Genomic DNA, 115343 nt, shown 5'->3' with positions numbered 1-115343 from the left:
AGTTCTGGGAAAAAGCCGTCACCGGAATAAGATGGTAGCGCAGTTGACTCAATGAAATAACCTCAATAAAACAAAAAACTAAGACCAGTGCCTGACGGGCCCGGTATCAATATGGACAAAATTACTCTTCGGATAATACCCGACCCCTCCGGCACGGATTTTCAGGGCCGCGGCACGGATGTTTGCTAATTGTACCCCTTCAATATGGAAATCCATGGCTTGTCCAAGGGTATGGTAACTGTGCTTCGCCACTCCGCTGCTGCTGGCACGTAAGCGGTTGTTTGTCGCCAGGGACCGGTAACCGGAAATCAGCTGCACGGGTTTGCGGGTGCCAAGCATGACCTGCAGCCGGTAAAGCTGGTCAAACAGATGTGGATCGATTGGCTTAATCTGGTTTACGCGGTAATCACGAAAAAAGTGATTCAGCCGGACCAGTTCACTTTTATTGTAACTTTTACCGTTAAAAAATTCTGTTTTCAGGGTTTCGCCGGTATGCATATTACTCAGAGTAAGTATACGCGGACGTGATGCAGATACGGAGGCCTCAGCCATCCCCGGGAGTACCAGTAAGCCGGCGGTAGCTCCGCCTAACAACAACAGTTTTCGACGCTGGGAATCAAATTTATCCATGAACACATATAACCTGAATAACGGAGGGACAAAAAACAGACAAAAAGCACGATAACCAGATGATCCGGCTGCGTCAAGCCGGTTATCTGCAATAAATGCGCAGTTTCCGCGATAAAAAAATAAAACAGCAATCAGCCATATAGCAAGGTTCGGTAAAAGCTGTTTTCGTTCAGAGACTAAAGAATAAATTTACCGGCATTACTGAGACTGCTTTGTCCATTACGGGCCAGATTATCGTAACTGTAAATATCGGTACGAAATGCCGGCTGACCGTTCCCCCCCACCCAGGCAGTCAGATAATAGAGATTGACAGGAATGCGGTGGCGGATAGCAACAAACCGCGTATCGCCCTGCTGTATCGCCCCGGCAATCCGGCGACTGTCCCAGCCAACGTTTTGCAGCAGTAAACCTGCCAGTTCAGACGCTTTATTTACCCTGACACACCCGGAGCTCAGGGCACGAATATCACTCCGGAACAGAGTATGGTTCGGGGTATCATGCAGGTAAATGGCATCAGAGCTGGGCATATTGAATTTGTAACGCCCCAGGGCACTTTGCGGCCCCGCAGACTGACGAACCCTGTACGGGAACGTGGCCGGATTAACCGCAGCCCAGTTGATAGTATCCGGATTGATGACACTGGCATCTGCCGTCCAGCCGGAGAACAGTGTAAATCCGTGTTTTGAAAGGTACGAAGGGTCACTTTTCGCTTTCGGGACAATATCGTCTCTTACCAGACTGGTCGGCACGTTCCAGGGCGGATTCAGGACGACATTATTCAGCGCACTCCTCATCAGTGGTGTCTTTCTGTCCGGTCGTCCGACAATCACCCTCGAGTGCAGAATCGTTTTACCGTCCTGATAAAAATTCATCGAGAAGTCAGGGATATTCACCATAATGCCATTATGCATATCGTCCGGCAGTAAACGCAGACGCTGCATATTCAGTGCCAGTAATCCGGCACGCATCCCCGGACTGACATTCAGCCATTCACGGGTACGGGCACCAATCACACCATCGGCGGCCAGCCCCTGCCACTGCTGAAAGCGTTTCACAGCGTCGACCAGCTCAGGACTATACAGAGTCTGCGGATCCACTGGCATGACGGCCGGGGAAGACTCTGTCAGGTTACTGTTGGCCGGTAACCCTTGTCCGCCCGCGGCGGAAGGTTGGGTGGCTGCCGTCGGTGTTCCGCTGTCCGTCGCTGCCGGAGAGACACTGACCACCGGAACCGGAGTATTTTCGTTCAGCATTCCGCTGCGGATCAAAATCGCACGCAGTTCCGGTATCTCCGGACGACTTTCCCCCGGCCTTATCGACCCGCGTCCGGACATATGTGGCCACGGCCTGTTGTCAGCCAGCAGCTTTTTCAGTGCTGCCTGCATAGGCAGATACTGCGGATGTTGCGGTGCCAGGCCGTTAATAAAGGCAACTTCACGGTGACTGTTCAAAGATGCCTGCCAGAGGGCAATCTGTCCGGCGGAAGGCGCGGTCATTGCATAGGGCGTATTACCGTATAGCCAGCTTTCGCCTTTTAAAGGCGCCTGCGCCGCAAACTGCAAATAACCCAGCATGGCATCGGATAATATAATATCCCGTTTCATTCCGGTGATGTCGCTGCGTGATAGTACGCGGATCCATTCCCCGAATTGTGGCTGGACCCCGGACAACGCAACCTCAGCTAATTGCTGTTCAAATTTGTCAGTGGCCAGAGTATCCTGCCACACAGGTTGCATATGGCGGGCCTGGTAAAGGGCCGACAGTTCGGATAAGTATCTGGGATGCACTCCGGCAGGTAATGAACTGATCACCGTACGAAAATTGACAGTCTCAGGATGAACACGGACCTGCTGTTCCGCGGCGTCTCCGCGATTGTTAATCTGTGCCGCAAGCAATGATGATACGGGCATCAGTGCCAGTGGCAGCCCGCACAATATTATTACCGGCCTGAACATACGACCTTTTTTTAACATCCCTGCCCCCTTATATCTTACCGTAAGCAACAGCACTCGTTCAGACATTACGTTTTCGGATTAATACATCCAGTGTAAACAATAAAACGGCATTTGCTGAAAAACAAATGCCGTTTTATGTTATTTAATTTGTACCCTGAAATAGGTCAGAAAGATAAAGTTATTCTTCTGCTGCTTCTGACGGCGGTGTTGTTAGCGACGGCTCCGGACTAAATCCACGTAAACCAACCACATGCACATGCTCCGTATTATTAATCACCTTACGGACCAGTTTATAGGTGGTGCCTTTCTCCGGACTGATATTTTCCGGTGCCGCAATCACCAGTTGCATATCCAGTCGCTCGCACAATTCAAATAATGTCGCGATCGAACGGCCATCAAGCCGTGCTGCTTCATCAAGGAACAGTAACCGGCAAGGAGAGATATCTTTGCCCCGCAGGCGGCGTGATTCTTCTTCCCAGCTTTGTACCACCATCACCAGAATAGACATGCCGGTACCAATCGCTTCCCCGGTGGACAGGGCACCACTTTCCGCACGCAGCCAGCCTTCAGAACCACGGTTTACTTCAACTTCCATTTCCAGATAGTTACGGTAATCCAGCAGTTCTTCACCAATCACCTGCGGCGTGCGCTGTCCGAGATCGATATGCGGATTCAGACGCTGGTACAATTTTGCCATCGCTTCCGAAAAGGTCAGACGCTGGCTGTTAAACAGATCCTGATGCTGATCGTGATCACGGGCGAGGGTCTCAAGTAACACAGAATGTGCTTCACGGACGTTCACGTTAAGACGCACGCTGTTGACCTGTCCGAAACTCACCGCCTGCAACCCCTGGTTAAGCTGACGAATACGGTTCTGCTCACGCTGTATTGTTTTACGGATAATATTTGCCGCACTGCGGGAGCTGATTGCCAGATTTTGTTCACGGGCAGTCAGTTCTTCGGTCAGCCGGTTGAGTTCAATTTCCATCTGTTCGATAGCTTCAACCGGATCATCAGTACGGATAATGTCCTGACGGATACGTTCACGCAGGTGCTGATAGACCGCGATAAAGAAACGAATCTTACGTTCCGGATACTTTGGATCTTCCGATAACCGCAGTACATCCCGCAGATGTTCATTATCAGCAACCGCAAGACGCAGCGCACCGAGAGCTTTATCCGACATGGAACGCAGTTCATCTCCGCCCAGATAGGCCAGTTCACGGCGATGCAAACGACGCTCAATGCCGTTATCTTTCACCAGCCGCATCACTGTGCACCAGCCCGCTTTGGCTCTGACCACCTGACTACGGCTTTGGGCATACTCCCGTTCCAGTTTACGCAGCCGTTTTTGCAGGCTATCCATTTCCGCTTCACAGAATGTAATCTGTTTTTCAAGCTGATTACGTCGCGCACGGTTGTGGCTGAGCTGATTATGCAGTTCATCACGGCGTAACCGGGCCCGTTCTTCCGCACTGGTATCCGCAGCCACGCCGATATCCTGCATTTCCTGATGCAATTCCCGGAGCATATCTTTCCTGGCATCATAAGAACTTTTCAGGGATGCCAGTACCCGCGAATACTGCGTCAGCATTGACTGATGTTCCCGTAACCGCTCTCTGGCCTGCGAGCGTTCACCCTCTGCCTGTTCGAGCTGTTTGCGCAGTTTATTACTCAGGTCACTGTTACCGTTCAGCATACTGCCTGAATCTGTATAGCTGAAATGGGCGCGGCGCTGTAAGACCTCGGTCAGTGCAAAGGACTGCTGACGGTATTCGCGCTGCTTCTGCTGTGCCGTCTGGTAGTCAGTCTGCAGCTGAGCATGCTGCTGCGGATCGCTTTGCAGTACTGATAACATGCTTTCCAGCTTGCTGATTTTACTGCCATGCTGGTGCAGATAGCGGGAAGCTTCCTGAGCTTCTTCGACCTGCTCGCGGATCTCTTCACAACGATCGGCCAGGGTATCATCCTGCAACAGGCTTACCCGTGGTAACAGACGGTTGAGCCGGGCTACGCCCTCTTTCGCCAATTCATACTGCTGGCGCTGCTGCTGTGTTTCATTCTCGTGCTGGCTGAGTGCGCGTTCTATCTCCACCCGCTGATTATTCAGTTCACGAATTTGCGCTTCAGGATCCTGTTCGAATGCAATCGCCAGATGACTGCCGATAAAACGACTGAATGACTGGTGCAGACGCTGGGTTTTCTGTACATCAAATGACAAGGTCGCGTAAGTTTCAGCCAGTTTATCACGCTGATTATGCAGTAATTCCAGCTGGTTCTCCCGCGCAGCACGGCCGAATAACGGGACTTTCGGAAAACGTGAATAACGCCACTGGCGATCCGCCACTTTAACAATAACTGCGCCTTCCAGCTCATCGGCACTGAATACACTGTCATCAAATGACTGAGGATCCCCTTCGATCAGGTAGAGATCTTCCGGACAATCTTCCAGCCCGGAGAGCTGCTGCTGGATCAGGCTTAAATCCGGGACCACGATCGCATGACGTGAAGGGCCATACAATGCAGAGAAATACGGAGCATCATCCAGGGTGACATCATCATATATTTCAGACAGCAATACCCCGCCAAAGCGCTCTGCCAGCTGGTTCAGACGGCTGTCTTCAGAGCCGCCGGGCTGGCTGAGACGTTCAATCTGCTGTTCTGCTTCGCGTTTTTGCGCTGCAACCGCATCACGTTCGACGGTGGTTTCACGTTCCAGCTCCAGCAACTGCTGCATATAACCCGTCACCTGCTGGCTGTTGGTTAATGCCTGCCCGGTCTGCTCGCTCAGCTGAGTCAGGATCTCCTGGGCAGCCAGCCAATGGGGGGCTTTGCTGGTCAGACCGGTGATTTTTTCACGGATCTGTGCCAGGGTCTGACGCAGGGTTAAACGCTGCTCTCCGGCATTTGCCACCACATCAGCCAGCAACTCAATCTGTGCTTCCAGCTCGCGGTGCAGTTCTTCCAGGCTATCAGCATCATAGTGCTGCCCCTGCGTTTTACAGAATTCGGCCAGCAGACGTTCAGCCTCGTGTTGTTCACGTAAACGCTGCTCCAGCTCAGCCAGACGTAAACGCAAAGACGATAACTGATCAGCATAATGCCGCTGGTTTGCGGCGTCACGTACGATTTCCCGGCCGGTCTGCCAGGCATCATGACGGCTGACAGGGCCGGAAATGCGGGTGACCAGTTCCAGGGCCTGTTCAAACTGGCTGTGTGCTGCTTCGGCGACACTGAGTTTCTGCTCTAATGCCAGTAACTGGCCGGTTGCTTCTTCTTCTCTGGCACTAAAACGTTCCTGCCATTGTTCGGCACTGTCCAGGGATAAATCGGGGATCTGGCACAGTTCCCGCGCCCGTTGCAGGGCCTGTATCGCCTGCTGATACTGGATAGCACGGGTTTGCTGAACATCCAGCGCCTGCTGGAAATCAGCCAGCTGATTTTTCAGTTCATCAACTTCAAGCTCCGCAGCTTCAGCACGTTGCTGATTGTCTTCATTAATTTCTTCGGCTTCAGCAACCACTTCCTGCTGTTCTTCCAGCCGGTAAGTCAGCTCATCAAGCTCACCTTCATAACGCTCAATTTTTTCCTGCTGCCGGACGGCCGTCTGCACCAGGTTAAGGTGATCACTGGCAGCCTGATAGTCAGACTCCAGAGAACCTTCAGCGGCAGAATGCTCTGCCAGTTCGCGGGCCATTTCGACATGACGATACTGGTCAGCTGCCAGTGTTTTACGACCGGTAAACAGTTCATTACGCAGTAACAAAGCACCGTCCAGATGCGTCCGGCGCTCATTCGCATGTCGCATATAATCCGCAGCCACATAATCTGTGGCTTCGGTGATCAGGTGCTTAAACAGGTTTCGGTCTGACTGGGTCACCCGGATAGCTTCCAGCGTCATCCGGTTTTCACGCAGTGCGGCTTCCATATCCTGGAATGCTTTACGTACCCCGCCATTTTCCGGCAACAGATAATCACGTAATGATCGGGTAATCGCGCTGGAGATCCCGCCATATAACGACGCTTCAATCAGCCGGTAATATTTGCTGCGGTCACCCTGAGTACGCAGCCGGCGCGCAACAATACCCTGTTCAAACATCATACTGTGATAGTCAGTCACAGAGCTATACTGGCGGAAGGTCACACCCTCAACGCCTTCCAGCCGCTCTTTTACTTCATTTAATGGCAGGACTTTAGCCTGACGGCTGTTCACAATTTCTGTCAGCAGTTCGGTCGGGCTGGTTGCCTCCGGCAGTTCATGAATACTGAACGGCTTGATATCAACTTTCTTATCACGTCCGGAAATTTGTTGTAAACGCACGCCAGCCACAGAGCGCTGGCCACGGGAGTTCACAACATCAAGTACCGCATAACACACACCGGCGCGCAGTTTTCCGTGTAGCCCTTTATCCCGTGAACCACTGGTGGCTCCGGCTTCGGTTGTATTTCTGAAATGGAGTAATGTCAGGTCAGGAATCAGTGCTGTGATAAATGCCGCCATCGTGGTCGACTTACCGGCACCATTGCCTCCGGACAGGGTGGTCACCATATCATCGAGATCAAAGGTACGGGCAAAGAAGCCATTCCAGTTGATTAATGTCAGGGATCGAAACTTTCCGCGTTCAATCATTCTTCGTCATCCTCCCCGTTTGCTGCAACGTCATCACTGCGCTGATCATTTTCTGCTGCTGCACGATTCTCTGTCTCCCCGGACGCCAGTGCCACGCCTTCACCGTCACGGATTAAACGCAACTGGGCTTCACGTGGTTCATCACCACTGCGGACTTCAGCACCGAAACGGAATACGGATTCCATAATGCGGAATTTGCTGCTGTCATTACTGATAAACCATACCATGCCCAGCCGGCGCAGCCGGTTCAGTGAAGCCCGTACTTTTTCCTGCAATTTTGTACGGTCAAAGTCGGAGCCGGTTGAACGCTGATTCACAAAACGCAGTAGTTTATTTTCATCTGCCAGAGACATCAGTTCGTCATACAATTCCTGCTGGGTGAAGATACCTTCATTCGCCAGCCGTTCCGGACTGAGATAGAGGTAACAGAGAATTTTTCCTACCATCATATCCAGCTCTGACATTACCGACCGGGCGATCAGCGTTGTGGAGCGCGGACGCAGATAGAAAAAACCTTCCGGCGCGCGGATTAATTCAACGTGATAACGGGAATAAAACTCTTCCAGTTCGGTCTGAAAATCCATTAAAAAGGCATGATTGTCTAATTCTTCAAAACCGATATGCCGGCCGGCCCTTAACTGACTGTCCAGCGCCGGAAAAATCGGATTAGCCAGTGCCTGTGCCAGCTTAACCGGCATCACTTGTTCAATATTTGTCAATGACATGTGCCTGCACCTTGGCTCCGTAATCATTTATAGTTTGCCACTCAGCAGGCAGCCCTGCTAAATCAGCTTCAGAAACACCCAGACGTACTGCCTGATCGATAACAATCCGCGCTAAATCGAAATGCCGTGCACGCGGATACTGTGCCAGATATTCACGCATGACATCGGCCAGGTTCAGTGGTATTGCCTGTTGTTTATAAACCCGTAACGCTTCTTCAATCATGGCGGCCAGTTGCTCACGGATTTCGTTAAATTCCTCAAACTCCAGTTCTGCCGGTAATTCCCCGGTCACTTCTTCATTACGCAGAGTCAGTTCATCTTCGCGGGTATCAAACAGACGTTCGGCATTGGCGTAAGTCAGCGCCCAGGGGTTTTCGAAGTAATTCTGTACCGACTGACGTAACCGCTGAGCAAATACACGGTTTTTGTCCATATCAATCGCGGTACGGATAAATTTATGTACATGGCGATCGTAGCCAATCCACAGGTCAATTGCCTGCTGACCCCAGCTGGTGATCCTGTCCAGTTTGCTTTGCAGATCAAACACCAGCTTATCCACAAAACCCAAATCAGGGCTGTTAAGCGTGGCATCCTGAATCCGCATCAGGTTAGCCTGTAATTTATCCCCCGCCGCTTCCAGGGTATCCTGTAATTCACGCAGAATACCGGAAGTCTCAGACAGTAATAACTCACAACTTGAAATGGCTGCGCGCCAGTCTTTATTTAACAATGCAGCGATATCATCTTTGACACCCTGCTGTTGTTCATCCATTGAGCGCTGTGTGAGATCGATACTGTCGAAAATTTCTGCTACCGAATATTTTAATGGCGCAAACACGTTACGATGCCAGTGGAATTCATCGCCGTCTTCTTCTGCCGCCTCTGCCGCCCGCTTCAGCTCACTGGCTACAATAGATAACTGCATGGATAAGCGCAGGGTAGAAAATTCACGCTGACGAATATAATAATCCGTAATACCAATTCCCAGCGGGGTCAGCCGGTAAATCGCATGTCCGTCAGCCTGTTCACTGGTAAAGCGGTTAAGTAATCGCTGTCTTACCATATCATTGATGGCGTTGTTCGCCCTGGCCTGGACGGTTTCACTGGTTTGTTCAAAGGCTTTGCTGACATGACGAAACCCGTCAGTCAGTTCTCCTTCACTCAGCTCACCGTCCATTCTTTCGCCATTCAGCGTCGCAATAGCCAGCAGGAAAGCCAGACGCTCCGTGGGCAGCGAAATAGAAAAATCGCTGGTACGGGCCCAGGAAACCAGCTCCGGGATCGTCTGGGAGAAATCACTCATAATTGATCCTTCTGCAGAGGTTTACGCGCAGTCACATGAATATAACGGCCCAGACTTAAGAAAGGTTCCTGACGACTGAATCGCCGCTCCATTTCCAGAATACCGTCAAAGCCATTGGCACTCGGGGGCATATCACGGATAAAATCACTGAACACACGGATCCCTGCCCGTTGCTCGATGATAAACCCGCATTCGGTTAACCAGCCATAGACCTGCTGAGGGTCGCGGGGATAGTCCGGTGACAGGGTTTTCTTCTTCCGTTTTTTCATATCCGCCCGCAGGTAACCAAAATTACCCAGTGTCAGGTTCTGCATCGTCAGTCCGTGAAGATTATAAAACATTAGCGATAATACCCCGCCGGGGGTTAACGCTTCAAATAATGCCTTCAGCGCCAGTTCAGGTTCAGCGATCCATTCCAGCACGGCATGGAACAATACCAGATCCGCAGGCTGATCCAAATGGTCTGTAATATCCTGCACCCGCATTTGCTTAAAAACCATATTCCCGCTGGCACCGGTCGCCAGGGCATGTTCTTCAGCACGCCGCAGCATTTCTGCTGAGACATCCCCGAGTAATACCTGATGGCCACACAACGCCAGTCCGCTGGATATCTGACCGATACCGCCACCGGCATCAATTATTGATAAGGGCCGTTGTGGCAGTGCAGATAATATATCTTCAAGTTCATCCCGGAGAATTGCCTGACGAATTTGACCTTTCGCGGTACCGTAAATATTCTGAGCAAATTTTTCTGCAAGATCATCAAAATTACGATCCTTCATGGCAAAGCTCCGGTTAGGTGATGGCGCAAATATGCTATTTTGTCACAGCTCTTGCAAGAATGTAGCTTTCATCCCTGAGATTACGATCGGCTGCTGTTTTTTCAGACAAAACTGGTGAGATTTATGCTTTTTATGGTTAAAAAAATGATAGGCGCAGTGCTGTCTCCGCTGCCGTTAATCATTATTTTTATGGCATCGGGACTTATTTTGCTCTGGTTCAGCCGCTGGCAGAAATCCGGCAAAATTATGCTTTCGGTCAGCTGGCTGGTTTTACTGCTGTTAAGCCTGCAACCGGTGGCCGATCGTTTACTGGCCCCTCTGGAAAATCACTATCCCACCTGGCAAGGTGAGCGTCCGGTCGATTATATCGTGGTACTGGGGGGCGGCTATACCTATGACCCTCACTGGGCGCCGGGGTCTAATCTGGTGGGTAACAGTCTGCCAAGGGTGGCAGAAGGTGTCAGACAATGGCGATTAAGCCCCGCGGCTAAGATGATTTTTACCGGTGCAAGAGCCGGCGATAACCCGCGCAGTAACGCCAGTGTTGCCGCAGAAGTTGCTGTCTCACTTGGCGTCCCCGCCACTGATATTATTCAGCTCGATACTCCCAGAGATACGGCCGAAGAAGCCGCCGCCGTAAAAAATATCGTCGGCCGGCACTCTCTGCTGCTGGTGACATCTGCCAATCATCTGCCCAGAGCGATGATCTTCTTCCAGCGTCAGGGGCTGCACCCCTGGCCGGCACCGGCAAACCAGCTGGCGATCTCCGGCCCGTTAACTTTCCTGGAAAGGATAACGCCTGCTGCCATCTGGTTATCTCACAGCGAACGGGCCTGGTATGAAACACTGGGGCAACTGTGGCAAAAAATCAGCAGCTGAAGCTTATTCAGCAAGCCACGGAAGCAGTTGCCTCCTGGCTTCAGCAAAGTCCTGTGCTGAAAATGGCTGGTTACAGACAACCTGCTCTGCCTGATACCATAGGCGGTATAACGGGCAACGCCAGATAAAGCCTTCGTCCAGCGGGTGTCTGTGCCGGTATTTAAGAATAATCGCTTGTCCGACAGGTTCATTCCATAAACGGAATAGTTCAAATTCCGCCGGTGCCCAGAGTATACGGCCGGGCTGAACCATCGCCAGCAGACTTTCCGTATGAGGGTCTTTGATAATATTGCTGAGCTCAAGGTTACCGTGCAGCATAACATTCGGCTGACTCAGATCAGCAAACAGCTGCTGATAGTTACGCTGGGTCAGTGACAGAAATTGCAGGTCTGCAGCAGAGAGGGCTGTTTGTTTTTTTTGCCTGAGCAGAGACCACAGAACCGTGGTGTACTGCCTGTACCAGTCCGGCCAGCTGAGTGACTGACAGCTGTCAATATAACCACTCATATTATCTGCTGACTGACTGTGCCAGCTGCCCAGCCCGTCTGCAATCTGTTGTGCCAGCCGTTCCTGAGCACCAGGAGAACGGGCCGGCGCTGCGGCAGAAATTCCTCCCAGCCTTTCCACCAGCAATAATTCATGAAAGGGTAACCGGTCACTGAATACAACACCGTAGACGGCAGGTACAGGGACCGACCCGTGCTGTCGTAATAACATCAGTTTTCTGGCCTGTTGTTCCGCGAGGCCGGGTTGCGAAAAATCACGCACCACCATCGGCATCGCCTGACCGGACCGGTCATAAAGTGCATACAGGCAGGAGTGAGGCTGACAGTTAAGGGGTTCTATCCGGCCGACAGACTCCCCGAGGATAAGACTGAGCTCTGATTTTAATCGTTCCATCTTCCCTCCTGATACCTCGCTGTATCAGCTGCCGGGCGGTCATCAGCTCAGGATGTCGCGCACACGTTGCAGATCCGCAAGTGTATCAACCCCGACACTCGGCGTTTCCAGGGCCACATCGACATGAATTTTTTCGCCGTACCACAGAACCCGTAACTGCTCCAGCAGCTCTGTCTGTTCCAGGGCGCAGGGCTCCCAGCGGATATAACGACGGATAAATCCTGCCCGGTACGCATAAATGCCGATATGTCTGAGTAGCGTATCTCCGGCCTGTTCGCGGGATTCGGCATAACGCTGGCGATCCCACGGAATAGTCGCCCTGGAGAAATATAAGGCGTATCCCTGATGATCAGTGACAACTTTAACCGCATTAGGATTAAACGCCTCTTCTGCATCAGTGATCGGTACAGCCAGCGTTGCCATTCCGGAGGTTGCGTTCGCCAGATTACCGGCAACCTGACGGATGATCGCCGGCGGAATCAGTGGTTCATCACCCTGAACATTTACAATAATCGTGTCGTCAGGGAAGTTATATTTCTCAATAACTTCAGCCAGTCGTTCAGTACCGGAATGGTGGTCTTCGCGTGTCATACAGACCTCCCCGCCGGCAGCCGTGACTGCGGCTGCCACTTCAGAATGATCCGTAGCAACGATAACCCGTGATGCTCCTGAGGCCGCGGCTTGCTGCAACACACGAACAACCATCGGTAATCCGTTAATATCCATTAATGGCTTACCGGGCAGACGGGTAGATGCAAAACGCGCAGGGATGATGACCACAAAACTCATGACAGTTTCTCTTCCGCGGTCAGCGTCCTGGCTTCATTTTCCAGTAAAACCGGAATGCCATCACGCACAGGGTAAGCTAATCCGTCGGCTTTACAGGTCAGTTCCTGAAGTTTCTGATTATAATGCAACTTACCATTACAGACAGGGCATGCCACTATTTCAAGTAAACGATGATCCATATTTCCTCCATCAGGGTGCAGAGCGTTAGCATATCACAGCCGCCCGGAGAGGAGACATTGTTTGTCACCCGCAGAAAGCATCAGAGGCCATAAAATGGCCTCTGACAGAAGAAAGACAAAACAGAAAAAGTGCAGCCGTCAGCGCGGCGACACCCGGCTGAGGATATTGTCCAGCAAAGGGCCGACAGCTGTCCCGCAGAGCCGGGCACTTACGGGTAAATACCACCAGTTTTCTCTGGCAAAAGTACGACATTTTACGGCGTCTTTTTCGGTCATCAGTAATTGCTGATCACCGGTCAGCAACTGTTCCACTTCATCAGCACTGTAAGCATGATGGTCAGAAAAAGCGATTTCGGCCTGCGGGACTAGTCCCTGTTCCCTGAGGGTGTTAAAGAAACGGGGCGGATGGCCGATACCTGCCATAGCGATAACATTTCTTAGCTCAGACAACTTACGGGTTTCACCGCTCAGTAAATTAACCGCATCTCCGGCCGCAAGGTGCATACTGATTTCACTTTCCCCGGCAGTCCCCCCATTAATCACTACCGCATCAACGTCACTTAATCTTGAGCTTCGTTCACGCATCGGACCGGCAGGCAGCCACCAGCCATTGCCAAACCGGCGGACTCCGTCAACCACCACAATTTCAATATCCCGTTGCAGTGCGTAATGCTGTAACCCGTCATCCGTCACGATAACATCAATAGTATACGACTGCAGGACGGCTGAAACCGCGTCTGCACGTACCGGTGCAACCGCGACCGGCACTCCGGTACGCTGATAGATCAGTACCGGTTCGTCGCCGGCTTCCCCGGTGGTGGTTTTATCATTAAGCAGCAGTGGATAACGGTCGGCTTTTCCGCCATAACCCCGTGATACCACTGCCGGACGTAACCCCCTGGCCAGCAACTGTTCCACCAGCCAGATCACCACCGGGGTTTTACCGTTTCCGCCGGCAGTCAGGTTACCGACCACCACCACAGGCACCGGTGCCCGCCAGCTTTTGCGCCAGCCTTTACGGTAACTTAACCGTAACAGCGTAGTGACTGCGCCGTACAGCAGAGAAAAGGGCAGCAGTAAGCGCCACCACCCTGACTGACCACTCCACAGCCGCTCAATCATTTGCCAAACTGCATTTTATGAAGTTGCGCGTAAACACCCCGCTGCTCCAGCAGGTCGGTGTGTGAACCACGTTCAATAATTCTGCCGTCTTCCACCACCACGATTTCATCGGCTTTTTCGATGGTCGACAGACGGTGAGCAATCACCAGCGAGGTACGGTTTTTTTGCAATTCATCCAGCGCTGACTGGATTGCCCGTTCAGATTCGGTATCCAGTGCTGAGGTAGCTTCGTCCAGAATCAGTACCGGACAATCACGTAACAATGCCCGCGCGATGGCAATACGCTGACGCTGACCACCGGATAACAGTACACCATTCTCACCAATCACCGTATCAAGACCATTATCCATTTTTCCGATAAAGTCCATGGCGTGGGCCATAGTGGCAGCCCGTTCTATTTCTTCACGGCTGAATTCTGATTCCCGGGCATAGGCGATATTATTCGCGATAGTATCATTGAATAAATGCACATTCTGAGAAACCAGCCCGACCTGATTACGTAAGGAATGCAGGGTGTATTCCCGCAGGTCATGACCATCCAGCGTAATCTGGCCGGACTGAATATCGTAAAAACGGGTCAGTAAACTGGCGATTGTTGACTTACCTGACCCCGAACGTCCGACTAAAGCAACGGTTTTTCCTTCCGGCAGGGTCATGGAAATATCGTGTAAAGCCGGGGTGTCACGGCCGGGATAGCTGAATGTGACATTACGGAACTCAATATCACCACGGGCACGCTCCAGTACTTTAGTCCCCGTATCCACTTCCTGTTCGGAGTCAAGGATAGTGAACAGGGTCTGACAGGCCGCCATACCACGCTGGAACTGTGCGTTAACGTTGGTCAGTGATTTCAACGGACGCATTAAGGCAATCATCGAGGAAAAAACTACGGTAATTGTACCTGCAGTCAGGGTATCCATCACCTCCGGGAAGCTGGCAGCATAGAGCACAAAAGCCAGTGCCAGTGAAGCAATCAACTGAATAATAGGGTCAGAGATTGACGATGCTGACACCAGCTTCATCCCCTGCTGACGCATACGGTTACTGACCACATCAAAACGTTTGGTTTCCACCTGCTGTCCGCCAAAAATAAGGACTTCTTTATGGCCTTTCAGCATTTGCTCTGCGCTGGTAGTCACTTGTCCCATGGTGTTCTGCATGGATTTACTGATACCACGGAAACGCTTAGATACCATACGGATAGCGACAGAGACGATCGGGGCTAACACAATCAGAATTAACGATAACTGCCAGCTGTAGTAAAACATCATAATAAACAGGCCAATGATGGATGCACCTTCTCTGACCACTGTTACCAGGGCACTGGATGACGAAGAGGCTACCTGCTCAGAATCATAAGTAATACGCGACAATAATGTGCCGGTCGACTGTTGATCAAAGAAGGCAACCGGCATGCCCATCATATGGGAAAATAAACGACGGCGCATGGTCATAACAACATGACCGGACACCCACGAAATACAGTAACTTGAGACATAACTGGTCACACCACGGATCAGCATCAGACCCATTACCGCTAATGGCATCCATATCAGCACTGATTTATCGGCTTTTCCGAAACCATCATCAAGTAAGGGTTTTAGTAACGATAACATCAGGGTATCGCCTGCGGCATTCAGTACCAGAGCAACCGCCGCCACCACTAATCCCGCCTTGTGCGGAGTAATCATTGGCCATAGTCGACGGAATGTCTGCCACGTTGAGAGATCTTTATCTGGATGCATTATTTCTTCACGTTGTTTGGGATTACGGCTTATTCTACCTGGATTCGGCTTTTACGCCAAACCACTGATGATACCAGCGCCGGGAAATTTGTTCGCGCATTTCTAAAACCTGATAACTGTCCTTATAAATACGCAGGGAAATTTGTCCCGAGACAGCAGTATCAAGCCAGCGAAACCCCGCATCACGATAGCGTTTGATCACCGCTGGGGATGGCATCTTCCAGTTGTTATAACGGGCCAGCGAGGCCATTGCCAGCTGACCATTGACCCGCCGTAATAATACCGGGGCAGACGAAGTATTACTGCCGTGATGAGGCACCTGGATAAATGTAGAGCGTAACTGTTCCTTTTCCAGCCTGACAAGTTCGCGCTCCGCGCGCCGTTCGAGGTCACCCGTCAGCAATAAACTAAACTTACCATCACTGACTCTGATCACACAGGAGTCGTCATTCTGACCGCTGACCCTGCTCTGCGGGGGCCACAGCACACTAAACGTCAGCTTTTTCCACTGCCATTGCTCACCACGAAAACAGGATAAATCTGCGGGCCGGGCCAGCGCAGTGCGCAGCGGTATAGCGGGCCAGCGGTTGCTGATACTCCCCTGACCGCCATAATGATCGAGATGGCGGTGGCTGATAATCACCTCCTGCGGCATTAACTGTCGCTGCTGTAACCAGGGGATAATAATTCTCTGTCCGGTATCCCCTTGCTGCCAGCGATTGCCGGTGTCATAAATAACTGCCTCTTTCCCCTGACTGATCACTATCGCCAGACCATGTCCGACATCCAGCATATCTGCACGCCATTGCTCCCCCGCGGAAGAATAACGCCATAATAAACAACTCAGTAATACAGCGCCGCCTGAGCCGGAAAAATACCGGCCAAAGCCGGCACGAAAAAATAGCAGCCCTCCCCAGGCAATGGTCGCCCACAAAAAGAAATCGCTGACCGGAAACCAGCTGGCAGGTTGCGCTTCAAGTACCGTGACCATCAGCACCACGGATTTGTCTGCCAGCATCCAGAATACAGGAGAGAGCCCTGTGGGTGTCAGCAGAAGCGCTATGCCTGCCAGGGGTAATGTCAGTAATGACACGACAGGAATAGCAATCATATTGGCCGGTAACGCAGCCAGACTGACTCCGTTGAATAACAGTGCCTGCAAGGGCAGCATTAATAGCATCATTCCCAGTTGTAAATGCAATAACCGTAACCAGAACCAGCGGACTGGACGCGAAAGATAGCGGGGTAAAGAAAACCACCGATACCAGATCAGCAGCATCAATACCGCCAGCATAGATAGCCAGAAACTGTCGGAAAGGATCAGTACAGGATCGCTGATCAGTAAGCCTGCCGCACAACTGATCCACACCTGCCAGCTATTCAGATTGAAACGGTAATTCCGGATAAACATCCACAGTGTAAGGGCCAGCATCGCCCGTAATGCCGGTGCCAGACCTCCGGAGATCCAGGTATAGAGTGCCGCTAATAGCCACCCTGCCACCTGTGGAAATTGCGGGCTGATATAACGCTCCGATAGCCATTTCTGCATACTGCGGGCCAGCCACCAGCCAAAGCTACCCGCCAGACCAATATGCATGCCGGAAATCGCCATCAGATGCGCCACCCCTGTTTCGCGGAACAACTGATTAGTTCGCTGAGGGATATTGTCACGCAGGCCAAATAAAAGCGCCTGAAGTACCCCCTGACTGGCTACTGATGACATATCTTCTCTGGCCTGGTTAATCACCCGGGATCTCAGGCTGCAACTCAGATTCTGCGGTTTTTTAGCCAGTACTTTTCCCTGTAACGGCCAGTAATTTGCCAGCGCATAACGTTGCTGATCATATCCCCCTTCATTTAACTGACTATGCACTGGCCGCAGCCTGAGACGCATCTCCCAGCGTTGTCCCGGGCAAAACTCAGTCACTGTATCACCTGCGGTCAGCCAGGCAGAGAGTGCCGGGAAACGCAGTCGCCCTTCCGCCTGATGTATCTGTACCCGGATCCGTTTGCGGCCGATTTCGGTTGCTGCGACTGTGACCACCGCATTCAGCGGACGGCGAGTCAGTTGTTCCACTTCACGTAATTGCTGAGACGCCACCAGCACGCCCCAGCTGAATATCAGGCCAGACCAGGCGATAGCCCATAACCAGGCGTTATCAGCCTGTAGTATGATCAGAGCAATGACGGCAATAAGGACCAGTACTGGCGGTGCCGGTAATACGGGCAAAAACAGCAGCGGTATCAGGCTGACGGTGGTTATCCAGGCAAAAATAATCAGGTTCACAAGTGTCTCCCGTTTATCAGGAGAAAATAATCATCGTTTGATTTTGTTACTGATACACGGGGGATGAATAATTGCGACAAAAGACGCAAGGTGAAAACAAGTAGGTGATGAGAGGGAGGAGATTCAGCGGCGCGGGTCGTACACTGTTACGGGCAAAAAAAACGGTACCCTGAGGTACCGTTTTTAGCATCCAATGAGTTCAGGCTCAGACATTATTCACTAATGTTTGCACGATCTCGTAGCTCTTTTCCTGGTTTAAAGTGGGGAACGTATTTACCTTCCAGTTCCACTTTGTCACCCGTTTTCGGGTTACGGCCAGTACGGGGAGCACGATAGTGCAGAGAGAAACTGCCGAATCCCCGGATTTCGATACGCTCACCCTGTGCCAGGGTCGATGCCATATGTTCAAGCATCTCTTTTACAGCATCTTCAACAGCCTTAGCCGGAATATGTGTTTGCTGGCTGGCAAGGCGTTCGATCAACTCTGACTTAGTCATGAATCCTCCGGTTAATTCCTTTATGGAACATTTGACAGCTGACCTGAGCGGACAACAACCGCGGGTTGTTGTCCGTCATTTCAGGCAGATTACTCGCCTTTAGATGCTGCTTTGAAAGCTTCAGCCATTGCGTTAGAGAAGTTGCTTTCGTCAGACTGTTTGTTGTTAACAGTTGCGATTGCATCTTTCTCGTCAGCTTCGTCTTTTGCACGAACAGACAGGCTTACAACACGGTTTTTACGATCAACACCGGTGAATTTAGCTTCAACTTCGTCGCCGACATTCAGAACCAGAGTTGCATCTTCAACGCGGTCACGTGAAGCTTCAGAAGCGCGCAGGTAACCTTCAACGCCGTCAGCTAACTCAACTGTAGCACCTTTCGCATCAACTGCCGTAACTTTACCAGTCACGATCACGCCTTTCTTGTTCAGGGTGATGTAGTTGTTGAAAGGATCTTCAGCCAGTTGCTTAACGCCTAAAGAGATACGCTCACGTTCTGCATCGACCTGCAGTACAACAGCGGCGATTTCGTCGCCTTTCTTGTACTCACGCACGGCTTCTTCGCCGGTCGCGTTCCAGGAGATGTCTGACAGGTGAACCAGACCGTCGATACCACCGTCCAGGCCGATGAAGATACCAAAGTCAGTGATTGACTTGATTTTACCTTCAACGCGATCGCCTTTGTTGTGAGTTTCTGCGAACTGCTGCCATGGGTTAGATTTACACTGCTTCAGACCCAGGGAGATACGACGACGTTCTTCGTCGATGTCCAGAACCATAACTTCAACAACATCACCCACGTTAACAACTTTAGATGGGTGAATGTTTTTGTTAGTCCAGTCCATTTCAGAAACGTGTACCAGACCTTCAACGCCTTCTTCGATTTCTACGAAGCAGCCGTAATCAGTCAGGTTGGTCACGCGACCCGTCAGACGGGTACTCTCAGGGTAACGCTTAGCGATAGCAACCCAAGGATCTTCGCCCAGCTGTTTCAGGCCCAGAGATACACGGGTACGCTCGCGGTCGAACTTCAGCACTTTAACAGTGATTTCGTCGCCAACGTTGACAATTTCGCTTGGATGTTTAACACGTTTCCACGCCATATCAGTGATATGCAGCAGGCCGTCAACACCACCCAGATCAACGAATGCACCGTAGTCAGTCAGGTTCTTAACGATACCTTTAACTTCCATGCCTTCCTGCAGGTTTTCCAGCAGTTGATCACGTTCAGCACTGTTCTCAGATTCGATAACCGCACGGCGGGAAACCACCACGTTGTTACGTTTCTGATCAAGCTTGATTACTTTGAATTCAAGCTCTTTGCCTTCCAGGTGCAGAGTATCACGAACCGGACGCACATCTACCAGTGAACCTGGCAGGAACGCACGAATACCGTTCAGCTCAACAGTGAAGCCGCCCTTGACTTTGCCGTTGATAATACCGGTAACAGTTTCAGCTTCTTCATACGCTTTTTCCAGCGTGATCCAAGCTTCGTGACGTTTAGCTTTTTCACGGGACAGCAGCGTTTCACCGAAGCCGTCTTCTACAGCATCCAGGGCTACGTCAACTTCGTCGCCTACCTGGATTTCCAGTTCGCCAGCTGCGTTTTTGAACTGCTCTGCAGGAATTGCAGATTCAGATTTCAGACCCGCATCAACCAGAACGATGTCTTTGTCGATAGCAACAACAACACCACGAACAATGGAACCCGGACGGGTTTCGATTTCTTTCAGGGACTCTTCAAAGAGTTGAGCAAAAGATTCAGTCATATTGATAATCTTCAGGATTCTTCAATTTAACGTCCATCTGACATCATTGTCGGATGGGGTTGTTTCACATACCCCGCACCATCCGTGGTACGGGGGTAAAGCATTCTGTCGGCGCGCTGGCCAGAACTCAAACGAGATCTTTCAACCGTGACCTGGCATATTCAAGTGTTTTTTCAATCACTTGCTCAATAGTCATGCCGGTAGAATCAATAACCAATGCATCCGCCGCAGGCACCAGCGGAGCCACGGCACGGTTACGATCACGGTCGTCCCGTTCTTTTATCTCAGATAAAAGGCGCTCAAAGTTAACACTAAAGCCCTTTTCCTGCAACTGTAGCATACGCCGTTCTGCTCTTTCTTCGGCGCTGGCATCGAGGAAAATCTTCACTGCGGCTTCAGGAAACACGACCGTTCCCATGTCACGGCCATCAGCAATCAGCCCCGGCGCTTCTTTAAAAGCCCGCTGCCGCCGTAAAAGAGCTTCCCGCACCCGCGGGAACGCTGCGACTTTAGACGCCGTATTACTGACATCCTGGGTACGGATTTCGCTGGTCACCTCTTCACCTTCCAGAATAACCTGCAGCTCACCGTCAACGGAGAGAAAACGCACATCAAGATGCGCTGCAATCGGAACCAGCGCTTCTTCCGAGCTGATATCCACGCGATGATGTAACGCCGCCAGGGCCAGCACCCGATAAATCGCGCCGGAGTCCAGTAAATGCCATTGCAGTTTCTCAGCAATCGCTTTACACAGCGTGCCTTTCCCGGCCCCACTCGGGCCATCAATCGTCATCACCGGGACCGTTGTCATTATAATCTCCTTTATCGCTGCTCTGGATTTCTCAGCATATAAATACACCGTTTGCCTTAAGTATACCTGTGGCGAACGGAAGTCGCAGTGACTTATTCCGCCACAGGGGCAAAAAAACAGAGTTTTCAGCTAAGACGGCAACCACCGGGTGAGATAAACCCGGCGCAACCGGACTAAATACAGACCAGAACAGAGAAAGTCCACTGATAATTAATGACTGACAGCAGCCAGCTGGTGGAAATAATCAGGGAAAGTTTTTGCTGTACATCCGGGGTCGAGAATAGTGACCGGAGTATCCGACAATGCAACCAGAGAGAAACACATCGCAATACGATGATCATTATAGGTTTCAATGTCTGCATGTTTCAGGATAGCAGGCGGCGTAATACGAATAAAATCATACCCCTCTTCAACTGTTGCCCCGACCTTACGTAATTCAGCTGCCATGGCCGCAAGCCGGTCGGTTTCTTTTACCCGCCAGTTGTAGATATTCGTCATCAGGGTAGTACCTTCCGCAAACAAGGCAGTGGTGGCAATAGTCATCGCCGCATCAGGGATGTGGTTCATATCCATCTCTATCGCCTTCAGTGCGCCACGGGTACAGGAAATATAATTATCCCCCCATTCAATCACTGCCCCCATTTTTTCCAGCACATCAGCAAAGCGAATATCGCCCTGTACACTGTTGCGGCCAATACCGGTGACACGGACAGTACCGCCTTTAATTGCCGCAGCAGCCAGAAAATAAGAAGCCGATGAGGCATCCCCTTCAACCAGATATTCGCCGGGAGACTGATACTGCTGCCCGCCCTGAATAACAAAACGCTGGTATTGCTGATTTTCAACCCTGACACCAAAACATTTCATCAGATTCAGCGTGATATCAATATATGGCTTTGAAACCAGTTCACCGGTAATGGTAATGGTTGTCGGTTCACTGGCTAAAGGCGCAGTCATCAGCAACGCAGTCAGAAACTGGCTTGACACACTGCCATCGACACTGATTTCGCCTCCATTGAACCCGCCGTTCAGGCGTAATGGCGGGTAGTTTTCATTTTCCAGATAGCTGATATCAGCTCCCCCCTGACGCAGAGCATCAACCAGGTGACCGATTGGACGTTCTTTCATTCGTGGTTCGCCGGTCAGGATAATATCTTTACCCGCCAGGCTTAAGGCCGCCGCCAGCGGACGCATCGCCGTTCCCGCATTCCCGAGGAATAACTCAACAGGAGCTGCGGCATGTAACGGGCCACCGATCCCGGTGACAACACATTCGGTACGATCTGCAGATAATGTATATTCAATCCCCAGCAAGCTCAGTCCATTAAGCATGTGCTTAATGTCATCACTGTCCAGCAGATTCGTCAGGCGGGTCGTTCCTTTGGAAATTGCAGCTAACAATAGCGCGCGGTTTGACACACTTTTCGAGCCGGGTAAATTTACCGTACCGTCAATACGGGCTACAGGTTGTAAGGTCAGAGAATCCGGCATGTCAAAAGTCACTCTTTATAAAAGATCAAAACCCCGCCACTGGCGGGGTAAACAAAAAGGCCAGTAAATCACCACTGGCTTAGCCATGGCGGCGTTCAAAATCGAGCATAAACTCAGTCAGTGCTTTCACACCCGCCAGCGGCATGGCATTGTAAATAGAAGCCCGCATTCCGCCAACCACCCGGTGCCCTTTGAGAGCATGCAGTCCGTGGCTGACAGACTCGTCCAGAAACAGCTTATCCAGCGCGGAATCTGCCAGCTGGAAAGGGATATTCATCCGCGAGCGGTTGCTGTCTGCAACATTATTACGATAGAAATCACTGTGATCAATGGTGCTGTAAAGAAGATCGGCCTTCGCCTGGTTGACTTTATCCATTGCCGCGACGCCGCCCTGCTCTTTCAGCCACTGGAATACCAGTCCGGACAGATACCAGGCAAAAGTTGGCGGGGTGTTAAACATTGAGTTATTTTCTGCCAGCACCGAGTAATCGAAGACAGAAGGCAGATCCTTACGGGCTTTACCCAGCAGGTCTTCACGGACAATAACCAGTGTCAGCCCGGCAGGACCGATATTTTTCTGGGCGCCGGCATAAATCACCCCGTAGCGGCTGACATCGATCTCACGGGATAAAATGGTGGAGGAGAAATCAGCGACCACTATTTTATCGCCGAAATCCGGCTGCTCATCAATCGCGGTACCATCGATGGTTTCATTCGGGCAGTAATGCACATAAGCAGCGTTATCATTCAGCTGCCATTGGCTCATGGGTAATAACGCAGTTTTACCTTCTTCAGTGACTTTAATATCAATAATATTCGGGGTACAAAATTTAGCGGCTTCTTTAACCGCACTGTGCCCCCAGTAACCACCATCAATATAGTCAGCCTGGCTGGCACCATTCAGTAAATTACCGGGTACTGCCGCAAACTGACCACGGCCACCACCGTGGCAGAACAATACTTTATAATTGGACGGGATTTTTAATAAATCCCGGAAGTCCTGCTCTGCCGTTTCAGCAACGCTGATAAATTCTTTGCTGCGATGGCTGATTTCCATTACTGAAGTGCCCAGACCCTGCCAGTTAACCAGATCCTGCTGTGCACGACGAAGTACTTCTGCTGGCAACATTGCCGGGCCAGAACTAAAATTATACACCTGCGTCATTTATACTCACCATGGTTACATCGAAACGATTATCAGATACCTGTCGGTTGTATCACTGCCTGAAAAACGCTGCAATAATTAATCGGTCTGCAGGACGATTTTTATGACTCTCCGGTTAATCCCCTGACCCTGATGTTTATTTTTTTCCGGACAACGGCTTATTTCGGCTCCGGGTAACGGAGTTATAACGGGGAGATTTTACTGTCGGCTGATAGCGGTCATCGTATAAATTCCGTATCATTACCCCAACACATCTGTTTATCACTCCCCGGGAGAACGCGGCACTATGACGCAAACATTTATACCAGGCAAAGATGCCGCTTTAGAAGACTCTATTTCACGGTTTCAGCATAAGCTACAGTCTTTAGGGTTTACTATTGAAGAAGCTTCATGGCTGAATCCGGTTCCGAATGTCTGGTCAGTCCATATCCGCGATCGTGACTGTCCTCTGTGTTTTACCAATGGCAAAGGTGCCAGCAAAAAAGCCGCCCTGGCTTCTGCGTTAGGTGAATATTTTGAACGGTTATCAACGAACTATTTCTTTGCCGATTTCTGGCTGGGTGAAACGGTCGCTGGCGGTGACTTTGTCCATTATCCGAATGAGAAATGGTTCCCGCTGACTGAAGACGACGATTTACCGGAAGGACTGCTGGACCCTGCACTGCGTAAGTTCTATGACCCGGACAATGTCCTCGGTGCCAGCCTGCTGGTTGATCTGCAGTCAGGTAACGATGACCGGGGAATCTGCGCACTGCCGTTTATCCGTCAGTCAGACAAGCAGACCGTCTATATTCCGATGAATATTATCGGTAATTTATATGTATCCAATGGTATGTCAGCCGGTAATACCGCCAGTGAGGCACGGGTTCAGGGTCTTTCGGAAGTCTTTGAGCGTTACATTAAAAACCGTATTATCGCTGAATCAATCAGCCTGCCGGAAATTCCACAGACAGTCATGGCCCGTTATCCGGCGGTTATCGAAGCTATTGCACAACTGGAAGCCGAAGGTTTCCCGATTTTTGCCTACGACGCCTCGCTGGGCGGCCAGTATCCGGTGATCTGTGTGGTGTTATTTAATCCGGAAAATGGTACCTGTTTTGCTTCTTTCGGCGCCCATCCTGATTTCGGCGTCGCGCTGGAACGCACCGTTACGGAACTATTACAGGGCCGCAGCCTGAAAGATCTGGATGTGTTTACTCCGCCAACCTTTGATGATGAAGAAGTCGCAGAACACACTAACCTGGAAACACATTTTATCGATTCCAGCGGCCTGATCTCCTGGGATATGTTCAAAGATACTCCTGATTATCCGTTCGCTGACTGGTCCTTTTCCGGTACCACCGAACAGGAATTTTCGACACTGATGAATATTTTCCGTGCCGAAAATAAAGAAGTGTATATTGCCGACTATGAACATCTGGGCGTATATGCCTGCCGGATTATTGTTCCCGGCATGTCTGATATTTATCCGGCCGAAGATTTATTGCTGGCTAACAACAATATGGGATCCGGTTTCCGTGAAACTTTCCTTAGTTTACCGGGCAGCGAATGGCAACCTCAGGACTACCTTGAACTGATTACGCAGATGGATGACGAAGGCCTGGACGATTTTACCCGGGTACGCGAACTGCTGGGTCTGGCGACGGGCAAAGATAATGGCTGGTCAACCCTGCGCGTCGGTGAACTTAAAGCTATGCTGGCACTTGCCGGAGGCGATCTCGACCAGGCATTGATCTGGACCGAGTGGACCATTGAATTTAACAATTCAGTCTTCAGTGCCGAACGGGCTAATTACTACCGCTGCCTGCAGACATTACTGTTGCTGTCACTGGAAGATGAGCGGACCCCCGGCGAATATCTGACCGCCTTTAACCGTATGTACGGCAGCGATGCGGTAGAAGCTGCGTCTGCGGCAATCAGTGGCGAAGAACCTTTTTATGGGCTGCAGAAAGTTGACTTGTCTCTGACTGCTTTCCCTGCCCATCAGTCTTTACTGGCGGCTTATGAGAAACTTCAGGCCGCAAAACGTCAGTACTGGTCAGAAAATTAAGTCTCCGCCGATTCTTTGTTAAAAAAATATTTACAGCGCCTTCGACCGGCGCTGTTTTTTTGCCCCGTCTGTTTATATTTAGCTGTAGCTCCCTCTCCCGGCGCATAATCATGCCGTTTTTAGTCTTTATTGTTTAATCATCTGGCGACAACACCCGGTTAATCAAAAAATAAAATAGTTATTAAAATAAATTTTAACCTTTATTTTCAATGTATTATGATATATCACTGACCAAAAAAGACAGTTTTAGCAGACCGGCAACGGTTAAAAGTGATCCAGGTCAATTCTCACAAACAGGCCATTTGATACTCTGGGCACAGCGAAAACTCTGAGGGGATTTGTGTGAAAACGGACAATCCTTTTGATCTGTTAATGCCGGCAGCAATGGCAAAAGTTGCCGAAGAAGCAGGTGTCTATAAGGCATCAAAACCACCATTAACCACCTTTTTCCTGGCAATTAATGCAGGTGTTTTTATCTCCATCGCCTTCACTTTTTATATTACCGTCACTACCGGTAGCAGCGAATTACCTTATGGTATTTCGCGACTGATTGGCGGACTCTGTTTCTCTCTCGGGTTGATTCTGGTGGTCGTCTGTGGTGCTGATTTATTCACTTCAACCGTTCTTATTGTGGTTGCCAAAGCCAGTGGGCGTATCAGCTGGGCTCAGCTCACGCGCCACTGGATTATCGTCTATTTCGGAAACCTGTTTGGCGCGTTACTGTTTGTGGCACTGATTTGGTTATCTGGTGAACATCTGGTGGCTAATGGATTATGGGGCCTCAATGTACTGCAGACAGCCGATCATAAAATGCACCATACATTTGTCGAAGCCGTTGCCCTGGGAATTCTGGCCAACTTACTGGTTTGTCTGGCCGTATGGATGAGCTATTCCGGTCGTTCACTGACAGATAAAACCCTTGCCATGATCCTACCGGTGACTATGTTTGTTTCCAGCGGGTTTGAACACAGTATTGCCAATATGTTTATGATTCCGATGGCTATTGTCATTAAAGATTTTGCTTCTGCTGATTTCTGGCAACTGACCAGTACCACAGCCGGACAATTTTCCACACTGACTCCCTGGCAATTTATTACCGATAATCTTATTCCCGTTACTCTGGGGAATATTATTGGTGGCGGTTTATTAGTAGGGCTCACGTACTGGATTATTTACTTGCGTAAAGATAATAGTGAAAACTAATTTATCAATACTACACTGAACATAGATTTTGTACCGGCAGGTCACGTACCGCTGCCCGTACGCTGAATTCAACTTAACAAGGCAGGTATCTCATGACTGAACTTAATGAAAAAATGAACCAGGCGTGGCAGGGGTTTGCAGCCGGTGAATGGCAAACCAGCGTTAACGTCCGCGATTTTATTCAGAAAAACTATACACCTTATGAAGGCGATGAAGCCTTCCTCAGCAACGCAACAGATGCCACAACCACATTGTGGGATAAGGTTATGGAAGGTATTAAAATCGAAAACCGGACCCATGCCCCGGTCGATTTTGATACGGATCTGGCTTCAACAATTATTTCCCACGACGCAGGCTATATCAACAAGTCACTGGAGAAAATTGTCGGTCTGCAAACGGAAGCGCCCCTGAAACGTGCCATTATTCCCTACGGTGGTATCCGTATGGTTGAAGGCTCCTGTCAGGTATATGGCCGTGAACTCGATCCGACACTGAAAAAAATATTTACTGAATACCGTAAAACACATAACCAGGGTGTGTTCGATGTCTACACACCGGATATTATGCGTTGCCGTAAGTCCGGAATTCTGACCGGCCTGCCGGATGCCTATGGTCGCGGCCGTATTATCGGTGATTATCGCCGTGTTGCACTCTACGGTATTGATGCACTGATGAAAGATAAACTGGCCCAGTTTGGCTCACTGCAAAGTGACCTCGAACAGGGTAACGCTCTCGAAGAAACTATTCGTCTGCGCGAAGAAATTTCAGACCAGTATCAGGCTCTGAAAGATATGAAAGAAATGGCCAGCCGTTATGGTCTGGATATCGCCTCTCCGGCGACGAATGCCCGTGAAGCTGTGCAATGGACTTATTTCGGTTATCTGGCTGCCGTAAAATCACAGAATGGTGCGGCTATGTCATTCGGCCGTGTTTCAACCTTCCTGGATATCTATATTGAACGAGACCTGCAGGCGGGCATTCTGAGCGAAGATGAAGCACAAGAGCTGATTGACCACCTGGTGATGAAACTGCGGATGGTTCGGTTCCTGCGTACCCCGGAATACGATGAACTGTTCTCCGGCGACCCGATCTGGGCAACCGAGTCACTGGCAGGTATGGGACTGGATGGCCGGACGCTGGTCACTAAAAGTACATTCCGCTTCCTCAATACCCTCTATACCATGGGGCCTTCACCTGAACCTAATATGACTATTCTGTGGTCAGAACAATTACCACTGAATTTCAAAAAATATGCGGCTAAAGTGTCCATCGATACGTCATCTATCCAGTATGAAAATGATGACCTGATGCGGCCTGACTTTAACAGTGATGACTATGCCATTGCCTGTTGTGTCAGCCCGATGATCGTCGGCAAACAGATGCAGTTCTTTGGTGCCCGCGCTAACCTGGCGAAAACCATGCTGTACGCGATTAACGGCGGGGTGGATGAAAAACTGAAAATTCAGGTCGGCCCCAAAGAGGCCCCGATTACCGATGAGATCCTCGACTTCGATACTGTGATGGCCCGTATGGATCATTTTATGGACTGGCTGGCAACCCAGTACGTCACAGCGCTGAACGTCATTCACTATATGCACGATAAATACAGCTATGAAGCTGCTTTAATGGCTCTGCATGACCGTGATGTTTACCGCACTATGGCATGTGGTATCGCAGGACTGTCAGTCGCGGCTGACTCCCTTTCTGCAATTAAATATGCCAAAGTTAAACCGGTTCGTGACGAAAATGGCCTGGCTATTGATTTCGAAATCGAAGGTGAGTATCCGCAATTCGGGAATAATGATGCACGGGTCGATGACCTGGCCTGCGATTTAGTTGAACGTTTTATGAAAAAAATTCAGAAACTGAAAACTTACCGTAACGCGGTTCCGACCCAGTCAGTACTGACCATCACCTCAAATGTGGTTTACGGTAAAAAAACAGGTAATACTCCTGATGGCCGCCGTGCCGGAGCACCATTCGGTCCCGGCGCGAACCCGATGCATGGACGTGACCAGAAAGGTGCTGTCGCTTCCCTGACATCAGTGGCAAAACTGCCCTTTGCCTACGCTAAAGATGGTATTTCTTATACCTTCTCTATTGTCCCTAACGCGCTGGGTAAAGATGATGATATCCGTAAAGCTAACCTTGCAGGACTGATGGATGGATATTTCCATCATGAAGCCGCTATCGAGGGCGGACAGCACCTGAATGTCAATGTAATGAACCGTGAGATGTTGCTGGAAGCGATGGATAATCCGGAAAAATATCCACAGCTGACCATCAGGGTTTCGGGGTATGCTGTTCGCTTTAATTCACTGACCAAAGAACAACAGCAGGACGTTATTACCCGTACGTTCACTCAATCAATTTAATACTGGTTAACCAGGTTAAAAAGGCTCCCGGCCGGGAGCCTTTTTACTCTTCCTGTTTTATGCTGAATATAACAGCAACTTATAAACACCTGTCAATGCCGGCCTGCGAGATTACCGCAGCTCACCCCGGAGGAACCATCGCATGTCAGTCACTGGTCATATTCACTCTGTCGAATCCTGTGGTACCGTCGACGGACCAGGTATTCGCTTTATCGTTTTTTTTCAGGGTTGCCTGCTACGCTGCCTGTATTGCCATAACCGTGATACCTGGGATACTCATGGCGGCCAGGAAGTTACCGTACAAGAACTTATGGATGACCTGCTTTCCTATAAACACTATATTGCCGCCTCCGGTGGCGGGGTTACCGCGTCAGGCGGTGAGGCTATTTTGCAGGCTGAGTTTGTCCGCGACTGGTTCAGAGCCTGTAAACAGGCGGGTATCGATACCTGTCTGGACACCAATGGGTTTGTCCGCCGCTATGATCATGTAATCACTGAACTGATGGAGGTCACCGATCTTGTCATGCTGGATCTGAAGCAAATGGATGATCAGATACATCAGAAACTGACCGGTGTTTCAAACCACAGGATGCTGGAGTTCGCAGAATATCTGCATAAAACCGGTAAACGCACCTGGATACGTTATGTGGTCGTGCCCGGGTACACAGATGATGATCAGTCTGCGCACCGGCTGGGGCAGTTTACTGCTGCAATGGACAATATCGAAAAAATAGAATTACTGCCCTATCATGAACTGGGTAAACATAAATGGACAGCAATGGGCGAAAAATATCCGCTGGAAGGAGTAAGTCCTCCGCCGAAAGAAACCATGGAACGGGTAAAATCAATTATTGCCAGTTACGGCCATAACGTTATTTACTGAATATGCAGGGGCCGCTGGCCCCTTCTTCAGACACAAGCGTATCCGCCTTACGCATGAGCGACCGGTGTTGTCTGATGATCCGCTTTACGCAGTAACATCAGCAGATAGACAAACGAGACTGCCGCAATCATGGTAAACAACACATTATCCGTGAAATGCTCCATCAGTAATGATGTCATTCCCGGCCCGACCAGACTGCCGACTGTATAGCTGAGTAACAGGGTCTGATTCATTGCAATCAGCTCATGATGCGCAACTTTTTCACATGCCCAGGACATAGCCACCGGATACAACGTAAAACAGGAGCATCCCAGAATAAACAAAGCAGGCACCATTGCCAGCTGAGTTAACATTCCTAATGCACCCAGTATCACCATAAAGACCTGCACACGCAGTACCATCAGACGACCAAAACGGTCGGCCAGTCGGCCTACAGGCCATTGTCCGAGAATAGCCGCACTGACCAGTAATGCCATCCAGTAACCCACGTTCGCATCGCTCATACCTTTGTGAGACAGGTATAATGGTAACAGTCCATACAGCGAGCCCAGTACAACGCCTGAAAGAATACAGCCGTTAATACCCAAACGTGATGAATGGCGGGAAAACATTTCACGGATATTCGGCGAGGCTGAATTTTCTGCGACTTCAGGCGGGTTAATCCGCGCAAAAAATAACGGCAGTACAGCGACCATAATGCACACCACCAGCAGAGGTATCATAAATCCGGCGGCATCAGAAACCAGACTGACCAGTAACTGCCCCAGCACTGTGGCGATATAATAAACAATCATATACGCAGCCAGCAACCGGCCACGATTGCGTAAGGTCCCTGAACAGAGCAAAGCGCTTTCAACAACCACCCAGATAAGGGCACATCCGGTACCTGCCAGAAAACGCCATACTGTCCAGCCAGTAAAACCACCGGCGATTAATAAAGCGCAGGTCGCCACAGCAAAAATTGCGGTCGCTATATAATAGCTGCGGTTAAAACCGAGGGTTGTGATAACTTTCCCTGCAATCACCGTCCCGAGTAAATTGCCGGTAAAAAAAGCAGAACTCACCACACCCACCTGCCAGGTAGCAAATTGGTCATGGGTCAGCCAGAGAGGCACCAGTGTATTTAACACCGCAATTGCGATGGTCAATAACAGCAGACCGGAGAGCAGAAGCAATACAGGACGGGACCATGCAGACATAGCCATAACCACAAAGAAAGTAATAATTGTGGCGAATAATGGCACTACTATTTTTAAAGTCAATTAGCAAAAAACAGCAGAGCATTTTTTGCTGAAAAAAGAAATTTAAACCGCGGGGAAAGATTATTTAGGAGTTATAAATTTATTGTTTAATCCTTTTTTATATATAGAGCAGCAAACCCCGTATCCCGTATTTTAAAGCCACAGGGAATGATCTTCAGCAGGTCAGGAGAGCACATATCCGTAATCAGTAACTGACCTCCACCCGGCGGTATTGTGGCTGATGATCGTAAGTTTCAGCTTGCTGATGCACCCGCACCAGATAGGTGACGGAACGGGGACATTGCACGTTTACCTGCGGGCTATCAGCAGATGAAGCTACAGACATCGCGCAACGGTTAACCACTTGCAAACGAATATTTATACCAGCGTCAGTGAGTGCCGCCGTTACAGGGAAAACGAGACCAGCCAACACCAAGGCTAAAAATAACCGCACGCCTGCCAATAACCGATTACTGCACAGATTTCGCATACCCCTTCTCCTTTGCAATCACTGCGTAAGGCTTATGCTTTCCCGAAATGAAAATAAAACCACAACTGGCAATCTTTTCTATCTGTAATAACAGGTATACAAGGGTTCTGTAGCCGTATCAAATGAAAGTAAGAGACTAAATGACCGGAATCATATTAACCGGGGGAGATGATGACTGAGTGACTAAAAATCCATCAGAAAAATAAAGAATGGTGATAAATAATACCGAAGAAGTAAGCGCACAACAGAGAAATGTTGTGCACTCAGAAAACAGTTAATAGCGGAGGGTGACTGTCACTGTATCTGTATAGTTGCCCGCTGTCGGCCAGTTCTGGTCAGGCAGCACCCCGTAAACGATAAGGTTCTGACTGTTCCCGGTCGCGGAACGGACTGTCTGAGTATTAGTATCATTCCAGACCACACTGTGAGCCGCATCCTGGTAAAGCTGATAAGACACACACTGGTTATCTGCGGTATTACATAACTGACGGACCGATTGCTGGCTATGCAGCCCGTTGCCTAATGCTACCGAGAAAGAAGTGTTCACCGGGCAGGTCACTGACAGGGTCGAGATAGCCGTTGCCGATAATTGCGGTGATAACGCCGGGCTATGCTGGCCAAAATCAAGATCGCTGACCTGATCAAGCGTACAGCCTTGTTTTACTGAGGCAGTCGCTGAAACAGAAATTCTGTTCTGAGAGTAGGTATTGGGCATCGCTGCACAGGAAGGCAGCTGATTTCTGCTGCTAGCAAAGGCATATTTGTAATAGGCGAAAAAATTATATTTATAATAATCCATTGCGGTCAGTTTAGTCTGCCCCGCCAGAATACGGCCAGTCAGTATAAAGCTGCCGGATGCACTTTGCCCTGAGGGTACAGCCATATCAAACTGTGCAAATACGGAACTATTAGCACTCAGGGCCGTCTCCGGACTGTCTGACGGATAAACATTAAAATACAAAGGGTAACCACTGATACCATTCGGGTTCATGGCGACCGGTGCATTTTCATCTATAAAATTCAGGCACAGCCGGATGTAATCTGTTGACGGATCATAGCTGTTACAAGTAATACCGATCTGTGCTGTTGATGACACTGCCTGGCCGGGAGTTACGGTGCCAAAGTTGTACCCTGCCCCGTCACCGGTCCAGCAATGGGGATCTGCGGAGGCGCTGGCCGAAAAAAACAATCCGCCAGACAGCACCAGTAAAAAAATGAATATCCGGGTTACTGGCATACTGCCTCCATAGTAGTTATCGCTTTTCCTGCCGGCAGCTGCGCGGGCAACCTGATCCGGCATGTGCTGTCGGGTAAATGAACAATGGCAAAACCTTCCGCCGGCGGATTCTCAAGATAAATATTGCCTTCATAACCCACCACCGTTGTGCGGGTTCCCGTTTCGGGTTGCTGTCCGGCGGCGGTAACCACGCTGACAGGTGCAGCAAACGGCAGTGCTTTACCCTGTGTCTGTTTAACCGTCATCAGTAATGCACGGGCACGATAGATTCGGAAGTGCACCATTGCACCACCACCGCTTTCAGGAATAGCATTATCCTCCGTGTAAAGCGCACGAAAATCATCAGGCAGTGATAATACATCGATACTGATATTGTTACGGTAATAAGGCAGCAGGTTATTAAGAAACAGTTTTCCATCGCGGTCGGTTTTGCCGACTGGCTGATGCTCCAGATAAACCGGGATTCCCGCAATACCGTCGGTATCCACAAGGGCGAAACCATCCCCCAATTGTCGCGTGGCATAAAATGCATTAGCGAACAGACCCGCGGTTCCGGACAGGGAAGCATAATAATTATTCTGCTGACTGTAGCGGTTATAGCCCAATTCCAGGTCACTCCACTCGGTACGCTGGCGATAATCCAGATGCGTTGTGGCATTACTTCCGTTTTGTAGTGATACATCGCCCCCCCAGCCCGGTTTATTCGAAATCACCGATTTCGACCATGTCAGCTGATTGTTTGCAGACTGACTATCCTGCGAATGCTGTACGCTGACATACTGAGTATCTGAAAGGGGAACGCTTACACTGAGATACAGTGTTTTATCATGATCCATTTCCAGCGCCCGGGTGAGGCTGGCGGAAATATTGATATTATGACGGAAGGTTCCTGACCAGGAAAAACCGGCATAACTGCGGGTCTCCCCTGCATATTGACGGTTAATCCAGCTAGCACCTACTGTACCCGCCGCTCCCATGGACCAGCTGATAAAAGCATTGTCTGAACGTGTTGCCAGCTCACCTTCCGTTAATACCGACATGTCACGGTAATGGCTGTCACGGCGGGTATCTGTCAGCGAGAAACTGAGATGGCGGTTGGACCACTGCCAGCCAACTCCCCATTGTTTACCGTTCAGACGGTTATGTCTGCTGGCAGAAATATCTCCGTGGACAATGCCCAGCCACGGGGACAACAGATAATTAGCACCAATACCCCCATTCTGCAACGGTTCACCCTGCTCCGTATGCGCTTCCAGCGTCAGATCATCCCTGAGTCCATAACGTCCGTTACCGGTGACCATTAAGCCCGGGTTATAGCTGAAAGAACGATAACTGTAGTCTTTCCGTAACCAGCCGGCATTAATACTCCAGCTATTCAGCCCGCGAGATAACAGCAAATCGGATCCATAAATATTCAGGTTTACGACACGCTGTTGCCCGTTTATGTCAGTGATAACAACCTGTGCCGAGCTATTACCGGTAAATACCGGAGCCGTATTCAGGGTGAACTGTCCCGGTTCGACATGTTGTGTTGTCTGTCTTATTCCCTGAACATACAAATCGACGGTCGAAGGTAAAGCAACAGTATCGGAAAGAATATCCTGCGTTGAAGTATTAAAGTCGGGTTGCAGTGCGTAATTATGTGCCAGACTGACCCCGGCAAAACGCACACTGTTGGTCCATGACTGGCTGCCCGTATAACTGTCTCCGAGGGTTAAGCTCAGCAGTTTGTCGGTATTATTATAACTCCACGCACTCATCAGCCGCCGGGTTCCGTTATCGGTACCCGTGTCAGAATGATTAAAACGACTGTTAAAGGAAGTACTAAAGTTTCCCGGCCCTATTCCGAAAGAACGCAAGTCTGTATAAGCGCTCAGGCTCTGACTGTAAGGCTGCTCTGCACTATAAAGATTATAATCAAAGGCAATACCTTTGACCGGCGGGGAAAAGTCCTGACGAGTGATCAGTCCGTTAGATTGTGATGTTAACTTCTGATGCCCTGCCAGCCAGTCAACGGTTGCCCGGATATTTAACTGCTGTTGTAAATCATCATAAACCAGAGACAACCCGCCCCCGGAAACCATATCAACGGTATTATCTGCCGTTGCTAATTTATCAGTGCGGATATTCAGCTGCTTAAAATCTTGTGCAGAAATAAAAAAATGATCGCCACTTTTTCGAATCTGAAACAATCCGGGTACCGCAGCATCATTAACACTGACAGTTAAATAAAGAACTTCATCTGATACTGCACAGAAAGACACCGGCAGTAAAAACACTGCACTTAGCAGAGATAATTTACGGGCTGACAACTGGTACGGTCTGAGTCTCTGCATTATCATTTACATTGAAAGTAAGTGTTGAACCGGAATAATGTCCTTTGGGCAATGTCCACGAACGAGTGCTCTTTGCTAACACATACCCCAGCAACCCTTTATTTACAGGATAATGATGACCAGCCGATGATAATACGACATTACTTAATTTCAGGTGCTGTGAACTGTTATTTTCTATCCACAGGCGTTCAGGCACTGCCGATGTATCCAGATGAAATACAACCTGGCTGAGATTTATTACAGATGCGGGCGTATTAATAAACACCGGCAGATCATAACGGAGCAAAAACCTGACGGTCTGATTGCCATTCTGTGACGTTCCCGGCAACTCATCAACAACCAGCCGGTATGCCTGTTCTGCACCGCCAGCCGGAGGCACCGGCAATATCACCCTTAACAACTGCTGTTTTCCCGGCGGAATAGCCGTGATCGGCGGACTCACCAGTAACGAATGAGTCTCGCTCAGGACATCACTGCCGTTTTTCTGAGTCCACTGATAAACCCTGACCTGGGCACTGATAGGATCAACGCCGGTATTATTTACATAAATAGCTTTAACGTTCTCGCCGACAGAGAAATTAATATTTACCGGGTATACCTGTAAACTGGCAGCATAAGTCAGCGGAGAAATTAAAAAATAAATAATCAGTGCGCTATAAAAATATATTTTCCCGGTCATAGGTCCGCCGAGCCTTAGTAATTAACTGTCAGCGTAACTTTATCGGTATAATCACCAACCGGGGCAGTCTGCAATGACGTTCCGTTGATGACACCGTAGATATTAACAGGCTGTGCTATCCCGGTCCCCGTTCCGGAAGTCGATGCCACACTGGCACTCAGATTTGTCTGGTGATTGGCATCTGCATAAATAGCATAAGATACTTTATCACCTTTAGTATCAGACAAATTATACCCACTATTACTGGCAGCAGTTATATTGTAAGCCGTATCTTTAGTACAGGTCACGCTCCCGGTTGCTGTTCTGGATACATCACCGGCATTACTGTTCTGGGTACCAAAATCAAGATCACCCATACTAATAGTACAGGCCTTCTGCACCGTTAATTTCACATTCATATTTGCTGTAGCCGAACTGGTATCAGCATGAGCCATAACAGAAAAAAGTAATGCTGAACTTAAAGACGAAAGTACTAATGATTTCTTTAACATATCTATCTCTTTTTATTATTGATATTAAAAGCAGAGTTTTTATCCGGCTGATATAAAGCAACGCTATATAAGCGCGGCTGCATTATACGCCGCGCAATTAAAAATCCAATGTTGTAAAAGACAGACATTACACATTAATAGATTAAATACAAACATCTGCAAATAAAACAATTCACAGCATAAAAACCCACAAACGTTAAGATTAAAGGTTTTATGTTTCTATACTTCGGAGAATTCCGATATAAAGCACCAAAAATCAGGGAATGGTAATTGATAGGTTAAAACATTCAGATATGGAGGACAGTCTTTTTACCCTCACTTAATATATTATAATTATTAATTATCTCTCTAAGGTATCACGACTATAGGTAACTATAAACCGGTCACTTAATCGCATATCCATATGATAAATAAAAATTAAATATTTCCCACGGCAGGCCGGACACCCTGTCAGGGTCAGGCAGCTAATAATATCACATTGTTATTAGTTCCCGGTGTTTTTATCAACATGAATAAGACAACAGCGCCTGCTAACTAATAATCCGGCCCGACAGGTTGGTCTTCATCAACCAGGCAGTCTTTGTCCTGTTCAGGCTAAGAGGAGAGATAAAAAAAAACCTGCCACTAAATACCGGCAGGTTTTTTTCAGAGAATACGGCATTAGCCGATAAATTCCAGATTGTTCATATAAGGGCGCAGTACCCCGGGTACCTGAATTCGTCCATCAGCCTGCTGATAATTTTCCAGCACCGCGACCAGAGTACGGCCCACAGCCAGCCCGGACCCATTCAGGGTATGTAATAAACGGGTCTTTTTATCATTTTTGCTCCGGCAGCGTGCCTGCATACGGCGGGCCTGGAAGTCCATCATGTTGGAACAGGAAGAAATTTCACGATAGGTATTCTGTGCCGGTAACCAGACTTCAAGGTCATAAGTTTTGCTGGCCCCGAAGCCCATATCACCGGTACAGAGCAGCATTTTCCGGTAAGGGAGGTTCAGTAATTGCAATACTTTTTCTGCGTGCCCGGTCAGTTCTTCCAGTGCCTGCATTGAATTTTCAGGAGCCACTATCTGCACCATTTCAACTTTATCGAACTGGTGCATACGGATTAACCCACGGGTGTCGCGGCCATAAGATCCGGCTTCAGCACGGAAACACGGAGTATGCGCAGTCATTTTAATCGGCAGCGCATCTTCATCGATGATTTCATTACGCACCAGATTAGTTAACGGAACTTCTGCCGTCGGAATCAATGCATAACTGCTGCTGTCAGCTTCTTCTTCAAGCGGACGGGTATGAAACAAGTCATTACCGAATTTGGGCAACTGACCGGTACCATATAATGAGTCATGGTTAACCAGATAAGGCACATACATTTCTGTATATCCATGCTGGCTGGTATGCAAATCCAGCATAAACTGACTTAATGCGCGGTGCATACGGGCAATCTGCCCTTGCATCACCACAAACCGGGATCCGGTCAGTTTAACTGCAGAGGCGAAATCCATCCCGCCAGCCAGTTCACCCAGGTCTACATGATCCCGGACGGTGAAATCAAAGGTCGCCGGTGTTCCCCAGCGGCTGACTTCCTGGTTATCACTGTCATCTTTCCCCTGAGGTACAGCTTCGGCAGGCAGGTTCGGTAATACCAGACAGAAATCACGAATTTCGGTCTGAAGCGCCTCCAGCTCAGCTTTCGCTGTATCCAGACGCTCACCCAGTTCATTCACTTCCTTACGCAATGGCTCGATATCTTCCCCACGCGCCTTGGCCTGACCGATGGATTTGGATCGTGAATTGCGTTCAGCCTGAAGGTTCTCTGTTTCTACCTGCAGTACTTTACGACGTTCCTCCAGAGAACGTAACATTTCAACATCCAGAGTAAATCCCCGGCGTGCCAGTTTTTCTGCAACTGCGTCTGGCTCATTACGCAGCAGATTGGGATCGAGCATGCTAATCCTGTGTATGAGTTAATGGATTGAATATTCGTTGGATGTTTCCAACAAAACGACATAATGTTGCTACTCACCTTACCGCAATGTTTTTGTCAGCGGTAGCGTTTTGTCGGGCTATTTTGGTCCTGTTCGGCCAGCCATGCCAGCTTTTCTGCGATTTTAGTCTCAAATCCGCGCTCAACTGGTGAATAATAGTGCGAACCTGCCATTTCAGGAGGAAAGTAATTTTCTCCGGCGGCATAGGCATTAGGTTCATTATGTGCGTAGCGATACTCTTTGCCCAGCCCCATCTCTTTCATCAGCCTGGTCGGCGCATTACGTAAATGTTCGGGAACATCATAATCAGGATGTTCTCTGGCAGCACGCATGGCGGCATTAAACGCACTATAGACGGCATTACTTTTCGGAGCACAGGCCAGATAAACAATCGCCTGCGCTATTGCCCGTTCACCTTCTGCCGGCCCTACCCTGGTAAAGCAATCCCATGCCGCTAACGCCACCTGCATCCCTCTGGGATCAGCATTACCGACATCTTCTGACGCTATTGCCAGCAAGCGCCTGGCAACGTAGAGGGGGTCGCCCCCTGCAGTAATAATCCGCGCATACCAGTACAAAGCTGCATCCGGAGCCGAACCCCGTACCGATTTATGCAGAGCAGAAATAAGATCATAAAAACGATCGCCCTTATTATCGAAGCGGGCCGATCGCTCACCGGCAACTTCAGTCAGTAACTCAGCCGTCAGCAGACGTTGCCCCTGTGCATCCGGTTCAGCCATATCAGACATCATTTCTATGGTATTCAGGGCTCTGCGGGCATCCCCGTTAACCAGTTCCGCAATCATCCGTCGAGTTTCCCGCGGCAGTACAATGTTCTGTCCCCCCAGCCCGCGGCGGCTATCTTCCATGGCATGGCTGATAACCTGTTCAATATCTTCTGCGGTCAGAGACTTCAGTAAATATACCCGTGCCCGTGACAACAGTGCTGAATTAAGCTCAAAGGAAGGGTTTTCGGTCGTTGCCCCGATAAAAGTAATGGTGCCGTCTTCAATATGGGGCAGAAAGGCATCCTGCTGACTTTTATTGAAACGGTGAACTTCATCAACAAATAAAATCGTCCTGCGACCTGTTTGCCGGCTCTGTCTGGCCCTTTCAATCGCTTCGCGAATCTCTTTTACCCCGGAGGTGACCGCTGATATCCGTTCCACACTGGCATCTGCGTAACGGGCGATAATTTCGGCCAGGGTCGTTTTTCCGGTCCCTGGTGGCCCCCACAGGATCATCGAATGCAGATGGCCGGCTTCGATGGCGCGGGGTAAAGGCTTCCCCGCCGCCAGTAAATGCTGCTGACCACTATACTCTGCCAGTGTCTGTGGCCGCATCCGCGCGGCCAGAGGTTGAAATTCGCTGGCAGAAAAATCCAGGGAAAGAGTATCCACTGTCACCTCACTGACGCTGGTCATCCAGCGTAACGCCTTTCGGCGGAGTAAATGTAAATTTATCAGGGCTGATTGCACCATTTTGCTGGTTTTTCAGCTGATAGCTGGTGCGCTGCCCGTCCTGTTCAACGGCGCTGAATTGCCGGATAGTCCCGTCAGGCGCGACATTTATGGTGAACTGCTTCAGATTACTGTTGCTGTTTTTCGGTGTCAGTTCAAAATTATCTCCTTGCTGGCTGACATTGTAATTTTTCCAGTCCGATGACTGATTACGGGCAATCAGCATAAACGGGGTATTACTGGTGGCGTTTTTCAGCCAGCTGGCCGTCACCTGTTCAACAAACGGGTTATAAAACCATAACGTTTTACCGTCGGAGATGATGGTACTTTCATCAGGGGCTGTCATATGCCAGTTAAACAGGCTGGGACGCTTAACCCACAATTCACCGGCACCATCCTGGACATTATTACCGGAACCATCCGTGACCTTCTGGCTAAACGCGGCATGAAAACTGCTGACTTTATTCAGCCGTGCCTGTAATCCGGCAGCATCATCTGCCAGCACACTGGCTGACATCAGCAAGGTTACGGCACCTGTAGCAAGCAGATATTTTCTCATTTCATCTTTTTCCTTATTCTGTTATTCCGGTCCGGCATTATTTACCCTAGCCGCTGTCATATGATTCCGACAGGAGAAAAAACTGAAAGCGGTTAGCCACACTATGGGGATGGCGCAGCAGATAAGCAATGGGCCAGAAAATTCTGGCCCATTGCTGGTTAGTTAATATCCCGGTGAATTACATTTCATGGGGCGGAGGCGCCAGGACCTCACGGTTACCGTTATGACCAGGTTCAGAGACAATTCCCTGAGCCTCCATCTGCTCAATAATACGGGCAGCACGGTTATAACCAATACGGAACTGCCGCTGGACCCCGGAAATAGAGGCTCGGCGTTTTTCCACCACAAATCCGACCGCCTGGTCAAATAACGGGTCAAGTTCTTCACCATTATTATCACCGCCGCCGGAGCCACTCTCACTCTCATCACCCGCCGTAATACTGTCAATATACTGAGGGCGACCACGGGCTTTCCAGTCCTGCACCACTGCATGAACTTCCTGATCACGAACAAAGGCACCGTGGACACGCACCGGCATCGATGAGTTCGGTGGCATATACAGCATATCGCCCATCCCGAGCAGAGATTCAGCGCCAGCCTGATCAAGAATGGTTCTTGAATCTATTTTACTGGATACGGTAAACGCAATACGGGTTGGAATATTAGCTTTAATCAGACCGGTAATAACATCCACCGACGGTCGCTGGGTTGCCAGCACCAGATGTATTCCTGCGGCACGTGCTTTCTGCGCCAGGCGGGCAATCAGTTCTTCAACTTTTTTACCTACGGCCATCATCAGGTCGGCAAACTCATCCACCAGAACCACAATGTAAGGCAGTTTTTCCAGGACCGGTGGCGTCGTGTCCATACTGTCTCCCGGTTTCCAGAACGGATCAGGAATCGGACGCCCCATGGCTTCAGCCTGCTCTACTTTCTCGTTATAACCTGCCAGGTTACGTACTCCCAGCGCGGACATCAGTTTATAACGGCGTTCCATTTCTCCGACACTCCAGCGCAACGCATTGGCTGCATCTTTCATATCGGTAACCACTTCTGTCAGCAAATGAGGTATACCTTCATACACTGAGAGTTCCAGCATTTTAGGGTCGATCATAATAAAACGAACTTCATCAGGTGTTGCTTTGTATAGCATACTGATGATCATCGCATTTACACCAACTGACTTACCTGACCCTGTAGTACCGGCCACCAGCAAATGGGGCATTTTTGCCAGATCAGCCACCACCGGCTGCCCGGCAATATCTTTACCCAGTACGACCGCTAACGGTGACGGATTATCCCGGAATTTTGCACAGTCCAGCACTTCACGCAAATAAACGGTTTGACGATGTTTGTTCGGTAACTCCAGACCGACATAAGGTTTGCCGGGGATAACTTCAACAATACGCACCGCTACCGCCGATAAAGAACGCGCAAGGTCCCGCGACAAATTAGAAATTCTGGCAGCTTTCACCCCCGGCGCCAGGTCCAGCTCAAAGCGGGTGATCACCGGTCCGGGAGAAATGCCAACCACTTCCGCTTTCACACGAAAATCGCCCAGCCGTGCTTCGACCAGTTTACCTGTCTGCTCAAGGGCGAACATATCGACCGGTTCTTCCTCCGACGGAGGAGGCGTCAGTAAATCCAGCGTTGGCAGCGGTGTGGATGGTTTTTCCAGCGGCTGTTCATGACGAACCAGGAACGGATGGAACAGGCTTTGCTGCTGGCTGCTGGCTGCCGGTTGTGCTCCCTGAACAGCAGTGGTTTCTGCTGGCTGCGGGGTCACCGCCGGACGGGCAGCAGACAAATTCGGACTGTGCGAATCCACAGGTGCTGACACGGGCATTTCAGGTGCAGCTGCGGGGACTTCCGGTTCTGGTTCAGTCGCAGGGGCGATAGTGAACAAAGGTTCACCGGGCCCCTCATCGACCAGGTCTTTCATCGGCGAAAAGTCGAATGCAGATAATGTTTCAGCGGATACTGATGCTACCGACGGCTCCGGCCCGGCAGGCGTTGGTGCGGGAACATCCCGGTAACGCTGCTGCTGATGCTCGGCAAACTGACGGGCCAGTGCTGCCTGTTGCAACATATCTTCATCCTGAGTCGCATCATCGTCATCTGTATGGCCATAACGCTCAGTTTGTTGTTTTGCGAATGCCTGACCTAATTCTGCCTGTTCAAATGCAGCAGCTTCCTCATCCGTACAGGAGGCATCAAAGCCGCCTGTATGCGCTTTTTCCGCTTCGCGTGCTTTTTCTTCTGCCATCCGCTGTGAGGGCAGTTTAATTCCATAAGACGCCATTTCACGGCGGGTGGGTAAACGCACCGGATTTGGTCGTGGCAACTCAGGCCCGCCAATCCCTTTTTTCACCTGCGGATTGTTGTCACGGGTTTTATCTGCAACCGCTGTCTGAGAGGATAATTTTCCCATACTGGCAGCGACTGCAAACGGTGACTGTCCCGCAGGTTTGACCACTGTCGCAGCAGTTGCAGCAGCAACGGGTTGTTCATGCACAGCAGCTGTTACTGACTCAGCCCGGGCCGCTGTCGCAGCCACAGCATCGGGAACGACGACAGATTCAGGGACGTCAAAGTGATAACGCGGTGGCGGTGGCGCGGTGGTTATGCTGTCTGTCGGTGCAGTATACGCCTGGCGTGCAACGGCAGGTTCCGGTCGTGCCGGAGATGGATTTTTCTGTGCAGCTGCAACCTTGTTTATTTCGGAAACCACCGGTTCAGCAGGCAGGGCAGCAACCGTATGTTCCACAGATTCAGACGGTGAAGACCAGCGCGACGGACTGAATAGCGGATCATTATCATCCTCACTGTCCGGCGTAACAGGCATGCTGAACAACGGGTCATCGTTTTTTGTATGGCTGTTTGTTGCCAGTGAACTGAATAACGGATCATTATCTTCATCCGTAGCTTCAGCAGCAGGATGAACTTCCGAAAATGATGCTGCTGACGCAGGCTGCTTGTTACGCAGTAACGGGTCTGCAACGACGTCCCCTGGCGGCACTGTTGCCGGTTTTTTTATTGCCGCCGGCCCCTGCTCAAACACCTCAGCATCATCTTCATCATCCCCGTATTCATCACCGCGGGAACGGTTGCTGGCAAAGGTCAGTACTGACATTACCGCGCCACCAATTTTTTCCGCAATCGTCAGCCATGACCAGCCGGTATACAGGGTGATACCTGCCGCCCAGACACACAACAGCACCAGGGTACCTGTGGCCTGATTTAAATATGGCGCCATCGCACTGCTGACCAGGCTGCCAATAACCCCCCCGGAAGCAAAATACCAGATATCATCTGCATTTATCGCCGCCAGACCACAGGTAGTGACCACTAAAGCCAGCACCCCTATCAGGCGTAAACCGATAGCAAAATAATCAATGTAGTCTTCATAGTTGCGGTGGCGAAAGGTTATCCAGCACAGGCCAAGGATCACCAGCGGAATAGCATACGCCATTACCCCGAAAACAAATAACAGGGTATCCGCAAGCCATGCGCCGGGGCTGCCGCCAAGGTTATGAATTGGTTCGTGCCAGGCAGTCTGAGACCAGCTGGGGTCAGAGGGATTGAAACTGACCAGCGACACCATCAGATAAACAGCAAAAAGAGCTACCAGAATAAGTAAAGCTTCCAGCAGCCGCCGCCCGCTACTCAGCGGGGTAAGAGATACTTCTTTGTCTTCTGTATATTCCTGGCTCAAGTGAACTCTCCAGGTGCCTGTCAACTAAAGAGAGGAACAGCACCGGTATTAGCACTGTCCCTGTATGAATTCACAGGAGTGTACCTAATTGCTAACGCTTTTGCACCTGCCTGATTTAGCGAGTTTTAATCACCAGACGGTTGCTCTGTTTTACTTCTTCCATCACCACATAGGTACGGGTATCGTTCACACCCGGCAAGCGTAGCAAGGTTTCACCGAGTAATTTACGGTATGCCGACATATCGGGAACACGGGTTTTCAGCAGATAATCAAAATCGCCGGATACCAGGTGACACTCCTGAGTTTCCTCAAGTTTTTGTACCGCAGCATTAAACTGCTCAAAAACATCAGGCGCCCCGCGATTCAGAGTTATCTCAACAAAAACCAGTAACGAAGCATCCAGATAATGTGGATTGAGTAACGCCGTATAACCCAGAATAAAACCCTGGCGTTCGAGGCGGCGAACCCGCTCAAGGCATGGCGTAGGTGATAACCCGACACGTTTTGAAAGCTCAACATTCGAAATACGGCCATCTTTTTGCAGCTCGTTCAGAATGTTTCTGTCAATGCGATCCAAATCTTTGCCAGGGCGTTTCTTGTTGTCTGTCATTATTATTGTCTCTCTTTTTCCTTCCCTAAGACTACCTGCCCGTTAATCGTTTCATGATTCAGGGCATGAATTATGGTAAAGCAACTACCTGCTGTATTCGTGTTTTCAGCACCTTTCACTGTCTGTCCACGCTGAAAGGCGCTAAATTCTATTCAGGTGTATATATTCAGTGTTTCGGACCAACACTCGCGCGGTCTGTATTCACTGAACATGATTTGCTTCCCCCCATGTTTTCGCAAAACAGCAGGCGATTGTCAAAGTAAAACATACAATTTCAGTACATCATTCCGTAACCTGCCGTTTGTCATGTTTTGAAGAGGCTGTTTTGGGCTATTTTATCTGTCAGAACACGGCAAAATTACCTCATAACCCTGCTTTTGCTGATTAACGATTACTTTTAACGTTTGCAATAATAAGTAATCTCATCCGCGGAACTCTTTTTTTCAATCGTCACTTTGCCTACAATCACAGAATTATTTGCCTGCGGGCTATTTATTGAGGAAATAAAGCATGGCCAAACACAGTAAATTACTTATCCTGGGTTCCGGGCCTGCGGGTTACACCGCAGCGGTTTATGCTGCGCGCGCTAACCTGAAACCTGTACTGATCACCGGTGTGGAAAAAGGCGGACAGCTGACCACCACGACTGACGTCGAAAACTGGCCTGGTGACCCTGAGGGGCTGACGGGTCCGGCGCTGATGGAACGTATGCACGAGCATGCTGTCAAGTTCGATACAGAAATCGTGTTTGATCATATTCATACTGTCGATCTGAAAAACCGTCCCTTCCGTCTGATCGGCGATAGCGGTGAATATACTGCCGATGCACTGATTATTGCGACAGGAGCGTCGGCCCGTTATATCGGCTTGCCTTCCGAAGAAGAGTTCAAAGGTAAGGGTGTATCAGCCTGTGCAACCTGTGACGGATTTTTCTATCGTCAGCAAAAAGTCGCCGTGGTCGGTGGCGGGAACACCGCTGTAGAAGAAGCCCTGTACCTGTCGAATATCGCTTCAGAAGTACACCTGATTCACCGCCGCGACACTTTCCGCGCAGAAAAGATCCTGATTAACCGGTTGATGGAAAAAGTCGCCAGCGGCAATATCGTTTTACATACAAACCGCACTCTGGATGCCGTAACCGGTGATGATATGGGTGTTACCGGAGCTCGCCTGATGCCTACCGATGGCAGTACTGACGCTGAACAGATCGACGTCGCCGGGGTATTTATCGCTATCGGACACAGCCCGAACACCGCTATTTTTGCCGATCAACTTGAACTGAATAATGGATATATTGTTGTGCAGTCCGGTCTGAACGGCAATGCCACTCAGACCAGCATTCCCGGTGTATTCGCCGCCGGAGACGTTATGGACCATACCTACCGTCAGGCCATTACCTCTGCCGGAACCGGATGTATGGCAGCCCTGGATGCAGAGCGGTATCTGGATGGTCTGGCAGAATAACCATTCATTATAGTTACGCTATTCTTATGACAAAGGCGACGGTGAAACTGTCGCCTTTTTGCTGTCTGCCATGCTAGAGTACCGGTACTTTTCAAGGGGATATTAATTATCACCGCCGGTAGCTGACTCTCACTTAGCAGAATCCAATGAATAAATCCCGACAACAGTTTTTACTTCGCTGGCTAAAACAACAAAGACATTACGGTGGCCGCTGGCTGCGTCTTTCGGTTATCAGCGGGGTCTTCAGTGCCGTACTGATTATTGTCCAGGCCGGTTTACTGGCACTCCTGCTGGAAAACTTCATCCTGAAACAGCAGATTCCCGTAAACACACTGCCGTTGCTGCTGGTCCTTGCCGGCTGTTTTGTGTTGCGCGCTCTGTTACATTACTTTCGCGAACTTTTTGGATTCCGGGCAGGTATGGCAATCCGGCAGGCTATTCGCCAGCAAATTATCGACCGGCTGGAAAGCTGCGGGCCGGTATGGGTTAAAACGCGCCCCACGGGCAGCTGGACGACCCTGCTGCAGGAACAGATCGAAAATATGCAGGATTACTACGCCCGTTATCTGCCACAGATGTCACTGGCTGCCTTAATTCCGCTGATGATTCTGATCGTGCTGGCCCCGGTTAACTGGGCCGCCGCCTTAATTCTGTTTTGTACTGCGCCGCTGATCCCCCTGTTTATGGCGATGGTCGGAATGGGCGCGGCAGAAGCTAACCGCAGAAATTTTCATGCCCTTGCCCGTCTCAGCGGTGATTTTCTGGACCGTCTGCGTGGTCTGGATACACTGCGCCTTTTTCACCGGGGGCAGGCAGAACAACAAGCCATCGCCGACAGCTCTGAGCAATTCCGCCAGCGGACGATGGAAGTCCTGCGGATGGCATTTTTATCTTCTGCTGTACTGGAATTTTTCGCAGCCATTTCTATCGCGGTGGTGGCGGTTTATTTCGGGTTTTCCTATCTTGGTGTGCTGCATTTCGGCGATTATCATCGCGGTGTCACCCTGTTTGCCGGATTCCTGGTATTAATACTGGCTCCTGAGTTTTTCCAGCCATTACGCGATCTTGGCAACTTTTATCATGCTAAAGCACAGGCAGTTGGCGCTGCTGATGTGCTTGAAGCATTTCTCCGGCAAAGCCCGCAGGAAAGCACCGCGACTGAATCACTGCGCCCGCAATGGCAAGGCGCGGTGGCACTGGTGGCCACCAATATGGTCGTCACCACTGCCAGCGGCCAGCCCCTGACGGAGCCCCTGAATTTTACCCTCGCCGCAGGGAAAAGAGTTGCTCTGCTCGGGACCAGTGGTGCCGGTAAAACATCCCTGATGAATGCCTTGCTTGGTTTTTTACCTTATACCGGATCACTGACGATTAATGGCAGCGAATTACGCGATACGGACACGGAGTACTGGCAGAAAAATATCGCCTGGGTTGGACAAAATCCGGTTCTGCCGGAAACAACCCTCCGCGAAAACATTACTTTCGGCCGAGCCTGTGACGATAAACAATTTCAGCAGGCACTGCATTCTGCAGGTATCCATGACTTTATCCGTCAGTTACCGCAGGGGGCTGAAACGGCTATCGGTGATAATGCCAGTGGTTTATCCGTCGGACAGGCGCAACGTATCGCCGTCGCGAGGGCATTACTGTTACCCGCCAGCCTGATGCTGTTGGATGAACCCGCAGCCAGCCTGGACAGCCGCAGTGAACAGCAAGTTATGCGGGCGTTACAACAAGCCTCTTTACAGCAAACAACCCTGATGATCACCCATCAGCCTCAGGGCCTGCAGGACTGGGATGAGATCTGGGTAATGGGCCGCGGTCAGATAATCCAGCGTGGTCGCTGGCAGGAACTGGCCGCCACACCGGGTGCTTTTCGCGACATGGTGCAGCATCGCAGCAAGGAGTTACAGTCATGAAAACGTTACTGCCTTTTTTGCGTTTATGGCAACGCCACTGGTTACTGCTAACCCTCGGGGTGATGCTGGCGATCCTTACCCTGCTGGCCAGTATCAGTCTGCTGACACTGTCGGGCTGGTTCCTTGCGGCATCAGCGGTGGCAGGTACTGCCGGTCTGTACAGTTTCAACTATATGCTGCCGGCCGCAGGGGTACGTGGTGCAGCGATTATCCGTACCGCAGCACGTTATTTTGAGCGCTTAGTCAGCCATGACGGCACATTCCGTGTACTGCAACACCTGCGGGTCTACACTTTCAGTAAACTTTTCCCCCTCTCCCCTGCCGGTCTGGCAACGTTTCGCCAGGGAGACTTACTGAACCGCTTTGTCGCTGATGTCGATAATCTGGACCATCTTTATCTGCGTGTTCTGTCACCGCTGATCGGGGCTCTGTGCGTCATCGTTGCGGTGACCACCGGTCTCAGCTTTCTCAGCCTGTCACTGGCACTGGTGACAGGAGGGATTATGCTGCTTACCCTGCTGATCCTGCCGCCGCTGTTTTACCGGCTGGGGAAATCTTCAGGCCACGATCTGACCGCCCTGAATGCAGAATACCGGCTACAGCTGACCCGCTGGCTGAGCAGCATGGCTGAACTTAAAATTTACCAGCATCAGAAAAGCTGGCAACAGCAATTGTCTGCAACCGGCCAGCAATTAATCGCGGCCCAGCAACGCCAGCATGCATTAACCGCCGCGTCTCAGAGTGTGCTGATGATCATTACCGGGATCAGTGTCTGTATTGTGCTCTGGCTAGGGGGCGAATGGCTGAGCGGACCTGACAATAACCCGACACTACTGGCTTTGTTTGTCTTTTGTGTCCTGGCTGCTTTTGAATCTCTCGGCCCGGTCGCCTCGTCTTTTCTGCATATTTCGCGGGTAATACTTTCCGCCAGCCGTTTAAGCGAATTGTTACAACAAGCTCCGGCAGTGGTCTTTCCTGAAGCGTCACCGGCCACGCCAGGCCAGATATCCATACAGGTCACTGACCTGGGTTTCCGCTATCCGGGTCAGGGGCAATGGGTACTTAACGATCTGAGCCTGAAAGTGGATTCCGGTGAGAAAATAGCCTTACTCGGATTGACTGGATGTGGGAAGTCTACGCTGTTGCAATTGCTCACCCGTGCAGCTGACCCGGATAAAGGCGGGATCAGTTTCAATAATCTGCCACTGACAGAATGGGATGAAGCCACTCTTCGCCAGCGTACCAGCGTAGTTACACAGCGTGTGGCTTTATTTAATCAGACCTTACGGGATAATTTGCTGCTGGCGTCCCCGCACAGCAGTGACAGTGATCTGACAGAGGTATTACAACAGACCGGGCTGCATAGCCTGCTGGAGGGTGAAGGCCTGAACGGCTGGATGGGCGAAGGCGGCAGAACCCTCTCCGGGGGCGAATTGCGCCGTTTAGCTATTGCCCGGGCGATGCTGCATCAGGGGGAACTCTGGTTACTGGATGAGCCAACCGAGGGGCTTGATGCCACAACTGAGCAACAAATTCTGCACTTACTCCGACAGGTTACCCGCGATAAAACGCTGATTATGGTCACACACCGCCTGAGCGGACTGACAGAAATGGACCGCATCTGCGTACTGGAGGACGGCAGAATCATTGAACAGGGTCATCACCGGCAATTACTGGAGCACCGGGGGCGTTACTGGCAATTCAGCCAGCGTCTGAGGGATCAGTGAGCAGAGAATCATGACATTTCATTTACCACAATTGCAGCAGAATTCCTTGTTATTCCCTGCCCCGTCGACCGCACTCAGAGAACCGGAGGGGCTGCTGGCTTTTGGCGGAGATCTCAGCCCGCAGAGAATGCAGAGTGCTTACCGGCAGGGTATTTTTCCGTGGTTCTCCGAACATGACCCCATTTTATGGTGGTCGCCGGATCCGCGGGCAGTTTTATATCCGGAAGAGTTTCACCTCAGCCGCAGTATGAGACGCTTTCACCGGCACTCACCCTATCGGGTGACAGTAGATCAGGATTTTGAAGGGGTGATCCGCGGCTGTGCGACTGGCCGGACTGATGGCTGCTGGATCACTGATGATGTGATCAGTGCCTGGTTAACACTGTTCAGTCTCGGGGTGGCTCACTCTGTCGAGGTCTGGTCCGGGCAACAACTGGCCGGCGGATTATATGGTCTGGCATCAGGCCAGTTATTTTGTGCCGAATCCATGTTCAGTCGCGCAGAAAATGCATCTAAAACCGCCTTAATGTTGTTCTGCCGGCACTTCCTGGCCCATGGCGGCAGACTGATTGATTGCCAAATCCTTAACCCGCATACTGCTTCGCTGGGTGCCCGGCAAATTCCGCGCCGCGACTATCTGCAAATGATTGAACAGCTGCAGAAAGGCAGTCTTTCTGCCGGTTGCTGGTATCCGGATGAGCTGATTTGACCGGGGTGTAATGTTTTGCATACATTCCGCAGGAAAAGTGATAGACTGCGTGTGCTTGTTATGTCGTTAGCTTTTTCGAAACTACTCTCTCAAAAGCGGCTGGAAATTAAGCCTGCCGGGTACAAAAGAACAACAAGGAAGGTTTTCCCCGACTTGCTATTCCGCTGCCTGTGGCTGTTTCCATAATTGACGTCACAACACCCTAATTTCCGGACAATGTGCATGTTTTTACATGACGCATAACGAACTGTTGGTAAAAGCACCAACAATTCTTTACTTAGATACCATAATTCGGCATTATCTTGCCGATTTAAATTTAGCTAGTCCATTCAGAGGATTCGATGGCCAAAGAAGACAATATTGAAATGCAGGGTACCGTACTGGATACGTTGCCTAACACCATGTTCCGCGTTGAGCTTGAAAACGGTCACGTGGTTACCGCTCATATCTCTGGCAAAATGCGTAAAAACTATATCCGCATTCTGACCGGCGATAAAGTCACTGTTGAACTGACTCCTTATGATCTGAGCAAGGGTCGCATTGTCTTCCGTAGTCGCTAATATTCAGTAAATTTTTTGCCTGAAATAGCGGCATAAAAAAAGGCCGGAAACTCCGGCCTTCTGTTTTACTGTCAGTCACTACGGCATCAATGTACTGTTCCTGCTGCCTTACGCTTTTCCGCACTTTCGAAGTGATAGGTTAATGTGTTGCTGGTTTTATCCAGCGCCACTGTCACCGCCCCGCCCTCTGTTAATGATCCGAACAGTAATTCATTCGCCAGCGGTTTTTTCAGGTTTTCCTGCACCGTACGGGCCATTGGTCGGGCACCCATTGCTTTGTCATAGCCTTTTTCTGCCAGCCAGTCCCGGGCTTCATCGCTCACTTCCAGCGAAACTCCTTTCTGATCCAGCTGAGCCTGTAATTCGACAATAAATTTATCCACCACCTGATGAATCACCTCACTGGATAAGTGATCAAACCAGATAATATTATCCAGACGGTTGCGGAATTCCGGCGTAAAGGTCTTTTTAATCTCTTCCATAGCATCGGTGCTATTGTCCTGATGAATAAGCCCTATAGATTTACGCTCAGTTTCGCGGACCCCGGCATTGGTCGTCATCACCAGCACCACATTACGGAAGTCTGCTTTACGGCCATTGTTATCCGTCAGCGTCCCGTTATCCATGACCTGTAATAACAGGTTAAACACATCCGGATGTGCCTTTTCGATTTCATCCAGCAATACCACCGAATGCGGATGCTTGATCACGGCATCGGTCAGTAATCCGCCCTGGTCATAACCGACATATCCCGGAGGCGCGCCGATCAACCGGCTGACCGTATGACGTTCCATATATTCAGACATATCAAAACGCAACAGTTCAATTCCCAGCGCTTTTGCCAGCTGTACAGTCACCTCGGTTTTACCAACCCCGGTCGGCCCGGCAAACAGGAAAGACCCCACAGGCTTATGATCATGCCCCAGTCCGGCGCGACTCATTTTGATGGCTTCGGACAAGGCATCAATTGCGTTATTCTGACCAAACACCAGCATTTTCAGCCGGGATTCCAGCTGACGCAGCGTATCTTTGTCTGTCGCCGAGACGCTTTGTTCCGGGATTCGGGCAATACGTGCGACAACAGATTCGATATCCTGCACATTGATCGTTTTTTTACGTTTACTCTGGGGAACTAAACGCGCACGGGCCCCGGCTTCATCAATCACATCAATGGCTTTATCCGGCAGATGGCGATCATTAATATATTTCACCGCCAGCTCAACGGCGGCCCGTACCGCTTTAGCCGTATAGCGGACATCGTGGTGTGCTTCATATTTTGCTTTCAGGCCGTTAATAATCTGAACAGTTTCTTCGGCCGAAGGTTCTGTGATATCAATTTTCTGGAAACGACGAGCCAGAGCACGGTCTTTTTCAAAAATTGAGCTGAACTCCTGATAAGTTGTCGAACCCATCACCCGGATTTTGCCACTGGATAATAGCGGTTTAATCAGGTTTGCTGCATCGACCTGCCCTCCGGAAGCAGCTCCCGCACCGATGATGGTATGGATTTCATCAATAAACAGAATACTGTGCTCATCCTGCTCTAATTGTTTCAGCAGCGCTTTAAAACGTTTTTCGAAATCACCACGATACTTGGTTCCGGCCAGCAAAGAACCGATATCCAGCGAATACAGGGTACAGTCTTTCATGACTTCCGGCACATCACCCTGTTCAATTCGCCAGGCCAGTCCTTCAGCAATAGCCGTTTTACCCACCCCGGATTCGCCCACCAGCAGCGGATTATTTTTACGGCGACGACACAGGACCTGAATTGCCCGCTCCAGTTCTTTATCGCGGCCGATCAGCGGATCGATGCCGCCCACCCGGGCCAGCTGATTCAGATTGGTGGTGAAGTTTTCCATACGTTCCTCCCCGCCTGCACTCTGTTCTTCGTTTGTGGCCTGGTGTTCCGTATCCGGCGAACTGTCAGTTTCGTCTTTACGGGTGCCATGAGAAATAAAATTCACAACATCCAGTCGGCTGACTTCATGCTTACGTAACAGATAAGCCGCCTGAGACTCCTGTTCGCTAAAAATAGCCACCAGTACGTTGGCACCATTCACTTCGCTGCGGCCGGATGACTGCACATGGAAGACGGCGCGCTGTAAAACACGCTGGAAACTCAGGGTTGGCTGGGTATCCCGTTCATCCCCGGTCTCCGGTAATACCGGTGTGGTTTTCTCAATAAAGGTTTCAAGTTCCTGACGAAGCACCAGCAAGTCCACCGAACAGGCTTCAAGGGCCTCGCGTGCCGACGGGTTACTGATAAGCGCCAGTAACAGATGCTCCACGGTCATAAACTCATGGTGGTGCTCCCGCGCTCTGGCGAAAGCCATATTTAAACTGAGTTCCAGTTCCTGGTTGAGCATAAGGCACCTCCCCCTCAATTAACGCTCTGATATATACCTGCAGATATGGAGGCTTAATCAGCTTTTTCCAGAGTGCATAGCAAAGGATGTTCATTTTCTCTTGCGTATTGGTTCACTCTGACGACTTTTGTTTCTGCTACTTCGGCAGTAAACACTCCGCAAACGGCTTTTCCTTCATAATGCACCGCCAGCATCAACTGCGTTGCGCGTTCAGTATCATAAGAAAAGAACTTTTGCAGTACGTCAATAACAAATTCCATAGGTGTATAATCGTCATTGTTCAAAATAACCTTATACAGTGACGGTGGCTTCAGTTCTTCACGGGTCTTATCGTCAGCAAGTTGTTCAAAATTAAGCCAGTCATTAGTGTTCGCCATAATATTCCACTGAATTATTCATTACTCTGCGTAAGATCTATCAGTTAAGTCTACCATGCCCTAAAAACGATGCGCAGCCCGCAACCATACTGATGAATATAAACCGCGGGCCGGATCAGGATGCTATAGCGTTAACTGCTTCAAAGTTTGAGTAATTATCACTGCTGTTGCGGCTGAATTTCTTGACGATATTTCGCGGTAAAGGGATAGTCACAGTTAACGTATTGTCTGTTTTTTCATCAGGTGGCTATCCTGCCCACAGCCATCTTCATTTAATTTTGCACTTCAGGTAAGAGGCATCGTCACATGGAAACAGGTTTTGTAAAGTGGTTTAACAATGCCAAAGGATTTGGTTTTATTTGCCCGGATGCAGGGGGCGAAGATATTTTTGCACACTACTCCACCATTCAGATGGAAGGATATAAGACACTGAAAGCAGGACAGAAAGTGAATTTTAATGCCAGCACAGGCGCGAAAGGTAACCAGGCAAGCCTGATTATCCCTATCAGTGAATCTGAGGCTAATCTGTCATAATCCTATGGGCTGTGCAAACTGTCCCGCACAGTGCGTTAAATTCAGGCAGTGTCTGTGTTGCAAAGCATTCCATTCATCCCCGTACCCTGTCCGGTTTTTTTCGTACTCATAACGGTATTGATTGCACAGCTTTTTTCGCCAACATTCCCCCCCGCCGGCGCCGGTATCCGGTATTCGACGGTAAGCTCCTGACAGCCCCGTGACCGGATAAATACGTGCTGTCGGCCACTGATGTGCATGATATGCGCTACACTTTTGTTCATTATTTCTGCTGAAAAATTGTCTCTGCTGTTACTGCACACACCATTTCGGGGGTTGAAATGAAAAGTACTGTTGCCTCATTTATTGTTAAAAGTCTGGAGCTTGCCGGTGTAAAACGTATCTGGGGAGTCACTGGAGACTCACTGAACGGTATCAATGACAGCCTGAACAACCTGAAAACCATTGAATGGATGTCCACCCGTCATGAAGAAGCCGCCGCTTTTGCGGCCGGCGCCGAAGCGATGATCACCGGTCAGCTTGCCGTATGTGCCGGTTCCTGTGGCCCCGGAAATTTACATCTGATTAATGGTCTGTTTGATTGTCACCGTAATAATACTCCGGTGCTGGCTATCGCAGCCCATATTCCCTCGAGTGAAATTGGCAGTAACTATTTCCAGGAGACTCATCCCGGGGAATTATTTAAAGAATGCAGCCATTATTGTGAAATGATCTCTAACCCTGAACAACTGCCGCTGGTACTGGCAATAGCAATGCGTAAGGCGATTCTGGATCGCGGAGTTTCGGTCATTGTGCTCCCCGGAGATATCGCCTTGTCCGCCGCCCCGGAAAATGCGGTTGCTGAGTGGTATCCTCCGGCACTGCCTGTGACTGTACCTTCCCTGCTGCAACTCAATACCCTGGCAGAAATACTTAACCGGTCAAAAAACATCACTCTGTTATGTGGCAGCGGCTGTGCCGGTGCCCGTCATGAGGTGATTGAACTCGCCGGGCGACTTAAAGCGCCGATCGTTCATGCCTTACGGGGCAAAGAATACCTCGAATACGATAATCCTTATGATGTCGGTATGACCGGATTTATCGGATTTTCCTCCGGTTATCACGCAATGAAAAATGCCGATACCTTACTGATGCTGGGTACCCGCTTCCCGTACCGGGCATTTTATCCGTCCGCGGCCAACGTGATTCAGCTGGATATTTCAGCCGGCAGTCTGGGAGCCCATTGCCATGTTGATTTACCTCTGGTCGGTGAAGTAAAAGCAACCTTGCAGTTACTGTTGCCACGTCTGGATGAGAAGCGAAACCGTAAGCACCTCGACAATGCGGTAGTCAACTACCAGGACTCACGCAAAGCCCTTGATGAACTGGCCATTCCTAATGATAAACAGGCCATCCATCCCCAGTATCTGGCAGAGCAGATCAGTGAACTGGCCAGTGACGATGCCATCTTTACCTGTGATGTCGGCACGCCGACTGTCTGGGCGGCCAGGTATCTGAAAATGAACGGTAAACGCCGTTTACTGGGATCCTTTAATCATGGCTCAATGGCAAATGCCATGCCACAGGCTATCGGGGCACAGGCCGCTGACTCCGGGCGACAGGTCGTTGCGCTCTGCGGTGACGGTGGTTTTGCTATGCTGATGGGCGATTTATTATCTATTGCTCAGCATAACCTGCCGGTAAAACTGATTATTTTCAACAACAGTGTCCTCGGATTTGTCGCCATGGAAATGAAGGCTGGCGGCTTTCTGACAGAAGGTACTGAACTGGAGAACCCTGATTTTGCTGCCATAGCTGCAGCCTGTAATATTAAAGGGATCCATGTTGAAAAAGCCTCAGAACTGAGTGATGCATTACGCCGGGCTTTTGATCATCCCGGCCCCGTGTTGGTAGATGTCACTACAGCGCGGGAAGAGCTGGTTATGCCGCCGAAAGTAAAACTGGAACAGGCGAAAGGATTCAGTCTGTATATGTTGCGGGCTATTATTAACGGCCGCGGCGATGAAATTATAGATCTGGCAAAAACCAACTGGTTACGATAAAAGTGAACAGCAGCCGCTGACAGTGGCTGCTGTTTCTGCCCGCTGCCGGGCACCTTTTCAGCAACTGCGGAGTAGCCAGTGATTGATTTACGAAGTGATACCGTTACCCGGCCGGGTACGGAGATGTTACGTAAAATGATGTCTGCACCCACCGGGGACGATGTGTATGGTGATGATCCTAGCGTCAATGCACTACAGGAAAAAGCAGCAGCATTAAGCGGTAAACAGGCCGCATTATTTTTTCCTTCCGGTACCCAGGCCAACCTGGCTGCCTTGCTCAGCCATTGCCAGCGTGGTGATGAATATATTGCCGGACAACAGGCCCACAATTATAAATATGAAGCCGGCGGTGCTGCTGTTCTGGGCAGCATACAACCCCAGCCAGTGACCGCCTGCGAGGATGGTACACTGCCACTTGACGAGATACGTCAAGCCATCAAACCCCGTGATATCCATTTTGCCCGCACACGGCTGATCAGTATCGAAAATACACATCAGGGCAAAGCATTACCCTTGCCCTGGCTGAAAGAAGTGTATGATTTTTCCCGGCAACAGCAGCTGGCATTGCATATTGATGGTGCCCGTATATTTAATGCGGCAGTCGCCACGGGTCAGCCTCTGGAGGGCCTGAGCCGATATTGTGACAGCCTGTCCATATGCTTATCAAAGGGGCTGGCCGCACCTGTCGGGTCTTTATTGTGTGGCAGCCATGAGTTTATCGAAGAAGCCTGCCGCTGGCGAAAAATGACCGGGGGCGGCATGCGTCAGGCCGGAATACTGGCAGCTGCGGGGATTTACGCACTGGACCATAATATCGACAGGCTGGCTGAAGACCATGATAACGCCTGCTGGCTGGCACAGCAGCTGACTGAGCTGGGGGTTGAAGTAGAAAGCCAGCACACGAATATGCTGTTTATCCGGCTGCCAGAGAGCATGGCCCTTCCGTTACAACAGTGGATGGATCAGCACGCCATCCGCATCAGTTTTTCACCACGTACCCGGCTGGTCACCCATATCGAAACCCGCCGCGAAGCGTTACAACAGGTAATCTCGGCCTGGAAAGCGTTTCTCCGCCAGTTACCAGACGGTTCAGCCGGATAATTATTCGCCATATTTTTGTAACAAAGCCCGTGCGATAGCCTCAGTTTGTGCATCCGCCAGGCCTGAGATCAGCGATGGCCTGAAGTGCATCTGGAAAGCCTTAATCAGCATCTGACGCTGAGAGGCAGAGAGCGTATCTCCGCTCTGGTAACCATAACGGTTTAACAACCCCAGCAGAACACGCTGGTCGGCAGGCTGTCTCGGCTGCCGGCCTGCCAGCCAGAAACGGACACTCTGGCTGTCAGGCCATGCCCCCACCCCGGCTTTTGCCAGTTTTTCCCACGGAAAGCAGGGACCGGGGTCTTGTTTACGCAGCGGTGCAATATCACTATGGCCGACAATATTCTGCGGTCGCAGGGCATAGCGGGCGATAATATCCTGCAGCAATGCTGTCAGCACCGCAATCTGCCGGGGTGAATAAGCATCACAGCGGTAACCTGCCGGGGTTCGGTAATACCCCTGGTTAACCAGTTCAATACCGATTGAAATATTATTCAGATGAGACAGGCCCCGCCAGCGGCTGTTGCCCGCGTGCCATGCAACCTGTGTTTCCGGTACCAGCTGATAACTGTCGGCGTTTATCTGCTGCCGTGCGGCCATCTCCGGGATCAGATAATGTGCACTGACCTTACCCCGGGAGAGAATATCTAAAGAACGGGCATTATCTTCTGCCGTATAATGAATAACAGCCATCTGTACCCGTGGCTGTTGTCCTGCCGCCGTTATCTGGTGGTCAACACTGTAGCCCTGACGTTGTTCAATAGGCGGCGAGTGGCATCCGCTAAGCAATATCGCCAGCCATAAGAGATAGCTTCGCGGGCGAATATCTGTTACACATTTCATAAGTTACCCCGCAAAAATATTCAACACCGGCACCGTACTTTCTGCTGTATTTCAATCCACACAAGGCATTTAAATAATTTTCAACCGCTATAATTGCATAACTATGCCGTCAACGTTACTATCAGAGCACTTTACCACTATTCAATTTTTGCGCATGAGTATTCAACTTCACGGGATTAACTGCTTTTATGGCGATCACCAGGCGCTGTTCGATATCGAACTGAATTGCCCGCAGGGCGAAACGATGGTTCTGCTCGGTCCCAGTGGTGCAGGTAAAAGCTCACTCCTCCGGGTACTCAATTTACTGGAGATGCCACGTTCCGGCGAACTTTCTATTGCCGGTAACCGGTTTAATTTTCGTAATAAACCCGCAGAAAATGAGATTCGGGAACTTCGCCGCAATGTCGGGATTGTATTTCAGCAATACAATCTGTGGCCACACCTGACGGTAATGCAGAATCTGACCGAAGCCCCCTGCCGGGTTCTCGGATTAAATAAGGCCGTTGCCAGCCAGCGTGCCAGCACCTTGCTGGAACGGCTGAAACTGACCCCCTTTGCCGGACGCTTTCCGCTGCATCTTTCAGGCGGACAGCAGCAACGTGTTGCCATTGCCAGGGCTCTGATGATGGAACCACAGGTATTATTGTTTGACGAGCCTACGGCTGCTCTTGATCCGGAAATTACCGGCCAGGTTGTCGACATTATTCGTGAGTTATCACGGACCAATATTACTCAGGTCATCGTAACTCATGAAGTGGAAGTTGCCAGAAAAACCGCCAGCCGCGTAGTTTACATGGAAAACGGGCATATTATTGAACAGGGGGATGCCAGCCATTTCAGTCAGCCACAGACCCCTGAATTCGCCAACTATCTTTCTCATTAACCGGGTAATAACTATGAAAAAAATTATTTTAGCTGCCCTGCTCGCCGGCGTAAGTTTAAGCGCATCTGCAGCAACAACTCTGCACTTTGCCACCGAAGCATCTTATCCTCCGTTTGAGTTTATCGGGGCCGATAACAAAATCCAGGGCTTTGATGTGGATCTGGCTAATGCGATTTGTAAAAAAATTGACGCTACCTGCGAGTTCAGTAATCAGTCGTTTGACAGCCTGATCCCGGGCCTGAAATTCCGCCGTTATGATGTAGTCATGGCCGGAATGGATATCACCCCTGATCGTGAAAAACAGGTACTCTTTACTCAGCCATACTACGATAACTCAGCATTATTTATCGCTCAGAAAGGAAAAGTCGCGGATATCGCGGCCCTGAAAGGAATGCGGGTCGGGGTACAGAATGGGACAACTCACCAGAAGTTCCTGACCGATAAACACCCTGAAATCACCATGGTACCTTATGACAGTTACCAGAACGCTATGCTGGACCTTGAGAATGGCCGGGTGAGCGCAGTATTCGGAGACACCGCGGTGGTTAACGAATGGCTGAAAAAAGATCCTAAATTAGCCGCCGTTGGTGCCAAAGTTACCGATAAAGACTATTTCGGTACCGGTCTGGGTATTGCCGTCCGTCAGGGCAACACGCCTTTGCAGCAGTCCCTGAATAAAGGCCTGTCAGAAGTGAAAGCTGACGGTACTTATCAGACGATCTACCACAAATGGTTCCAGCAGTAATTTCTGATGAACGAGTTACTTCCTCTCGCAAGCGCCGCCGGGATGACCGTCGGCCTTGCCGTTTGCGCATTACTGATTGGCCTGCTGCTGGCTATGCTGTTTGCTGGCTGGGAATCACTGCGGATTAAAATCCTGGCATGGCCGGGCACGCTGCTGGTTACCGTGCTGCGCGGCTTGCCGGAGATTCTGGTCGTTCTGGGGATCTATTTCGGGTCTTCCCAGCTGTTGCTGACCTTATCCGACGGATTTACCCTCCCGCTGGGCTTTACCCGGCTCCATATTCAGATGACCATTAATGACTTTAATGTCAGCCCCTTTCTTTGCGGGGTGATTGCATTATCGCTGTTGTATTCTGCTTATGCATCACAGACGTTACGTGGTGCCCTGAAAGCGATACCTGCTGGTCAGTGGGAATCAGGCCAGGCACTGGGTATGAAAAAGCTGACCATCTTCCGTCGGCTGATTTTGCCCCAGATGTGGCGGCATGCACTGCCGGGACTGGGAAATCAGTGGATGGTGCTGTTAAAGGATACGGCCCTGGTTTCGCTCATCAGTGTTAATGATCTAATGTTACAGACCAAAAGTATCGCCACCCGCACCCAGCAGCCTTTTACCTGGTATTTAATCGCTGCTGCAATTTACCTGGTTGTTACCCTGGTCAGCCAGTTTATCTTACGGCGAATAGAACAGCACACGACCCGGTTTGAACAGGAGAACGCTTAATGGCTGAGTATTTTCCTCAACTGCTGAAAGGCCTGCATATCAGCCTGTTCCTTACCCTGACGTCGATGGTGATTGCCCTGATACTGGCGGTTATTTTTACCCTGATTTTGGCACTGAAAAAACCTTTTGCCAGCCGTCTGGTCAGGATTTATATAACCCTGTTTACCGGTACGCCTTTACTGGTACAGATTTTCCTGATCTATTACGGCCCGGGTCAGTTCCCGCAATTACAACACTATCCGACACTCTGGGCATTATTATCACAGCCCTGGCTATGCGCCATCCTTGCCCTGTCCCTGAACAGTGCCGCCTATACCACCCAGTTGTTTTACGGTGCTGTCAAAGCCATTCCCTCCGGACAGTGGCAGTCCTGTGCCGCCCTCGGTATGAGTAAAGGCCAGACATTGCGTATTTTGCTGCCGTATGCTTTTAAACGCGCACTTTCGGCGTACTCAAATGAAGTGGTACTGATTTTTAAAAGTACCTCACTGGCCTATACCATCACACTGATGGATGTCATGGGTGAAGGGCAATTATTATATGGCAGAACCTACGATGTATCGGTATTTGTCGCCGCCGGTATTATTTATCTGTGTGTTAATGGATTACTGACCTTACTCATGCGCGGTGTCGAATACTATGCCCTGCGGTTTGAACGACGTAATTAGTCTGTCTGGCGGGTGGGTTCCGGCTCACCCGCACACTTCTGTCTGCCCCCTCAGTCTGTTCTTCCGGCAAGGTTGTGCCCTTTAAAGAAACCATGGCTGCTGGCAGGTATATAAAGCATCAGCAAAATAAGTACATCAGGGATTTTTTGCAGTAACAGATGACGGCCTAACTGTTGTGCGTCCTCCATATCGATACCGGGCAGTGCCCCGTCCCCCGGCCAGCAGATCACGATGACCAGCAATAACAGCAATCCCTGGCAACCGATAAACATTTTTCTTCCGCCGGGTTTGCCCGCCAGTAATGCAACCGCACTGGCAATTTCCGATAAATATACCACCAGCACCAGGCTGAACAGCAACAGATAACCGGGTAGCAGACTTAACTGAGGTAATAGCTCACCGTGCTGAGCTCCGTCAGGCTGAAAAACAAACATCAGCAGATTAAAAAGACGCGTCAGAAGAATAGCAATCGCGGCGGCAAGCACCGGAGCCGGTAAACGTCCGGCAGAAAAAAAAGGCGTTGCTGGCATAGTCGCTCCTCCTGTTAATCACAACCCGCGGGTTGTGAACCGCAATCTGTCGGCGAAATCAGTGCAGCATGGCGTGATGAAGCACAGGAGGTTGTCCGTCAGGATCATCAGGGTAAATCAGCATCCGGTTAGCAAACGCTTCCATAATAATCATAGAAATCTGAGCTTCACTTTGCTGCATAAAATAAGTGAACTGGGACAGGGTAATACCACATTCGATATTCAGGGACTGACAAACAATCAGTTTTGGCAGGGTATCATCCTGAATATCCAGAAAGGCTTTTGCCGTCAGAGAGCTGGCATTGACCTGAGACAGTTCACCCGCCAGTAATAATAAGGCCGAAGGCCTGACCTCAGCTCTGGCGGTAAACAGGATGACATTGTCCGCAATATCCAGTTTAGCATCAAAGACCCCGTCGAAATTCTGCATCGCAGGCAAATGCAAAGCCCGGCAACTATCGCATTCGAACCACTCGATATGTTGCTTATCCATCCAGTCACACAGTGTCTCAAGTTCGGGTCTGACAAGGGTATCCATATTCATATCCGGCTAAAGTGGCAGCGCAATAGATTACGCAAAAACCACCGTGAACTCCATGATATCAGGCAAAAAGCGCTATCTTAGCCACAGAACCCGGCAGTACCATCACTGCCGGTGGCGATAATCATCCGGTCTCAGCGGTTGGCCCAGCCTTGCTGGTGGAGGAAATCAAGCATAAACGGACGGTTTTCTTTGATAAGCATTCGCTGAATCATTCCGCTCCAGCTTTCCTGACGGGCATTACTGTTGCGCTGCTGATAATAGGCGAGAATATGCTGATCATATGCCTGCAGCTCTTGCGCATCCATGGGCTGGTATTGGTTGTCGTGTACCAGTAAAGATAAGGGCAGCCGGGGCTTTATCTCCGGACGATCATCAGGCCAGCCAATACATAAACCGAACAATGGTAGTACAAAACGTGGTAAATCAAGTAATTCGCTCACCTCATAAGGATGATTACGCAGGCCACCGATAAAAACCCCGCCCATCCCCAGAGATTCTGCGGCAACCATTGCATTTTGAGCCATCAGCGCCGTGTCCACACAGCCCAGCAATAATTGTTCAGCCAGACCCAGTTCGGCATCAGGACAGATTTGCTGATGGCGATTAAAGTCTGCGCAGAACACCCAGAACTCGGCAGCCTCACTTACCCAGGGCTGATGTCCTGCCAGTTCAGCCAGCGTATTCCGTTTTTCACGATCGCTGATACGAATAATTGATGAACATTGCAGAAAGCTGGAGGTTGAAGCCGACTGCGCTGCACGAAAAATTGCCTCACGTTGCTGTTCACTGACCGGTTGCGGTTTATAAGCACGGACTGAGCGATGATCGCAAAGCAGGTCGATGGTGGGGGTCATTACTCTCTCCTTGATACTGTCATTGATACTGTTACTTTTTCTGAGCCGTGTCGCGCACTAACATTGCTACAACGGTACGCCAGATCAGTACACACACTGCAGGTAATATCAGGATTACGCCGCAAAACAGACTGGCTTTTGCCAGAAAGTGATTTTCTGTCCCGGCGCCGAACGCAAGATTGCTGTTAAGTAGTACCAGGGCCATCAGGACAAAAAAAACGCCGATGAGCTCCGTGATGATCAGGCTGCGGGGTAAACGATTACTATCGGGCATTAGTTATTGCTCTCTTTTACTGATTGTGCGGCAGATACCCGCCTGTCGGGCTGATTGATAGTAACATTCAGAGTAACAGGTATTTCCTGCTTTAATTCATCTCTTCCGACAGGCATGATACACAGTCTTGACCCTATTTAAATGTGATATTACTTATTTCAGGAGATCACCATGTTTGCAGTTATTTTTGGTCGTCCGGGCTGCCCTTATTGTGTTCGTGCGAAAGAACTGGCGGAAAAACTGACCGAACAACGTGAAGATTTTAGCTATCGCTATGTCGACATTCAGGCAGAAGGGATCACTAAAGCTGACCTGGAAAAAACCGTCGGTAAACCGGTAGAAACCGTACCACAAATCTTCCTTGACCAGCTGCATGTCGGTGGGTTCACTGAATTTCAGGCCTATGCGAAAGAAAATCTGGGATTATTCCAGTAAATGCTGACCAGGGGGCAGGGATTATCCTGCACCCTGCGCTTTTTTACCGCCTGTTTTACCGGTATTTTTCATCTTTTTTCCCTGAGCCACTGATAGCCTGCCTGCAGAAATCCGTTTAGAATAACGCCTTTCCGTCAACGGTATCCCTCGTCCCTGATCGGCCGCTGACTTTATTGTTCCTTCCTTTTTGCGGATAAGAAGTTAATTTGTGAACATCAACGTCGTCAACCTGCTGAGTGCCAATGACGTCCTGCTGTTATTCGTTGTGCTTTCTCTGGGGCTTTGTCTGGGGAAACTCCGTATCGGCAGTATTCAGCTCGGCAGTTCTATCGGGGTATTGGTCATGTCACTGTTACTTGGACAGCAACATTTTTCGATCAATACCAATGCGTTAAGCCTTGGATTTATGTTGTTTATCTTTTGTGTCGGGGTGGAAGCCGGGCCTAACTTTTTTTCTATCTTTTTCCGCGACGGGAAAAACTATTTTATGCTGGCATCAGTGATGGTGATCAGCGCACTGCTGCTGGCCCTGGGGTTAGGTAAAGCTTTCCACTGGGATATCGGCCTGACTGCCGGGATGCTGGCCGGTTCAATGACATCAACGCCGGTATTAGTCGGTGCCGGAGATACACTCCGTCAGAGTGTCAGTGACGGTAAACAACTGACACTTATGCAGGATCACCTCAGTCTCGGTTACGCTCTGACCTACCTGATAGGGCTGGTCAGTCTAATCCTCGGTGCCCGTTACCTGCCAAGGTTACAACACCAGGATTTACCGACCAGTGCCCAGCAGATTGCCCGTGAACGCGGGCTGGATGCAGATAGTCAGCGCAAAGTATTTTTACCGGTAATCCGGGCTTACCGTGTCGGTCTGGAACTGGTCGAATGGAGTGACGGGAAAAACCTGCGTGAGCTGGGTATCTACCGGCAAACCGGTTGTTATATCGAGCGGATCAGACGTAATGGTATTCTGGCCAGTCCGGACGGTGATGCGGTACTGCAACAAGGGGATGATATTTCTCTGGTTGGCTATCCTGATGCCCATGCACGGCTGGATCCGAGTTTTCGTCATGGTAAAGAAGTTTTTGATCGTGAACTGCTGGATATGCGTATTGTCACCGAAGAAATTGTGGTGAAAAACCATAATGCGGTGAATAAAAGACTGGGTAAACTGCGTTTAACGGATCATGGTTGTTTCCTTAACCGCGTGATCCGTAACCAGATCGAAATGCCTATTGATGACGATATTATCCTCAATAAAGGCGATATTCTCCAGGTGAGCGGGGAAGCGAAACGGGTAAAGAGTATTGCTGACCGGATTGGCTTTATTGCCATTCATAGTCAGGTCACCGATCTGCTGGCTTTCTGTGCATTTTTTGTGGTTGGCCTGATGATCGGTATGATCACTTTCCAGTTCAGTAATTTTAACGTTGGTATCGGTAATGCGGCCGGGTTACTGTTCGCCGGTATTATGCTGGGATTTTTACGTGCGAACCATCCTACTTTTGGCTATATCCCGCAGGGCGCATTAACGATGGTCAAAGAGTTTGGTCTGATGGTATTTATGGCCGGGGTCGGCCTGAGTGCAGGCAGTGGTATTAATCATGGTCTTGGTAACGCGGGCCTGGCTATGTTGCTGTGTGGTTTACTGGTCAGCCTGATTCCGGTGGTCATCGCTTATTTATTTGGTGCTTATGTACTGCGTATGAACCGCGCCATGCTGTTCGGGGCGCTGATGGGTGCCAGAACCTGTGCCCCGGCGATGGAAATCATTACCGATACAGCACGCAGCAGTATCCCTGCCCTTGGTTATGCGGGTACCTATGCCATAGCCAACGTGTTACTGACGCTGGCCGGCACACTTATCGTGCTACTCTGGCCTCTGACCGGCTGAATTTAAAAAGGGACAGCGAACTTTCTCTGTCCCGGACCGTCATAACCTGTGCCACTGCTTTTCTTTAAAACCCCGTCACTTCAGGGTCCCGCCAGTTCACTGGCGGGTTTTTCTTTTTGTGTCGGAGCAACAATGCCTCCCCGGACCTCGCATTTTGTGTGGTTGTGTAACAAAAGCACAAATAAACAAGAATTAAGACCAGGATTATTTACTTTCTGTCGCGTTGTTTTATGCTGTTAAGCTAGTCTTAATCACCCGATGGTAATATGACGCTCTGATTTATATAAATCACTGACGCCAAGCACTGTTGTATCACGCTGAATGATGAAAGGACCGCCTGAACACCATGGAAAACCTTAACCACATCCTGTTCCTGTGGATTAACGCCACACCGGACTCCCCCCGGGCAATCATCGAACTGGCTCTTTTCTTCGCCAAAGACCTGATTGCAATAGTCCCGTTACTGATCGTTGCTCTGTGGTTATGGGGGCCAGACAGGAAGGTCACCAGCCAGCGGGTACTGGTATTAAAAACAGCGACAGCGCTGGTGTATGCCCTGGGGATTGCCACTGTGGTTGCCTTTATTTATCCGCATCCGCGCCCGTTCGCTATCGGCCTCGGGTATCAGTTTCTCAGTCACAGCGCTGATGGTTCCTACCCGAGCGATCACGGCACTGTTATTTTCACAGTTGCCCTGGCATTTATCTGCTGGCACAGATTATGGTCGGGTGTGATCCTGATGGTGGCAGGTATCGCCATTGCCTGGTCAAGGGTCTACCTCGGAGTTCACTGGCCACTGGATATGCTGGGTGGTTTTCTGGTGGGAATGCTTGGCTGCATCGCTTCTCAATGCGGATGGTCCCTGTACGGCGAGCGGCTGTTATCTTTAGCAGGCACCCTCTATAGCCGGTTATTTGGCCCATTGATCCGCAAAGGATGGGTTCACCCTTAAACCTCTGTTACGGGCAAAGCGATCAGGCTTTGCCCGTTCTCATAATCAGCCAAACCATTTCTGATATAGCGTGCTGATTTTCATACTTATAAAGTCCAGGATACGACTAAAAAAGCTCCCCTGTTTCACTTCTTCCATAACCACCAGCGGCTTCTGATCAATTACCTTGCCCCCGAGCTGGAAGTTGACAGTCCCGACAACCTGCCCTTTATTCAGCGGCGCTTCCAGGACCGGTGTGTTCAGGGTGTAACCCGCTTTCAGATTATTGACCTGGCCTCTCGGCAAGGTGACCGCTGTATTCGCCATCACTCCTAAATCTGCATATTTGCTGTCACCATACCAGACTCGCTGCTGAACAAAGGGTTTGTCGGCTTTTATCGGAAATACTGTTTCATAATAGCGGAAACCCCAGTTGAGTAATTTCTCACTTTCCCTGAACCGGATAGCATCCGTTTTAGCACCCAGAACTACGGAGATCAGCCGCATATTCCCCGACGTCGCGGATGCCACCAGGTTATTACCGGCGCCCGAGGTATAACCTGTTTTAATACCATCAACCTGTAAGTCAGTACTCCACAGCAGCCGGTTACGGTTAGGCTGACGTATATTATTAAAGGAAAATTCTTTTTCCTTGTTTAATGCATACTCGTCGGGAACATCACGGATTAAAGCCTGGCCAATCAGTGCCATATCACGAGCTGTACTGTATTGTCCCGGTTCATCCAGTCCATGAACTGTTGAAAAATGCGTATTCTGCAATCCCAGTTGTTTTACATAGTTATTCATCAGGTCGATAAACGCACTCTGACTTCCGGCAACATAATCAGCTAATGCAATGCAGGCATCATTGCCGGACTGAATCACGATGCCTTTATTTAAATCAGAGACCGATACCTGATCTCCGGGTTTTAAAAACATCAGCGAAGAACCACGCAGTTTAGGATTACCGGTTGCCCAGGCATCCTGCCCGATGGAGACCATATCCGTAGATTTTATTTTCCCGGATTTTAAAGCCTGACCCACCACATAACTGGTCATCATTTTGGTCAGACTGGCAGGGTCAAGCCGGTCATCGGCATGGGATTCTGCCAGTACTTTACCGCTGTTGTAGTCCATCAGGATCCATGCTTTGGCATCGATCTGCGGGGCATCAGCGGGTTGATCTGCATGCGCCAGCACCGGGGAGACCAGTAACAGAGCTATCATCACGGCGCGATATCGGGGGGAGTGACATGTCTTTTGCATGATTAACAGTCCGTCCTTGTTAAAAGAGATAAGTTTCGAAAATGTGGTTCATCCGCAGGATTTTATCAACCAGAACTTAACTGTTGTTGAGCCGGTAAATACATTTCCTGAATGACCTCAGGAATCGCTGAGCACACCGGAAGGATATTCAGCACCGGTATAAACTCTGCTGAGTTGTTCACTGGACTATCAATAACATAAGCCCGCAGGGATTGTATACTTTGCCGCCTCTCTTTACCAAAAGCATACATACGAAAATTTCCGACCAGAGACAGGCTGTTAGCTGATTTTTCCACAGAGACTTTTTCTCCGGGCCGGATAACTTCACTGACCACGGCTGATGCTCACTCTGCCGACTGAAACCGACATGACGTCACTATAACCATACATTAATCACGCTGAAACATAACGAGGAAATACTCAAAGTAGCATAAATGATATTACAGATACTTATTCAGCAATACTTTTTGGCAGCGGATCCTGCCGGCTATTGTTACCCTCTCCGGTGGCTAAAATGCTATTCTTAGTGTGTGATCTGTATTACCGGACAAGGTAAATATACACTTGCCCTCCGCGCATCGTTAACCTGGCAGGAGCCACTATGGAACCTTATACTTCCGGACTTATCTCTTTGGAAGATGCACAGCATTTAATCCAGCTACAAATCTCTCCCATCCGTGACAAGCTTCAACTGGCACTGAATGATGCAGCCGGAAGAATCACCGCCGATCCGGTGATTTCACCCATGGCTGTACCCGGATTTGATAATTCAGCGATGGATGGTTATGCCGTCCGCCTGGATGACCTGGCTCTGTCACGGCCATTACCGGTTGCCGGTAAAGCGCTGGCAGGAAATCCGTTTAACGGCGAATGGCCACGGGGTACCGTCATCCGCATTATGACCGGAGCACCGGTGCCTGCCGGTACCGATGCGGTTGTTATGCAGGAACAGGCCAATAGCAGTGAACAGGGAATAACGTTTACCGCTGAGGTGGTTGCCGGACAAAATATCCGTCGTACCGGAGAGGATATCCGTGCCGGTGACCAGATTCTGGAAGCGGGTGTCCGGCTGGGCGCTTCACAACTGCCATTACTCGCATCTTTAGGGATCAGCGAGGTCAGCGTATTACGTAAACTGCGGGTCGCTATATTTTCGACCGGTGATGAACTGGTGCCGGTAGGGCAGCCACTGCAGGCAGGGCAATTGTACGATACTAACCGGTTTGCTATCCGTCTGATGCTGGAAAAACTGGGTTGTGAGGTGGTCGATTTAGGCATCATCGCCGATGATCAGCAGTTACTGAAACAGGCCTTTGAGGAAGCCAACCGTCAGGCCGATGTAGTCATCAGTACCGGCGGGGTTTCGGTCGGGGAAGCCGATTTCACCCGCGATATGCTTGAAGCGCTGGGCACCGTCACTTTCTGGAAACTGGCAATCAAGCCCGGTAAGCCTTTTGCTTTTGGTCGTCTGTCAGAAAGCTGGTTTTGTGGCTTGCCCGGCAATCCTGTTTCCGCGGTAGTCACGTTCTATCAGCTGGTACAGCCAATGCTGGCGCGTTTACTCGGCCAGCAGCACAGCGGACTCGCCGCCCGTTTAACCGCCAGAACCAGTACATCACTGCGGAAAATGCCTGGCAGGATTGATTTTCAGCGTGGATATTTTTCTGCCACAGCAGATGGCACCCTGCAGGTTACCCCTGCCCCGCACCAGGGGTCGCATATATTCAGTTCATTTTCTAAAGCCAACTGTTTTATTGTGCTGGAACGTGAACGGGGAGCCGTTCAGAGCGGTGAAAATGTCACGATTGAGCCTTTTAATGATCTGCTGAGTGACTGAGCCATGATGCCACTGAATGATGCAGAAATTATGCGTTACAACCGTCAGCTGGTATTACAGGGGTTTGACTTTGACCGCCAGGAACAGTTGAAGGCATCAAAAGTGTTAGTTGCAGGCCTGGGTGGGCTCGGCTCTGCCGCAGCCCCCTGGCTGGTGTCTGCGGGGGTCGGACAGTTAACGTTACTGGATTTTGACACCGTATCTTTGTCCAACCTGCAACGGCAGATTTTACATAACGATGATACTCTCGGGATGGCAAAAACCGACTCTGCCGTGTTGTCATTACAGAAGCTGAACCCCTGGGTCACTCTCACACCCCTCTGTCAGCAATTAACCAATGATAATGCGGATGCCCTGGTACAGCATCACCATGCGGTTCTTGACTGCAGTGATAATGTTACCACCCGTGAATACCTGAACGCGGCATGCTATCGCCATAAAATCCCCTTAATCTCCGGGGCAGCTATCCGTATGGAAGGACAGCTAACCGTCTTTCGCTGGCAGAAAGGTGAACCCTGCTACCGTTGCATGAGCCGGTTGTTTGGCGATCAGACACTAAGCTGTGTCGAAGCAGGTGTAATGGCTCCGCTGGTCGGTGTTATTGGTGCGATGCAGGCCATGGAAACCTTGAAAGTGCTTACGGGTTATGGTGACAGCCGGGGCGGAAAAATCCTGCTGTATGACGCAATGACGGCCCGGTTTCGTGAAATGCGCCTGCAGCCCGATCCTGATTGCGAAATTTGTGGTCAGCCTGCTCAGTAATTCCCCTCTGCTACAGGCTAAGGCTTGCCTGAGGCCTTAGCCTGGTGTTCGGGAGCTACCCGGAGGCTTATCGCCGCCGGGTATTCTCCTGTTGCGGGAAATCAGGCAATCCCCTGACTACGCAGATAATCATCATAGCTGCCAGTGAAGTCGGTAATACCCTCAGCTTTTATCTCAATCACACGTGTGGCCAGTGAGCTGACGAATTCACGGTCATGAGAAACGAAGATCAGCGTTCCTTCATACATCTCCAGTGCCATATTCAGGGATTCGATAGATTCCATATCCAGGTGGTTGGTAGGTTCATCCATTACCAGCACATTTGGCCGGGCCATCATCAGCTTACCGAACAGCATGCGGCCTTTCTCACCACCTGACAGCACTTTTGCCGGTTTCTTAATATCATCCTGAGAAAATAACAGCCTGCCAAGAATACCACGCACTGCCTGCTCGTCGTCACCTTCCTGTTTCCACTGGCTCATCCAGTCGAAGACGGTCAGATCATTAGCAAAGTCAGCCGCATGGTCCTGGGCATAATATCCCTGCAAGACATTTTCCGACCATTTCACGGTGCCGTTATCCGGCGCAACTTCCCCCATCAGGGTTTTCAGCAGTGTGGTTTTACCAATACCATTGGCACCGATAATTGCGACCTTTTCCCCGACTTCCAGTAATAAATTAAGACGGTTAAATAATGGTCCCTTATCAAAACCTTTACTTAATTCTTCCGTTTGCAATGCATTACGGAATAATTTTTTATCCTGTTCGAAACGGATAAAAGGGTTCTGACGGCTGGATGCTTTAACTTCATCCAGTTTAATTTTATCTATTTGTTTGGCTCGTGATGTTGCCTGGCGGGATTTAGAGGCATTGGCACTAAAGCGGCTCACGAAGGACTGTAATTCAGCGATCTGTGCTTTCTTTTTCGCATTATCTGATAATAAACGATCACGGGCCTGAGTTGCCGCAGTCATATACTCATCATAATTTCCGGCATAGACCCGCAGTTCACCGTAATCCAGATCCGCCATATGCGTACATACCATATTCAGAAAGTGGCGATCGTGGGAAATGATCACCATGGTACTGTTACGCTCGTTTAATACCTGCTCAAGCCAGCGGATAGTATCTATATCCAGGTTGTTGGTTGGCTCATCCAGCAACAATATATCAGGGTTAGAAAACAGCGCCTGTGCCAGTAACACACGTAATTTCCATCCTGGTGCAACTTCGCTCATGGGGCCGTAATGCTGTTCCTGAGGGATGCCCACACCTGATAATAGTTCTCCTGCCCGGGCTTCTGCAGTGTATCCATCCATTTCACCATACTGAACTTCCAGTTCAGCCACTTTATAACCTTCATCTTCACTCATTTCAGGTAAAGAATAAATACGGTCACGTTCCTGTTTTACTTCCCAGAGTTCATTATGCCCCATAATGACCGTATCAAGGACCGTAAAGTTTTCGAACGCAAACTGATCCTGGCGTAATTTACCAATCCGCTCATTAGGATCGTAAGAGACATTTCCGGCACTTGGCTGTAAATCACCGCCCAGGATCTTCATAAACGTTGACTTACCGCTGCCGTTGGCACCAATTAAACCATAACGATTCCCTCCGCCGAACTTTACAGAGATATTTTCAAACAATGGCTTACTGCCAAACTGCATCGTCACATTACTGGTTACTAACACGGGATAGCCTTATAGATAAATCGGATTCAGGAAAAATTGTGGTTCAGAAAGCCAGACGGTTGCTGTACTTTCTGACACAGCGAGATTCAGTGATCTTATATAACAGCAGACAGTACCATTTGCTAAAAGTAACTGAAACAATAACCGACGGATTTTATGTCAGTTGTCTGCTCTGGCCTGTACTGCGTCTTAATCACGTGACTGATAAAAGCAAAAAAGCCAGTAACAGAATGTCACTGGCTCTCCCACTAACAAGGAGTTTGCACCTGATTAGATCAGGAAATCGTCCAGGCTTTTACCTTCGTCCAGCGCTTTTTTGATCGCGGCTGGTGTACGGCCCTGGCCGGTCCATGATTTAGTTTCACCGTTTTCATCGGTGTATTTATATTTAGCAGGACGCGGGGCGCGTTTTACACGTTTTTTGCTCACCTCAATTGAACCCAGTAATTCGTTAGGGTCAATACCGTCGGCCAGCAACATTTCACGGTACTTAGTCAGTTTTTCTTCTTTCTCACGATTCTGAGCTTGTTCAGCTTCAATTTCTTCGCGACGTTCATTAACAACAACAGTCAGTTTTTCCAGAACTTCTTCCAGATCACTTAATGCCAGGTCACGGGCCTGCGCACGCAGAGTACGAATGTTATTGAGAACTTTAAATGCATCACTCATCATATTTTCCTTGCTTATCCGGGTACAAATAACTGTGGAGCTGAGGTTACCTAATTTAAATAAAAAAATAAATAGCCGAATACTGATTATAAAATTTAAATTTTAAATTTAGCATTATCGGTTACAGGCTGAATAAAAATTAACGCTCATTTAACAGTGCTGCAGATAACCAGCTCTCCGGTACTCCCTCTTAGCATAACCCCGTAAGCAAGATAACTCTTATAGAAAATGATAACGGCAGACATTACATTCCGCAGACATTAATTACTTAAATCTTCTTTTCTAATCATAACATGACAGTTGAAGCTGAATTTTGTACCTGATATTGCAACGCATTACCAATACAACTAATCAAAATTCAGACAGATAACCTTCCGGGCTGTAAGCTTATTATGCCACATACAGACTCTCGCTGAGTGGTTAATGGTTTTGTTGAATCGTTTGCGTCACTACAGGCAAAGGAATAGTGCCGTTTCTTCCTGAGATTAAATATCACAGAATATATACAGAAAAATATTATGTTTTCAGCCGGATATAAAAATAATCCGAACTGACAGCAGGCTTCTCAGGAAGTTTATAGCAACAACTGAAAAAGTAATCTGTTGGCTGTTATCTGAGGACAAAAAAAACAACCACACGTCACCGCGGGTTGTCTTAAGTGATTGCTATCGGAGATCCTGCACACTGCCAGATAATTTATTTTTCTGACTGATATTGCTGGTTAAACGCTTTAAATATCGCCAGTGTTTCTTCACTGACATGATGTTCAATACCTTCAGCATCACGGTGGGCAGTATCCGGGCTGACGCCTAATGTCAGTAAAAAAGCTTCGACAATATGGTGCCGTTCCCTGCTTTGTTCTGCCAGAGTTTCCCCTTCTGCTGTCAGAAATACCCCGCGATAAGGTACCTGCTCTACCAGTCCGCTAGCCGCCAGTTTCTTCAGCATCTTAGCAACCGTCGGCTGAGAGACACCCAGCCTCGCTGCCATATCAACCTGCCTTGCTTCACCAAATTCATGAATCAGGTCGGATATCAGCTCAACATAATCATCAATTAATTCCCTGCGATGTGCTTCCCTGACCTGCCGAAACCCTTCGGCATGATCCTCGACATCTTTAATTGCCCCCGGCAGGGAACTGACATTATTTGCTCGACGGTTCATTAAACTTCCTCATTATAATCTTGCCAGTTCCGTGGGCAGAAACCGGCAATCTGTCCGGTATTGTAAACCAGCTGCACAGAAGCTCAAATTTTTCATCAATAGCCATGGCTAAATGATATAGCAAATGCTATATCTTACTGCAGACACAGAAGGTATGGTTATTGTTCGCCAGCCAGTGTGTCGTGCTGTACCAACCGGCAGTCTTAGGCAGAGGAGAAGCAGCCATGAAAAAATCAGTAACCTGCGGCATCTGTAAGCACCAGCTATCTTTGGCCTCTGTTAATCGTCACAGTTATCAGTGGCTGAAATGCATATATTTACGTTCGCCCTTCAGCCTGCGGTTATTGTTACTGAATATGTTGTTTCAGCAGTTTAAAAAAACCAGACAACAGACATTGCTGCCATTACCTGCCAGCCGTTTCCGTCACCTGCATCCTATTCCGGTAAAAATCCTGTAAATTTACGCTCAGAGAATGCTCTGCCGGTAAAGTTCAGACTGCCGATGCATACAATGGAACCGTTGCTGTTGTTTGCCCGTTAAGGTGCATGGTTCAGTAACCCGTTTGACTGCCAACGCAGGGAGGTTCCGGACAGAAGGTGCAACGGAAGATCTGTGCCTGGCACCATCATTTTTCAGAGCGGAGAGATACAGACTAACAGAATGTGCAGCAAGGCCATCACTGAAACAAAGGCATAAAAAAACGGCCGCGGGGGCCGTTTTTTCTACAGGACAGTCTAAGTAAACTTAGAAGCTGTAGCCGATACCAGTGATCCAGGTACCAACGTCGACGCTGCGGATACGGCTCTGCTCGTAACCAACGTCAACTGCAACGTTTTCGATTGGGTTAAACTGCAGGCCTGCACCATAAGAGAAACCAACATCGCTGCTATCTTTCTTGTTGTAAGCAGTCTGGTCGTTCAGCTGGTATTTACCGAAACCGATACCGACAACACCGTAGATGCTGACCCAGTCGTTCAGACGGTAAGCAGGACCACCAGTGAAGCCGTAGTACTGACCTTTCTGGTAATAACCATCAATAGTACGGTCTTTTTCAGTGTAGGTGAAAGATCCGATCCAACCCAGCGGGTTAGAACCATCTTCGTAGCGATATTTCAGGTTGAAACCATTAGCTTTGTTCAGTACGCCCTGGTAGTCACTCTGTGCGTAACCTGCGCTAACGGTGCTCTGTGCCATTGCAGAACCGGCAGATACTGCCAGTACGCAAGCTAATGCTGAAAGACATGCAATTTTTTTCATAATCACCTCAAATGTGAAACGACTTTTTCCTGACAACGGGGAAAATATAACAAAAACCAGCAAGAAACTCTGCCGATATTTTATTGTCTAACAGATTGTTTGGTGTAACAGAAAGTTACCAGTCAACTGTAATGCACTGATTTTATTTTAGATTACTCCTGTAATCTCTGCGTAATTTTTTTGTGCTCAGGACAAATCTTTAAGGATATTCTTAAAATAACAGGACATTTCTTTACATTTAAAAAGATTCACCGCTTAAAAAACAACCATCGATCGTATTAATTTTACCCGCCTGATGAGTTAATTTATACAATCAGCTAAACTCCGCCACAAATTAATCTTTCTGATGCCGGAATAGCACGAAATGTTCATTGCCGATAAAAAAAACGCCAGCCTGTGGTTTCCTGTGATGCTGTTACTGGTTGCCATGATCTCGTTACAGGGTGCGGCCTCACTGGCTAAGCACCTGTTTCCTATGGCCGGTGCCACCGGAGTTGCCGCTTTACGACTTGGCCTGTCCACCCTCATGTTATGGTGTATTTTCAAACCCTGGCGTTTGACCTTTACAAAAGAACAACGCAGACCGCTTATTTTCTACGGGCTGGCGCTGGGGGGAATGAATATGCTGTTCTATCTTGCCCTGCGAACCATCCCGCTTGGCATTGGTGTCGCCCTGGAATTCTTAGGGCCTCTGACTCTGGCACTGGCAAACTCACGCCGTATCCCTGACTTTATCTGGATTATTGTCACAGTTACCGGCCTGGGGCTACTGATGCCTCTGGGAGACAGCCTGTCAGATATCGATCCTCTTGGCGCAGTACTCGCCCTCTGTGCAGGTGCCTGCTGGGCAATCTATATTATATTTGGCAGAAAAGCCGGTGCAGAGCATGGCCCGGCAACCGTGGCTGTCGGTTCTCTGATCGCCTCAGTAGTATATGTACCGATTGGCGTAACATTTGCTGACAGTGGTATCTGGCATTGGGAAATCATCCCGCTGGCCCTGCTGGTGGCATTATTATCAAATGCCATCCCCTACTCTCTGGAAATGATGGCCCTGACGCGCCTGCCCGCGCGTTTATTCGGTACCCTGATGAGTATGGAACCCGTAGTCGCGGCAATATCAGGAATGATATTCCTTAGTGAAATGCTGACCCTGCCTCAGTGGCTGGGATTAACAGCCATTATTGTTGCTTCAGCAGGCTCCACCCTGACAATGCAACCGCCAAAAAATAAGATCCGCCGTATTAAAGTTAAATCCTCCTGAGCCTGTTTCCTTGCTGCATTATCCCCTCGCCACCCCCTGAGATATCAGGGGATTGGTAATCTCAATCACACCGATTGGTGTATCTGCCGTGCAAAATATGACACCGTTGCTATACTTATTTCCGTGTTAAAGAGATCTGTAATACAAGATCAACTGACAGAGGAAATCACTAAATGAGTACCGCAAAACTGGTAAAAACTAAGGCTTCTGATCTGATCTATACCCGCAATGATGTAGCCGAAAAAGATAAAAAGGCTGCCATTAAAGTTCTGAGCCGCGTGGTCGTTGAGTTAATTGATCTCTCGCTAATCACCAAACAGGCCCACTGGAATATGCGTGGCGCCAACTTTATCGCAGTCCACGAAATGCTGGATGGCTTCCGGACGGCAATTACTGACCATCAGGATACGGTTGCCGAACGTATCGTTCAGCTGGGCGGTGTGGCATTAGGAACCACTCAGGTGGTTAACGATGCATCTCCGCTGAAAGCCTATCCGTTGAATATTCATACAGTGCAGGAACACCTGGTCGCGCTGGCGGAACGTTACGGGCTGGTCGCTAACGATGTTCGTAAAGCCATCGATGAAGTTCCGGATGAAGACAGTGCAGATATCTTCACCGCCGCGTCGCGGGATCTGGATAAATTCCTGTGGTTTATTGAAGCGAATATTGAATAATCCGGCCACCGGTGATAACCGGCAGATATCCCTGCTTACGGCGGAGATATCTGCGTCTTCGGCTAACGGCGGCGTAATAATTTACGTCGCTGATCTTCCTGATGAAAACTCCACGCCAGTATCCGGCTTTGTTTCTGCCCCTGTCCCATTTCCAGGATTCTGATCTGTGCAGCACCACAACTCCGCAGTAAACTGGTCAGTGGCAACAGATTCTCTTTCTTCGATACCAGGCTAGTGAACCAGCCAGCCTGCCCGGCAAATATCACACTTTCATGGATCATCCGGGTAATAAAACCGCGTTCCCCCCCCGAGCACCATAATTCATTATGCTGTCCGGCAAAGTTGAGCGGGCTGCGTTTGTCGATACCCAGGTTACGGATTTTTCGCGCGCTGCCCTGCTGCGCATCTTCTGCTGAACTGTGGAACGGCGGATTACAAATGGTCAGATGGTAAAAATCAGTTTTACGCAAAATACCGTTAAATATCGCCGCCGGATTTTTCTGTAACCTGATACGTATTGCCTGCTGTAATCCGGGGTTTGCGGCCACAATCGCATTGGCTGCAGTGACGGAAGCCGGATGAATATCCGTACCGGTAAAACGCCAGCCATATTCCGCATAACCAATTAACGGATAAATACAATTGGCACCACAGCCAATGTCCAGAACATCAGCGGCCCCCTGCACCGGACCCTGTATATCCTCAGACAATAAGTCAGCAATATAATGCAGATAATCGGCCCGTCCGGGGACTGGCGGGCAAAGAAATCCGTCAGATAATTGCCAGTTCAGATCATAATACTGTTTCAGCAAGGCCTGATTTAATGCTCTGACCGCTTTTGGCTCGGAAAAATTAACTGACCGCCGGCCGTCAGGTGTGGTGATTAACCAGTCACTCAGATGCGGGTTGATGGCAGACAGGCGTTCAAGGTCATAACTACCCTGATAGCGATTCCGCGGATGCAATGATTGTTTGAGTATTGTTTTTTTCATAAATAGTCACAGGAAAAACCAGCGTGTAACTTACCCACCCTGGCATAAAAAATAAAGCCGCAATCTCTGATTAATATAAACAGTCAGGGAATATTCAGTATCCCAACGCCTGCAATTGTCTCAGTCCCTGAGCGACCGTTGCACAACGGCCGCTGGCAACCAGACAACAGGCAACCTGCAGCCGTAACGGCTGAGGCACCGGAATCGACTGTTCCAGCACGTCCTGCGTCCAGCGGGCTGTATCCGCTGCAGATTTTGAATCAGGCAGTCTGGCGGCCGCTTCAGGCTGCCGTTCAGTCAGTAGCAGTGGCTCACCGTCCCCGCCGGTGACCTGATAAATGGCCGGCCCGCGCTGCGGATTGGCGTAGACCTCCCCTTCACAGCCATTTAATAATAATGCAGGCGCGCCGGTCTGGCGGAAAAAGGTCGCGACTTTAGGAACATATTCCGGGTGAGATACTGCAGATAAGCGTAGTGCAGCATCATCGGCAAACGGACTGGCCAGTTTCGCCAGGGAATGGGCACTGTTACGTAAACCCAGCTGCCAGCGCAGGGCCAGTTGCCTGGCTAACGCCGGACACCATTGGTCGATGGTAATAAACGCCAGATGCCCCTGATTAAGCTGTTGTTGTGCCTGCGCAATACTCACCGGGAAAATACCCAGTGCGGCAAAAACGGCTTCACTGGTGATGCGGGTAGGATCATGATCAATCCCATGAACAAATACCGGGAAACCGATTTTCTGCAGTAATAATGCCAGCAGTGGTGTCAGGTTTCCCTGGCGACGAGCACCATTATAGCTGGGGATTACCACCGGTAACGGCAGACCCGCGGGAACCTGCAACTGTGGTAGTTTTTGCTGGAGTGCACGATAAAAGCCCAGCATTTCAGTGTCACTTTCCCCTTTAATACGTAGCGCGATTAATACCGCGCCCAGTGTCAGCGGATCAAGCTGGTCATCAAGCATCGCCTGGTACAACTGATAAGCTGTCTGCTGGTCCAGATCGCGCGCATGATTTTTTCCGCGCCCGATCTCTTTTACTATCCGGATAATATCCATGCTGATTTCCTGTCTGCAGGCCGTCGGCCCTGTCATTAATAGTCAGCCAGTGTATTAACGCCGGGTCCGGCGCTTTACGGTTTTCTTACCGGTGCTGGCGGTGGCTTTTTTACTGTTATCCGGCGGCGGAATCACCGGCTGTTCGATAGCAAATACCGGTAACGCTGAGAGTAAACGACTGCCATACGCTTTACTTAGCAGCCGGCGATCATAAATAATGACTTCGCCTGAACACTGATGGCTGCGTATTAGTCTTCCTACCTGCTGAATAAGGGTAAAGGATGCACTGGGCAGACTCTGAATTTCAAACGGATAACGTTTCTGGCTTTTCAGCCATTCACCTTCGGTGACTATGACCGGACTGTCGACAGGCGGAAATGAGATTTTGTGAATATGCACCTGAGTTAATAGTTCGCCTTTCAGATCCAGCCCCTCAGAAAATGATTGCAGCCCCACCAGCACACTCTGCTGTCCTGCTTTTACCCGCTGACGATGGATCGCAATTAACCTTGAGCGCGGCTGATCGCCCTGTACCAATAGCATCAGACGTAAATCGGCCACTTCAGCCAGAAAAAGCTGCAACGCCCGGCCACTGGAAAATAAAACCAGGCTCCCCGTATGTTTTTTTTCGGTTACCTGCTGACGAAAATAACGGGCCATCTCAGCAATATGCAACGCCTCCTGTGCAAGCTGCGGTTCATATTGCATTTCAGGGATCACCAGTTTCCCCTGCCGCACATGGTCAAAAGGTGAGTCCAGTGCGACAAAACGGTCCTCTGCTGCGTTATTCAGCCCGGACATCTCACTGAGACGCCGGAAGCTGTTCAGGGAACGTAACGTTGCGGATGTCAGGATCACGTGGGGGACTTTCCGCCATAACAATTTTTCCAGCTGATCGCTGACCCGGATCCCTGCACAATGAAACCATAAATGACGCTTACCTTCCTGCCAGTCAGTGGTCAGCCATTTGGAGACCGGTGCGCCCGAGAGCTGTTGCATACCCGCCAGCCACCATAGCTTACTCAGCGATTCGAACCAGCCGAGAAAGCGGTTAAGCTGTAACAGCCCGCGATGAATACGTACCATATTCTCTTTTCCGGTCATTTCTCCCAGCAGAGTGATCAGACCCTCACACAGCCCGCGTAATGCGTCACACAGTTTAAACAATCGCTGGCAGCATTGTTCGGTGTCTGCCGGTAACTTTCCCATCACAAAACGGTATTCACAGGCTGTCTGGCCCTGTTCCGGCAGCAGTGGCGATATACCCGCCACCAGTTCCACGATCAGTTGCTGCACCGTGGCACAATGCTCACCCAGCCGTTGCGGATTAGCCAGCGGCGGCGGCGACTTAAAGGTAAACCAGCTGCGGAGCGTTTCTATCAGTTTAGTAAACAAATCCAGTTGCAGGCCGGTACCGGCCGGGGAGATATCACTGCTCATCTCCAGGGCATCCCGCGCAACATCCGGCAAATGATGTCCTTCATCAATCACCAGCAGCATCTCTTTGGCCGGGGGCAACACCGTGTCAGTCTCGAGTGCAGCCATCACCAGTGCATGATTAGCCACAATGACTTCTGAATGTTCGATTTCCCGGCGGGCAAGAAAAAACGGACATTCCCGGTACCACTGACAGTGGTGCGCAAGACAACTGGTTTTATCCGTCGAAATTTTCTGCCACAGCTGATCATCAATTTGCTCACTGCAATGATCACGCAATCCATCCCATGCGCCACTGGCCAGGGACTTCTCCAGCCCGGACGCTATTTTCTCTTCCCGCTGTTGCTGTTCTCCTGAGACTTTTGCTATCTGACCGGCGGATTCATCCAGCCAGTACAGCAGATCTCCCTGAGTATCCTGCTGGTCACTTATAAAATAAAGATTACGCGGACACACATAACGACGGCGACCGAAAGCCGCGGTAAACGCCAGATCAGGAATGAATTTTTTGAGTAATGGTAAATCTTTATCAAAAATCTGATCCTGCAGTGCCACATTCGCGGTACTGATCACCAGTTTCTTTTCTGACGAACGGGCGATGGCAATACCGGGGATCAGATACGACAACGTTTTCCCCACCCCGGTCGGGGCTTCAATCGCCAGATGACGTCCGGCCTCACCCGACAAGGTTTTGGCGACCTCGGCAATCATCTGCCGCTGAGGCGGACGCGGGACAAAGTCCTCCACCTGCGCCTGCAGTTGCTTATACCATTCACCAATTTGTAATTTTATTGCGGGTGTCAGAACCATAACGACCGTCTGCTGGAAGAATCAGCCTGTATTTTTACACAGTATGCTGGCTGACGGCAGCCCTGAAAGAAAAATTGCGATAAAAAACGGATGACGGACAGAGAAAATCCTGTGATAGCGGGAAATACCCGCCGGATAAATACCGGCGGGACCGGTTCCCGATAAGGATAACGTTTATCACTGAACAGTTAACAGGTATTATCGGCCATCTGAATTAAGGAGCGGTATATAAATGAACTGGCAAAAAATCGGTATTACTTTCCTTTTTTTCCTGCTTGCCCTCGGCGGCGTGGGGGGCCTAATGCTGGTCGGGTATAGCATTATTATCGGTGCCTGACAGGCAGACATTACCGGAGAATATCGCAGCGGTATCAGGATATTAGCCGGTAGTGCCGGGCAGACTACTGTGTTGCCCTTGTTTCGAGAACCTGCTGCAGAGTGTGCCTGAACCAGGGCGTGAAGCGTTCAGCACTGGCGGCCATCTCCTGCTGCAACCTGCCGGGGCTGACGTAACGCCAGGCATCGGCTTCCTGAAGATTTAACTGTGGTAACTGCCGGGTGACTCCGAAAAATATATGCCCGTATTCATGCTCAGTAAGTCCGTTCTCCAGCAGAAGGTTATAACAGGTTTCAAAAACCGGCGTCAGCGCCATCCTGATCCCCATCTCTTCCTGTAAACGGCGTTCTGCCGCATGCTGCGTCGTTTCTCCGGGAAACGGGTGCCCGCAGCAGGTGTTACTCCACAGCCCGCCACAATGGTATTTATGTGCGGCACGGCGTTGTAACAACAGATCGCCCTCAGGCGTAAACAGATAGACGGTCACTGCCCTGTGCAATAAGCCTTTTTCATGCACTTCCAGTTTTTCCATCGTTCCGGTCGGTTTATCATCTTTATCAACAAGAATAACTTCGATCACTGACATAAAATTCCTTTATAGACTTGCCGGAATGATACACCGCCCGCGACTGCCGGGAAATTGTTTGCCTCAGGGCAGTCTGCCCACCCGTTGCATCGCCCGGTGCCATGCCCCCTGCTGTATGGACCAGCGCAATAGCCGTGCAATAGTCTCCATACTGTAACGTGTCATTGTCCGTTGCAAGCCTGAGCGTGGCGGACGTCCCGGCACACCGGTCCATGAAGGCAGTAAATCACCACCGGCGCGCAGCATAATACTCATTACCTGCCTGGCGGCGGCTGATGGCGGCGGGGCTGAAAATAAGAGTCTGCTCACTTCCAGGGTCCGTTGATCAATACGCAGCTGCGGACGCATAGCCTGCAGATATTCTTCAACCTGATTCACGGAGACGGGAATATCAGCCGCCCCGAGTGCGGTGCCGGTTAAAGCGGCTTCAGCATAATAACGGTTCTGATCTGCCAGGCTGAGGCGCGGATTTTTATAACGTAAATGGGCCGCCAGAAAACTGGACATTTCGGCAACATGTACCCAGGTCAGTAACGCCGGATCACTGGCCTGATAAACCAGGCCGTCCGGTGTTCTTCCTTTTACCCGCAGGTGGATATTCTTCACTTTTTCGATTAAAAAACGGGCATCCTGCATGTTACCAAAACTGGTAACAGCAATAAACTGGCTGGTTCTCCGTAAACGGCCGAACATATCCTGACGAAAATCTGAGTGATCCCAGACACCTGCCAGGGCTGCGGGATGCTGCATTTGTAACAGCAAGGCGGCGATACCGCCACAGAGCATCGATGCAAAGTCACCATGTACCGCCCACACCATACTGTCGGGGCCAAATAACCCGGCATCTCCGGGCGGCTGGTTTAAATCAAATTCATTCAGGGACAGACCGTTCAGCCGGTAGACCTGGCGGGCAATTCTGTTACGTAACATATTCATCATTTACCGGGCAGCGCCGGCGGTCGGTGTACCGGCGCTGCCTGATTTTCCGGATTATTGATAAGTAAATTGTGTTTTCTGTGTCCGGACCGAGTCCAGACCGATCATCAGGTTAAACACTCCCGGTTCTGCCACATATTTCATCTGCGGGTCCAGGAATTTCAAATCATCTTCATTCACCCTGAAGGTAACCTTCTGTGATTCTCCGGCGTTAAGATCGATTCTCCGGAACCCTTTCAGCTCTTCCACCGGACGGCTGATACTGGCAACAGGATCATTCAGATACATCTGCACCACTGTCGCCCCTTGCCGTTTACCGGTGTTGGTGACTGTCACACTGGCCTGTAGTTCACCACCCTGCGAAAAGTGGCTGGCAGATAACGTCACCGGCGACAGCGTAAACCGGGTATAACTGAGTCCGTAGCCGAACGGATATAAAGGCCCGTTTATCGCATCATAATAATGGGAAGTATATTTATCCGGATGCAGGTAGTCATAAGGCCGTCCGGTGGGCAGATGATTATAATATAAAGGAAGTTGTCCGACCGAACGCGGGAAAGTGACCGGGAGTTTACCGGACGGATTTTTGTCGCCAAACAGAATATCGGCAATCGCATTCCCGCCTTCGGTGCCACTGAACCAGGTTTCCAGGATAGCATCGGCCTGCTCAGCCTGCTGGCTGATATCCAGCGGACGTCCGTTCATCAGTACTATCACCAGAGGTTTGCCGGTGGCTTTCAGAGCATCAAGTAAACGGCGCTGGGCTTCAGGAATACGGATATCGCTGCGGCTGGAAGCCTCATGGGCCATTCCCTGTGATTCACCAACTGCGGCAACAATCACATCCGCTTTACGGGCAATAGCCACGGCCTGATCACGCAGTTGTTGCGGCGATTGCCTGTCTACCGTTACCGACGGTTGATAACTGTTCAGAAACTTTTGTACTAACGGATTATCGGTAATGTTTGCGCCTTTGGCATACAGCAGTGTCCCCTGTCCCTGTAACGCATTACGCATTCCCTGTAACAGGGTCACCGACTGTCCGGCAACCCCGGCGGCCGACCAGCTGCCCATAATATCGCGCTGACTGTCAGCCAGCGGCCCTACCAGTGCAATGGTCTCCTGTTTTTTCAGGGGCAAAACATCGAGCCGGTTTTTCAGCAGTACCATGGTTTTATCAGCCACTTCCCGCGCCTGCCGGCGGTGTAAACGGTTTTCAGCATTGGTATCCGCCGGGTCACTGCCGGCAGGCCCCAGGTGGCTGTAGGGATCACGGAACAGTCCCATCGCGTATTTCACATTCAGTACATGACGGGTGGCATCATTAATTTCGTCCATCGTCACCGCACCGCTTTTCACCAGTTCGGGCAAATACTGGCTGTAATACTGGTCACTCATACTCATATCAATGCCGGATTTCAGGGCAATACGCACCGCATCACGGGGATCGGCAGCCACCCCATGTTTAATGAGCTCTTTTATCGCACCATGGTCACTGATAGTAATCCCTTTAAATTTCCATTGGTCACGTAAAATATCTTTCAGTAACCATGCATTTGCGGTCGCAGGTACACCATTGATCGAATTAAGGGCAACCATCACCCCGCCACTGCCTGCATCTAAGGCCGCTTTATAGGGTGGCATATACTCGCCGAACATACGTTGCGGGCTCATATCCACTGAGTTGTATTCCCGCCCCCCTTCCACTGCGCCATAGAGTGCAAAATGTTTTACGCTGGTCATCAGGGAGTATCGGTCAGCAGGACTTTTCCCCTGCATCGATTCTACCATTGCACGCCCCATCATGGCGCTCAGCAATGTATCTTCTCCAAACCCCTCTGACATACGTCCCCAGCGTGGTTCATGGCTGACATCCACCATCGGTGCCCAGGTCATATTCAGGCCATCATCAGCCGCTTCATATGCCGAAATACGGCCGACGGTTTTCACCGCATCAATATCCCAGCTGGCTGCCAGGCCTAACGGAATCGGGAAAATTGTCCGCTGGCCATGTACTACATCATAGGCAAAAAATAACGGAATTTTCAGCCGGCTCAACTGCATCACCTGGTCCTGCATTGCCCGGATATCCTGACGGGTCACCGTATTAAAAATAGCCCCGACCTGTCCGTGACGGATCATTTCACGGATGGCCGGTTTGGGATTATCCGGACCGACACTGATTAAACGCAACTGACCAATTTTTTCATCCAGGGTCATTTTATCCAGTAACTGTGTGACATAGGCATCCCGGGCCTGTTCACCACCAAACGCCGGGGCTTGCGGCTCTGCCCCGAAGGCAGCAGGCACAGCAATCGTTATTGCCAGTAACGGGTATATCCATTTCATCAGCATATTCTCAGAGGCAAGGAGATAAAGACCGGTACAACCCGCGGCACAGGCCGCGGGTTATGTCAGAAAAGCATAGCATGCACATTACCGGCCGGGCCCCGTGCCCGGCCGGGGTAAGGATTAGTGTTGCCGGGCCGCAGCGGTATTTTCTGCCGGTATCGCGGGCTTCTGTTCAATCACCATGGTCTGGGGTGAAGATAACGCCACCCCCTGATCCCGGAGTCGTACCAGAATTTCAAACAGTAATTCGCTCTTAACCGAAGAAATCTGCCGCTGTGTGGCAACATTACCGGTGACACTGAGCAAAATCCCTTGCGCTGAAAGATCTTTAAAACTCACCGAAGGGGCCGGAGTTTCCAGAATACGTTCATTGTCACGGTAAACACCCAGTAAAATTTCTTTTACCTGTACCGGATCAATATCCAGCGGAAATGTCACAGGTATGGTAACCACCCCCTGAGCATTGCCCATAGTTGCGTTACGGACGTTCTGGGAGATCAACTGAGAGTTAGGGACAATCACCGTCGATTTATCCGTCAGCTGAATTTCGGTAGCCCTGACATTAATCCGCCGGATATCCCCTTCATAACCGCCTATACCCACTAAATCACCGACTTTTACCGGCCGTTCAGTCAGCAGAATCAGTCCGGAGATAAAGTTTTTCACAATTTCCTGCAAGCCAAAACCGATCCCGACTGACAGAGCACTGACAATCCATGCCAGTTTATTCCACTGTACCCCCATCACCGATAACGCCAGCAGGATCACCAGCACATAACCCACATTACTGAACAGGGTAATAATTGATACCCGCATCCCTTTATCCATGGCGGTTTTGGGTAAAAACTCCTCATCCAGCCAGCGTCTTATGGTCCGTAAAAGATAAATACCAACCAGTAACGGGATTAATGCTGTCACTAACTGCGACGGCACAATATTCAGTTTTTCCAGTCCCTTGCCGCCCCAGAACCCGATGGCTTTTTGCAGCATTTCTGCCGGAGATGACGAGGTAATAGTGCCATTAAATAAAGCGAGGATCAGGATAAGTACCAGGCAGGATTTTAATAATGCCGCCAGCAGCGTGGAAATCTGATACAGGTAACGCTCATCAATATTCAGGGCACGCTGTACCCGCCTGCCACAGGCATTACTGGTTGAAAAAATCGCTTCGCAGCTGTCACTTGCCAGCCGGCTCAGCAGGTAAAATGCACTGAACAGGATACCGACCCATACCACTTCATAACTGACGAAGCGGCCAAAGGTGACATAACCAATAGCCAGTGACAGCAGAATAGTCATCCCGGTAATAAGTAACGCCAGCTCAATCAGGCTGAAAACGACAGAGCGCTCCTGTTCAGATGAATCATCCTGATGTACACGGCGACGTACTTGACTGATGCGCATAACGATAATGACTGCGAATACACCAATCAGTAATGCTGTCAGACCGTTGCCGAACACGGTGGTATTGACACTGGTCCCGATAATGTAGTTAAAAGACTCCAGTGCCTGAAAAACAAATACCAGTGAAGCGATAATGGTCGGAAAAGGTTTCATCGCCAGCGCGATCCGGTTACTGATATTCGCCAGCCGCCAGGAAGGCCGTCGCGTGGATAAAAACGCTCTGCCCAGCCCGGCAATCAGCCCGCTGGTAATACTTAACTGTACCAGCCGTGCGACATACTCCTGTACATCGCTGTCAACCGCTTCACTACGGGTGAAGGCCAGCGCCAGGAAATTGAAGGATAATACCACTGATACTAAGGTGGTTAGTGCAATGGCTGTTGCCAGAAAACTGCGTCTTAAACGCCCTTCGGGAAGTTTATGAATGCTGACCCATGCCACAAACTCTTCCATATAGCGCCGGCCGGCAACCATCACCAGAACAGCCGCCAGTAACCAGCAGACAGTGCCGACTCTCCATGCCGGTTGCCAGGAAATGGCTATCGTACTCACCAGTTCTTCACCGAAACCACCGATTTTCTCACGATCAAAATGGTTACTGTTGTACAGGGGCTGCCAGAAACCGGCGGAAAAGATACTGCCTGAATTCAGGGCCAGCTGAGTTTTAAGCTGATCACGGCGCAGATTAAGGATCTGAGCCGACAGTGTTATCCCCCCGTTTTTTAAACCGTCGGCCTGGGAGATCTGAGCATCCAGCTCTGCTTTCTGTGCTTCCAGCATCCGGCGTTTATTGGCGACATCGGCTGTTTCTTTGACACCGCTGTCCGGTGCCGGTGCTGTACCCAGCACCGCGAGCTGAGCAACTGTTTTCTGTCGCAGGGGTAACAGACTCTGCCCCAGAGTATCGGCATTCTGTGATAATTCCTGAGCCATGTCATTCAGCTGACTCAGGGTAACATCGGTACTGTTAGCGGATACCTGCCCCTTAATTTTATCCAGAATCGCCTGCATATTTGCCAGTTCTTTACTGGCATTTACCCGGGGTGCAGGGGCGGCAGTACTCTCGGAATTGCTGTCGGCAGCCTCTGCCTGCACGGCAAACGAAACCTGAAAACTCAACAGCAATAAAAACAGTCTGAGGGTGATCGATAAAATACGCATGATGACGTTGTATCCAGAGTATCAGAACAGGGTAGTCACAAAGTCTGTGGTTAGTCTCTGTGTTGTAGAGTGTTATTCATCTGGCGGCTATAAGAATGACACTAAAAATAATTCCCGGGAAATCCGCTAAACGGTTTCCCCGGAAATCTGCAGCTGCAGCCTACTACAGACCCTTTTCTTTTTTATAGGCCAGCGCTGCTGCGGGTACCGGTGCGGCTTTGCCGGTTTCCAGCCAGCTACGAATACGGGTCGCATCGGCAAAGTGTGTATACTTACCAAAGGCATCCAGCACCACAAGCGCAACCGGACGCCCGTTAATGGTGGTTCTCATCGCCAGGCAATGTCCGGCCTGATCCGTATATCCGGTTTTGGTCAGGCGGATATTCCACTTATCATTGTAGACCAGGTGATTGGTATTACGGAAAGGCAGGGCATAGGACGGATGGCTGAAAATAGCAGTTTCCTGCCTGGTTTTACTTAGTTCACCGATTAACGGATACTTTTCGGTGGCTTTAAGTAACTTCACCAGGTCACTGGCAGTAGAGACATTTTGTAATGACAATCCGGTCGGTTCGATGTAACGGGTATTCAGCATTCCCAGTGAACGCGCTTTAGTGTTCATGGCACGGATAAATGCCTGATACCCCCCGGGGTAATGCGCTGCCAGGCTGGCTGCCGCCCGGTTCTCAGAAGACATTAAAGCCAGCAATATCATATTACGCCGGCTAATTTCACTGTTAAGTTTTACCCGGGAAAATACACCGCGCATCTCCGGCGTATGGCTGATATCCACATTAATGACTTCATTCAGTGACTGATGCGCATCTAACACCACCATCACTGTCATTAATTTAGTCAGGGACGCGATTGGCCGGACCCGGTCAGGATGACTGGAAAACAGGACGTTATTGGTATTCAGGTCAACAACTAAAGCGCTGCCCGAGGCTATTTGTGGCTGAACTACCGTACGGACATCCGGAGCACTTCGTTCTGCATAAGCCGGCAGTACCACGGCGCTCAGAGGGGAACAAAGTGCAAAAAACAGTAAAGAATGGCGAAATTTTAGGGACATTTTATCAAAGATACCTGGATGTATTTTATTGCTGTGCAGACACAGGCCGCGGGACAACTGCTGATGATACCCCGCTGGCGGCAGCATCATACGCTGTTCACCGGGAAAATACCCAAATCCCTCCCGGCCGGGATAACGCAGATTTTGTAAGAAAGTCTGACAGAACCACTGGTCTCTGCGGATTAACTCTCAGAGTTACGGCATCGCACCAAAGCCGAATGACGTGTAAACTAAAACGCAATTGACCAGGAGGATCCCCGACGTTGCATATTGATATTAACTCACTGATTTCCCATTACGGCTATCTTGCCCTGTTAATTGGATGTATGGCCGAAGGTGAGACATTTGTATTACTGGGCGGCATTGCTGCCAACAAAGGTCTGTTACATTTTGCCGGGGTGGTGGCGGCGGCCATGGCAGGCGGTATTATTGGTGATCAGTTATTATACTGGCTGGGGCGTCGCTACGGTAGCCGATTACTGGCAAAGTTCAGTAATCATCAGGATAAAGTAACCCGCGCCAGCCAGCTGATCCACCGTTATCCGAGCCTGTTTGTGATTGGTGTACGCTTTATGTATGGTTTTCGCATTATCGGACCCATTATCATCGGTTCCAGCCAGTTATCGCCGCGGCGGTTCCTGATTTTTAATATTATCGGTGCGTTTATCTGGGCGTTGTTGTTTGTCAGCCTCGGTTATTTTGCCGGTAAACTGATTACGCCATGGTTTGATAAGCTGGATGAATATCTGAAACCGCTGTTCTGGGTTGCAGGCATTGGGGTGGTGTTGTACATCATCTGGAAAGGAATACGCTTTTTGCAACAGCGACGGCATCAGCAATAACCGGTACCTGTCCGGGAAATATTTTCCGGCGCAACATGTCAGTATCCGGTTTTCCTGTTAGCCACTATAATGTGCAACCGGTCGCTGTCTGACCCGGCACAATAAGATTAACAAGCCCATATTCAGGCACTCACATATTGTATAATTATGAAAAATAGCATCCGCGCGTTCGCTTCACTGGCACTGGCTTTGGTGGCATATAGCCACTCAGCATTCGCTGTGCTTTATCCATTACCACCGGCCAACAGCAGTCTGATCGGTGAAAATATTCAGATAACCCTCCCGCAGGATAATCGCTTACCTTTAGAAGCCTTTGCCTCCCAGTATCAGATGGGACTGAGTAATATGCTGGAAGCAAACCCCGGGGTGGATGTTTACTTGCCTAAAGGCGGTTCTGATCTGGTGATCCCTCAGCAGCTTCTGCTGCCGGACGCACCCCGTGAAGGTATCGTGATTAACAGCGCAGAAATGCGACTCTACTATTACCCGAAAGGGACTCACAGTGTAGTGGTACTGCCAATCGGTATTGGCCAGCTGGGCAAAGATACTCCGCTGAACTGGGTAACCAGTGTCCAGCATAAACGCCCTAATCCGACCTGGACTCCGACCAAAGCAATGCATGCTGAATACCTGGCAAATGGTCAGAACATTCCGGATGTGTTCCCTTCGGGTCCCGATAATCCGATGGGTCTTTATGCTTTATATATCGGGCGTCTGTACGCGATCCATGGTACTAATGCCGACTTTGGTATTGGTTTACGTGTCAGCCATGGCTGTGTCCGCCTGCGTGCTGATGATATTAAATGGTTGTTTGAAAATGTACCGGTCGGTACCCGCGTACAGTTTATTGACCAGCCAGTGAAAGCGGCGATCGAACCTGATGGTTCACGCTATATCGAGGTTCATAACCCGCTGTCCACCACTGAACAGCAGTTTACCTCTAACCAGGAAGTCCCTTTAACGATTACTCCTCAGGTCAGTAAGATTCTGAGTGATGCCAGCGTAAATCAGAATGTATTAAACGCTGCACTGAAAGCGCGTAGTGGTATGCCGGTAAAAATTAACGGGGTTGAAAATAATATCGATACCACGCCTCATCCGGTGTCCGAAAACCCGTCAGCACTGCCGCAGGAACAACCTATGACGCCGATGTCGTCAGAAGGTGCCAATATCATTCAGACGGACGCCTCGCCACAGGCTGCGGCGCAATAAATTTCCATATTTTCCTGCCAATAACCGCCCTCCGGGGCGGTTTTTATATCGGTGAGGGGCGAAAATTACCTATCAGTCCCACACATCATCCGGTCTGCTGAGAAGTCGCGGGCTGCATCAGTAAACGAACCATCATTAATCCCCCGCCGATGACAACGAATGCCGCCGCCAGATACACCGAACGTACCCCGGCATGGTTCATCAGTAATCCGGCCACCGGTCCGGTGATCCCCAGCCCGAAATCAAGAAAAGCCGAATAGGTTCCCAGAGCAGAGCCCTGGCTTTGCTGTTCTACCTGTTTTACGGCCTCTACCCCCAACGCAGGGAAAATTAAAGAGAAACCACAGCCCGTAAGGAAAGCACCTATATCTGCCGCCAGCACGGAGTCAGCATGCCACAACAGAAACAGGCCAGCGGCTTCTGCAATAAATGACACCAGAGAAACTTTAATTCCGCCAAAACGGGTAATTACATTTCCCGGAACCAGCCGAATCCCGGCAAAACCAAGGCTGTACAGAGTCAGGGTCATAGCCGCTCCGGCCCAGCCACGGCTGCTGAAATAAAGAGTAATAAAGGTCGCAATAACACCGAAACCAACAGTGCCGAGCGCCAGCGCCAGTCCGAACACCCACACGCGGCGAAAAACCTGACAGAATGCAACCCGCTGCCCCGGGGTAACCACCACCGCCGGTTTGCTGAACGCCAGAAAAAATCCCGCCCCGCCCATCAATGCCACCAGCCCTGCAAAACCACTGATCCCCGCCATCTGATTCAGAAAAACGCCCAACGGTGCACCAATCGCCATTGCCATATAGGTTGCCACCCCGTTCCATGAAATCACTCTGGCCGTATGCAGCGGTCCGGCCAGATTCATTCCCCATAAGGTCGAACCGGTACTGCTAAAGCTTTCACCAAATCCGAGGCAAACACGCCCTGCAGCCAGTAGTGACAGACTCAGGAGCGGATAAGAACTCAGGCATCCGGCAATCATTGTCAGCACACCACTCATACCGCACAGCACCAGCCCGAGCATGACCACTTTTTTGGGTCCCAGGCTATCGGCCAGCCGGCCACTCTGCGGACGGCTGATCAGGGTCGAGAAATATTGCAGACTGATGATCACCCCGGCAATAAAGGAACTAAAGCCCAGTTGGTGGTGAACAAAACCGGGCAGTACCGCCAGCGGCAAACCAACAGACAGATAGCAGAAGAAGGTGAAAATAATGACCGACAGGATGCGTTTATTTAACTGAGCACGACTCAGGACTGCAGATTCAGACATGATTAACAGAAAACCCGGAGACAATGATTGAGTGCACATTATCATAGCTGACAATGTACACAACACCGATTTATTACAAGGTGTTAACAGCTATTCGTTCAATAGCAGCAGCAATCTCTGGCGATGTTTTCAAAGCACGGACTTCCGTAAAAACACCGGTCGCCTGCGGATACGCTTTGCGTAAATATCCCAGCCATTGTTTGATACGTGCAACATGGTATAACCCGGTATCACCTTGTTTTTCCAGCCCGCAATAGTTATTCAGTAGCCGGACAACCTGTGGCCAGGGCATCGGTGGTTCATTATATTTAATCACCCGGCTAAGGTTCGGCACATTCAGCGCCCCCCGTCCGACCATCACCGCATCACATCCGGTGACGGCACAGCAAGCCATAGCACTCTGATGATCCCAGATTTCTCCGTTCGCAATCACTGGTACGGATAAGCGCTGCCTTATTTCTCCGATAGCCGGCCAGTTAATCGCATCCGCGCGGTAACCGTCTTCCTTCGTCCGGCCATGTATCACTATTTCTGAAGCTCCGGCGCTGGCAACAGCATCGGCAATTTCGTGACTCCGGGTGACGGAATCCCAGCCAAGCCGGACTTTAACTGTCACCGGCAGGTGCCGGGGTACGGCTTCGCGCATCGCTTTAGTCGCCTGGTAAATCAGAGCAGGATCTTTCAGCAGCGTAGCCCCGCCGCCACTGCCATTCACCAGCTTCGACGGACAACCACAATTAAGATCAACCCCGTAAGAACCCAGTTCAACCGCACGGGCTGCGTTCTCCGCCAGCCAGCCGGGGTGCTGACCCAGTAACTGGACCCTCACCCGGGTACCTGATGATGTACGGCTGGCATTGTGCAGTTCAGGACACAGACGATAAAAAGATTTTGCAGGCAATAGCTGGTCTGTCACACGAAGAAACTCTGTGATACAGAGATCATAGTCGTTAACGTCAGAGAGCAAATGCCTGACCAGTGAGTCAAGCACTCCTTCCATCGGTGCCAGTAATACCCGCATTTTCTCAGGTTCGCTCTGTTTTCTTCGGTCCGGAGGTGCGGCGCGGGCGTGGATTACCGTTACCGTTACTATTGCCATTACCGGTACGGGGCGAGCGTGCCCCCTGACCACGGCCGGCACCCTGGCCGCCCTGACGACGGTCACCACGACCGCCCTGCCGGCCATTCTGGATTAGCTCAGCTTTAATCGACGGATCCGGCTCATAGCCCGGAATAGCCAGACGAGGAATTTCACGTTTCAGCAACCGTTCAATATCGCGCAGCAGTTTATGCTCATCGACACAGACCAGTGATAATGCCGCACCGGTTGATGCCGCTCGGCCGGTACGGCCGATACGGTGAACATAATCTTCCGCGACATTCGGTAACTCGTAGTTAACCACGTGTGGCAGTTCTTCGATATCAATACCACGGGCCGCAATGTCGGTCGCAACCAGTACACGAATATCTCCGGTTTTAAAATCTGCCAGAGCACGGGTACGTGCGCCCTGGCTTTTATTTCCGTGGATTGCCGCAGCAGTAATACCGTCTTTATTCAGCTGTTCTGCCAGGTGGTTAGCACCGTGTTTGGTGCGGGTGAAAACCAGCACCTGTTGCCAGTTATCACGACCAATCAGGTAAGACAGCAGTTCCCGCTTCCGCTTTTTGTCGACAAAATGCACTTGCTGACTGACCTGCTCTGAAGCCGTATTCCGGCGAACCACTTCGATCAGTGACGGACGATCGAGCAGCTTTTCGGCCAGTGCTTTAATCTCATCAGAGAAAGTGGCAGAGAATAATAAATTCTGACGACGCGCCGGTAATTTCGCCAGCACCTTACGGATATCATGAATAAAGCCCATATCCAGCATACGGTCAGCTTCATCCAGGACCAGAATTTCTACTGACGAAAGGTCAACAGCATTCTGGTGCGCCAGATCCAGTAAACGGCCAGGGGTTGCCACCAGAACATCAACTCCGCCCCGCAGTTTCATCATTTGCGGGTTGATACTGACACCACCAAATACCACCAGCGAACGCAGGTTAAGGTAACGGCTGTACTCACGGACATTTTCCCCGACCTGGGCCGCCAGCTCACGGGTCGGTGTCAGGATCAGTGCACGGACAGGACGACGGCCTTTAATCACCGCCGGCTGACTGGCAGATAAACGCTGAAGTAACGGCAAGGTAAATCCGGCGGTCTTACCGGTACCGGTCTGGGCGCTGGCCAGCAGGTCACCACCCGCCAGTACCACAGGGATTGCCTGTTTCTGAATAGGGGTAGGTTCGCTGTAGCCTTGTTCGCTGACAGCACGCAAAATATCGGCACTAAGACCGAGAGATTCAAAAGACATGGAAAATTTACTCCGGGACGCCCTGACCGTAAGACAACGGTGCAGTTTTCAGGGGGTTATGTCATGTGACTCAGAGATAAGTCAGGGGCAAAAACTACGATGCATGATGGCGACAGTTTAACAGAGTTAATAGCTCTGTGCGAGTGCCCCGGCTTATCAATAGTGGCTGATTTGTCACGGATCATATGCTTAACGCATTACTGACCCTGATAACAATGACGTGTAAGACTAACTACTTTTTTTTTCAACCCGGCGTACCGGTTCTTTTGCCAGCAGGGAAATCAATGCCGGGCCGATCAGCATCACCACCCCCAGTGCACCGACCAGTAACGGGTTAGAAATAACACGGGAAAGCAGGAACAGTGACAGCATTGCCGCACCAAAATAGTAAGTCGTGCTGGCTTCCTCAAGATAATCACCAACCACCCGCAGACGTGTCACTCTCTGAGTGATAATCATCGCCGCGAGTAATACCACATAGGCTGCGACCAGGCTGCCGCTGACGGACACTAATAACTGATGTTTCCAGCCCCAGACCAGCAAGGCAATAACACTCAGATGCATCGCAATATGGAAGCAGGTTTGTCCGGTTATAATCTGAACACGGTTAGACCATTTCATTTTTTTCTCCTGGCAGACTGTGATGTCGCCCATACAAACCGACATAGCGGCAGGATTAATCAGACTAATCCAGTTTAAAAAAAAGCACCTGTTATTTTTCATTTCCTGATGTCCAATTGTGATCAGAACAGCAGTTTCTTGTTTGGGTCAGGTAACTCAGCGCCGGTATTATGCCATAAAAATCACTTTTATTTCATTTTTTGCAATTCAGGCAGCCTGTCAGCAGTCAGTTATGCGCCTCAGACGCCCGATTTTAGTGAGATAATGCAGAATATAATTATTGCCGTCTGACAGTAAATTCGGTCCATCAGCGGGACTGATAACGGACTGTAGCAAAAGGTTAATACGCGGGGTCGGGCAGCAGGATACAGGGACGCATATGACAAAAAAACAGAGGCCGGATCGGCCTCTGTGTATTGATCGCGGGTGAGATGATTAACGGCGGTTACCGAAAATACGCAACAGCATCAGGAACAGGTTAATAAAATCAAGATACAGGGTCAGTGCACCGACGATACTGTAACGGCGCAGGTTTTCTTTATCATTGATATCAATAGTTTCACCGATATTTTTTAGCTTCTGGGTGTCATACGCCGTCAGCCCGACGAATACCACCACACCGATATAGGTGATTGCCCACATCAGCGCCGGACTTTTCAGCCAGAAGTTAACCAGAGACGCTATCAGAATACCGATCAACGCCATAAACATCAGGCTGCCAAGACGACTTAAATCACGTTTAGTGGTATAGCCATACAACGTCATTGCCCCGAACATCCCGGCAGTCACAAAGAATGTACTGGCGATAGATGAATAGGTATAAACCAGAAAAATACTGGCCATTGTCAGTCCGGTCAGCGCCGAATACAGCATAAACAATGAAGTCGCCAGCGCGCTGCTCATTTTATGTACCATCCCGGACAGTACAAACACGACTGCCAGCTGGACAATAATCAGACCAAAAAAAGTTAACTGGCTGGAAAAGACAAATTCCATAACCCGCGGGGTTCTGGCCGCAAACCAGCTGATAAATGCCGTCAGTAATAATCCACAGGTCATCCAGCCATAAACCTGCGCCATGTAGGTTTGTAAACCGGAACCCGCCCGTTGTAATGCTGAGTGGTCCTGCCTTTGGTATCGCTCCATGCTCCGCCTCCTGAAACGGTTAAACGTATAGAGTAAGTGTGGCACACATTGGTAGTCCTGTGCCAGTCAGCTATTTTTGCCGCGCCAGACATTGCTGATAACGGGTGTTCACCCGTTCGGCAAACCATGCGGTGGTCAGATTACGGGTGATCTTCGGGCTGTGTAATGCAATACCCGGCAACCGTTGCCGGGGCAAAGCTGAACCATGCTGCTTATCCGCCAGCAGGAAGACCTGCTTCCAGACCTGACTCTGCTCAAATGCTTCTGTTTTACTAAGGGCTAACTGCCGGCGGATATCTCCGGCACTGATCCCCAGTCGTGACTGCAAACTGAGCACTGCCTGCTCTGTTGCCCCGGCAGCATCACTGTTATAGCGAATCAGGTCACCGTCTGTGGCCAGCTTACGTCCGCTAAGCTGCATTACAGCTGCCTGAAAAGCTGCATTACGGCTGGCATACCAGCCTGCATTAAAATCAGCAAACCGGTAAATCATCGCCGGATAACTGGCCGGGTAACCCAGTAAATGCAGGGTACCGAAGTACACTCCGCCACGCCGGGTGAACACTTCCTGTCGTACGGAATGCTCTGTCGGCCACGGATAACCGTCGTTATGCGCTTCAGCAAAAGCGATACTGACCTGCATAGGCCCCCCCGTATGCACCGGATTAAAATGCCCGAATAACCGTTGTCCCAGTGGCACTCTGTCTGCCAGATCATCAAAAATAGCACTGAGTTGTTTTTCGCTGCGCACCGTACTCAGGCGTGCTGCATAACTGCGGCCATCCGATGACGGAATTTTTAACGCGGTATCCACAACAAACCGGGGAATATATAACGCCCCCGCGCGGCGATAAATTTCGTTAAGGGCGATCCCGGGCAGGTCTGCTACCGGGGCATCTGCATTAAATCCCGACTCCTGGCCGGTTATCCCTATTACAGCACAGATATTTTGTCGTGAGACAGGCAGTGACTGATGGCGGAGGGCCTGATAAATATCCTCTGACCAGCCTTGTTTATCGCTGACTGATGCCGGCAGTAATCGCCGGATATCTGCCTGCTGTGCCGCCGCTTGTTGTGGCGTCACCTTCGTCAGTGGCTGGCTGCAGCCAGCCAGTAACATCAGCAGAACTAACAGTCCTCTGCGAGAGCATCCGCGGATAACGCCAGAGAAAGCGTTAACACAGTACTGCCGCTGATCACGGGCAGTGTGATTCACTGTCAGCACGAGTCTGACCAGCGCCCTGCCGCCTGGTGATCACTCTGTTTTGCCTCCAGCCAGCGCTCTCCCTGTGGTGTGGTTTCCCGCTTCCAGAACGGCGCTGTAGTTTTCAGAAGATCCATAATGTATTCCGCCGCAGCAAAAGCACTGCTGCGGTGTGCCGAGCTGACACCGACCAGCACAATATGCTGCCCCGGGGCCAGACTACCAACACGATGAATAATCACAATGCGCTGTAATGACCAGCGTTCGCGGGCTTGCTCCGCGATCGTCGCCAGCACTTTTTCGGTCATCGACGGATAATGCTCCAGCGTCAGTGTTGCGACGCTGTCCCCTGAGTTATGGTTACGCACTTTACCGGTAAAAGTGACCACTGCGCCGTCCTGATCATCACCAGACAGCCATTCATGGGCTTCTGCCAGAGAAAATGGTGCTTCGCCCACCCTGATGTGTGTATGAATCATGGTCCGTTAACCTCCGGTGACCGGCGGAAAGAAAGCAACTTCGTCGCCATCCTGTAACGGGTGGCTGAACGGCACCAGGGTCTGATTAACGGCCACCAGCAGCTTCCCCTGCTCCAGCGCCATGGCCCAGCGGCTGTCCTTAAGGCTCAGAGCCAGACGCAGTGACTCAGCATCTGAGTATTCAGCAGCGACAGTCACGCCGTCAGTGCCTGCCAGTTCCCGGACCCGGGCAAATAACAATACGTTAATCATGATTATCCGCCCTGAAATTACCCGACTTACCGCCGGATTTACTGACCAGCCTCAGCCTGTCAATAACAATGTCTTTCTGCACTGCCTTGCACATATCATAGATGGTCAGTGCGGCCACCGAGGCGGCAGTCAGCGCTTCCATTTCCACACCTGTTTTTCCCGTCAGCCGGCACAGTGTTTCAATATGTACCTGCTGATGCTGCTCGCACAGGGTCAGTGAAACTTCAACTTTACTCAGCATTAGCGGATGACAAAGGGGGATAAGCTCCCAGGTGCGTTTGGCCGCCTGAATACCTGCAATCCGCGCAGTTGCGAATACATCCCCTTTGTGGTGACTGCCATCAGCAATCATTTGTAATGTCTGCTGATTTATACTGACAAATACCTCAGCACGGGCTTCCCGGACGGTCTCCTGCTTGGCAGAAACATCGACCATATGTGCCTCTCCGGCACTGTTTATATGTGTGAGTCGCGACATATCACTGGTTCTTCAATTGTGAGACAAAATTACAGGGCGCCGTAGTGGCATCAATTTGTGACGCGATAATACGCTCCCACGCCTGACGGCAGGCTGCCGTTGAGCCGGGCACAGCAAAAATCAGCGTCCGGTTGGCCATACCCGCCACTGCGCGCGATTGCAGGGTCGCTGAACCAATCTCTTCATAGGAGATCATCCGGAACAATTCGCCGAATCCATCAATAGTCCGGTCAAACAGGGGCAGTAATGCCTGCGGGGTGCTGTTTTTAGCATGGAAACCGGTACCTCCATTGACAATGACCACCTGCACCTGTTCACCGGCAATCCAGCGTGAAACCACAGCCCGGAGGTGATAGCAGTTATCCTGACAGATCACCTGTTCCGTGACCCGGTGGCCGGCTGCGGTAACCGCTTCACGAAAGTAATCACCGGAGCTATCGCTGTGTTGATCTCTGTTGTCTGACACTGTAAGCAGTGCCACGCTAAGCGGAATAAATTCCCGCGGGGATTTGCTCATGCTGGTCTCTCCTGACTATCCGCCAATAAACGAAAGGTTTTGGGTATGGCCGGTATTTCCCTGTTGCAGAAAGTGGGTTTGCTTCTTCTGCCCGAGGCTTTGTGTAATCCGTGCCAGCAGCTCATCCTGTTGCTGGTCACTGACCAGTAAATCCCGCAGTGGTATCCCGTTTTCACCAAACAGACATAAGTGCAGGTTACCTGTCGCCGACACCCGCAGCCGGTTACAGCTCAGGCAAAAATCTTTTTCATAGGGCATAATCAAACCGACCCCTCCCTGGTAATCCGGGTGTGAAAATACCTGCGCCGGGCCATCATCTTTTGCTCTTTGCTGCAGTTGCCAGCCACGTTCAATTAATTGCTGGCGAATGACCTGACCCGAAATGTGATGTTTCCTGAACAGGTCACTGCCGTCACCGGTTTCCATCAATTCGATAAAGCGTAACTGCACAGGGCGGTCACGGATCCAGTCAAGAAATGTCTGCAAATGCTGGCTGTTAACGTCCCGCATTAATACTGTATTGACCTTAACCATCTCAAACCCGGCCTCAAAAGCCGCATCAATCCCCGCCATGACCTGGCGAAATTTATCCTGGCCGGTAATGGCATAAAACTGGCGGGCATCAAGGCTGTCAATACTGACATTGACGGCGGTCAGGCCCGCATCACGCCAATGGCGGATATCACGTTGCAGACGGTAGCCATTAGTTGTGGTGGCAATCTTACGCAGGTGCGGGTTTTCTCTGACGGCGGCAATAATATCCGTGAAGTCACGCCGTAAGGAAGGCTCGCCGCCCGTAAGCCGAATTTTTTCGGTGCCGGCTGCGGCAAAGGCGCGGGTCACCCGGCGGATTTCATCCGTGGATAAAAAGCCTTTATTGCGGACACTGTGTGGACGGTAACCATCCGGCAGGCAGTATGTGCAGCGAAAATTACACACATCCGTCACTGACAGACGCAGATAGTAAAACCGCCGATCAAACGTATCAATCAACTGAGACACAGAAACACCTTTCCGAAGTCGGGAGATGCGGTCATTTCTTCCCGCACCCTGGCAGTAATAACTGCGGCCCGGACACCTTATTACCCGTGATAACGTAGGTGATACGGGCTTAGAGTGTAGATTATCAGTACAGATAATCGCCCGAACGAATTTTAGCGCGAAACCTCTCCATAAGTCACGCTATTGGCCTCCGCTGTGGCGGTTAATGTTCATTTACCGCTACAGATTAATCCTCTGTTAAACAGGCTTTTATTAAGAGAGAATAACTGTTTCTCTGCTGGTTGTTTGGCAGATATTTGTCACCCCGGGCTAACAGCTAACCAAAGGATAATTATGAATCGCACACTGGCAGATTTAGATCGCGTTGTGGCCATTGGCGGGGGGCATGGTTTAGGCCGCGTGATGTCATCCCTCTCCTCTCTCGGGTCACGGCTAACCGGAATTGTCACCACCACGGATAACGGGGGTTCCACCGGCAGGATCCGTCGCTCGGAAGGCGGAATTGCCTGGGGTGATATGCGCAATTGTCTGAATCAGTTAATTACTGAACCCGGCATCGCCTCTGCCATGTTCGAATACCGCTTTAGTGGTAACGGTGAACTGGCCGGACATAATCTGGGGAACCTGATGCTGAAAGCGCTGGATAATCTGAGTGTCAGACCGCTGGAGGCGATTAATCTTATCCGTAATGTGCTGAAAGTGGATGCTTTTCTGATCCCGATGTCAGAGCAACCGGTTGACCTGGTCGCTACCGATAGTCGGGGAAATGCTGTATATGGTGAAACTGCCATTGATGCAATGGATGAACTGCCCTGTTCCCTGACGCTCTTTCCGCAGGTAACCGCGACACGTGAAGCGACAGAGGCTATCGCTGAAGCTGATTTGATCTTAATCGGCCCCGGCAGTTTTTATACCAGCCTGATGCCGGTACTGCTGATGGAACAGATGGCGACCGCCCTGCGACGTACCCCGGCCAAAATGATTTTTATTGGTAATCTGGGGAAAGAACACAGTCCTGCGGGTTCTCTGACGGTCAGCGATAAACTACAGAAAATGGAGCAGGTGATTGGCCGCAGGGTGATTGATGCCGTTATTGTCAGTCCTGCCGCTGATATCAGCCAGCTGGGGGGGCGCAGAATTATTCAGCATCCCCTTGAAGCCGGTGATATCAGATACCGTCATGACCGGCATTTGCTGCATATTGCCCTGGAAAAGGCCGTACAGAGTCTGGGATAGTCCGCCGCCCCACGGATACTCAGGAGGCGGCGATAAACAGTGCCCGGACCTCATGTAATTCATCACGTAGCCGCGCAGCTTCTTCAAACTCAAGATCCATGGCATGCTTCTGCATTCTGGCCTCCAATTCGGCAATTTTTTTCTGCATTGCCTGCGGGGTTAATGCTGCATACTGGCCAGCCGCTTCTGCGGCCCGTTGCCTGGTCTGATTTTTGTCCTGAGACTTCCCTTTCGTACGGCCAATTCCCTGCCCCAGTTCAAGGATGTCAGTCACTTTCTTATTTAACCGGGTCGGTACAATCCCGTGTTGCTGGTTCCAGGCTTGTTGTTTCTCCCTGCGGCGCTCAGTTTCTTCAATAGCACGTGCCATGGAAGGCGTAATACGATCGCCGTACAGAATAGCCTTACCACTGATATTACGAGCCGCACGGCCAATCGTCTGAATCAGAGAACGTTCAGAACGCAGGAAACCTTCTTTATCTGCATCCAGAATAGCCACCAGCGAAACTTCCGGCATATCCAGCCCTTCCCGTAACAGGTTTATGCCCACCAGTACGTCAAATTCGCCTAACCGTAAATCGCGGATAATCTCCATCCTCTCGACCGTATCAATGTCGGAATGCAGATAACGTACCCGCTCACCATGCTCCTCAAGATATTCGGTCAGATCTTCCGCCATCCGTTTGGTCAGAGTGGTCACCAGTACCCGCTCATTAATTTCGACCCGCTGACGAATTTCAGATAATAAATCATCTACCTGTGTCGCCACCGGACGCACTTCAATCAGCGGATCCAGCAGCCCCGTTGGCCGGACGACCTGGTCAATCACTTCATCGCCGGATTTGTCCAGTTCATATGCCCCCGGGGTCGCAGAAACATAAATCGTCTGGGGTGCCAGAGCTTCAAATTCTTCAAATTTCAGCGGGCGGTTATCCAGCGCCGAAGGTAAACGGAAACCATACTCGACCAGGTTTTCTTTACGCGCCCGATCCCCCCGGTACATTCCGCCTATTTGCGGAATAGTGACGTGTGATTCATCGACCACCAGCAGGCCGTCGGCGGGCAGATAATCGAACAGGGTTGGCGGTGGCTCTCCCGGCCCGCGGCCCGAGAGATAACGTGAATAGTTTTCGATACCCGAGCAGTAACCCAGCTCATTCATCATTTCTAAATCGAACTGAGTACGCTGCGTAATCCTTTGTTCTTCGAGTAATTTATTATTTTCCAGCAATACACGGCGGCGATCGGCCAGTTCCAGTTTTATCTCTTCCATCGACTGCACAATACGTTCACGTGGCGTGACATAGTGAGTTTTAGGGTAAACCGTATAGCGGGGAACCGTCTGTGCCACCTGACCGGTTAAAGGATCAAAGATCGACAGTCGTTCGACTTCATCATCAAACAGTTCGACCCGCAGAGCAATTTCATCAGATTCGGCAGGGAAAATATCAATCACCTCGCCACGCACGCGGAATGTTCCGCGCTGAAAAGCCTGGTCATTACGGGTATATTGCAGCTCAGCCAGTCGGCGCAGAATACTGCGCTGGTCAATGATCATTCCCCGGCTAAGGTGCAGCATCATTTTCAGATATAAATCCGGATCACCCAGACCATAGATCGCCGAAACGGAAGCGACCACAATGACATCGCGGCGTTCCAGTAAAGCTTTGGTTGCCGACAGACGCATTTGCTCAATATGCTCGTTGACCGAGGCATCTTTCTCGATAAAGGTATCCGAGCTCGGCACATAGGCTTCGGGCTGGTAATAATCATAGTAAGACACAAAGTATTCGACAGCATTATCAGGGAAAAAGGCTTTCATCTCACCGTATAACTGGGCCGCCAGGGTTTTATTGGGGGCCAGTACCATCGTTGGCCGGTTCAGGTCAGCAATCACATTAGCCACCGTAAAGGTTTTTCCGGAGCCGGTCACCCCGAGCAATGTCTGGTGTGCTAATCCGTCTTCCAGCCCTTCCTCCAGACGGCGGATGGCCTCAGGCTGATCACCTGACGGTTTGAATTCCGAATGGAGTGTGAAAACTTTGCTCATCGTAGGGTCACCTGTCGCATCTGTTCTGGCGGGGGATCTATTCTAACCACTGAACGAAAATTTGCCAGTGTCATACTGGGTATACAGCCAGTACGGATACATATCACAATGTGACTTAAGGAATTTTAACGAGAAATAATTTTTATTTCTCCGCGCGATTGTCTCCGTGGCCAGTGTTATCCACCGACTGCCTGCCGACTTTATCGTTTGTCAAGTTAATGTAATAAACCACTGCCATAATCGGCCGTCTGACTGTCCGCAGGCTTGCTTTTAATTAACTAATTGAATATATACAGTTAATATCAAAAGTCCGATTTACAGCCAGTCTGTTGCCAGACCGCATATTTCCTTGCTTCAGCCCTGTTTTAAGATGCTAATGCACATAGTTATCCACAGGAATAGTGGATAACTGTTTTTAGCCCTGATAGCATCGGCTGTGTATAAATTATTAATCCCTTTTCAGCCAGATTAAAAAAAATTTTTTTTGGCTTTTTTTACCCCTTATGTCAGTTTTCAAATCATTGCCGCAGCACGGCTTTACGTTATTTTTCACTACGGTCAAGTACCTCTCCTCAGATTTTCTGCCTTTTTAGCGGTCAGGATGCACCCTAAAGCATTCCGCCCGGCACCGGTAAAGTGCAACAGCGCCTGCCGATAGCCACTGGCTGTGCATAACTGGCCCTGACAGACCCGATATAACCGGTTTTTCTCAGGCTACATCATTGTGGCCTGATAATTGCTTTATTCAGAGGGTGCTGTCGTCCGGGGAGAGACGGCATAAGCGTCGCCGGGCAGTCTGCGGGCCGCCAGGCGTAACCTATACAGAGGAGTGCAACAGATGCTGAGTTTACGTGCAATCAATCAGTTTTATGGTCCGAATCATATTCTCCGGGATGTCGACATGGACCTGATGCCCGGCTCATGCACTGCTGTGCTGGGCCAGCCGGGGATGGGAAAAACGACGCTGGTCAATTGTATTATGGGATATTTGCCGATCAATAGCGGTACCATTACCTGGCAGGAACGTAATGCTCCGCCACGCGACCTTCAGCAACAACCGTCAGAACAACGGGCAGGTATGGGAATCGGTTACGTTCCCCAGGGGCGGCATATCTTTTCTCAGATGAGTGTTGAAGATAACCTGATGATCGCCTTAAAGGCCGCAAAAAGCAGCCCGCCTTACGCAATCCCGCAAATAATCTTTGATCTTTTCCCGCATCTGTATGACCTGCGTCATCAGCGCAGTGGTGATTTAACTATCGATCAGCAGCAACAATTGGCACTGGCCCGGGCGCTGGTACTGGAACCCAAATTACTGATTCTGGATGAACCGACCGGAGGAATGTCCTGCTGGCTGGAAGAAGATATGGGTAACCTGCTACGCTGCCTGAATCATGAGTTCGGGATGACCATCCTGTTGCTGGAACAGCGGGTTTCCTTTATCCGCAGTGTGGCCGACTATTTTCTACTGCTGCATTGCGGCCGCAGCGTCGCTAACGGCCGTGTTACTCAGCTGGATGAAGGCATGATCAATAAATGGCTCAGCGTGAACTGACGGCAGCGGGTAAATCAACATATTGTCCGCAGCAGGACAGTTGCTGTCTGCTGGTCAGTTGCGGGATTTCGCCGAGCAGTGGTGCCGGCAGTCGCTGAATCAGGGTTTCCATATATGGCTGATGACGCTCCTGAGGTGGCTGTACACAGTTAGCTATCCAGCCGGAAAGCGTCAGGCCGGCAGCCCGGATTGCGGCAGCACTCAGAAGCGCATGATTAATACAGCCCAGTTTCATTCCTACCACCAGCACTACCGGCAATTGTTCTGCAACCACCCAGTCAGAAAACAAAAAATCGTCTGCCAGTGGTGTAAACCATCCGCCAGCCCCTTCTACGCCAATCCAGTCGGCTTTCGTTTCCAGATGACGCAGCCCTGCTGACATCGCCTGCGCGCTAATCGGCTGTCGTTGTGCCGCACTGACAATATGCGGCGATGTGGCCTCAGCAAAGACCAGCGGATTAACTTCATGATAATCCAGACCAGGTAAACTGTTTTGTTGCAGTAACAGCCCATCGCTGTTACGTAATCCCTGCGGTGTCATTTCCGAGCCGGAGGCTACCGGCTTATAACCCGCCGCGCGCCAGCCCTGCGTTGCCGCCGCCTGCAACAATGCGGTTGTCGCCACCGTTTTTCCGGCTTCTGTATCTGTTCCGGTGATAAACCAGCGATGATTCATTCTGTCACTCCATACACTATCTGATAACTTAATCGGTAGCCTTCTGTCTCTTTAGGCCAGCCCGCATCAAGCAGCGCCAGCCGCTGACGGGTAAGGGGCAGACTCTTCGTCCGCTGGTGCAGATGACCGGCCCCCACCCCTTTCAGTGACCAGAGCGCCGCACGAGCAGACGGAAAGTGCAGGGTTACGGGCTCATGGATCAGCCTGATACCATACCCGCAGACGGCCTGCGTAATCTGCTGCACTGTGAGGAACGAGTTAGTATGTGCAGTACCGTCTACGGACTGCCACGCCTGATCCACTTCCGGTAATGACCCTGCCGCAACTGTGGAAAATCGCAGCTGACCTGCCGGTCTCAGAGCAGAACGCAGCTGATATACTGCCTGCCGCAGCTGGTTGCTCCATTGCAGGGCCAGATTGCTCCAGATAACATCAAAGCTACCGGCGCGAAAAGGTAACGCGTCCAGATCAGCCTGTAGATAATCTGCGGCACTCTGTTGCTGACGGGCATAACGAAGCATCTCTGTCGAAATATCCAGTGCCGTGACCCGATACCCCGCGGCGCTGAAACAACGGCTATACCAGCCACTGCCGCAGCCCGCATCCAGTAAGTCGCCTGCTGCCGGCATGCCGGCTATTTCCCGTAAACGGTCACCGGTAATACGCTGCAGCGCTGCATAATCATCATAAGTTGCTGCCGCACGGCCAAAAGCTTTACCTATTGCTGATTTATCAACACCCGGCCCTGCGGTCTGTTCAGGATTGCAATGCATATAAGTGCTCCGCCAGTTGTTCAATCTGCTGCGGATCATGGGCTGCCGAAAGGGTGATACGCAGCCTTGCTGCGCCGGCAGGTACCGTTGGCGGACGGATCGCATTGATCCAAAACCCACGCTGACGCAGTGCTGCGGCCAGATCGACGGCTGACTGATTTTCTCCGATCATCAATGGCTGGATCGCTGTCTCTGAGGGGAGCAGTGACCAGCGCAGACCTGTCATCTGTTGACGGAATAAACGGATGTTGTGCTGTAATTTTTCTCTGCGTTGATCAGCAACGTCGATCAGGTGTAATGACGCATGAATAGCCACCGCCTGTGCCGGAGGCATCGCCGTGCTGTAAATCAGGTGTTTTGCCGACTGACACAAATAGTCGGCCACGTCTGCAGAGCAGAGTATGGCGGCTCCGGCAACACCGAATGCCTTACCGAAGGTGACCACCAGAATATCAGGCGTAATCCCCTGTTGCTGGCAACTGCCCCTGCCCTGTGGCCCGCAGACCCCGATACCGTGCGCATCATCGACCACCAGCCAGCTGCCTGAGGCATCTGCCTGCTGACGGAGCTCCCTCAATGGCGCACGGTCACCGTCCATACTGAACACCCCTTCGGTAATAATCAGGGTTTCGCCGTCACAGGTACGGGAAAGTAACCGTTGCAGGCTCTGCGGGCTGTTATGCTGAAAACGGCATAACGTCGCCGGACTCAGGGCCGCTGCTTCGAGTAATGATGCGTGCATCAGTTTATCGGCCAGCAACCGATCCTGTTTACCGGCCAGAGCAAAAACTAAGGCCTGGTTGGCCGCGAATCCGGAACCGAACAGCAATGCCCGGGAAAACCCCAGCCGCTGCGCCAGGGCCTCTTCCAGCTCCCGGTGTGCCGGGGTATAGCCCGTCACATGGCCGGAGGCACCGGCACCGGCTCCCCAGCGGTTAAGCCCCTGCTGCCAGGCATCAATAATCCGCGGGTGCCGGCTCAGTCCCAGATAATCATTGGAAGAGAAATGGTGATACTGCCGGCCTTCTGCCGACAGTGTTGCATTTGCCGCGGGAGTAACCGGCTGCATCTGACGCCACAACCCGGACTCACGCTGTAACCGCAGTGCTCCGGTGATTTTTTGCTGCCAGCTCATTGTACCGCCGCGTTATAGAACAACGCCGTATCACTCTCCTGTAATACCTGATGTAATTGCTGCTCACGGCCACGATCGCCCTGTTCCGTATAAGTCTGTTCGGGGTTAAGCCCCAGTTTACGGAACAGACGCAGGTCATTATCTTCTTCAGGGTTTGGTGTGGTCAGCAGCTTGCAGCCATAGAAAATAGAGTTAGCTCCGGCCATAAAACACATCGCCTGGGTCTGTTCATTCATCTGTTCACGCCCGGCGGATAGACGGACGTAAGAGGCAGGCATCATTATCCTGGCCACAGCTATCGTCCGGATAAAATCAAACGGACAGACATCTTCGTTATCTGCCAGTGGCGTACCTTTGACCTTCACCAGCATATTGATCGGAACACTCTCCGGAGGAACCGGCAGATTGGCCAGCTGAACCAGCAGTCCGGCACGATCGGTAACCGTTTCGCCCAGACCGACAATTCCTCCGGAACAGACTTTCATGCCCGCATCCCTGACCGCACCAAGAGTATCCAGCCGTTCCTGATAAGTACGGGTTGTCACGATACTGCCGTAAAATTCGGGGGAAGTGTCGAGATTATGGTTATAAAAATCCAGTCCGGCACTGGCCAGTCGTTCAGCCTGTTGCGCTGACAGGGTGCCGAGCGTCATACAGGTTTCCATCCCCATTTCTTTAACACCGGCAATCATTTTCTCCAGGTAAGGCATATCCCTGTCATGGGGATTTTTCCATGCCGCGCCCATGCAAAAACGGCCTGATCCGGCCTGGCGGGCCTTGCGTGCTGAAGCCAGAACTTCTTCAACTTCCATTAAGCGCTCTGACTCGAGGCCGGTTTTATAACGGGCACTTTGCGGACAATACTTACAATCTTCCGGGCAGGCGCCGGTTTTAATCGATAATAAGGTACTGACCTGGACTTTTTGCGGATCGAAATGACGGCGATGCACTTGCTGTGCTTCAAAAAGCAGTTCCAGTAACGGTTTCTCAAACAAAGCTTCGGCCTGAGAAAGGGTCCAGCGTTGTGACATGACATGCTCCGGGTAATTAACAAAGACAGTTTTTATACGTATACTTGTAAACTAAATCTTTTTAATTTGGTTTACAAGTTTATGTTAACTGCCGACGACCTTGCGTTCGACCGCCAGCATATCTGGCATCCCTACACCTCAATGATCGATCCTTTGCCCTGTTATCCGGTGGTCACCGCCGACCGCTGTACCCTGACTCTGGCTGACGGAACACAACTGACAGAGGGCATGTCTTCCTGGTGGGCTGCTATTCATGGCTATAACCACCCGCGGCTTAACCAGGCAATGGTCAGACAAATCAGCCATATGTCACATGTGATGTTTGGCGGTATTACCCACCCTGCAGCAGTCAGCTTATGCCGCAAACTGGTGGATATGAGCCCGGAAGGATTAGATAAGGTCTTTCTCGCCGATTCAGGATCTGTGGCGGTTGAAGTTGCGATGAAAATGGCCATTCAGTATTACAGCGGCGATACCCGCCCGCGCCGGAAATTCCTTACCATCCGTCAGGGTTATCACGGGGACACTTTTGCAGCGATGTCAGTCTGCGATCCTGAAAACTCGATGCATGCTTTATGGAAAGGCTATCTGCCCGAACATATGTTTGTCGCCGCCCCGGCCACCGGTTTCGATCACCCCTGGCAGGAAGAGGACATTGCCGAAATGCAGCAAATGCTGGCTGCACATCATCAGCAACTGGCAGCGGTGATCCTCGAGCCCATTGTTCAGGGAGCCGGAGGTATGCGCTTCTATCACCCGAACTATCTGCGGCGTGTCAGACAGTTATGCGATCAATTTGGCGTACTGCTGATCGCCGATGAAATCGCTACCGGTTTCGGCCGGACAGGACGGTTATTTGCCTGTCAGCACGCAGAAATTTCCCCGGATATCATGTGCCTTGGAAAAGGATTAACCGGGGGAACGATGACCCTGTCGGCCACCCTCGCAACCAGTGCGGTTGCGGAAAAAATCAGCAACAGCCCTGCCGGTTGTTTTATGCATGGCCCCACCTTTATGGGGAATCCGTTAGCCTGTGCGGTGGCCTGTGAAAGCCTCAGCATACTGGCAGAAGGACACTGGCAACGGCAGGTGAAAGAGATTGAACAGCTGTTAACTGAGCAGCTTCAGCCCCTCAAAGACTGCCCCCGGGTCGCGGATGTGCGGGTATTAGGCGCTATCGGGGTGATCGAGTGCCATCACCCGGTCAGGATGGCCGAAATACAGCAATTTTTTGTCAGTCAGGGCGTCTGGATCCGCCCGTTCGGCCGGCTGATTTATCTGATGCCGCCTTATATTATCCGCCCCGAAGAGTTATCCCGGTTAACCACGGCCATCAGTCTTGCGGTCAGACAGGACAATTTATTCGCCATGCCGGACTGACAGAACAGCGCCGGACCCGATGACTGTATGGTAGTCTGGTCCGGCAGGCTACTTTACAGAACGGAGAGATAAGATGCGTTTATTCAGTAAGGATTTAACTGACGGGCAGACCATGCCGCAACGCCATGTGTTTAATGGTATGGGCTATCAGGGCGGGAATCTGTCACCCCAGTTATACTGGGAAGATGCCCCTGCAGCGACCCGGAGTTTTGTGATTACCTGTTTTGACCCTGATGCACCGACCGGCAGTGGCTGGTGGCACTGGGTGGTGGTCAATATTCCCGCCGGGAATTCAGAAATAGAACAGGGCGCAGGTTCAGGCATCGCCCCATTACCTACAGGAGCGTTACAGACCCGGACCGATTTTGGTTCTTCTGTCTATGGCGGCGCTGCACCTCCGCAGGGTGAGAAACATCGCTATGTGTTTACCGTGCATGCTCTGGATAGTGATCTGATTGAGGTCGACAGTCATGCCAGCGGGGCAATGGTTGGTTTTAATGTGCACTTCCATTCACTGGCCAGTGCCAGCCTGACGGTCACTTTTAACTGACCGCTGCCGGCAGAGCCCCTCAGACAGAGTCTCTGCCGGTGCCCGTTTATTTCTGCGGGCTAAGCTGGTGGACTGTTACCCACATAGGCCCCTGGCCTACCGCATAACGTCCTGTTTCTGTCAATAAGCCGTCCTGTGCACCGATAGTATAGACCCCGATATGGTGAGACTTCTGTCCGGCAGCGATCAGGAATTTCCCCTGTTTATCAATATTGAATCCGCGCGGCTGTATCTCTGTCGGGCAGATATCGCGTACTGTCAGATGATCACCACTGTCACTGACCGAGAAGACTGTGATAGTGCTGCTGGTACGATCACAGGCATACAAGAAACGCCCTTCCGGAGTCAGATGAATATCCGCCGCCCAGCGGGTACCGGTAAAATCATCTGCCATCATATCCAGTGTCTGAATCGTCTCAGCACCGTGGGTGTTCAGTTGTAACACACTCACCGTACTGTCCAGCTCATTGACCAGATAGGCATACTGTCCGGCGGGATGAAACACCATATGACGTGGTCCGGCACCCGGCCGGGTATCCACCTGACCACAGGCCGGTTCGCTTAAGGTGCCGTTACTGTTCCAGCGAAAAGCACATACCCGGTCCTGTTTCAGTGCCGGAGTAAACAGCAGATCATCACTGCTGAGATTGGTGGAATGGCAGCCATCCAGCCCTTCAATGACCTGACTGACAGGCTGCGGCAGACCCTGAGCATCCAGCGGTGTGACCGTAACCAGCCCGTCATGATAGAAACCACTGAACAGAGCCGTCCCCTGATGGTCAGTCGATAAATGTGTCGGACTGCCCGGCAATGCAGCTTCCCCTGCGCGGGTTAAGCTGCCATCGGCAGCAATAGAAAATGCAATCACACGAAAATCAGGGCGCACACCGGCGTACAACACCGGTTTATGCGGATTGACGACCATCGGCTGTACCTGTCCATCAACATCAATCACCTGTAATAACGTCAGCGCCCCGGTCTCAGAGAGCTGCCAGACATGAATTTGCTGACTTTCGGGACTGGCGATATAAACAACTTGTTGCATGTATTCTCCTTACCTGGAATCGGTGATTTTTCGGGATTTGCTCCACTGTATCGCAATATACCGCCGCAAAAAATGATTTATTCATGCGGGGTTTTTTGGTGGCTGCCAGGGAATCAGGATAGACTGCAGGCACCACTCCACCTTCAGGTAAAAGATCTTATGCGTTATCGTGTTATTGCTCTTGATCTGGACGGCACCCTGCTGACGTCTGAAAAAACGATATTACCCGAGTCGATTGATGCTCTGTCACAAGCCCGCCAGGCGGGGGCCGAAGTGGTGATTGTCACCGGACGACACCACAGTGCGATCCATCCGTTTTATCAGGCTCTGCAGTTAACTGCACCTGCAATCTGTTGTAATGGTACCTATCTGTATGATTATCAAAAGAAACGTGTACTGGATAATGACCCGATGTCTGTCGCCCAGGCTGAACTGGTCATTCAGCGGCTGGAGGAAGACGGTATTAAAGGCCTGTTATATGCTGACGATGCGATGCTATACCAGCACCCTACTCCGCATGTTATCCGTACCAGCGCCTGGGGCGAAAGCCTGCCGGCAGCACAGCGTCCGCTCTTCACCCGGGTTGATGACCTGACCAGCGCAGCCCGACGGTCAGATAAATTGTGGAAATTTGCCCTGTCTCACGACAATCTCCCTCAGTTACGGGATTTCGCGTTACGTATCGCCGATGAAGCACAGGTTACCTGCGAGTGGTCCTGGGCAGATCAGGTGGATATTTCACGTCAGGGGAACAGTAAAGGTAAGCGGCTGGCAGAATGGCTGGCAACCCGCAACTTATCTATGCAGGATGTCATTGCCTTCGGTGACAATTACAACGATTTAAGTATGCTGGAACACGCCGGACTGGGGGTTGCGATGGGGAATGCCGATCAGCAAATTAAAGACCGTGCAGGCTGGGTAACAGGCGATAATAACCGGCCATCGATTGCTGAGACTATTTATCAGAAAGTTCTCTGAATAAAAAATGACCTGCCTCGCCGGGCAGGTCACAGAAGCCGTTACGGATGGGTACTCTGGCCGGATGTCTGATCATCCTTACCCCGGGTCCCGGAAATAAGATTGAATAGTTCTCCCAGTCCGTAAATCAAACCCAGCATAATTGCCATTACCAAAGGTACCATTATAATGGCCATCAACAGGCTTTCGAGCAGTTCGAGCATATCAACCTCAGTCTGTTCACAAAAAGGATATTTTACGGGGAGTACTGCGTAAAGCCCATTGCTTTTTGTGCTTTTACGTTTTCTTACCTGAAGTCCGGTATGCGCCGGTACCTGCTTCTGCCTGGCGGCTGCCGATCCCCCCTGAACAGAGGAACGATTATGCAGGCTGATATTTCTTTAACTCTCCACCTCAGTAATACGCTGTTTGCTGACCCGCGCCGGATAACATTACTGGACGCTGTCCGGCAAACGGGTTCTATCAGCCACGGGGCTAAACTGACCGGAATCAGCTACAAAACGGCCTGGGATGCCATTAATGAAATGAATGCTCTGGCTGACGTTCCGGTGGTAATAAGTAATGCCGGGGGGAAAGGCGGCGGTGGCGCCCGGCTGACCGCCCACGGCCTGCGATTACTCCAGTTGTATCAGTTGCTGGAGCAAATACAGCAGAAGATATTTAATAATTTACAGAAAGAAACCTTACCGCTGAACAGCCTGCTGGCTGCTATTGCCCGTTCTTCATTACAGACCAGCGCCCGTAACCAGTTATTTGGTACCGTTAGCGCAATCCGCCATGCAGGGCCGATTGATATTGTCAGTGTCTTACTCAGTGACCGGCAAACCTGCATCGAAGTATCTGTTACCCGTGACAGCAGTCATCGTCTGCAACTGGTGATAGATAAAGAAGTACTGGTTCTGATTAAAGCCTCATGGCTACAGATACATACCGGCCCGGTCACCGAAGGAAACCGGTTCTCAGCCACAGTCAGTAATATTACTTCCGGTACCGAAGGTGATGAGGTCTTAATGCAGCTGGATAACGGTGAAGCACTTTGCGCTACATTACCCTCATCTGCCCATGATTTTTATACCGGTCAGCAGGTGCAGGTCAGTTTCAGGCCGGAAAATGCATTGCTGGCCTGCCTCAGTTAATTATCACCGGCCATCACTGTCATTCCGCTTATGTTTGACAAGTTTTTACCCGGAAGTTACAACAAGGTAAAACAATGCATAAAACGGAATAAAACATGACATCATTGCAAATATCGCAAGGCACGTTCCGCCAGGGGAAACACCGGGCGCTGTATATTGAACAGTTAATGCTGCAGGCCGGTGAGAGCTGGGCATTTGTCGGCACGAATGGCAGCGGGAAATCGTCACTTGCTAAAGCAGTCACCGGAGAACTGCCTGTTGCTGAAGGTCAGTTTTGTCAGCAATTTGAACGTGCTGTACGTCTGTCACTGGAACAGCTGTCGCAGCTGACCGCCAAAGAGTGGCAACGCAGTAATACGGACCTGTACAGCGAAGATGAGTGTGAAAACGGACGCTTAACCCGCGATATTATTATGGATGAGGTGGATGATGAAGCACGTTGCCGGCAACTGAGTCAGCAGTTTGCTATCCGCCACCTGCTGGACAGACCGTTTAAATTTCTTTCCACCGGTGAAACACGTAAAGCATTACTCTGCAAAACGCTGATGTCAGCGCCGGATTTATT

103 protein-coding genes and 1 riboswitch (2 of these 104 cut by a window edge) are annotated in these 115343 nt (G+C 50.4%); of the genes, 35 read left to right on the top strand and 68 right to left on the bottom strand.

What is annotated here, in order from left to right; genetic code table 11:
• From JK216_RS06570 to cmoM, 7 genes are all read right to left on the bottom strand, one after another.
• On the bottom strand, window positions 1-43 hold the 5' portion of the coding sequence (locus tag JK216_RS06570) for an MBL fold metallo-hydrolase (RefSeq protein ID WP_212706795.1). 587 nt of this gene lie to the left of the window's left edge; the window shows 43 of its 630 coding nt (coding positions 1-43); the start codon lies at window positions 41-43; its stop codon lies beyond the left edge, outside the window.
• 35 nt (window positions 44-78) lie between these two features.
• A complete protein-coding gene (locus JK216_RS06565) occupies window positions 79-630 on the bottom strand; it encodes a YcbK family protein (protein WP_212706683.1) in 552 nt (183 codons plus the stop codon).
• Between the two features lie 176 nt (window positions 631-806).
• Window positions 807-2603, bottom strand: coding sequence for a L,D-transpeptidase (gene ldtD, locus JK216_RS06560; protein ID WP_249212914.1), 1797 nt, complete (start codon window positions 2601-2603; stop codon window positions 807-809).
• Window positions 2604-2763: 160 nt separating this feature from the next.
• Window positions 2764-7215, bottom strand: coding sequence for a chromosome partition protein MukB (gene mukB / locus JK216_RS06555; RefSeq protein ID WP_212711129.1), 4452 nt, complete (start codon window positions 7213-7215; stop codon window positions 2764-2766).
• Window positions 7212-7940, bottom strand: a complete 729-nt coding sequence (mukE, locus tag JK216_RS06550; RefSeq protein WP_212706685.1) for a chromosome partition protein MukE — start codon at window positions 7938-7940, stop codon at window positions 7212-7214. Before mukE ends, mukB begins: the two co-directional genes overlap by 4 nt.
• Window positions 7921-9243, bottom strand: coding sequence for a chromosome partition protein MukF (gene mukF, locus JK216_RS06545; protein ID WP_212709922.1), 1323 nt, complete (start codon window positions 9241-9243; stop codon window positions 7921-7923). The genes mukE and mukF overlap by 20 nt, the downstream gene beginning before the upstream one ends.
• Window positions 9240-10025 (bottom strand): tRNA uridine 5-oxyacetic acid(34) methyltransferase CmoM, encoded by a 786-nt coding sequence (gene cmoM / locus JK216_RS06540; protein ID WP_212711128.1) that lies wholly within the window; start codon window positions 10023-10025, stop codon window positions 9240-9242. The genes mukF and cmoM overlap by 4 nt, the downstream gene beginning before the upstream one ends.
• 123 nt (window positions 10026-10148) lie before the next feature.
• Here cmoM and elyC point away from each other — a divergent pair, with 123 nt between their 5' ends.
• Window positions 10149-10904 (top strand): envelope biogenesis factor ElyC, encoded by a 756-nt coding sequence (gene elyC / locus JK216_RS06535; protein WP_212706688.1) that lies wholly within the window; start codon window positions 10149-10151, stop codon window positions 10902-10904.
• Window positions 10905-10907: 3 nt separating this feature from the next.
• Here the strand turns inward: elyC and JK216_RS06530 are convergent, their stop codons facing one another.
• The 11 genes from JK216_RS06530 to serC all read right to left on the bottom strand — a co-directional run bounded on the left by JK216_RS06530 (window position 10908) and on the right by serC (window position 23659).
• Window positions 10908-11804, bottom strand: coding sequence for a phosphotransferase (locus JK216_RS06530; RefSeq protein WP_212711127.1), 897 nt, complete (start codon window positions 11802-11804; stop codon window positions 10908-10910).
• Between the two features lie 42 nt (window positions 11805-11846).
• Complete coding sequence (kdsB, locus tag JK216_RS06525; RefSeq protein ID WP_212706690.1) at window positions 11847-12593, bottom strand: 3-deoxy-manno-octulosonate cytidylyltransferase; 747 nt, start codon at window positions 12591-12593, stop codon at window positions 11847-11849.
• Window positions 12590-12772, bottom strand: a complete 183-nt coding sequence (locus tag JK216_RS06520) for a Trm112 family protein (protein WP_212706691.1) — start codon at window positions 12770-12772, stop codon at window positions 12590-12592. Before JK216_RS06520 ends, kdsB begins: the two co-directional genes overlap by 4 nt.
• A 138-nt stretch (window positions 12773-12910) precedes the next feature.
• Window positions 12911-13894 (bottom strand): tetraacyldisaccharide 4'-kinase, encoded by a 984-nt coding sequence (gene lpxK, locus JK216_RS06515; RefSeq protein ID WP_212709919.1) that lies wholly within the window; start codon window positions 13892-13894, stop codon window positions 12911-12913.
• Complete coding sequence (gene msbA / locus JK216_RS06510; RefSeq protein WP_212706693.1) at window positions 13891-15639, bottom strand: lipid A ABC transporter ATP-binding protein/permease MsbA; 1749 nt, start codon at window positions 15637-15639, stop codon at window positions 13891-13893. Before msbA ends, lpxK begins: the two co-directional genes overlap by 4 nt.
• A 34-nt stretch (window positions 15640-15673) precedes the next feature.
• Window positions 15674-17926: a DNA internalization-related competence protein ComEC/Rec2 gene (locus JK216_RS06505; protein ID WP_212711126.1), complete on the bottom strand. Its 2253-nt coding sequence runs from the start codon at window positions 17924-17926 to the stop codon at window positions 15674-15676.
• 212 nt (window positions 17927-18138) lie between these two features.
• On the bottom strand, window positions 18139-18423 hold the full coding sequence (gene ihfB, locus JK216_RS06500; protein WP_038019815.1) for an integration host factor subunit beta: 285 nt from the start codon (window positions 18421-18423) through the stop codon (window positions 18139-18141).
• Window positions 18424-18512: 89 nt separating this feature from the next.
• The gene (rpsA, locus tag JK216_RS06495; protein WP_212706694.1) at window positions 18513-20192 is read right to left on the bottom strand and encodes a 30S ribosomal protein S1; all 1680 of its coding nucleotides are present in this window, start codon (window positions 20190-20192) and stop codon (window positions 18513-18515) included.
• Between the two features lie 127 nt (window positions 20193-20319).
• The gene (gene cmk, locus JK216_RS06490) at window positions 20320-21003 is read right to left on the bottom strand and encodes a (d)CMP kinase (RefSeq protein ID WP_212706695.1); all 684 of its coding nucleotides are present in this window, start codon (window positions 21001-21003) and stop codon (window positions 20320-20322) included.
• Window positions 21004-21213: 210 nt separating this feature from the next.
• Complete coding sequence (gene aroA / locus JK216_RS06485) at window positions 21214-22494, bottom strand: 3-phosphoshikimate 1-carboxyvinyltransferase (RefSeq protein WP_212711125.1); 1281 nt, start codon at window positions 22492-22494, stop codon at window positions 21214-21216.
• A 79-nt stretch (window positions 22495-22573) separates the two neighbouring features.
• On the bottom strand, window positions 22574-23659 hold the full coding sequence (gene serC, locus JK216_RS06480; RefSeq protein WP_212706697.1) for a 3-phosphoserine/phosphohydroxythreonine transaminase: 1086 nt from the start codon (window positions 23657-23659) through the stop codon (window positions 22574-22576).
• A 286-nt stretch (window positions 23660-23945) separates the two neighbouring features.
• Between serC and ycaO the strand changes: the two genes are divergently transcribed.
• The 4 genes from ycaO (at window position 23946) to pflA (ending at window position 30170) form a co-directional block, all read left to right on the top strand.
• On the top strand, window positions 23946-25709 hold the full coding sequence (ycaO, locus tag JK216_RS06475; protein ID WP_212706698.1) for a 30S ribosomal protein S12 methylthiotransferase accessory factor YcaO: 1764 nt from the start codon (window positions 23946-23948) through the stop codon (window positions 25707-25709).
• Window positions 25710-26051: 342 nt separating this feature from the next.
• The gene (focA, locus tag JK216_RS06470; RefSeq protein WP_212706699.1) at window positions 26052-26912 is read left to right on the top strand and encodes a formate transporter FocA; all 861 of its coding nucleotides are present in this window, start codon (window positions 26052-26054) and stop codon (window positions 26910-26912) included.
• A gap of 92 nt (window positions 26913-27004) precedes the next feature.
• Window positions 27005-29287, top strand: coding sequence for a formate C-acetyltransferase (gene pflB / locus JK216_RS06465; RefSeq protein ID WP_212711124.1), 2283 nt, complete (start codon window positions 27005-27007; stop codon window positions 29285-29287).
• A 142-nt stretch (window positions 29288-29429) separates the two neighbouring features.
• A complete protein-coding gene (pflA, locus tag JK216_RS06460; RefSeq protein ID WP_212706701.1) occupies window positions 29430-30170 on the top strand; it encodes a pyruvate formate lyase 1-activating protein in 741 nt (246 codons plus the stop codon).
• 47 nt (window positions 30171-30217) lie between these two features.
• On the opposite strand, the gene JK216_RS06455 is transcribed toward pflA, so the two are convergent.
• The 11 genes from JK216_RS06455 to lrp all read right to left on the bottom strand — a co-directional run bounded on the left by JK216_RS06455 (window position 30218) and on the right by lrp (window position 44980).
• Window positions 30218-31369: an MFS transporter gene (locus JK216_RS06455; RefSeq protein WP_212706702.1), complete on the bottom strand. Its 1152-nt coding sequence runs from the start codon at window positions 31367-31369 to the stop codon at window positions 30218-30220.
• Window positions 31370-31616: 247 nt separating this feature from the next.
• Window positions 31617-31901 carry a hypothetical protein gene (locus JK216_RS06450; protein ID WP_212706703.1) on the bottom strand — a complete coding sequence of 95 codons (285 nt, stop codon included), beginning with the start codon at window positions 31899-31901 and terminating at the stop codon, window positions 31617-31619.
• A 274-nt stretch (window positions 31902-32175) separates the two neighbouring features.
• On the bottom strand, window positions 32176-33138 hold the full coding sequence (locus JK216_RS06445; protein ID WP_212706704.1) for a spore coat U domain-containing protein: 963 nt from the start codon (window positions 33136-33138) through the stop codon (window positions 32176-32178).
• Window positions 33129-35474, bottom strand: coding sequence for a fimbria/pilus outer membrane usher protein (locus JK216_RS06440; protein ID WP_212711123.1), 2346 nt, complete (start codon window positions 35472-35474; stop codon window positions 33129-33131). The genes JK216_RS06445 and JK216_RS06440 overlap by 10 nt, the downstream gene beginning before the upstream one ends.
• Complete coding sequence (locus JK216_RS06435; protein ID WP_212706706.1) at window positions 35437-36153, bottom strand: fimbria/pilus periplasmic chaperone; 717 nt, start codon at window positions 36151-36153, stop codon at window positions 35437-35439. Before JK216_RS06435 ends, JK216_RS06440 begins: the two co-directional genes overlap by 38 nt.
• A gap of 14 nt (window positions 36154-36167) precedes the next feature.
• On the bottom strand, window positions 36168-36644 hold the full coding sequence (locus JK216_RS06430; protein ID WP_212706707.1) for a spore coat U domain-containing protein: 477 nt from the start codon (window positions 36642-36644) through the stop codon (window positions 36168-36170).
• 660 nt (window positions 36645-37304) lie between these two features.
• Window positions 37305-38597, bottom strand: a complete 1293-nt coding sequence (gene serS, locus JK216_RS06425; RefSeq protein WP_212706708.1) for a serine--tRNA ligase — start codon at window positions 38595-38597, stop codon at window positions 37305-37307.
• A gap of 95 nt (window positions 38598-38692) precedes the next feature.
• Entirely contained in the window at window positions 38693-40036 is a 1344-nt protein-coding gene (locus JK216_RS06420) for a replication-associated recombination protein A (RefSeq protein WP_212709931.1), read from the bottom strand.
• A 7-nt stretch (window positions 40037-40043) separates the two neighbouring features.
• On the bottom strand, window positions 40044-40655 hold the full coding sequence (gene lolA / locus JK216_RS06415; RefSeq protein ID WP_212711122.1) for an outer membrane lipoprotein chaperone LolA: 612 nt from the start codon (window positions 40653-40655) through the stop codon (window positions 40044-40046).
• A gap of 178 nt (window positions 40656-40833) precedes the next feature.
• Window positions 40834-44370: a DNA translocase FtsK 4TM domain-containing protein gene (locus JK216_RS06410; RefSeq protein WP_212711121.1), complete on the bottom strand. Its 3537-nt coding sequence runs from the start codon at window positions 44368-44370 to the stop codon at window positions 40834-40836.
• 115 nt (window positions 44371-44485) lie between these two features.
• Complete coding sequence (gene lrp / locus JK216_RS06405; RefSeq protein ID WP_038019770.1) at window positions 44486-44980, bottom strand: leucine-responsive transcriptional regulator Lrp; 495 nt, start codon at window positions 44978-44980, stop codon at window positions 44486-44488.
• A 510-nt stretch (window positions 44981-45490) separates the two neighbouring features.
• Here lrp and trxB point away from each other — a divergent pair.
• The 5 genes from trxB (at window position 45491) to infA (ending at window position 51359) form a co-directional block, all read left to right on the top strand.
• Window positions 45491-46444, top strand: a complete 954-nt coding sequence (gene trxB / locus JK216_RS06400) for a thioredoxin-disulfide reductase (RefSeq protein WP_212706711.1) — start codon at window positions 45491-45493, stop codon at window positions 46442-46444.
• Between the two features lie 146 nt (window positions 46445-46590).
• On the top strand, window positions 46591-48363 hold the full coding sequence (gene cydD / locus JK216_RS06395) for a cysteine/glutathione ABC transporter permease/ATP-binding protein CydD (protein WP_212711120.1): 1773 nt from the start codon (window positions 46591-46593) through the stop codon (window positions 48361-48363).
• Window positions 48360-50090 carry a cysteine/glutathione ABC transporter ATP-binding protein/permease CydC gene (gene cydC, locus JK216_RS06390; RefSeq protein ID WP_212711119.1) on the top strand — a complete coding sequence of 577 codons (1731 nt, stop codon included), beginning with the start codon at window positions 48360-48362 and terminating at the stop codon, window positions 50088-50090. The genes cydD and cydC overlap by 4 nt, the downstream gene beginning before the upstream one ends.
• Window positions 50091-50100: 10 nt before the next feature.
• Window positions 50101-50799: a leucyl/phenylalanyl-tRNA--protein transferase gene (gene aat / locus JK216_RS06385; RefSeq protein WP_212711118.1), complete on the top strand. Its 699-nt coding sequence runs from the start codon at window positions 50101-50103 to the stop codon at window positions 50797-50799.
• 341 nt (window positions 50800-51140) lie between these two features.
• Window positions 51141-51359 (top strand): translation initiation factor IF-1, encoded by a 219-nt coding sequence (gene infA, locus JK216_RS06380; protein ID WP_002211347.1) that lies wholly within the window; start codon window positions 51141-51143, stop codon window positions 51357-51359.
• Between the two features lie 86 nt (window positions 51360-51445).
• On the opposite strand, the gene clpA is transcribed toward infA, so the two are convergent.
• Window positions 51446-53728: an ATP-dependent Clp protease ATP-binding subunit ClpA gene (gene clpA / locus JK216_RS06375; RefSeq protein WP_212709913.1), complete on the bottom strand. Its 2283-nt coding sequence runs from the start codon at window positions 53726-53728 to the stop codon at window positions 51446-51448.
• Window positions 53729-53781: 53 nt separating this feature from the next.
• The gene (gene clpS / locus JK216_RS06370; protein ID WP_212706716.1) at window positions 53782-54105 is read right to left on the bottom strand and encodes an ATP-dependent Clp protease adapter ClpS; all 324 of its coding nucleotides are present in this window, start codon (window positions 54103-54105) and stop codon (window positions 53782-53784) included.
• A gap of 306 nt (window positions 54106-54411) precedes the next feature.
• Here clpS and cspD point away from each other — a divergent pair, with 306 nt between their 5' ends.
• The 3 genes from cspD (at window position 54412) to ltaE (ending at window position 57782) form a co-directional block, all read left to right on the top strand.
• Window positions 54412-54639, top strand: coding sequence for a cold shock domain-containing protein CspD (cspD, locus tag JK216_RS06365; RefSeq protein ID WP_212706717.1), 228 nt, complete (start codon window positions 54412-54414; stop codon window positions 54637-54639).
• A gap of 320 nt (window positions 54640-54959) precedes the next feature.
• Window positions 54960-56681: a ubiquinone-dependent pyruvate dehydrogenase gene (poxB, locus tag JK216_RS06360; protein WP_212706718.1), complete on the top strand. Its 1722-nt coding sequence runs from the start codon at window positions 54960-54962 to the stop codon at window positions 56679-56681.
• 78 nt (window positions 56682-56759) lie between these two features.
• Window positions 56760-57782: a low-specificity L-threonine aldolase gene (ltaE, locus tag JK216_RS06355; RefSeq protein WP_212711117.1), complete on the top strand. Its 1023-nt coding sequence runs from the start codon at window positions 56760-56762 to the stop codon at window positions 57780-57782.
• Here the strand turns inward: ltaE and JK216_RS06350 are convergent, their stop codons facing one another.
• The gene (locus JK216_RS06350) at window positions 57783-58625 is read right to left on the bottom strand and encodes an N-acetylmuramoyl-L-alanine amidase (protein WP_249212912.1); all 843 of its coding nucleotides are present in this window, start codon (window positions 58623-58625) and stop codon (window positions 57783-57785) included.
• 154 nt (window positions 58626-58779) lie between these two features.
• On the opposite strand from JK216_RS06350, the gene artP reads away from it, so the two are divergent.
• Genes artP through artM form a run of 4 tightly spaced genes read left to right on the top strand, consistent with a single transcriptional unit; the run spans window position 58780 to window position 61644 of the window.
• Window positions 58780-59508: an arginine ABC transporter ATP-binding protein ArtP gene (gene artP / locus JK216_RS06345; RefSeq protein ID WP_212709912.1), complete on the top strand. Its 729-nt coding sequence runs from the start codon at window positions 58780-58782 to the stop codon at window positions 59506-59508.
• 13 nt (window positions 59509-59521) lie between these two features.
• The gene (artJ, locus tag JK216_RS06340) at window positions 59522-60253 is read left to right on the top strand and encodes an arginine ABC transporter substrate-binding protein (protein WP_212706721.1); all 732 of its coding nucleotides are present in this window, start codon (window positions 59522-59524) and stop codon (window positions 60251-60253) included.
• A 6-nt stretch (window positions 60254-60259) separates the two neighbouring features.
• On the top strand, window positions 60260-60976 hold the full coding sequence (gene artQ / locus JK216_RS06335; RefSeq protein ID WP_212706722.1) for an arginine ABC transporter permease ArtQ: 717 nt from the start codon (window positions 60260-60262) through the stop codon (window positions 60974-60976).
• Window positions 60976-61644 (top strand): arginine ABC transporter permease ArtM, encoded by a 669-nt coding sequence (gene artM, locus JK216_RS06330; RefSeq protein WP_212706723.1) that lies wholly within the window; start codon window positions 60976-60978, stop codon window positions 61642-61644. The genes artQ and artM overlap by 1 nt, the downstream gene beginning before the upstream one ends.
• A gap of 50 nt (window positions 61645-61694) precedes the next feature.
• Here the strand turns inward: artM and JK216_RS06325 are convergent, their stop codons facing one another.
• The 4 genes from JK216_RS06325 to JK216_RS06310 form a co-directional block, all read right to left on the bottom strand.
• A complete protein-coding gene (locus JK216_RS06325; protein ID WP_212711116.1) occupies window positions 61695-62174 on the bottom strand; it encodes a YbjO family protein in 480 nt (159 codons plus the stop codon).
• Window positions 62175-62232: 58 nt separating this feature from the next.
• Window positions 62233-62712: a YbjN domain-containing protein gene (locus JK216_RS06320; RefSeq protein WP_212706725.1), complete on the bottom strand. Its 480-nt coding sequence runs from the start codon at window positions 62710-62712 to the stop codon at window positions 62233-62235.
• Window positions 62713-62849: 137 nt separating this feature from the next.
• Window positions 62850-63572, bottom strand: coding sequence for an oxygen-insensitive NADPH nitroreductase (nfsA, locus tag JK216_RS06315; protein ID WP_212706726.1), 723 nt, complete (start codon window positions 63570-63572; stop codon window positions 62850-62852).
• A gap of 31 nt (window positions 63573-63603) precedes the next feature.
• Complete coding sequence (locus JK216_RS06310) at window positions 63604-63846, bottom strand: DUF1418 family protein (RefSeq protein WP_212711115.1); 243 nt, start codon at window positions 63844-63846, stop codon at window positions 63604-63606.
• Window positions 63847-64017: 171 nt separating this feature from the next.
• Between JK216_RS06310 and JK216_RS06305 the strand changes: the two genes are divergently transcribed.
• The 3 genes from JK216_RS06305 (at window position 64018) to ybjG (ending at window position 67127) form a co-directional block, all read left to right on the top strand.
• Window positions 64018-64281, top strand: a complete 264-nt coding sequence (locus tag JK216_RS06305) for a GrxA family glutaredoxin (protein WP_212706728.1) — start codon at window positions 64018-64020, stop codon at window positions 64279-64281.
• A 208-nt stretch (window positions 64282-64489) separates the two neighbouring features.
• Entirely contained in the window at window positions 64490-66175 is a 1686-nt protein-coding gene (locus JK216_RS06300) for an aspartate:alanine antiporter (protein WP_212706729.1), read from the top strand.
• Window positions 66176-66521: 346 nt separating this feature from the next.
• Entirely contained in the window at window positions 66522-67127 is a 606-nt protein-coding gene (gene ybjG / locus JK216_RS06295) for an undecaprenyl-diphosphate phosphatase (protein ID WP_212706730.1), read from the top strand.
• Window positions 67128-67172: 45 nt separating this feature from the next.
• Here ybjG and JK216_RS06290 read toward each other — a convergent pair whose 3' ends face one another.
• Entirely contained in the window at window positions 67173-68372 is a 1200-nt protein-coding gene (locus tag JK216_RS06290; protein WP_212706731.1) for a serine hydrolase, read from the bottom strand.
• 65 nt (window positions 68373-68437) lie between these two features.
• On the bottom strand, window positions 68438-68668 hold the full coding sequence (locus JK216_RS06285; RefSeq protein WP_212706732.1) for a hypothetical protein: 231 nt from the start codon (window positions 68666-68668) through the stop codon (window positions 68438-68440).
• Window positions 68669-68973: 305 nt separating this feature from the next.
• Here JK216_RS06285 and moeA point away from each other — a divergent pair, with 305 nt between their 5' ends.
• Together moeA and JK216_RS06275 are read left to right on the top strand one after the other, a co-directional pair.
• Window positions 68974-70209, top strand: coding sequence for a molybdopterin molybdotransferase MoeA (gene moeA, locus JK216_RS06280; protein ID WP_212706733.1), 1236 nt, complete (start codon window positions 68974-68976; stop codon window positions 70207-70209).
• 3 nt (window positions 70210-70212) lie between these two features.
• A complete protein-coding gene (locus tag JK216_RS06275; protein WP_212706734.1) occupies window positions 70213-70971 on the top strand; it encodes a molybdopterin-synthase adenylyltransferase MoeB in 759 nt (252 codons plus the stop codon).
• Window positions 70972-71072: 101 nt separating this feature from the next.
• Here JK216_RS06275 and JK216_RS06270 read toward each other — a convergent pair whose 3' ends face one another.
• The 3 genes from JK216_RS06270 to mntR all read right to left on the bottom strand — a co-directional run bounded on the left by JK216_RS06270 (window position 71073) and on the right by mntR (window position 74498).
• The gene (locus JK216_RS06270) at window positions 71073-72665 is read right to left on the bottom strand and encodes an ABC-F family ATPase (RefSeq protein ID WP_212706735.1); all 1593 of its coding nucleotides are present in this window, start codon (window positions 72663-72665) and stop codon (window positions 71073-71075) included.
• 270 nt (window positions 72666-72935) lie between these two features.
• Entirely contained in the window at window positions 72936-73334 is a 399-nt protein-coding gene (locus tag JK216_RS06265) for an H-NS family nucleoid-associated regulatory protein (protein WP_212706799.1), read from the bottom strand.
• Window positions 73335-74030: 696 nt separating this feature from the next.
• The gene (mntR, locus tag JK216_RS06260; protein WP_212706736.1) at window positions 74031-74498 is read right to left on the bottom strand and encodes a manganese-binding transcriptional regulator MntR; all 468 of its coding nucleotides are present in this window, start codon (window positions 74496-74498) and stop codon (window positions 74031-74033) included.
• A 224-nt stretch (window positions 74499-74722) separates the two neighbouring features.
• On the opposite strand from mntR, the gene JK216_RS06255 reads away from it, so the two are divergent.
• Window positions 74723-74956 (top strand): hypothetical protein, encoded by a 234-nt coding sequence (locus tag JK216_RS06255; protein WP_212706737.1) that lies wholly within the window; start codon window positions 74723-74725, stop codon window positions 74954-74956.
• A 287-nt stretch (window positions 74957-75243) separates the two neighbouring features.
• On the opposite strand, the gene ompX is transcribed toward JK216_RS06255, so the two are convergent.
• On the bottom strand, window positions 75244-75756 hold the full coding sequence (gene ompX, locus JK216_RS06250) for an outer membrane protein OmpX (RefSeq protein ID WP_212706738.1): 513 nt from the start codon (window positions 75754-75756) through the stop codon (window positions 75244-75246).
• 364 nt (window positions 75757-76120) lie between these two features.
• On the opposite strand from ompX, the gene rhtA reads away from it, so the two are divergent.
• Both rhtA and dps read left to right on the top strand, forming a co-directional pair.
• Window positions 76121-77020 (top strand): threonine/homoserine exporter RhtA, encoded by a 900-nt coding sequence (gene rhtA / locus JK216_RS06245; RefSeq protein ID WP_212706739.1) that lies wholly within the window; start codon window positions 76121-76123, stop codon window positions 77018-77020.
• 173 nt (window positions 77021-77193) lie between these two features.
• Complete coding sequence (gene dps / locus JK216_RS06240; RefSeq protein ID WP_212706740.1) at window positions 77194-77697, top strand: DNA starvation/stationary phase protection protein Dps; 504 nt, start codon at window positions 77194-77196, stop codon at window positions 77695-77697.
• A 62-nt stretch (window positions 77698-77759) separates the two neighbouring features.
• On the opposite strand, the gene rlmF is transcribed toward dps, so the two are convergent.
• The 3 genes from rlmF to dinG all read right to left on the bottom strand — a co-directional run bounded on the left by rlmF (window position 77760) and on the right by dinG (window position 81996).
• A complete protein-coding gene (gene rlmF, locus JK216_RS06235) occupies window positions 77760-78689 on the bottom strand; it encodes a 23S rRNA (adenine(1618)-N(6))-methyltransferase RlmF (RefSeq protein WP_212709909.1) in 930 nt (309 codons plus the stop codon).
• 94 nt (window positions 78690-78783) lie between these two features.
• A complete protein-coding gene (ybiB, locus tag JK216_RS06230; RefSeq protein WP_212711114.1) occupies window positions 78784-79749 on the bottom strand; it encodes a DNA-binding protein YbiB in 966 nt (321 codons plus the stop codon).
• Between the two features lie 54 nt (window positions 79750-79803).
• Window positions 79804-81996 (bottom strand): ATP-dependent DNA helicase DinG, encoded by a 2193-nt coding sequence (dinG, locus tag JK216_RS06225; RefSeq protein ID WP_212709907.1) that lies wholly within the window; start codon window positions 81994-81996, stop codon window positions 79804-79806.
• Between the two features lie 232 nt (window positions 81997-82228).
• On the opposite strand from dinG, the gene JK216_RS17015 reads away from it, so the two are divergent.
• Window positions 82229-82333, top strand: coding sequence for a hypothetical protein (locus tag JK216_RS17015; protein ID WP_249212911.1), 105 nt, complete (start codon window positions 82229-82231; stop codon window positions 82331-82333).
• 64 nt (window positions 82334-82397) lie between these two features.
• Here the strand turns inward: JK216_RS17015 and idi are convergent, their stop codons facing one another.
• The 5 genes from idi to pbpG all read right to left on the bottom strand — a co-directional run bounded on the left by idi (window position 82398) and on the right by pbpG (window position 89844).
• The gene (gene idi, locus JK216_RS06220) at window positions 82398-82919 is read right to left on the bottom strand and encodes an isopentenyl-diphosphate Delta-isomerase (RefSeq protein WP_212706744.1); all 522 of its coding nucleotides are present in this window, start codon (window positions 82917-82919) and stop codon (window positions 82398-82400) included.
• A 63-nt stretch (window positions 82920-82982) separates the two neighbouring features.
• Window positions 82983-83858 (bottom strand): oxygenase MpaB family protein, encoded by an 876-nt coding sequence (locus JK216_RS06215; protein ID WP_212711113.1) that lies wholly within the window; start codon window positions 83856-83858, stop codon window positions 82983-82985.
• Window positions 83859-83909: 51 nt separating this feature from the next.
• The gene (bglX, locus tag JK216_RS06210) at window positions 83910-86204 is read right to left on the bottom strand and encodes a beta-glucosidase BglX (RefSeq protein ID WP_212709905.1); all 2295 of its coding nucleotides are present in this window, start codon (window positions 86202-86204) and stop codon (window positions 83910-83912) included.
• Window positions 86205-86327: 123 nt separating this feature from the next.
• Window positions 86328-88772 carry a DUF3772 domain-containing protein gene (locus tag JK216_RS06205; RefSeq protein WP_212706747.1) on the bottom strand — a complete coding sequence of 815 codons (2445 nt, stop codon included), beginning with the start codon at window positions 88770-88772 and terminating at the stop codon, window positions 86328-86330.
• Window positions 88773-88935: 163 nt separating this feature from the next.
• The gene (pbpG, locus tag JK216_RS06200) at window positions 88936-89844 is read right to left on the bottom strand and encodes a D-alanyl-D-alanine endopeptidase (RefSeq protein WP_212706748.1); all 909 of its coding nucleotides are present in this window, start codon (window positions 89842-89844) and stop codon (window positions 88936-88938) included.
• A 263-nt stretch (window positions 89845-90107) separates the two neighbouring features.
• Here pbpG and JK216_RS06195 point away from each other — a divergent pair, with 263 nt between their 5' ends.
• Complete coding sequence (locus JK216_RS06195; RefSeq protein WP_212706749.1) at window positions 90108-90686, top strand: DedA family protein; 579 nt, start codon at window positions 90108-90110, stop codon at window positions 90684-90686.
• Window positions 90687-90833: 147 nt separating this feature from the next.
• Window positions 90834-91898: a L,D-transpeptidase family protein gene (locus tag JK216_RS06190; protein ID WP_212706750.1), complete on the top strand. Its 1065-nt coding sequence runs from the start codon at window positions 90834-90836 to the stop codon at window positions 91896-91898.
• Window positions 91899-91983: 85 nt separating this feature from the next.
• Here JK216_RS06190 and JK216_RS06185 read toward each other — a convergent pair whose 3' ends face one another.
• The 11 genes from JK216_RS06185 to moaA all read right to left on the bottom strand — a co-directional run bounded on the left by JK216_RS06185 (window position 91984) and on the right by moaA (window position 101233).
• The gene (locus JK216_RS06185) at window positions 91984-93180 is read right to left on the bottom strand and encodes an MFS transporter (protein WP_212711112.1); all 1197 of its coding nucleotides are present in this window, start codon (window positions 93178-93180) and stop codon (window positions 91984-91986) included.
• A gap of 73 nt (window positions 93181-93253) precedes the next feature.
• Window positions 93254-94201 carry a tRNA dihydrouridine(16) synthase DusC gene (dusC, locus tag JK216_RS06180; RefSeq protein WP_212706800.1) on the bottom strand — a complete coding sequence of 316 codons (948 nt, stop codon included), beginning with the start codon at window positions 94199-94201 and terminating at the stop codon, window positions 93254-93256.
• A gap of 4 nt (window positions 94202-94205) precedes the next feature.
• Entirely contained in the window at window positions 94206-95534 is a 1329-nt protein-coding gene (gene rhlE, locus JK216_RS06175; protein ID WP_212711111.1) for an ATP-dependent RNA helicase RhlE, read from the bottom strand.
• Between the two features lie 228 nt (window positions 95535-95762).
• Window positions 95763-96155, bottom strand: a complete 393-nt coding sequence (locus JK216_RS06170) for a YbhQ family protein (protein WP_212706752.1) — start codon at window positions 96153-96155, stop codon at window positions 95763-95765.
• 435 nt (window positions 96156-96590) lie between these two features.
• Entirely contained in the window at window positions 96591-97301 is a 711-nt protein-coding gene (locus JK216_RS06165) for a Bax inhibitor-1/YccA family protein (RefSeq protein ID WP_212706753.1), read from the bottom strand.
• Between the two features lie 70 nt (window positions 97302-97371).
• On the bottom strand, window positions 97372-98421 hold the full coding sequence (locus JK216_RS06160; RefSeq protein WP_212706801.1) for a DUF1615 domain-containing protein: 1050 nt from the start codon (window positions 98419-98421) through the stop codon (window positions 97372-97374).
• A 98-nt stretch (window positions 98422-98519) separates the two neighbouring features.
• Window positions 98520-98981 carry a molybdopterin synthase catalytic subunit MoaE gene (moaE, locus tag JK216_RS06155; protein ID WP_212706802.1) on the bottom strand — a complete coding sequence of 154 codons (462 nt, stop codon included), beginning with the start codon at window positions 98979-98981 and terminating at the stop codon, window positions 98520-98522.
• 9 nt (window positions 98982-98990) lie between these two features.
• Window positions 98991-99236 (bottom strand): molybdopterin synthase sulfur carrier subunit, encoded by a 246-nt coding sequence (gene moaD / locus JK216_RS06150; RefSeq protein ID WP_212706754.1) that lies wholly within the window; start codon window positions 99234-99236, stop codon window positions 98991-98993.
• Window positions 99229-99714 carry a cyclic pyranopterin monophosphate synthase MoaC gene (gene moaC / locus JK216_RS06145; protein WP_212706755.1) on the bottom strand — a complete coding sequence of 162 codons (486 nt, stop codon included), beginning with the start codon at window positions 99712-99714 and terminating at the stop codon, window positions 99229-99231. The genes moaD and moaC overlap by 8 nt, the downstream gene beginning before the upstream one ends.
• A gap of 1 nt (window position 99715) precedes the next feature.
• Complete coding sequence (moaB, locus tag JK216_RS06140) at window positions 99716-100231, bottom strand: molybdenum cofactor biosynthesis protein B (protein WP_212711110.1); 516 nt, start codon at window positions 100229-100231, stop codon at window positions 99716-99718.
• A gap of 15 nt (window positions 100232-100246) precedes the next feature.
• Window positions 100247-101233, bottom strand: a complete 987-nt coding sequence (moaA, locus tag JK216_RS06135; RefSeq protein ID WP_212709902.1) for a GTP 3',8-cyclase MoaA — start codon at window positions 101231-101233, stop codon at window positions 100247-100249.
• Window positions 101223-101360: riboswitch (molybdenum cofactor riboswitch) on the bottom strand. It overlaps the preceding gene by 11 nt.
• A 206-nt stretch (window positions 101361-101566) precedes the next feature.
• Between moaA and yvcK the strand changes: the two genes are divergently transcribed.
• Complete coding sequence (gene yvcK, locus JK216_RS06130) at window positions 101567-102469, top strand: uridine diphosphate-N-acetylglucosamine-binding protein YvcK (protein ID WP_212706758.1); 903 nt, start codon at window positions 101567-101569, stop codon at window positions 102467-102469.
• Between the two features lie 19 nt (window positions 102470-102488).
• Here the strand turns inward: yvcK and uvrB are convergent, their stop codons facing one another.
• Window positions 102489-104519, bottom strand: a complete 2031-nt coding sequence (gene uvrB / locus JK216_RS06125) for an excinuclease ABC subunit UvrB (protein ID WP_212706759.1) — start codon at window positions 104517-104519, stop codon at window positions 102489-102491.
• 838 nt (window positions 104520-105357) lie between these two features.
• Here uvrB and JK216_RS06120 point away from each other — a divergent pair.
• A complete protein-coding gene (locus tag JK216_RS06120) occupies window positions 105358-106074 on the top strand; it encodes an ATP-binding cassette domain-containing protein (protein ID WP_212706760.1) in 717 nt (238 codons plus the stop codon).
• Here the strand turns inward: JK216_RS06120 and bioD are convergent.
• The 4 genes from bioD to bioB are packed head-to-tail and all read right to left on the bottom strand — an operon-like array spanning window position 106061 to window position 109689.
• Window positions 106061-106750: a dethiobiotin synthase gene (gene bioD / locus JK216_RS06115; protein WP_212709901.1), complete on the bottom strand. Its 690-nt coding sequence runs from the start codon at window positions 106748-106750 to the stop codon at window positions 106061-106063. The two genes, JK216_RS06120 and bioD, sit on opposite strands and share 14 nt — an antisense overlap.
• A complete protein-coding gene (gene bioC, locus JK216_RS06110) occupies window positions 106747-107523 on the bottom strand; it encodes a malonyl-ACP O-methyltransferase BioC (RefSeq protein ID WP_212706762.1) in 777 nt (258 codons plus the stop codon). Before bioC ends, bioD begins: the two co-directional genes overlap by 4 nt.
• Window positions 107507-108658 carry an 8-amino-7-oxononanoate synthase gene (gene bioF / locus JK216_RS06105; protein WP_212706763.1) on the bottom strand — a complete coding sequence of 384 codons (1152 nt, stop codon included), beginning with the start codon at window positions 108656-108658 and terminating at the stop codon, window positions 107507-107509. Before bioF ends, bioC begins: the two co-directional genes overlap by 17 nt.
• A complete protein-coding gene (gene bioB / locus JK216_RS06100) occupies window positions 108655-109689 on the bottom strand; it encodes a biotin synthase BioB (RefSeq protein ID WP_212706764.1) in 1035 nt (344 codons plus the stop codon). Before bioB ends, bioF begins: the two co-directional genes overlap by 4 nt.
• Window positions 109690-109770: 81 nt before the next feature.
• On the opposite strand from bioB, the gene bioA reads away from it, so the two are divergent.
• Together bioA and JK216_RS06090 are read left to right on the top strand one after the other, a co-directional pair.
• Window positions 109771-111069, top strand: coding sequence for an adenosylmethionine--8-amino-7-oxononanoate transaminase (gene bioA / locus JK216_RS06095; RefSeq protein WP_212709900.1), 1299 nt, complete (start codon window positions 109771-109773; stop codon window positions 111067-111069).
• A gap of 73 nt (window positions 111070-111142) precedes the next feature.
• Complete coding sequence (locus JK216_RS06090; RefSeq protein ID WP_212711109.1) at window positions 111143-111619, top strand: kinase inhibitor; 477 nt, start codon at window positions 111143-111145, stop codon at window positions 111617-111619.
• Between the two features lie 46 nt (window positions 111620-111665).
• Here JK216_RS06090 and pgl read toward each other — a convergent pair whose 3' ends face one another.
• Window positions 111666-112664, bottom strand: coding sequence for a 6-phosphogluconolactonase (gene pgl, locus JK216_RS06085; protein ID WP_212711108.1), 999 nt, complete (start codon window positions 112662-112664; stop codon window positions 111666-111668).
• Window positions 112665-112823: 159 nt separating this feature from the next.
• Here pgl and JK216_RS06080 point away from each other — a divergent pair, with 159 nt between their 5' ends.
• Window positions 112824-113642, top strand: a complete 819-nt coding sequence (locus JK216_RS06080) for a pyridoxal phosphatase (protein ID WP_212711107.1) — start codon at window positions 112824-112826, stop codon at window positions 113640-113642.
• 41 nt (window positions 113643-113683) lie between these two features.
• Here JK216_RS06080 and JK216_RS06075 read toward each other — a convergent pair whose 3' ends face one another.
• Window positions 113684-113845 carry an AcrZ family multidrug efflux pump-associated protein gene (locus JK216_RS06075; RefSeq protein ID WP_212706769.1) on the bottom strand — a complete coding sequence of 54 codons (162 nt, stop codon included), beginning with the start codon at window positions 113843-113845 and terminating at the stop codon, window positions 113684-113686.
• A 159-nt stretch (window positions 113846-114004) separates the two neighbouring features.
• On the opposite strand from JK216_RS06075, the gene JK216_RS06070 reads away from it, so the two are divergent.
• Window positions 114005-114778, top strand: a complete 774-nt coding sequence (locus JK216_RS06070; RefSeq protein ID WP_212706770.1) for a TOBE domain-containing protein — start codon at window positions 114005-114007, stop codon at window positions 114776-114778.
• Window positions 114779-114873: 95 nt separating this feature from the next.
• On the top strand, window positions 114874-115343 hold the beginning of the coding sequence (gene modF, locus JK216_RS06065; protein WP_212711106.1) for a molybdate ABC transporter ATP-binding protein ModF. Its footprint extends 1012 nt past the window's final position; only the first 470 of its 1482 coding nucleotides appear in the window; it begins with the start codon at window positions 114874-114876; its stop codon lies beyond the right edge, outside the window.

Source organism: Tatumella sp. JGM94 (assembly GCF_018257595.1).
Taxonomy (GTDB): Bacteria; Pseudomonadota; Gammaproteobacteria; order Enterobacterales; family Enterobacteriaceae; genus Tatumella; species Tatumella punctata.
Note: the sequence above shows the minus strand (reverse complement) of the source record. Positions and strands in the feature narration are given on the sequence as shown.

Bases quoted from the DNA above. Each gene is read 5' to 3' on its own strand.
- yvcK (WP_212706758.1), top strand. From the start codon at position 101,567: ATGAATCGCACACTGGCAGATTTAGATCGCGTTGTGGCCATTGGCGGG.
- JK216_RS06350 (WP_249212912.1), bottom strand. From the start codon at position 58,625: ATGAAATGTGTAACAGATATTCGCCCGCGAAGCTATCTCTTATGGCTG.
- ompX (WP_212706738.1), bottom strand. From the start codon at position 75,756: ATGAAAAAAATTGCATGTCTTTCAGCATTAGCTTGCGTACTGGCAGTA.
- JK216_RS06455 (WP_212706702.1), bottom strand. From the start codon at position 31,369: ATGTCTGCATGGTCCCGTCCTGTATTGCTTCTGCTCTCCGGTCTGCTG.
- serC (WP_212706697.1), bottom strand. From the start codon at position 23,659: ATGACGCAGGTGTATAATTTTAGTTCTGGCCCGGCAATGTTGCCAGCA.
- aat (WP_212711118.1), top strand. From the start codon at position 50,101: ATGACATTTCATTTACCACAATTGCAGCAGAATTCCTTGTTATTCCCT.
- cmoM (WP_212711128.1), bottom strand. From the start codon at position 10,025: ATGAAGGATCGTAATTTTGATGATCTTGCAGAAAAATTTGCTCAGAAT.
- JK216_RS06565 (WP_212706683.1), bottom strand. From the start codon at position 630: ATGGATAAATTTGATTCCCAGCGTCGAAAACTGTTGTTGTTAGGCGGA.
- aroA (WP_212711125.1), bottom strand. From the start codon at position 22,494: ATGCCGGATTCTCTGACCTTACAACCTGTAGCCCGTATTGACGGTACG.
- elyC (WP_212706688.1), top strand. From the start codon at position 10,149: ATGCTTTTTATGGTTAAAAAAATGATAGGCGCAGTGCTGTCTCCGCTG.
- mntR (WP_212706736.1), bottom strand. From the start codon at position 74,498: ATGAACCGTCGAGCAAATAATGTCAGTTCCCTGCCGGGGGCAATTAAA.
- artQ (WP_212706722.1), top strand. From the start codon at position 60,260: ATGAACGAGTTACTTCCTCTCGCAAGCGCCGCCGGGATGACCGTCGGC.
- moaD (WP_212706754.1), bottom strand. From the start codon at position 99,236: ATGATTAACGTATTGTTATTTGCCCGGGTCCGGGAACTGGCAGGCACT.
- JK216_RS06440 (WP_212711123.1), bottom strand. From the start codon at position 35,474: ATGCAGAGACTCAGACCGTACCAGTTGTCAGCCCGTAAATTATCTCTG.
- JK216_RS06325 (WP_212711116.1), bottom strand. From the start codon at position 62,174: ATGCCAGCAACGCCTTTTTTTTCTGCCGGACGTTTACCGGCTCCGGTG.
- JK216_RS06075 (WP_212706769.1), bottom strand. From the start codon at position 113,845: ATGCTCGAACTGCTCGAAAGCCTGTTGATGGCCATTATAATGGTACCT.
- dusC (WP_212706800.1), bottom strand. From the start codon at position 94,201: ATGCGGGTATTACTGGCACCGATGGAAGGAGTGCTTGACTCACTGGTC.
- moeA (WP_212706733.1), top strand. From the start codon at position 68,974: ATGGAACCTTATACTTCCGGACTTATCTCTTTGGAAGATGCACAGCAT.
- JK216_RS06170 (WP_212706752.1), bottom strand. From the start codon at position 96,155: ATGAAATGGTCTAACCGTGTTCAGATTATAACCGGACAAACCTGCTTC.
- JK216_RS06255 (WP_212706737.1), top strand. From the start codon at position 74,723: ATGAAAAAATCAGTAACCTGCGGCATCTGTAAGCACCAGCTATCTTTG.
- JK216_RS06275 (WP_212706734.1), top strand. From the start codon at position 70,213: ATGATGCCACTGAATGATGCAGAAATTATGCGTTACAACCGTCAGCTG.
- pgl (WP_212711108.1), bottom strand. From the start codon at position 112,664: ATGCAACAAGTTGTTTATATCGCCAGTCCCGAAAGTCAGCAAATTCAT.
- artP (WP_212709912.1), top strand. From the start codon at position 58,780: ATGAGTATTCAACTTCACGGGATTAACTGCTTTTATGGCGATCACCAG.
- JK216_RS17015 (WP_249212911.1), top strand. From the start codon at position 82,229: ATGAACTGGCAAAAAATCGGTATTACTTTCCTTTTTTTCCTGCTTGCC.
- dinG (WP_212709907.1), bottom strand. From the start codon at position 81,996: ATGGTTCTGACACCCGCAATAAAATTACAAATTGGTGAATGGTATAAG.
- cspD (WP_212706717.1), top strand. From the start codon at position 54,412: ATGGAAACAGGTTTTGTAAAGTGGTTTAACAATGCCAAAGGATTTGGT.
- mukF (WP_212709922.1), bottom strand. From the start codon at position 9,243: ATGAGTGATTTCTCCCAGACGATCCCGGAGCTGGTTTCCTGGGCCCGT.
- JK216_RS06165 (WP_212706753.1), bottom strand. From the start codon at position 97,301: ATGGAGCGATACCAAAGGCAGGACCACTCAGCATTACAACGGGCGGGT.
- ybjG (WP_212706730.1), top strand. From the start codon at position 66,522: ATGGAAAACCTTAACCACATCCTGTTCCTGTGGATTAACGCCACACCG.
- JK216_RS06090 (WP_212711109.1), top strand. From the start codon at position 111,143: ATGCGTTTATTCAGTAAGGATTTAACTGACGGGCAGACCATGCCGCAA.
- JK216_RS06265 (WP_212706799.1), bottom strand. From the start codon at position 73,334: ATGAGTGATGCATTTAAAGTTCTCAATAACATTCGTACTCTGCGTGCG.
- pbpG (WP_212706748.1), bottom strand. From the start codon at position 89,844: ATGTCCCTAAAATTTCGCCATTCTTTACTGTTTTTTGCACTTTGTTCC.
- JK216_RS06435 (WP_212706706.1), bottom strand. From the start codon at position 36,153: ATGACCGGGAAAATATATTTTTATAGCGCACTGATTATTTATTTTTTA.
- cydC (WP_212711119.1), top strand. From the start codon at position 48,360: ATGAAAACGTTACTGCCTTTTTTGCGTTTATGGCAACGCCACTGGTTA.
- bioC (WP_212706762.1), bottom strand. From the start codon at position 107,523: ATGCATTGCAATCCTGAACAGACCGCAGGGCCGGGTGTTGATAAATCA.
- JK216_RS06520 (WP_212706691.1), bottom strand. From the start codon at position 12,772: ATGGATCATCGTTTACTTGAAATAGTGGCATGCCCTGTCTGTAATGGT.
- poxB (WP_212706718.1), top strand. From the start codon at position 54,960: ATGAAAAGTACTGTTGCCTCATTTATTGTTAAAAGTCTGGAGCTTGCC.
- idi (WP_212706744.1), bottom strand. From the start codon at position 82,919: ATGTCAGTGATCGAAGTTATTCTTGTTGATAAAGATGATAAACCGACC.
- JK216_RS06160 (WP_212706801.1), bottom strand. From the start codon at position 98,421: ATGTTACTGGCTGGCTGCAGCCAGCCACTGACGAAGGTGACGCCACAA.
- cmk (WP_212706695.1), bottom strand. From the start codon at position 21,003: ATGACAACGGTCCCGGTGATGACGATTGATGGCCCGAGTGGGGCCGGG.
- moaB (WP_212711110.1), bottom strand. From the start codon at position 100,231: ATGAGCAAATCCCCGCGGGAATTTATTCCGCTTAGCGTGGCACTGCTT.
- JK216_RS06205 (WP_212706747.1), bottom strand. From the start codon at position 88,772: ATGCGTATTTTATCGATCACCCTCAGACTGTTTTTATTGCTGTTGAGT.
- mukB (WP_212711129.1), bottom strand. From the start codon at position 7,215: ATGATTGAACGCGGAAAGTTTCGATCCCTGACATTAATCAACTGGAAT.
- JK216_RS06290 (WP_212706731.1), bottom strand. From the start codon at position 68,372: ATGCAAAAGACATGTCACTCCCCCCGATATCGCGCCGTGATGATAGCT.
- bglX (WP_212709905.1), bottom strand. From the start codon at position 86,204: ATGAAATGGATATACCCGTTACTGGCAATAACGATTGCTGTGCCTGCT.
- clpA (WP_212709913.1), bottom strand. From the start codon at position 53,728: ATGCTCAACCAGGAACTGGAACTCAGTTTAAATATGGCTTTCGCCAGA.
- uvrB (WP_212706759.1), bottom strand. From the start codon at position 104,519: ATGAGCAAAGTTTTCACACTCCATTCGGAATTCAAACCGTCAGGTGAT.
- JK216_RS06190 (WP_212706750.1), top strand. From the start codon at position 90,834: ATGAAAAATAGCATCCGCGCGTTCGCTTCACTGGCACTGGCTTTGGTG.
- dps (WP_212706740.1), top strand. From the start codon at position 77,194: ATGAGTACCGCAAAACTGGTAAAAACTAAGGCTTCTGATCTGATCTAT.
- bioB (WP_212706764.1), bottom strand. From the start codon at position 109,689: ATGTCACAACGCTGGACCCTTTCTCAGGCCGAAGCTTTGTTTGAGAAA.
- JK216_RS06215 (WP_212711113.1), bottom strand. From the start codon at position 83,858: ATGATGAATATGTTACGTAACAGAATTGCCCGCCAGGTCTACCGGCTG.
- pflA (WP_212706701.1), top strand. From the start codon at position 29,430: ATGTCAGTCACTGGTCATATTCACTCTGTCGAATCCTGTGGTACCGTC.
- rhtA (WP_212706739.1), top strand. From the start codon at position 76,121: ATGTTCATTGCCGATAAAAAAAACGCCAGCCTGTGGTTTCCTGTGATG.
- pflB (WP_212711124.1), top strand. From the start codon at position 27,005: ATGACTGAACTTAATGAAAAAATGAACCAGGCGTGGCAGGGGTTTGCA.
- rpsA (WP_212706694.1), bottom strand. From the start codon at position 20,192: ATGACTGAATCTTTTGCTCAACTCTTTGAAGAGTCCCTGAAAGAAATC.
- bioD (WP_212709901.1), bottom strand. From the start codon at position 106,750: ATGAATCATCGCTGGTTTATCACCGGAACAGATACAGAAGCCGGAAAA.
- trxB (WP_212706711.1), top strand. From the start codon at position 45,491: ATGGCCAAACACAGTAAATTACTTATCCTGGGTTCCGGGCCTGCGGGT.
- clpS (WP_212706716.1), bottom strand. From the start codon at position 54,105: ATGGCGAACACTAATGACTGGCTTAATTTTGAACAACTTGCTGACGAT.
- infA (WP_002211347.1), top strand. From the start codon at position 51,141: ATGGCCAAAGAAGACAATATTGAAATGCAGGGTACCGTACTGGATACG.
- JK216_RS06320 (WP_212706725.1), bottom strand. From the start codon at position 62,712: ATGGATACCCTTGTCAGACCCGAACTTGAGACACTGTGTGACTGGATG.
- ldtD (WP_249212914.1), bottom strand. From the start codon at position 2,603: ATGTTAAAAAAAGGTCGTATGTTCAGGCCGGTAATAATATTGTGCGGG.
- moaC (WP_212706755.1), bottom strand. From the start codon at position 99,714: ATGTCGCGACTCACACATATAAACAGTGCCGGAGAGGCACATATGGTC.
- JK216_RS06450 (WP_212706703.1), bottom strand. From the start codon at position 31,901: ATGCGAAATCTGTGCAGTAATCGGTTATTGGCAGGCGTGCGGTTATTT.
- JK216_RS06120 (WP_212706760.1), top strand. From the start codon at position 105,358: ATGCTGAGTTTACGTGCAATCAATCAGTTTTATGGTCCGAATCATATT.
- msbA (WP_212706693.1), bottom strand. From the start codon at position 15,639: ATGCATCCAGATAAAGATCTCTCAACGTGGCAGACATTCCGTCGACTA.
- nfsA (WP_212706726.1), bottom strand. From the start codon at position 63,572: ATGACCCCCACCATCGACCTGCTTTGCGATCATCGCTCAGTCCGTGCT.
- ybiB (WP_212711114.1), bottom strand. From the start codon at position 79,749: ATGGATATTATCCGGATAGTAAAAGAGATCGGGCGCGGAAAAAATCAT.
- JK216_RS06305 (WP_212706728.1), top strand. From the start codon at position 64,018: ATGTTTGCAGTTATTTTTGGTCGTCCGGGCTGCCCTTATTGTGTTCGT.
- JK216_RS06080 (WP_212711107.1), top strand. From the start codon at position 112,824: ATGCGTTATCGTGTTATTGCTCTTGATCTGGACGGCACCCTGCTGACG.
- JK216_RS06310 (WP_212711115.1), bottom strand. From the start codon at position 63,846: ATGCCCGATAGTAATCGTTTACCCCGCAGCCTGATCATCACGGAGCTC.
- bioA (WP_212709900.1), top strand. From the start codon at position 109,771: ATGTTAACTGCCGACGACCTTGCGTTCGACCGCCAGCATATCTGGCAT.
- rlmF (WP_212709909.1), bottom strand. From the start codon at position 78,689: ATGAAAAAAACAATACTCAAACAATCATTGCATCCGCGGAATCGCTAT.
- artM (WP_212706723.1), top strand. From the start codon at position 60,976: ATGGCTGAGTATTTTCCTCAACTGCTGAAAGGCCTGCATATCAGCCTG.
- cydD (WP_212711120.1), top strand. From the start codon at position 46,591: ATGAATAAATCCCGACAACAGTTTTTACTTCGCTGGCTAAAACAACAA.
- JK216_RS06185 (WP_212711112.1), bottom strand. From the start codon at position 93,180: ATGTCTGAATCTGCAGTCCTGAGTCGTGCTCAGTTAAATAAACGCATC.
- lrp (WP_038019770.1), bottom strand. From the start codon at position 44,980: ATGACAGACAACAAGAAACGCCCTGGCAAAGATTTGGATCGCATTGAC.
- kdsB (WP_212706690.1), bottom strand. From the start codon at position 12,593: ATGAGTTTTGTGGTCATCATCCCTGCGCGTTTTGCATCTACCCGTCTG.
- ycaO (WP_212706698.1), top strand. From the start codon at position 23,946: ATGACGCAAACATTTATACCAGGCAAAGATGCCGCTTTAGAAGACTCT.
- JK216_RS06430 (WP_212706707.1), bottom strand. From the start codon at position 36,644: ATGTTAAAGAAATCATTAGTACTTTCGTCTTTAAGTTCAGCATTACTT.
- bioF (WP_212706763.1), bottom strand. From the start codon at position 108,658: ATGAGCTGGCAGCAAAAAATCACCGGAGCACTGCGGTTACAGCGTGAG.
- artJ (WP_212706721.1), top strand. From the start codon at position 59,522: ATGAAAAAAATTATTTTAGCTGCCCTGCTCGCCGGCGTAAGTTTAAGC.
- serS (WP_212706708.1), bottom strand. From the start codon at position 38,597: ATGCTCGATCCCAATCTGCTGCGTAATGAGCCAGACGCAGTTGCAGAA.
- mukE (WP_212706685.1), bottom strand. From the start codon at position 7,940: ATGTCATTGACAAATATTGAACAAGTGATGCCGGTTAAGCTGGCACAG.
- JK216_RS06070 (WP_212706770.1), top strand. From the start codon at position 114,005: ATGCAGGCTGATATTTCTTTAACTCTCCACCTCAGTAATACGCTGTTT.
- lpxK (WP_212709919.1), bottom strand. From the start codon at position 13,894: ATGATTGAGCGGCTGTGGAGTGGTCAGTCAGGGTGGTGGCGCTTACTG.
- lolA (WP_212711122.1), bottom strand. From the start codon at position 40,655: ATGAGAAAATATCTGCTTGCTACAGGTGCCGTAACCTTGCTGATGTCA.
- JK216_RS06445 (WP_212706704.1), bottom strand. From the start codon at position 33,138: ATGCCAGTAACCCGGATATTCATTTTTTTACTGGTGCTGTCTGGCGGA.
- rhlE (WP_212711111.1), bottom strand. From the start codon at position 95,534: ATGTCTTTTGAATCTCTCGGTCTTAGTGCCGATATTTTGCGTGCTGTC.
- ihfB (WP_038019815.1), bottom strand. From the start codon at position 18,423: ATGACTAAGTCAGAGTTGATCGAACGCCTTGCCAGCCAGCAAACACAT.
- JK216_RS06530 (WP_212711127.1), bottom strand. From the start codon at position 11,804: ATGGAACGATTAAAATCAGAGCTCAGTCTTATCCTCGGGGAGTCTGTC.